The sequence below is a fragment of the Planctomycetota bacterium genome (assembly GCA_033763975.1).
Classification (GTDB): domain Bacteria; phylum Planctomycetota; class Phycisphaerae; order Phycisphaerales; family UBA1924; genus RI-211.
Map to the genome: position 1 here is coordinate 57,672 of JANRJM010000012.1, position 115,343 is coordinate 173,014.

A 115,343-nucleotide genomic window follows, 5' to 3' on the forward strand; every position below is an offset into this window, starting at 1 on the left:
CAGTTGCGGCGCGCGGGCGCATGGGACGACGGCGGGGCCGCGTGCTCGGACCTGGAGATCGCGCTCGCGCGGGCGCTCAACCTGCTGGACGACGCGCGGACCGCGCGATGAAGAGGTCCTCATCCACGCGACGGGCGGACCGGTGCGCTAGCATCGAACCCTTCGATCGTGCATCCATCTCGCATGGCAACCAGCCGACGCATCATCATCGTGGCGAACCGGCTGCCCCTCGCGCACTCGCGCTCCGGCGGGTGGGAGGTGAGCCCGGGCGGGCTCGTCACCGCACTGCTGCCCATCGTGCGCGCCCGCAAGGGCGCTTGGGTCGGCTGGACCGGCTCGGCGGACCGCTCGCTGCGGGCCTTCACGCACGACGGCGTGCCGATCCGCCCGGTGACCCTGACCGACGCCGAGATCCGCGATTACTACCACGGGTTCTCGAACCGCACACTCTGGCCCCTCTACCACGACGCCATCCGCACGCCCGAGTTCCAGCGACACTGGTGGCGCTCGTACCTCGAGGTGAACCGGCGCTTCGCACGGGCGGCGGCGGCGGCGGCGCGTCCGAACGACCTCGTCTGGGTGCAGGACTTTCACCTCCAGCTCGTCCCCGCGATGCTGCGCGAACTGCGCCCGGACCTGCGCATCGGGTTCTTCCTCCACATCCCCTTCCCGCCGGAAGAGCTCTTCGCGTGGCTGCCCTGGCGCGCCGAGATCCTGCGCGGCCTCTGCGGCGCGGACCTCGTGGGCTTCCAGACGTTCAGCGACGTGCAGAACTTCTCGCGCCTGGCACGCCGGTTCCTCGACCTCGAAGGCACGGACACCGAGCTGCACATCGATCGGCGCAGGGTCCGCGTGAATGCCTTCCCCATCTCGATCGACTTCGGCGAGTTCGAGTCGATCGCCGAGCAGCCCGCCACGCTCGCGCGCGTGAAGCAGATCCGCAAGGACGTGGGCAGCCGCAAGATCATCCTGTGCGTCGACCGCCTCGACTACACCAAGGGCATCGACCTGCGCCTCAAGGTCTTCGAGCAGCTGCTCCACGACAAGCAGCTCTCGGCCGAGCGGGCGGTGCTGGTGCAGGTCGCGGTGCCCTCGCGCGAGTCCGTGCAGGAGTACGCGGAGCTGCGCACCAGCGTGGAGCAGACCGTGGGACGCATCAACGGGGAGTTCAGCCAGCCCGGGCGCGTGGCGGTGCACTACTTCCGGCGGAACCTCTCGCGCGAGGAACTCGTCGCCTACTACCGCGCGACCGACGTCATGATGGTGACCCCGCTGCGCGACGGGATGAACCTGGTGGCGAAGGAGTTCTGCGCGGCACGCCCGGACCTCGGCGGCGTGCTCGTGCTCAGCGAGTTCGCCGGCGCCGCCCGCCAGCTCCGGCGGGCGCTGCTCGTGAACCCCCGCGACCTCGACGGGACGGGCGCGACGCTGCTCGAAGCGCTTTCCATGCGCAGCCAGGACGCCCGGCAGCGGATGGCCATTCTGCGAATGATGGTCCGTCGTCACGACGTGCACTTCTGGGCGAAGCAGTACATGGAGGCGCTGGGGTGAGCGGAGTGCCAGAGGAGATCGTCGGCGGGCTGGCGCGCACGCCCATCCTGCTCGTCGCGTGCGATTTCGACGGCACGCTCGCCGACATCGTCGATCGACCCGCCGACGCACGCGCCCGCGCGGAGGCGCTCGACGCCCTGCGCCGCCTGGCGGCCCTGCCCCGCACCGAGGTCGCCGTCATCTCCGGACGCGCCCTCGCGGACCTGCGCCCGCGCCTCACGGACATCGGCGATGTCCACGTCGTGGGCGGGCACGGGGCCGAGTGGACCGACGGCCCGCCGGTCGACGGCGCCCGTGCCGCGCACATCTTCGACGCGCTCCGCCCGCTGGAGCGGCGTTTCCCCGGCACGCTCGTGGAGTACAAGCCGGCCGGGCCGGCGGTGCACTATCGGCACGTCGAACCCGCGCGCCACGCCGAGTTCTTGGACGCGGCGCGGGCGATGAGCGTCGAGCTCGGCGCGTCACGCCTGCGCGAGGGGCTGCTCGTCGTCGAGTTCTCCGCCGTCTCGACCGACAAGGGCGGCGCGCTGACGCACCTGCGCCGGCGCAGCGGCGCGAGCGGGGTGATCTTCATCGGCGACGACCGCACCGACGAGGACGCCTTCGCGACCCTCTCCCCGCCGCACGTGGGCGTGAAGGTCGGCGAGGGCCCCAGCATCGCGCCGCTGCGCGTCGCGGGCGTGCAGGAGGTCGCGGTGCTTCTGAACGGGCTGGCGCGCGCCCGGGCGCGCGAGGCGGCGCTGACGGGCAGTGTGCCGATCGACGCGCACGCGATGCTCTCCGACCAGCGCTCGCTGGCGCTGATCGAGCCGGGGGGCGGGGTGGCGTGGCTGGGGGCGCCGCGCGCCGATTCGCCCCCGATCTTCAGTTCGATCGTCGCGGGCGCGCGCGGGGGGGCGTTCACGGTCCGCCCGGCGGGCGAGGGGGCGTCCGGGGCTCCGGGCGCCGATGCGCAGACGTACGACGGCGAGTCGTTCATCGCCCGCACCCGGCTGGGCGCGATCACGATCGTGGACTACTTCGACTGCACCGGCGGGCGGGCGTTCCAGCGGGCCGGACGGACCGATTTCTTCCGGCACGTCGAGGGCGCGGGGAAGATCCGCCTGACGTTCGCGCCGCGCCTGGACTTCGGGCGCACGCCCACGCGCCTGCGTGCGACCGACAACGGTCTGATCGTGGAGGGCGGCGCCGACCCGCTGTCCCTCCGCGCCCCGGGCATCGCCTGGTCCATCGAGCCCGACGGGCAGCACCACACCGCCCACGCCGAGATCGATCTCCCCTCCGACGGGCTCACGCTCGAGCTGCGCATCGGTTCGACCGCGACCATCCCCAGCACCGGGGGCGAACTCGCGCGGCGTCAGACCACGCGCCAGTTCTGGACGGGCTGGGCCAACACGCTCAAGTACAGCGGCCCGCACGAGGCGCTCGTCCGGCGCAGCGCCCTGGTCATGAAGGCGCTCTGCCACGGGCCGACGGGCGCGATCCTCGCCGCCGGAACGACGAGCCTGCCCGAGCAACTGGGGGGCCTGCGCAACTGGGACTACCGCTACTGCTGGGTGCGCGACGGCGCGATGGCGGCGGGAGCGCTGGTGCGGCTTGGTTCCACCGGGCACGCGATGAAGTTCCTGGACTGGCTGCTGGGCGTCGTGGATCAGCTCGAGCACCCCGAGCGCCTGCGCCCGATCTACACGGTCGGGGGGAACGAACTGGGCGCGGAGGGTGAACTGCCCGAGCTGCCCGGGTACGCGGAGAGCCGCCCGGTGCGGGTGGGCAACGGCGCGGGGCACCAGGTGCAGCTCGACGTGTTCGGGCCGGTGGCCGACCTCATCGCGCAGGTCGCCGAGGCGGGCGCGCCGGTGACGCCCGACCACGGGCGCCTGCTCGACGCGATGGTGGAGTCCGTCGCGCGCCGGTGGAACGAGCCCGACAACGGCATCTGGGAGGTTCGCGGCCCGCTGCGCCACCACGTGCACTCGCGCACGGTGTGCTGGCACGCGATCAACCGGGCGATCGCCGCCCGTCGCGCGCTGGGCGAGCCCGCCCGCCCGCGCGAGGCCGAACTGCGCGACCAGATCCGCGAGGACGTGCTCGCGCACGGGTACAACGCCCGCGTCGGGGCGTTCACGGCGGCGTACGGCTCGGACGATCTCGACGCCGCGTGCCTGCTCACCGGGCTCACCGGGCTCATCGCGCCCGACGACGAGCGGTTCGTCTCGACCGTGCGCGTGGTGGAGCGCGGGCTGCGCCGCAACGACGGCGTCATGCGCTACGTCTACGACGACGGGCTGCCCGGGAACGAGGGCGTGTTCCACCTGTGCACGGGCTGGCTCATCGAGGCGCTGCACGCCATCGGCGAGCGCGAGCGCGCCCGGTCGCTGCTCGACGCGTACGCGGCGCAGGCCGGCCCGCTGGGGCTGTACAGCGAAGAGCGCGACGTGCGGTTCGGCGTCGCGCTGGGGAACTACCCGCAGGCGTACTCGCACCTGGCGCTCATCAACGCCGCGTGCCGCCTGTCGCGCGACGCGTAGCCGCCCGTCCTGCGCCGAGATCGGTCACTGCTTGGGCGCGCTGTCGGATGCCGTCTCCTGCGGGGCGGTCGGCTCGGCGGGGGCCGGTGCGTCCTTCGGCGCGGCACGGGGTCCGGTCTTCGACTCGGCGAGCGGCAACGCCGCCCGCGCCCGGTCGGTCGCTTCGCCCACGGGCGCACGCGCCTGCATATCGGCCCAGAACTCGCGCAGGGGCGTCCACGAGGGCTGCACGCGCCCGTTCACGACCGCCGTCGCGCGCATGGCGGAGGTGGAGGCGTCGAGCGGGGCGGTCTGGACGTTGATCTGGGAGATCTTCGCACCCTGGTGGGTAAAGAGGCTGGTGCCCAGGCCGACGAACAGGCCGCCGATCGCCCCCGCGCCCGCGGCCGCCGCGGTCCCGCCCGCGGCCGCCCCGGCGGCGGTCGACGCCGCCCGCGAGCCGCTGGTGTCCTCGCGGAGCGTGGCGCTGAGCAGCGAGGGCGAGACGGCCTGCAACTGGTAGCCCCGCGTGGCGAGCACCCCCGCCGCGGCTTCCATGGCTTCTTCGCTGGGGAGGCCGACCTCGCGCAGTTCGGCCGCGTCGCGGGCAACGCGGGACGGCCCGCACCCCCACCCGCCCGCGAGCACGAGCGCCCCCGCCGCGATCCCACCGATCCTGACCCGCCTGCTCATCCTTCGCGTGTCCAGCATGGCGTGAGCGTACCGCGTGGAGAGGCGGGGCGCGCAGGCTCGGGCTGGCGCGGGCGCGAGTTGCGCGCGAAATCGGGGCCAACCGGGAAACGCCAGCGCGGGCGGTCTACCGTCTCCGAGTTTGCGCTCACCGCGCTGCGCGGGGCGACCGGCTTGCACGCCCGCGCGACACCAGGAGTCAGCACCCCCGATGCCCAAACGCACCGACCTCTCGACCATCCTCGTCCTCGGCTCTGGACCCATCGTGATCGGGCAGGGGTGCGAGTTCGACTACTCGGGCACGCAGGCGTGCAAGGCCCTCAAGGCCGAGGGCTACCGGATCGTGCTGGTGAACAGCAACCCGGCGACGATCATGACCGATCCGCAGTTCAGCGATCGGACGTACATCGAGCCCATCACCCCGGAGGCGGTCCGCAAGATCATCGAGAAGGAGCACGCCCGCGGGACGCGGATCGACGCGATCCTGCCGACGCTGGGCGGACAGACGGCCCTCAACTGCGCCTGTGCGTTGTGGGACGACGGCACGCTGCGCGAGTTCGGGATCGAGATGATCGGGGCGAACCGCGAGGTGATCCACCGGGCCGAGGACCGCCAGACGTTCAAGGAGATCGTGACCGGGCTGGGGCTGGCGATGCCCCGGGCCCGCACCGTGCAGACGCTGGAAGAGGCCGAGGCGTTCCTGCTGGAGATCGGGCTGCCGGCGATCATCCGCCCGGCGTTCACGCTGGGGGGCACGGGCGGGGGCATCGCGTACAACCGCGAGGAGTTCCGCGACATCGTGCAGCGGGGCCTGGCCGCCAGCATGATCCGCCAGGTGCAGATCGACCAGAGCGTAATCGGCTGGAAGGAGTTCGAGCTCGAGGTGGTGCGCGACCGCACCGACAACTGCATCATCGTCTGCGGCATCGAGAACATCGACCCGATGGGCGTGCACACGGGCGACTCGATCACCGTCGCGCCGATCCTGACGCTGACGGACAAGGAATACCAGGCGATGCGCGACGCCGCGTTCGCGATCATGCGGGCGGTGGGCGTGGAGACCGGCGGGAGCAACGTGCAGTTCGCCGTGAACCCGGACCCCGCGCCCGGGCCCGACGGGACGCGCCCCTTCGAGATGGTCGTCGTCGAGATGAACCCGCGCGTCTCGCGCAGCAGCGCGCTCGCGAGCAAGGCGACGGGGTTCCCCATCGCGAAGATCGCCGCGAAGCTCGCGATCGGCTACACGCTCGACGAGCTGAAGAACGACATCACGGGCACGACGAGCGCGTGCTTCGAGCCGGCGATCGACTACGTCGTCACGAAGATCCCGCGCTGGACGTTCGAGAAGTTCCCCGAGGCCGACGAGACGCTCACCACGCAGATGAAGTCCGTCGGCGAGGTGATGGCCATCGGGCGCACCTTCAAGGAGAGCTTCCAGAAGGCGATCCGCTCGCTCGATGTCAAACGCTACGGGCTCGGGCTCGACCGCAACGACAAGTGGCTCGCGGCGATGCGCGCGGTCGAGCACGACCAGCTCGTGCTCGACGTGATGGGCCCGGGCGCCGCCCCCGCACGCCGGGGCGAGCAGCCCGCGGCCCCGCACGACGGCGCCCACAGCCCCACGGGCCTGCGCACCGCCGACGGCCAGCCCATCGAGTGGCCCATCCCGCTCGACAAGCTCTCGCGCAAGCTGAGCGTGCCCAGCCAGGGGCGGATCTACTACATCCGCTACGCGTTCAAGATGGGCTGGTCGGTCGAGCGCGTGCGGGCGCTCACGCGGATCGACCCGTTCTTCCTCGAGCAGATCCGCGAGCTCGTGGAGTTCGAGGACACGCTGTGCGACTCCAAGTCGCTCGACGACGTGCCCGCCGAGGTGCTCTTCCGCGCCAAGCAGATGGGGTACAGCGACGCGCAGCTCGCGAACCTGTACCTGGGCTCGCTGACGACGGACACGATCCTGCAGGTGCGGGCGCGCCGTCGCGCGCTGGGCGTCGAGCCGGTGTTCAAGCTGGTCGACACGTGCGCCGCGGAGTTCGAGGCCGTCACGCCGTATTACTACAGCACGTACGAGCGGGGCATCCGGCGTGCGTCGGGGGCGCCCGGCGCGAGCGCGGACGACGAGATCCGCCTGACCGAGCGTCCCAAGGTGGTGATCCTGGGGGGCGGGCCCAACCGCGTGGGGCAGGGGATCGAGTTCGACTACTGCTGCTGTCACGCCGCCTTCGCCGCGAAGGAGCTCGGCTTCGAAAGCGTGATGATCAACTGCAACCCCGAGACGGTCAGCACCGACTACGACACGAGCGACCTGCTCTTCTTCGAGCCCCTCACGCTCGAGGACACGCTGAACGTGATCGAGCGGCTGGGCGGGGGGCGCGGGCTGGTGCGCGGCACGATCGTGCAGTTCGGCGGGCAGACGCCCCTCAACCTCGCGAAGGGCCTGGTCGGCGCGGGCGTCCCGATCATCGGCACGAGCCTGGACTCGATCGACCGCGCCGAGGACCGCAAGCGGTTCGACGAGGTGCTCTCGCGCCTCGGGTTGTCGCGTCCGCCCGCGGGCATGGCGCGCTCGCTCGACGAGGCCGTGCGCGAGGCCAAGCGCATCGGCTACCCCGTGCTCCTCCGCCCGAGTTACGTGCTGGGCGGGCGCGGCATGGAGATCTGCCCCGACGAGCGGGCGCTGCTCAGCTTCATCACGACCGCGCTCGAATCCAGCGGCATGGACGAGGCGCCCGTGCTCATCGACAAGTTCCTCGCCGGCGCCACCGAGGTCGATGTCGACGTCGTCGCCGACTTCCGCGAGGGACCGGGCTCGGGCGAGGCGCCCGGCTCGCGGGGAAGCCTCCACACGCCCGTCGCGGTGGTCTGCGGCGTGATGGAGCAGATCGAGCACGCGGGCATCCACTCGGGCGACTCGGCGTGCACGCTGCCCCCCGCGTCGCTCCCGCCGGCGATCATCACGCGGATCGAGTCGCTCGCGCGCGACATGGCGCGCGAGCTGCGCGTCTGCGGGCTGATGAACCTGCAACTGGCGATCAAGGACGGGGAGATCTTCGTGCTCGAGGTCAACCCCCGCGCGAGCCGCACCGTGCCCTTCGTGAGCAAGGTGACGCACACGCCCTGGCCGGCGATCGCGGCCAAGTGCATGATGGGCGCGCCGCTGTCGGGCGTGCCGGGGTTGCCGGGGCCCGCCAAGCCCGGCGCCGCGCCCTCGTACTGGGCGGTGAAGGAGTCGGTCTTCCCGTTCGGCAAGTTCCCGGGCGTCGACGTCGTGCTCGGGCCGGAGATGCGCAGCACGGGCGAGGTGATGGGCATCGACGCGAGCCTGCCCATCGCCTTCGCCAAGAGCCAGATGGGCGCCGGGCAGCGGCTTCCCACCGACCCCGCCAAGGGCGCCGTCTTCGTCTCGGTGCGCGAGCAGGACCGCGCGTCCATCGTCGACCCCGTGCGCCTGCTCATCGACCAGGGCTTCACGGTGTACGCGACCGACGGGACGGCGGCGTACCTCGCGGCGCACGGCGTCTCGCCGCGGGTGCTGCAGAAGATCGGCGCGGGGGCGCGCCCGAACGTGCTCGACCTCATGCACAACGGGCAGATCGCGCTCATCATCAACACGCCGACGCGGACGGGCTGGCAGACCGACGAGGGACGCATCCGCTCCACCGCCGTGCGGCTCAACATCCCGATGATCTCGACCACCACCGCCGCCGCCGCCGCCGCCCGCGCGATCGAGGCGACCCGGGCCCGCGGGTGGGACGTGGCGGCGTTGCAGGACTACGCGCCGCCCCGTGCCGCCACGCTCGTGGAGCCCGTGCTCCGCCCCGCCGGGTCGGCGCGGTAGATCAGAGCCGCGGGTTGCCCAGACTGCCATCTTGGCGCGCGCGTTGTTTCATGCGTGAGCGATCCGTGTCGTGCGTCGCTCTTCCCGTGCCGGACAACACACCACCGGCACAAGGGAGAATCGCACATGTTCAACAGGATCGCCAGTGTTACAACGACCGTTCTGCTCGCGTCCGTGGCCTCGGCCGCCGTCACCGGAGTCGCCGGGCAGGCGACGCTCGTGGGCGCCCCGCCCATCGCCAACTTCCCCCCGCTCAGCGGGCCCAACGCCTTCGTGTGGGACGAGCAGCAGAACTCTTCGAACTCCGCGGGCACGCTGTGCGACATGACGCTCAACCCCTCCTCGTCCGTGCTGCCCACGCCCGGCCCGGTCTTCGGCCCCGTCGACAGCCACTTCATCCACATCGCGAACTTCACCGGCACCTCCACCATCGGCACCGTCTTCTACAGCAACCCGATCATCGGCGTCATCTACAACGACCAGTGGCTCGACATTTCCGACATCCCCCTGGGCGCGCCCGGCACGGCGTACCCCACGGGGCAGCCCCTCCGCGGCATGCAGGCCGGTGTCGTGCAGATCAACGCCAACGTCCTGCGGTTCGACATCCCCGCGACGCCCGGCGCTGCCGAGATCACGCAGATCCGCGTCCTCACCCGCCCTGTGCCGACGCCCGGTGCGCTCGCCTTGGCCGGGCTGGGCGGGATCGTCGCCGTCCGCCGCCGCCGCGGCGCCTGATCGCGTGACATTGATGTTCCGCGGCGCGTCCCGGAGGGGGGGCCGCCCGGACGAATCGGGGGCGGCTCAGGCGACGGCCGAGCCCGCCCCTTTTTTCGTGCGTCTGCCGGCCCGGGGCGGGGCGTGCGGGACGCTCTCCGACGACGCGGGCGCTTTGGAGAGGTGAGCCGCCGTGAAGAGCTTGCCCGTGCTATCGCGCTCCCATGTCCACGCCTTGCCGTGGCGCAACTCGTACGACGCCCACATCTCGAACCAGTAGCTGCGGAAGGCCTGGTCGCCGAAGGGCGCGAAGTGGTCGTGCACGCGCTTCATGACCTGCGCGGGCGTGCCGCGGAACCCGAGCACCGCGCGCCCGTGACGCACGCTCTCGGTGTCGAGCGGGAGGCGGTTGTACCGACCGAGCAGTTGCAAAATGTTCGCGGCGGCGTACGGGCCCACGCCGGGCAGGTCGAGCAATGCGGCGTGCAGCGCGTCGTCGGGCGTCGCGGGGTCCTCGAACCACGCCAGGTCCAGGCCGCCCCGGGCGGGAGAGGCCGTGAAGAGGCGCGCGAGTTCGACGAGGCGCGCGTCGCGATAGCCCACGCGGCACCGGGCGCGGAGCGTCTGCACGCGGGCGCGCGCGAGTCGCTGCGCGGGCGGAAAAGTCCGGGGCGAGCCGCGCGGAGCGCCGGCCTGCGTCGGGGCGGGCTCGCCCAGCACCTCGCACAGGCGCCGGTTCATCTGCACGGTGCCCGGCCACGTCACGTTACAGCTCGTCACCGTCTTGACCACGTCCTCGAAGAACGTGGGCGAGCGGAACAGGCGCCCGTGCCCGGTGGCGCGCCAGCGCGGGTCCAGGTCGTGGAACCGGCGGATCGTCGATTCGTCCTCGTCCAGACGCAGCATCCGCGTGAGTTGTGCGCGCACCTCGCGCTTGCCCGACGCGTCGAGCGTGCGCGTCAGCCCCACGCGCAGCGGCGTGCCGACGCCGCCCGGCTGCGTGACACGCACCCCCACGACGCCCGACGAGAGGCGCAAGGGGCGGACGAGGGCCTGCTCCCGCACGACCCAGTGGTTGGGCGCGAGCAGGAAGTAGCCGTACGAGCAGCAGTCGCGCGGGAGGCTGTAGTCGCCGGGCGTCGGGATGCGGATCGTGGGCACGCGCGGCTCCGCCGGGGTCGGGTCAGGCCGTCAGCCGGATCGACGCGGGGAACAGGTAGGTCGCGAGGTTCACGCACAGGCGGTCCGAGAGGCGCGCGTACGCCTCGTACTCCTGGTCGAGCTGCACGCGCACCTCGCTCTCGGTGATCCCCGCGCCGGGCAGCATCCCTCGCCCGCTGGCCAGGAACGCGTCGAGCATCGGACGGTCGCACTCGAAGTGCGCCAGGCTCGCGAACGTGCGCAGGCCCACCCGGAACATCGCGTGGGGCGTGCCGCGCGCCGAGGCCAGCAGCGTCGCGCCCGCCGGGGGCGTGCGGACTTCCTGCCCGCACGTGAAGAACTGCGGGCTGCTCCACGCGATGCCCGCCAGCAGCACGTCCGTCTGGCCCGCGGTCGAGATGCTCAGCGGGTACATGCCCAGCGCCGGCTTCTCGCGCGGCGCCACCACGCCCCCCAGCGCGTGGGCGATGAGCTGCGCCCCCAGGCAGATGCCGATCAGCGGCACCGCACGCTCGTGCGCCCGCCTGATCAACGCCGCCTCCGCCTGCATCCACGGGTAGTTGGCGATGTCCGTGACGTTCTGCGGCCCGCCGAGCAGCACGAGCCCGTGCACGTTGTCGAGATCGCCCGGGACGCCCCGCGGCGAGCCCGGGGGGTGCAGGTCCGGACGGCGAATGTCGAGACGGAACCCGTGGTCGCGGAGGGTGGCGCCGAGCCGGCCGGGTCGCCCGAGGTCACTGTGCTGGAGCACGACGATGTTCATGGGGCCGATGATACGGAACCCGGAGGCGGGCGGCGCAGTACGATGGACCGGCACCCCGCCCGCCCGGAGGACCGCCCCCCATGATGCCCCGCACCGCCCGCGACGTCTTCGCGCTGCGCCGACTCGTGCTGACGCTGCTGCGCGCCGGGAGCGTCGTGCTCGTTGCGTGGGGCGCGTTCCTCGTGTTCCACCGCGTGCTGTTCGCGGGCTTGTCGGGCATGGGTGTCGTCGACATGCTCCAGACGTGGGAGGGCATCGGCGAGCAGCACGGGTTCTACCGGGGCGTCGGGCTTGTCGTGGTCGGGGGCGTGCTGGCGGGCACGTCGGGCGTGCTCGCCCGGTGGATCGTCGCGTACGCCCCGTACTGCTGTCCCTCGTGCGGGTACGGCGTGCCGAAGGTTGACGACGCGGCCCGCTGCCCGGAATGCGGCGTGCCCGAGGTGTTCGCGCGACAGGCGCCGGAGGACCGCTCATGAACGAGCCGCAGTTGCCGCGCCGTCGCGCGATGGGCGCGATCGCGCTCGGGCTGGCCGGGCTGGCGCACGGGTGCGTGCCCCGCATTACCACGATCCGGCGCGAGCCGCCAGCGCCACCACCCCCGCCCGCGCCGCCAGCGCCATCTCCGCCACCGACGTCCCCGCCCCCGCCGCCCCCGCCGCCCCCGCAAGCTCCCCGCGCCGGGCTGAAGCCGGTGTACGACTGCACGCTGTGGACCGACAAGCCCGGGGGCGTCATCCCCGGCACGCGCCGGGCGTACATGCCCGACCGCCAGTGGCGCACGAGCGACACGCAGCCCTGCGCGCCGTACGACGCGCGCCGGTGGGAGGCATGGCTGCGTGCGCTCCCGCCCGACAGCGTGGTCGTGGTCGACGAGGAATGCCTGAAGGACAACCCGATGGTGTACTCGCGCGAGCAGGTGCTGCGCGAGCTCGCGAACCGGCTGGAGTTGCACCGGGTCATCCGCCGCGTGCGTCCGGACCTGCGCAACAGCGATTGTTTCGGGCCCTGCCCGCTCGTCGAGCAGGCGGGGGCGGTGTGGAACGACGCGAAGCGCCTCGCGCAGTGGCGCGCGGCCAACGACCTCACGATGCCCTACATCCTGCCGCACCTCGCGATGGTCGCGGTGGAGCTGTACTTCTTCAAGCGGCCGGGCAAGCCGATCCGCGCGACGTACGAGGAAGACCTGCGCGCGCTGATCGAGGTCAACGCCGCCGAGGTGCGCCGGCACGCGGGCTCACGCCCCACCCTGGGCGTGGTCTGGCTGCGCACGCGGGGCGACCAGGGCGCGAACTGGGGGCGCTACGTCGGCGATGATCTCGCGCGACTCATGCTCGACGAAACCGCCCGCCTGTTCGACGGCGTGGTGCTCTGGGATCGCAAGTTCCGCGACGACGGCACCGACCTGGGCGCCATGAAGTACGACGAGACCGACCCGGCCCTCGCCGCCACCCTGCGCTGGCTGCGCACCCGCACCGTCTGACGCTCAGGACCCCACGAAGCCGATGGCCTCGGCGATGATCGTGACGCCGGGCGTCACGCACTCGGCCGCCATCGACTCGTAGCACCCGGACTCGACCCCGCACTCGTCGAGCGCGAAGCACGTCGCGAGCGCCATGGCCTCTTCGGGCGACGCGGGCAGCAGCTCGCGCGGGCCGTCCAACGCCACCACGAGCATCAGCGACCCGCCGTCCGCGCAGCGTCGGTCCCACGCGGCCTTGATGAGCCGCTCGCGGTCGAGGTGCTCGATCGCTACGCCCGCGAGCGCGTCGGGCTCCCACACCACGCAGTCGCAGCGCGAGTCCGGCTGGCGGAAGACGGCGAGCAGCATCGGCGAGTTCGTCGCGGGGTGACTTGGCGTGGCACCGTCCGCGGTCGTGGTGACCACGCGCCCGGCTCCGGGCGCCGGGGCTTCTCCGCGAGTGATGTCGTTCACGATCCCCGACGCGTCGGCGCGTGCCCCCGGCTCCCCGGGAGCCACAGGCGCCGGGCCGGCGACAGGCCAGAACAGCCCCACCGCCACCGCCGCGGCGGCGGCGAGCCCGGCCCCGACGCGCAGCACGCCCGCCAGCGACCACCCGCGGCCCGCCCGCGCGGCGTCCGGGAACTGCATCGCCGGAGCGCCCTCGTGCTCCAGCGTCTCGGCTTCGACCGCCATCGACACCAGTTGCAGGACGCGTTCGTCGTTCATGGCGAGCCTCCGCTGAGTTGTTCGGCCTGGGGCCCGGGGCGCTCGTCGGATTCGTCGCGATACCCCCGGCGGGCCAGCAGGCGCCGGAGTTTCGCGACCGCGCTCTTGCGGGCCTGGTGGGCCGTGCTGGGCGAGATCCGCAGGCGCTCGGCGATCGTTCGGTCCGTCGCGCCCTCGCCGGCGAGGCGGAGCACCCAGCGTTCCTGTTCGGAGAGGTCGCCCGCGCGTCCGTCCATGGCTTCCCGGACGCACTGAAGGGCACCGGAGAGGTGGGCCGCGTCCGTCGAGGATCCCGCGTCGTCGCCGGGAAGGTCGGGCAGGGGCGCGCCCCCGGGGCGCGAGGCGCCCCGCAGGTGTCGCAGCCACATGTGGTGGGCGATGGCGTACACGAACGTCGAGAGGGCGGCCCGGTCGGGGTCGTACCGCCCCTGCGTGCACGCTTCCCACGCGGCGCTCCACGTCCGCTGGCAGAGATCCTCGACCAGCGCACGATCCCGCGAGCGCGTGCCGAACAGCCGGCGCAGCCCCGGGGCGAGCCGGTCGTGGGCGCGCTGGAAGGCGTCGGGGTCTCCCGCCGCGGCCCGGCGGGCGTCCGACGCGAGATCGTCCGACGGGGAACCTCCCCGCGGGCGCTCGGCGGAACCTCCGGGGGGCGGGTGATTCATGCGGGGCGTTATTCCCGGGGCGAGACGATGCGCTCGTCGCGGTATGTCCGGTTCGTGAGCGCGTCGGCGATCTCGACCCGAAGCACGAGGACGCGCCCGGGGGCGTCCGGCGCGGGCAGTTCCACCTCGTACCGCGCGCCCAGCAGGCCCGTGCGGTACGCGTCGCGAAGCTGCGCGGGCGAGAGCGATTCAACCGCGATCCGCCGGGGCTCGCCCGCACTCCCCGTCTCGATGCCCGCCGGGAGCGCCAGCACCTCCACACGCGCCACGCCCGCGATCTGCACGAAGCGGTTGCGTCCGTCGAGCGGCGTAAAGCCCACGACGACCGCCGCCCGCCCGTCGGGCGTGCGCAGCGGGCCGGACGAGTCGTCGATCGCCACGCCCACGCACACCGGGAGGGCGTCGAGCGCCCGCGCGTCGTGCAGGATCGAGCCCGCGCGGGCGGCCTCGGCGAGCTTCACTTCGCGCTCGCGCGCCTCGCCCTCCAGCGTCCGCACGCGGTCCTGCAGCGCGAGCACCTCCCGGCGCAGGCGGTCGTTCTCGGCGAAGGGGGAGCGTTCGCCGCCCACGGTGCACGCCCCGGGGGCGAGCACGAGCGGCAGCAGCAGCAGCGGCGGGCGTCGCATGCGCCAGCGTATGCGGGGCGACGGGGGCGCCGGACGATCAGCCGTCGACGTCGGGCTGGGGCGAGGTCTTGATCATGGGCATCCGGGTCAGGATCTTGTCGACCAGCCCGTAGTCCAGCATCTCGCGCTCGTCGAGCCACTTGTTGCGGTCGCAGTCCAGCGCGATGCGGTCCAGCGGCTGGCCGGAGGCGTCGGCGTAGATGCGGTAGAGGCGGTCGCGGATGCGGAGCATCTCGCGCGCCTCGATCTCGATGTCCGTCGCCTGTCCCTCCATGACGCCCCCCAGCAGCGGCTGGTGCATCAGGTTGCGGGCGTTGGGCAGCGTGTAGCGCTTGCCCTTCGTGCCGCACGCGGCGATGATCGAGCCCATCGAGGCGGCCTGCCCGATGATGTACGTCGAGACGTCGCACTGCACGAACTTCATGGTGTCGATGATCGACAGCCCCGCCGAGACCGACCCGCCGGGCGAGTTCACGTACAGGTGAATGTCGTTCTTGGGGTCCTCGTTGGCGAGGAAGAGCATCTGCGCAACGATGAGGTTGGCGATGTCGTCGTTCACGGGCCCGCCGAGGAACACGATGCGGTCCTTGAGCAGGCGCGAGTAGATGTCGTACGCGCGCTCGCCCTTGGCCGACTTCTCGATGACGATGGGAACCAGGTATCCGGACATGGGGACCTCGGGGTGCGTCGCCGGGGGGCGCGACGCGGGATGAGTTTCAGCGGACGCCGGGGATCACGTTGGACGCCGACTTCTGGGGCTCGTTCAGGACCTCGTCCGCCAGGCCGTAGCGCACGGCCTCTTCCGCGGTGAAGTACCGGTCGCGCTCGCTGTCGCGCTGGATGTTGTCCACGGGCTGCCCCGTGCACTGCGAGAGAATGCGGTTGAGCTCGGCCTTGGCCTTGAGGATCTGCTCGGCCTGGATGCGGATGTCCTCGGCCTGGCCCGTCACGCCCCCGTAGGGCTGGTGGATCATCACCTTCGCATGCGGGAGCATGTACCGGCGCCCCTTCGCCCCGGCCGTCAGCAGCACCGCCGCCCCGCTGTATGCCCGCCCCAGGCAGTACGTGGAGATCGGCGAGGCCAGGAACCGCATCGTGTCGTAGATCGCCAGCGTGTCGTCCACCGCGCCGCCGGGCGAGTTGATGTACAGGTTGATGTCCTTGCCCCGACCGGTGTTGTCGAGGTACAGCATCTGCATCATCACCCGGGCCGCGGAGCCCTGGTTGATCTCGCCGATGAGGAAGACGATCCGATTTTCAAGCAGAAGCTCGTCGATCGTCATCTCGCGCGTGCGCTGGTACGTGACGCTGGCTGCGGGCATGTCGTTCTCCGCGCCCCGTGCGGGGCGTGCATATCGGACCCGGCCGATGGTAGACGGCGCGGGGGCCGGCCCTGTATCGGCCCGCGCCCGGCCCGCGCTTATGCGAGCACACGAGGCTCGCGCGGCGCCGCGACGCCTGCCCGCTCCTACCGGCAACCGGCGTGCCGGACTCTCCGCGCGCCCCGCACGCCCCCGCGGGCTCGCCCATGCCCCCGCGCGGTCGGGGCCGGCTCGACCGTCTGCCGGAACGGCAGGCGAGACCGATCTCGTGCGCCCGCGCGCCGGGCGCGCCGCCGTTCCCCTAGAATCCCCCCACGCCTTTTCCGGAATCACCTTCGTGCCCACCGCGGTCATCAGCGACGTTCACGCCAACGCCCCCGCGCTCAAGGTCGTCCTCGGCGACATCGAGCGCCGGGGTATCTCGCGGATCATCTGCCTCGGCGACACCGTCGGCTACGGGCCTGATCCCCTCGAGTGCGTCGACCTCGTCCGCGCCCGCTGCGACTGGGCGCTCATGGGCAACCACGACTACGGCGTGCTCTACGAGCCCACCAACTTCAACCCCGGCGCCGAATCCGCCGCCTTCTGGACGCGCGAGCAGTTCGACAAGGAGCCCGACCCCACGCTCCGGGCCCAGCGGTACGACTTCCTCAACCGCCTCAAGGTCCGCGTGGTCGAGCGCATCGGCCCGGACGGCGCCGAGCCCCTGACCGCCGCCAACGACAAGTCGGGGATCCCCCTGCTCGCGGTGCACGGCTCGCCCCGACGCCCCATCAACGAGTACATCTTCCCCGACGACGCGGTGAACTCGCCCGACAAGCTCGAGAGCATCTTCGACCGCGTGCAGCGCATCTGCTTCGTCGGGCACACGCACGTGCCGGGCGTCTTCACCGACGAGCCCGACTTCTACCCGCCGGCCGAACTGGGCGAGGGCGGGTACAGGTTCGTGGAGGGCGAAAAGGCCGTCATCAACGTCGGCAGCGTCGGCCAGCCGCGCGACTTCGACCCGCGAGCCAGCTACGTGATCCTCCACGCGACGCACGTGCAGTTCGTGCGCCTGGAGTACGACGTGCACGCGACGGCGTCCAAGATCAAGGCGATCCCGCAACTGCCCGACTGGCTGGCGGAGCGCCTGTACAAGGGGCAATGATCGCGCCCCGCCGTCGCGACCCGCGCGCGGATTCCTATCCTGCTCCGCCGCGGTCGCCGGCCTTCCGCGGTGCCTCTCTCCCCTCCGACCCAGGACGCCTGACCCCACATGCCCCGACCTCCCAACCGGTTCCTTCGGTTCCTCGTGCCGTTCATCCTCGTCGGGGTGGGGGTCGGCATCGCGTTCGCCTTCTTCCTCAACACGACGAACGCGCAGAAGCGGTCCTCGCCGCAGCCCGCGCCGCAGCAGGCCCAGACCACCCCCACCGCCCCCGCGACCCCGGTGACCACGCCCGGCGCGAGCCCGGACGCCCAAGTTCCGCCGCCCGTCGCGGGTGCCCCGGCCCAGCCCAGCCCCGCGCCGATCCCCGTTCCCGCGGGCACGGCGCCGACGACCCTGGGCACGCTGCGCGTGCGTCCCGGCACGCCGGGCGACATCGGCGCGATCGGCTCGATCGATCCCACGACCAACTACCTGCTGCACGTGCGGTTTTCGAGCACCGGCGCGGGCATCGCCGAGGTGCGCCTGGCCGAGCACCTCGTGTCGATCCGCGACGACACGCGCGTGGTGGCGCAGAGCGAGCACGTCTTCACGTGGAACGGCGTCACGCAGGTCCTGACGCCCATGGCCGCCACCGAGATCGAGATCGGCCGGCCCGGCGAACGCCCGCAGGCGCTGGCGCTCGCGACGACGCCGAGCGGCCCCGCGTGGAGCCCGATCGCGGGCACGCCCGGGGCGGCCGAACTGGTCATCGTGAACGAGCAGGACCAGCCCGTCGTCCGCGTGACGCGTCACTACACGGTCGGGCTGGGCACGTATCAGGTTCACCTGCTGCAGCGCGTCGAGAACCTGTCCGGCGCGCCGCTGGTCGTCCGCCTGTTCCAGATCGGGCCGGTCGACCTGGAGCAGGACCCCGCGACGTACGGCGGGGACAAACGCCGCGTGCGGTTCGGCTATCTCCTCCCCGCGTCGGTCGACCCGGCGCGTCAGACGGTCGTCGCGGACTCGGCGCTGACGTCGCACCCGGGCGCGCTGGGCGAGCGCGACGCCGCGGGCGTGTTCGCGGAGAAATCGGTCTGGCCGAGCGAGGACATCGCGCGCGTCGGGTCGGAGTTGTCGTGGGCGGGCATGACGAACCGCTACTTCGCCGCGGCGGTGCTCCCGATCGTCGACCCCGCCGCACAAGCGCCGGACAAGCGACTGACATGGGTCGGGGGCGTGGCACGCACGGTCCTGGACCGCGGTGGCGGGCAGGAGGTCATGGCGCTGCGACTGGACGGCGCGCCGGTGATGGTCCCGCCCGGCGGGGCCGCGTCGATGGACCTCGCCCTGTTCGCCGGCCCGCTCGATCGCAGCGAGATCAACCAAGAGCCGGCGCTCAAGAGCGTGGGGCTCGCGGGGATCGTGGTGTACAACTTCGGCGAGATGTGCGGCTTCTGCACGTTCGGGCCGATCACGAGCCTGCTGCTGGGGCTGCTGCACGTTCTGCACGACTACCTGTTCCAGGACTGGTCGCTGGCGATCATCTTCCTCGTGGTCATCGTGCGCACGTGCCTGCACCCGGTGACGCGCTGGTCGCAGATCCGCATGGCCGTCTTCGGCAAGCAGATGCAGGGCATGGCGCCCAAGCAGAAGGAACTGCAGGAGAAGTTCAAGGGCGACCCCAAGCGCCTCCAGGAGGAAACCGCCCGCCTGTGGCGCGAAGAGGGCATCAGCCCGGCGGGCTTCCTGGGCTGCCTGCCGGCGTTCCTGCAGACCCCCGTGTGGATCGCGCTGTACGCGACGCTCTACTTCGCGGTCGAACTGCGCCATCATCCGGCGTTCTACGGGCTCTTCCAGGTGCAGCCCCAGTCGTCCCCGTTCTGGCAGTTCCTGGGCGACCTCTCGGTCTCCGACCGCTTCGTGTACTTCGGCAAGGTGCTCTTCGAGATCCCGCTGCTCGGGCCGATCGACTCCATCAACCTTTTGCCGATCGTCCTGGGCATCGTGTTCTTCATCCAGCAGAAGTACATCCAGCCGCCCTCCGCCGCCACGCTGACGCCCGAGCAGCAGCTCCAGCAGAAGATGATGAAGTGGATGATGGTGGTGATGTTCCCGCTGTTCATGTACAACGCGCCCAGCGGGCTGGCGCTCTACTTCGTCACGAACTCGGCGCTGGCGATTCTCGAGAGCAAGTGGATCCGGGCGCACATGGAGAAGCACGGGATGCTCGACCTGGACAAGATCCGGGCCGCCCGCAACGCGGCCCGGGCGCAGGGCGTGGGCACGTCGATGATCGACCGCAAGCACCCCGGCGCCCAGTCTGCTGGAGCCAGGAAGCCCGAGGGGTTCTTCGCCCGCCTGCAGCGCCAGCTCGAGGAGCGCCAGAAAGAAGCCCAGAAGCAGGCGATGCGCGATGCGAAGCGCCCGCCCGGACGCAAGAAGGCGTAGCGCCCGGGCCAGCACGCCGGCGCACGCCGGACGGATGAACCCCTGCCCACGCTCGACGACACCATCTTCGCCCGCTCGTCGGCGCCCGCCCACGGGGCGCGTGCGCTGATCCGCGTGTGCGGGCCCGGCGTGCGTGGGCTGGCCTCCCGGCTGCTCGACCCCCCGCCGCCCGCGCGCGGGGCGCACCGCGCGCGCCTGCGCGCCCGGGGGTGGTCGCTGCCGGTGCTCGTCGCGCGGTACGACGCGCCGCGTTCGTACACCGGCGAGGACGTGCTGGAGATCGTGTTGCCCGGCAACCCCGCGCTCGTGGAGCGTGTGCTCCTCACGCTCGGCGCGGCCGAGGGCATGCGCGCCGCCGGGCCCGGCGAGTTCACCGCCCGGGCGTTCCTCCGCGGGCGTCTGACGCTGGACCAGGCCGAGGGCGTGGGCGCGCTCATCGCCGCGGCAACGCAAGACGAGCTCGACGCGGCGCGTTCGCTCCTCAGCGGGCAGACGGGGGCCGCGTACCGCGCGTGGGCCGACGAACTGACGACGCTGCTGGCGCTGGTGGAAAGCGGGATCGACTTCACCGATCAGGAGGACGTCCGCCCGATCGACCCGGACGCGCTCGCGGCGCGTCTGGACGCGCTGCGCGCCGACGTCCGATCGCACGTGGGCGCCGCGCGGGGGCGAGCCTCGGAGGACGCGCTGCCGCTGGTGGTGCTCGCGGGCGCACCGAACGCGGGGAAGTCGACGCTGTTCAACGCGCTGCTGGGGCGTCGCCGGGCGGTTGCCTCGCCGCACGCGGGCACGACGCGCGACGTGCTGGTCGAGTCGCTGGACCTTTCGTCGGCGTCGCCCGGGGCGGGCGTCGTGCGCCTCGCCGACCTCGCCGGGCTCGACGACACCGCGGGCGCATCCCACGCCCCGTCGGGCGGTGTCGACGCGCTCGCGCAGCACGCGGCCCGCGAGACGCTGCACGCGGCCGACGTCGTCGTCTGGTGCGACCCCACCGGGCGATTCGCCACCGACGCGCGACCGCCCACGCCCGCGCCGCTGCTGCTGGCGCGCACATTCGCGGACCAGCACGCGACGCCGAGCGCGGCCCCGGTGCTGGACGTCGGCGCGCTCGACGGGCGCGGGCTCGCGGCGCTCGGGCGCGCGATCGCCGGGGCGGTGGGCTCGGCACGTGCCGCCTCGCTCGCGTCGCTGCTGCCCCGGCACCGCGACGCGATGCACGAACTGCTCGACGCGCTCGACGACGCCGGGCGTCTGTCGCCGCGCCTGGCGGCACGTCCGGACGAGGTGGCCTTCGCGCTGCGCCGGGCGCTGGACGGGGCGGGTGCGCTGTGCGGGCGCGTGGACGCCGACGAGGTGCTGGGCCGCGTGTTCGCGTCGTTCTGCGTGGGGAAGTAGCGTCGGCGTCAGCCCGCGCACGCGTCGAGGAAGAGCGCGAGGTGGCGCTCGGCGAAGGCGCCGACGGCCGCGCCCGTCGCCGCCGCGTCGCGCCCCCAGCAGCACGCGCCGGGCGATTCGCCCTCGACATCGAGCAGCACGGCGTACACGCCGTCGACCGCGAGCACCGTGGGCAACCGCGAGATGAGGTACGCCGAGAGCGCGTTGGTGTGCGGCCCGCCGACGCTCACCACCGGCACGCCCCGCAGCGCGGGGTCGTTGAGAAACTGCAGGTCGGCGCAGACGACGGCGTCAATCCCCGGGGCCGCCCGCATGATCCGCTCGCGCAGGTCGTAGGCGAGCGGGCGGTCGGTGCGCTCGGCGCCGAGCGAGGCGCCGGTCACGACCGCGATGTCGCATGTTTCACCGGAGTGCACGCGTAGTTCCACGGAGCGAACCGACAAGCGCGTGAAGTTCCGGTTATCCGGCGCTCACGCATCGCCCGTACGCCGCCAAAGATAGGGACATGACCAACCCCGCGACCCCCGAGTCCTCCGCCGCGACCGCCACGCGTCCGCAGACCGAGCCGCCGAAGGTTGACCTGCTGCCGCCGTTCAAGGTGCTGCTGCACAACGACGACGTGAACACGTTCGAGGACGTGGTGCAGACGATCATGGAACTGACGCCGCTGGCGCGTCCGCGCGCGCTCGAGGTCATGCTCGAGGCGCACGAGCAGGGCGTGGCGCTCGTGCTCGTGACGCACAAGGAGGCGGCCGAGTTCTACCAGGAGCGCTTCCAGAGCAAGCGGGTGACGGTGACGATCGAGCCGGCCTGAGCCCCCGCGGCCCGAGCGGGCACGCGGGCCCGGCGTTGTCGCACCGGGCCCGCGCATCGCCCTCACGCTGACTCGTCTTACCAGATCACTTCCACGTCGAAGGTCACTCGGTCCTGCATGATGTCGGCGTCGTGGTCGGTCAGGCCGATCTCGTAGACGCCGCCGACGCTCACGTGCGGGCTGAGTTTCCAGCGGGCGCCGAAGCCGGCCCAGACGACGGACGACCCGCTGACGTCGGCCGAGCCGAAGTTGGCGTAGTCGAGCCCGCCGACGCTGAAGGGCAGGCGCGTGCCGTCGGAGGTGTAGTGCACGCCGTGCAGCTCGACGACGGGCGCCAGGCCGGGGACGCTCTCGGGCACGATCTCGTAGTCGGCGTGCAGGTCCCACATGAAGACCTGGTTGCCGTCGTCCTCGTCGAAGGGGATGCGGTAGGTGGCGCTGCCGATCACGTGGAAGCGGTCCCAGCCCTTGGCCACGGAGATGAACGGGCTGACCTCGGTCGTGCCGAACATGGCGATCTTGCTCTCGCCGGAGTCGAGTGTGATGCGGGCGCCGGCGGTGGCGACGAAGTCGTTCTCGCGATCGACGTAGAACGCGTACTTGAGGCCCGCGGCGATCTCGTTCCAGCCCTCGTCCTCGGGCAGGGCTCCGGCGTTCAGCCACGAGTACCCGTCCTTGGTCGCGATGAAGCCCAGGCGCTCGGTCAGCGCGACCCGCGCCTGCAGGGCGACGACGTTCACCTCGCCGCCGGCCAGCTGCGAGTCATCGGAGAAGGTGTGGTGCAGGAAGAGGAACCGCACGCCCGTGTTGTTGAAGGGGGTCTCGAAGTACAGGGGCTGGCCGACGGGGTTGTAGAAGTGCTCGAACCCGCGCAGGCCGGAGAGGAAGCCCTCCCAGCCGATCTCGGAGTCGTCGTGCCAGCGCTCCGGGCTGAGCAGGAACGTCGCGCGATCGCTCAGCGTGTCGTTCCCCGTCGCCGGCGCCGCCGCGCCCGCCGCGCCGTCAGCCTGCGCCATCGCGGGCGATACGACGCACCCCACCCCAGCCGCCCCGGCCGCGAGCGCCAACGCCCGCAACCACGCACGCGATGCACCAGCCATGTTGGCTCCTTTCACTCGCCGGCCCGTCCGGGCTCGGCTCGTGACAACTGTATCCGTTGGTCCGCAATGTGTCGAGTACATGGCGCGGGCCCCCGGCCTGCCCGGCAGGCTCCCAAGACGAGAACTATCTCGTAAACACCTACTTTGTATGTATTTAAGCCGTCACACGGACCGGATGCTCGCGCGCGAGTTCTTCGCGCAGCGCACCCGCGAACCGGTCGAAGTCGGCGTCGTCGACGTACACCTGCGACGATATCCGGACAATTCGGTAGTCTTTGGGGCCAACCCGCCACACGGGCGCCACCATGCGGTGCCGCTCGAACAGCGCGTCCTGCAGCGGGTCGTCGTAGCGCGTCGGACGCCCCGCCGCGTCGGCCGCGGGCTCCGGCAGCGGGAGCGAGGCCATGCACCCCACCATCGACGCGGGGGCGGGCTCGTCGATGCCCAGGGCGGCGCACAGGCGCGTGCGGGCCTGCAGCAGGCGCGTGCGATTGGCGTGCATCAGCGCCGGCCATCCGCCCGGGAGAAGCCGCCCCATCGATTCCAGCGCCTGCGGGATCGAGAGCAGCGCGCTGTAGTCGGTCGTGCCGAAGTAGTCGAAGTCGCGCAGGAAGCGGGATCGGTCGGGGCGCACCTTATGGGCGCGGCTCGAGAGCGCGAGCGGGCGGAACCGCGCCTGGCGGTCCGGGCGCACGTAGACGAAGGCCGAGCCCTTCGGAGCCGACAGCCACTTGTGCCCGCTGCCGACGTAGTACGTCGGCGCGAGCCCGCGCACGTCGACGGGCACCTGGCCGGGCGCGTGCGCGCCGTCGACCACCACGTCCACGCCCCGCCGGTTGCACTCGTCCACGATCGCCTTGACCGGCAGCACCAGCGCGCTGCCCGACGTCACGTGGCTCACGAACACCAGGCGCGTCCGGGGGGTGATCGCCCCGCACACCGCCTCCACCACGGCCCGGGGCGTCGTGCCCGGGAACGGGATCGCGGCCTGCACGACCCGCACGCCCCGCTCCTCGCGCAGGCGGTCCAGTTCGTTCAGCAGCGACTGGTACTCGTGGTCGGTGATGACGACCTCGTCCCCCGCGCGAAGGTCGGCCGCGTGCAGGATGGTGCACAGCGCGACGGTCGCGTTGGGCAGCAGCGCGAGGTCGGTCGGGCGGCAGTTGAGGAACGCGCCCAGCGATTCGCGCACGCCGTCGAGCAGCCCCTCGAGGTCGACCTTGAAGAACCGCACCGGGTCGCGTTCCATGCGTTCGCGGTACGCGGCCTGGGCGCGCGCGACCGGCTCGAGCAGCGCGCCGTACGACCCGTGGTTGAGGAACGTGAGCGACGGGTCCAGCAGCCAGCGGGGCGGCGTGGCGGGACGCTCGGGCGACGGGGCGTCGCTCAGGACCGTGAGGTGCGGAGGGGTCATTGCGGGTGGCCCGGGGGGGTGTGGCGGACGCCGCCGGCGGCGCCGGACGAGCGTAGTGCTATCGGCATGCGCGCGGGCGCCGCCCCAGTCTCGCCCGCGCGCTAGCAGGGCATGTCGTCGGTCGCGTCGGCGTACTGCTCGCGGCAGGTGTCGGGCACCGGCTGCGTGAACTCGTACACGTTCATGCGCTTGATCGGGGGCGAGTAGATGTGCAGCGTGATCAGGTCTTCCCCCGGGGCCTGCATGTTGGCGACCTCGTGGATGTCCGCGTCGGCCGCGGCACAGACGTAGCCCGGACGCATCTCGATCGTCTCCACCGGGCAGATGAGCCCGGAGGGCGTGGGCGCGAAGCGGATCTCGGTGCCCACGCCCTCGACCACGCGGAAGGCGCACGACACGCCCTTGTGGTCGTGGATCGGCGTGCGATCTCCCGAACGCCAGCAGAGCGCGAGCAGCTCGTACCACTCGGTCTTGCGGATCGTGTTGCGCTTGTACCCCTTCTGCCCGAACAGGCACGACGGCGCGATGTCGCGCCGTCCGACGTCCAGGCCCTGCAGCAGCGTCGTCAGCACGCCCAGGTCGGCACGCCCGCGGAGCGAATCGAGATACTCCACCAGCGCCCCGAGCTTGGCGTACGTCTCCCCGCCGTGCGAACAGCGGCACATCGACGGAGCAACACCGGCGTCTGCCTGCGTCATAGCGGCCTCCCGGCACACGGTACCACGAGCGGCGGGCCCTGCCCACCCCTTCCGGAATCCGCACGGCGCGGGGTCACAGTTCCCGTTCGCGGGCGAGTTCCTCGCGCACGGCGTGGGCGAGGTACTCGTACTGGGCCGCGCTGTTGTACGCCTGGGCGCTGATCCGCAGGAATCGGTCCGTCCCGCCGCCGAGCCCCCAGACCGGCACCTGGATCCCGTGCCGCCCGAGCAGGGCGTCTTGCAGGGCGTCGTGATACCGGGTGGGGCGGGCGGCGAGGCGCGCCCGGCGATCGGGATCGTGCGCCGGCAGGATGATCGTCGCGATCGACCCGATCATCGATTCCGGGGCCGGTGGCTCCACGCCCCACGCGCGGCACAGCATCGCCCGGGCCTCCAGGCACAGCGCCCGGTTCCGGGCCATGTGCACGGGCCAGTCGGCGCTGATGCGCGGGACGGCCTCGAGGGCGTCGGCGATGCAGTAGACACCCGTGTAGTCCTGCGTGCCCACGTAGTCGAACTCGGTGTGGAACACCGAGCGGTCGGCACGGGGCTTCTCCGCGTTATTGGACAGCGCCAGCGGGCGGAACCCCTCGCGTCGATCGTCCCGCACGTACAGCATCGCCGAGCCCTTGGGCGAGCAGATCCACTTGTGGCAGTTGGCGGTGTAGTACGCGGGGCGGAGCGTCCCCAGGTCGAGCGACGCCACCATGCCCGGCGCGTGGGCGCCGTCCACGAGCACGTCGACGCCGTGTTCCTGCAGCGCGGGCACCACCTGCTCCACCGGCAGCACGAGCCCGGTGGGGCTCGTGACATGGCTGACGAGCGCGAGGCGCGTGCGGGGCGTGCGGGCGCGCAGGTACGCGTCCACGACCTGCGCGGGGTCGCGGATCGGGAAGGGCACGTCGGCGAGCGTGACGCGGGCCCCGGCCTTCGCCCCGGCGTGCCGGACGGCGTTCTGGCACGCGGGGTACTCGTGCGCGTTGATCAGGATCTCGTCGCCGGGCGAGAGACGCAGGTTCGCCAGCACCGTCGCGACCCCGATCGACGCGTTGGGGATGAGCGCGAGGTCGTCCGGCCGGCAGCGGACGAACGACGCGAGGGCCGCCCGGGCGCGGTCCATCTCGCCCCAGTGGCGCTCGACAAAGAACCGGACGGGCTCGTCCTCGAGCTCGGCGCGCAGGCGGGCCTGCGCCTGCTGCACCACGCGGGGAGTCGCGCCGAACGAGCCGTGGTTCAGAAAGACCCGCTCGGGCGAGAGCGACCAATGCTCGAACAGCGGCGAGGGGGCAGGGAGTTTCATGACGCGGGGAATCTCCGAAGCCGGGGAACCTGCGGCGACGGCGGTCGGTGGCCCTGTCCGAAGGTCCGCCGCACGTCCTCTCGCTCGGTCTGTCGCCGGGCCCGTCGCACGGGGCGCGACGCCTGTAGAGTAGCGGCCCGTGCCGGAACCCCCCGCAATCCCGGGCGAACGCCCCGCACCCGCGAGCACCGACCGGGCGGGCGCTGACGTTGCGAACGCCGCGCCCGTCCGCGCCGGAGCGCCGCTCGGGCCGCAGAGTTCCCCGGCACCATCGCTCGCCACGCGGATCGTGTTCATCGCGACGCTGATCGGCGTCGCGGGCCCGTGGGGGCGCACCGACCTCGCCCTCGTCGCCGGCATCGCGCTCGCACTGCTCGGCTGGACGGCGTTCGCCCGCGAGGGCAAGATCGTCTCGAAGCACCTCATCCAGGCGTGTGTCGTGCTGCTGGGGCTGCGCCTGGACCTGGGCGAACTGGCACGCGGCGCGGCGGACGGTTTCGCGCTCGCCGTGGGCACCATCCTCGGCACGCTCGCGCTCGGGCTCGCGCTGGGACGCCTGCTCCGCAGCGGGACGCAGGTCTCGGTGCTGGTCTCGTCGGGCACGGCGATCTGCGGCGGGTCGGCGATCGCGGCGGTCGGCTCGGCGATCGGCGCCAGTTCGTCGTCCATGGCCGTCGCGACCGGCGCCGTGTTCATCCTCAACGCGGTCGGGCTCTGGACGCTGCCCCCGATCGGGCACGCGCTGGGCCTGAGCGAGGTGCAGTTCGGCGCGTGGGCGGGCGTAGCGCTGCACGACATCGCGTCCGTCGGCGGGGCGGCGAAGTCGTACGGCCCGGCGGCGCTCGACACCGCGAACATCGTCAAACTCACGCGCGTCGTCTGGATCTTCCCCATCGCGCTCGTCGCCGGACGCCTGCTGCGCGACGGCGCCCCGGGCAACCCCAAGTCACCCTTCCCGTGGTTCATCCTGCTGTTCGTGGCGGCGAGCGCGGTGCGGACATTCGTGCCGGCGCTCGCGTCGATCGAGTCGGAGGTCAAGAGCGTCTCGGGCGTGGGGTTCCAGGCGGCGCTCTTTTTGATCGGCGCGGGGCTCTCGCGGGCGGCGTTGCGGAGCGTCGGCTGGCGGGCGGGCGCGCAGGCCGCGGTCTTGTGGGTGATCGTTGCCGCTGCGTCGCTGGGCGCGGTGGTGTGGCTCTCGCCCGACACGGACCACACGGACGAGCCGGGCGAGTCGGCGGCGACTACGCCGTGACGTCGAGGTTCGAGCCGGCGTGCACGCGGGCGTTCGCGGCGTGGCGGAGGGCGGCGGCGTTGGCGTCGGCCGGCCTGGTGTAGAGCGCCAGCGGGGCTTCGGGCGCTCGGGGCCCGCCCCCGAAACTCACGCCGGGCTGCACCCGGGCCGCGAGCAGCGGGGCGACTTTCTCGCGCACCGCGCGGGCGCGCCCGGCGACGGGCGCGTTCGCGAGGTCGACGGTGTCCTGCACCACCGCGGCGCGAGCGCCGATCGAGCCGGCCGGGGCGTGCGCCTGGGGCGTGTGCGGCGACGCCGCCCGGGCCGCGGGGGCGCGGGGCGAGCCAAACGGAAGCGGGGCTGGGGTGGCGGAAGCGTCCATGCGTCGCGGGGAGACTGTAGACGCGCGTGCGCGTCTGGCAACCCGAAGCACCGGCGGAGAGACACGGGCGCGCGTGACCGGACGTGCGCCGAGCGGCCGGCGCACCCGATAAGCGCGGCGGGGCTATTCCTCGTCGTGCCGGGGCTTGTACGCCGCGACGACGGCCTGCTGCACCTGGGGGGGCGTGCGTTCGTCGTGGCTGTAGTCCATGGCGAACGACCCGGCGCCGCCGGTCATGCTCTTGAGTTCGTTGCTGTAGTTCTGCAGTTCGCCCAGCGGGGCCTGGGCCCGCACGACGCACACGTCGCCCGCGACGACCTCGCTGCTCTGGACCCTGCCCCGCTTGGTGGACAGGTGCCCGGCGATGTCGCCCATGTACCGGGCGGGGGCGCTGATCTCGAGGTTCACGTACGGCTCCATGAGCACGGGGCGAGCCTTCTGCACCGCGTCGATGAAGGCGCGCTTGCCCGCGGTCATGAACGCGATTTCCTTGCTGTCCACCGCGTGGTACTTCCCGTCGTACACCCGCACGCAGATGCCCGTCATCGGGTACCCCGCGATCGCGCCGTCGGTCAGCGTCTGGCGCACGCCCTTCTCCACCGCCGGCATGAACTGGCGCGGGATCGAGCCCCCCACCGTGTCGTCGACGAACTCGAACCCCGTCGGGTGGTCGGGCGCCAGCGGCTCGACCCGCAGGTAGACCTCGCCGAACTGCCCGGCCCCGCCCGTCTGCTTCTTGTGCCGATGGTGTCCCTCGGCCTGCGCCGTGATGGTCTCCTTGTACGCGACCTTCGGCGTCGTCGTGACGAGCTCGATGCCCATCGCCTTGAACCGCTCGATGATCACGCGCAGGTGCAGATCGCCCAATCCCCGCATCACCGTCTGGTGCGTCGCCGCGATCCGCTCGACGTGGAAGCACGGGTCCTCGGCCATGAGTTTGTGGGCCGCGTTCGAGAACTTCGTCTCGTCCGCGTGGTTCTTGAGCTCCACCGCCAGCCCGAACATGGGCTTGGGCAGGGGCAGCGGCCGCAGATGCACGCTGTCGAGCTCGTGGCTGTCGTGCAGCACGCTGTTGAAGCGCAGCTCGTCGATCTTGGCCGCCGCCGCGATCGCGCCGGGCCCCACCTCGTGCACCTCCACGTGCTCCTTGCCCTGCATGAGGAACAGGTGCCCGATGCGGATCGGCTTCTTGTGGTCGTCGATGATGAGATCGGCCTTGGACTTCACGGTCCCCTGCCACACCCGGAAGACACCGATCTTGCCCAGGAACGGGTCGTTGCTCACGCGGAAGACGTGCGCCAGCACCTTCGCGTTCGGGTCGGGCTGGGCCCGCCAGTCCGCGTCCGTGCCGTCGGGCTGGCGCGTCACGAACTCGGGCGGGATCACCTCGAGCGGGCTGGGGCACAGGCTGGCGAAGACGTGCATGAGGTCGTCCACGCCCGCGCCGGTCTTCGCCGACACAAAGCAGATCGGGATGAGGTGCGCCTCCTCGAGCGCTTTCTCGAACGCGGCGTGCAGTTTCTCGGGGTCGAACTTCCCGTCGCCCACCTCCAGGTACTGCATGGTCAGCTCGTCGTCGACCTCGATGACCTGCTCGACGATCCGCTTGTGCGCCTCGTGCACCGAGGAGAAGTCCGTCTGATCGCCCGCGCTGTCGCCCCCGTCGTGCTCGAAGACGTTGATGACCTTCGTGCCGCCCGCCGTGGGAACGTTGATCGGCAGGCAGACGCCCCCGAACGTGGCGCGGAGCTGGTCGACCAGTTCCTCCAGGCGTTCGGGCGAGGTCTCGTCGATCTTGTTCACGACGATCATCCGGGGGATGCGGCGTTCCTCCGCCACGCCCATCAGCCGGCGCATCACGCTGTCGATGCCCTTGGCGGGGTCGACGACGACCGCGACGGTCTCGCACGCCGGGAAGCACGCGATGGCGTGCCCGATGAAATCGCCCAGGCCCGGGGTGTCGATGAGGTTCACCAGGTGCCCCTCGTACTCGAAGTGCAGGAGCGCCGGGTGCAGCGAGTGCTTGTGATGCTTCTCCTCGTCGGTGAAGTCGCTGACCGTGTTGCCCTCGGGGATGGTGCCCAGCCGCCGGGTGGCGCCCGAGGCGAAGAGCAGGCGTTCGGCCAGGGACGTCTTGCCGCTGCCGCCCCCGCCGCACAGAACGACGTTGCGGATGTCGACCGGAGATCGGGTGGGCATGGGATGTTCCTCCGCCGGTGGCGAGATGTGGAAGTTGCGCCCGGAGACGGCACGCCCTGCCCCGGGCCTGCGCAAGTGTAAAGGATGTGTTGCCCCGTGGCGAGATCGAAGCGTCGCGAGGGCCCGCCCGACACCGGGCAGAGCGCGAACACCGCCCCGCCGCATCGCGGGCCCGGGCGGCGGGGGGCGCACCCGGCGCGGGCGCACCCGGCGCGAGTACGCTCCCCTCCCATGAGTTCCGCACCGCCCTCCGGCGTCGTCACCCGTTTCGCCCCCAGCCCGACCGGGCACCTGCACGTGGGCGGCGCCCGCACCGCCATGTTCTGCTGGGCGTTCGCGAAGCGCGCGGGCGGGCGGTTCATGCTCCGCATCGAGGACACCGACGCCGCCCGGTCCAGCGATGAATCCGCCCGGGGCATCATGGAAGACCTCGCCTGGCTGGGGCTGGAATGGGACGACGGCCCGGCGCTCCCGCTGCCCGACGGGCGCGTCGTCGGGGCGAACGCCCGCGCCATCGAGGGCGGGTACTTCCAGGCCCGGCGCACCGCCATCTACAACCGCGCCATCGAGCAGCTCGTGCGCGCCGGGCGCGCGTACCCGGCGTTCGAGCGGGGCGACGAGATCGAGGCCCAGCGCAAGGCCGCCGTCGCCGCCAAGCAGACCTACCGCTACGCCAGGCCCGCGGAGATCGCGTACGGCGTGTTCAACGACGCGCTCGAAGCCCGCTGGGCGAGGGCCTGCAACGGCGAGTCGCACGTCGTGCGGTTCGCGGCCCCGCACGAGGAGATCGTGGTGCACGACCAGGTGCTCGGCGACGTGCGGATCGCGCCGGGCGAGCTCGACGACTTCGTGCTGCGCAAGGGCGACGGCCTGCCCACGTACCACTTCGCGGTCGTCGTCGACGACCACGCGATGGGCGTCACGCACGTCCTGCGCGCCCAGGAGCACCTGGCGAACACGCCCCGCCACGTCGCGCTCCAGCGGGCGCTTGGCTACCCCGCGCCGGCCTACGCGCATCTGCCGCTCATCTTCAACGCCGACGGCTCGAAGATGAGCAAGCGCGACAAGGCGAAGGCGGCCCGCAAGGCCCTGAAGGACGCGCTCGCCAAGAACGCCGTCCCGTCCCTGGACGCGCTCGGCGCCGAGATCGGCGTGGACGCCGCCCTGCTGCGCGACTTCGCCGACGCGGCGAACGACGCGCTCGACATCGCCGAGCGGATCGGCAAGCGCCTGGGCGTGGCGCTCCCGGAGATCGAGGTCGCCGACTTCCGCGAGGCCGGCTACGCGCCCGAGGCCATCTGCAACTTCCTGGCGCTCCTCGGCTGGAACCCCGGGCTCAAGACGCCCGACGGGAAGGACCTCGAGAAGTTCGACCTCGCGTTCCTCGCGGCGAACTTCTCGCTGGAGCGCATCGGGCGCACGAACGCCAAGTTCGATCGCGCCAAGCTGCTGTCGTTCAACGCGACCTATCTGGCGGCGTTGCCCGACGACGAGTTCGCCCGCCGCTGGGGCGCGTGGCTCGCCGAGTGTGATCCCGCCGCACACGCGCGGCTCGCGCGCGACCGCGTGTCGTTCGCGCTGCTGGCGCGCACCGTGAAGCCCCGCGCCAAGACCTTCCGCGACGCCGTCGCGTCGTCACGCTTCGCGATGATCGCCGACGACGGGTACGGGTTCGACGCCGCGGCGGTCGAGAAGCACCTGAAAGCCGACGCCGCACGCGGGCTCGCGCTCGTGCGCGAGTTCCGCGAGCGTCTGGCGGCCCTGCCCGCCGCCGGCGCCCTCGAGCCCGCGGCGGTCGACGCGATCGTCCAGGCGTTGGTCGCCGAACACGGCCTGGCCAACCCCGGGCCCATCGCGCAGGCGATCCGGGTCGCGGTCGCCGGCGTGCCGGTGACGCCCGGCATCGGCGAGACGCTGGCGATTCTTGGGCGCGCCTCGGCGCTCGCGCGCCTCGACCGCTGCCTCGCGACGATCGCGTGACCGAAGCACGAGATTCCCCCCTACCTCGCGATGGGCTTCAGGCGGAAGAGCCGGTCACGCATCTGCTCGCGCGTGGAGATGTGCGACGACGACACGCCCCGCAGCACCTTGTAGATGTCCGCGACGACCTCCGGGCGGTGCAGGTACCCCCAGTGGTCAAACAGCCGCTCGCGCGAGCCCACGAGACGCGTGATCCGCTCGGCGGTCGCGAGAAACGGCCTGCCATCGGCTCGCGCGAGCGCCTGCACCGCCGCCCACTGGTCGGGGTCGCCCCCGGGCGTCAGCGTCACGCTCCCGTCGAGCGACGAGCAATCGGCGACGACCAGGCGGGGCGGCGTGGCGTCGATGTCGCGCGGGCCGTACTTGCCCAGGCGCTTCCCGTCGTTCTTCGTTGATTCCGACACGCCCAGCGCGTTGTCGCCGGTGTGGTTGTAGACGTGGATGCGCGTGCAGTACTCGGGCAGGTCGTGCAGCGGTCGGTCCTTCTCGAGCCCGGTCCACTCGAGGTCCGCGTTGAGCAGCAGCACCTCGCCGAACATGGGCATGCGCAGGTACTCGTAGTCCCAGATCGAGCGGATGAACTCCTGCGCGACCTGGTTGCCCATCGAGTGGGCGGCGAAGTGGATCTTGCGCCCGCAGAACGCCGGCTGCCCGTCGCGCGGGCGGAAGAAATCCTGGTAGAACCGCACCGCCTTGCCGAAGACGCGCCCGAGCAGCGTGCCGCTGGGCTGCGCGATCTTCTGGTCCGACGGGTAGCGGAACGAACTGCCGTAGCTGGGCCAGGTGAAGTACAGGATCTGCCCGATCGGGCTCTCCGGGGGCTCGACGTACACCCGGTGCAGGCGCAGCAGGTGCTCGAGCGCGTCCTCCCACGAGTAGTTGAACCCGTGCAGGAAGAACAGAGTGTCGCCCTTCTTGGGGTCCGCCGGCGCGGTCATCTGCTGATACAGCGACAGGAACAGGCGGGCGCTGCCGGCGAGCCGCTCGGGGTTCTCGTCGGGCGCCAGCGCGTCGTACCCCTGCACGAAGTCGTCCTCGACCAGTTCCACCGCGCGGTGCATCTCGTCGATCGTCGGCGTCGCGCCGGTCGACAGGTCGAGCTGGCCGATGCGGAAGACCGGCAGCGGCTCGCGCCGGTCGTCGGTCACGCGCTCCACGAAATGCCCGTTCTCGCGCTTGCGCCCCACCTCGCGGTTGGTGATGATCCAGTGCCGTGCCATGTGCGTGTCCCCTGCGCCCGGCGCCATGCTGCCCGCCCCGCGCCCCGCCTGTCAAATCACGCGCAGGGCGCACCGTCCTTCACACAACTTTCTCGCAAAGGCGACGCCCGCCGCCTGCACGACGCACCGCGCCGCGGCACAATGCGCCTTTCGGAGCCCCTCCATGACCCGCACCCGCCCGTTCCCCGTCCGCGTCGCCGTCGTCGCCACGTGTCTCGCCGCGTCCGCCGCCCTCGCGCAGACGCTGGTCGGCCCGGCCGCCGGCGGGGGCACCATCGTCCCCACCAACCAGCTCGTCCGTCCCGCGGGCGACACCGTCGAGTTCGCGGCCCGCCCGGTCGACGTCGCCTTCTCGCCCGACGGCTCGCGCGTCTTCGCCAAGCACAACGGCGGGGTCCTCGTGCTCGACGCCGCCACGTGGAAGGAACTCCAGAACATCTCGTGCGGCGGGGCGTCGATGGTGGGCCTCGCCGTCCGCGCGTCCGACGCCGCGGTCTACACCACCACCGCCAAGGACGAACTCGTCGAACTCACCCGCGCCGACGACGGGACGTACAAGGTCGCCCGGCGCATCAAGCTCCCCGGGCCCGGGGGCAAGGGCAGCAGCTTCCCGTGCGGGATCGCGCTGGGCCCTTCCGACGCCAAGGCCTACGTCTGCCTCTCGGTCAACAACACCCTGGCCGAGGTGGACCTGACCACCGGGCGCGTCGAGCGCGAGATCCCGGTCGGCGTCGCGCCGTACGGCGTGGTGCTGACGCCCGACGCTTCCGAGGCGTATGTCACGTGCTGGGGCGGGCGGCGGCCTGCCGAGGGGCAGGCGACCGCCCCCAGCGCGGGCACGCCCGTGGCGGTCGACGCGCGGGGCATCGCCTCGGGCGGGGGCGTCGCGGTGGTGTCGCTCGCGAAGGGCGAGATGGGCACGTTCATCGACACGGGCCGCTCGCCCTGCGCGATCGCCATGTCGCCCGACGCGGGGCGGGTCTACGTCGCGAACGCGAACGACGACACGCTGAGCGTGATCGACACGAAGGCCCGCACCGTCGCGCACACGGTGAACGTGAAGCCCGACGCGTCGCTGCCCTTCGGCAGCATGCCGCACGGCGTGGCGCTGGCGGACGACGGCGCCACGGTGCTGGTGGCGCTGGGGGGCAACAACGCCGTCGCCGTGATCGACGGCGCGTCGCTCGGCGTGCGCGGGTTCATCCCGACGGGCTGGTTCCCCGGCAACCTGGCGGTGCACGAGCGGCACCTGGTGGTGGGGAACGTGAAGGGCGTGGGCTCGCGCACGCAGCAGAAGAACCGCAACGGGCTGAACAGCCACAACCACCGCGGGTCGGTGCAGCGGGTCTCGCTGCCCGACGCGGACGCCCTGGCGAGCATGACCGACCAGGTGAAGGCCGACGCGCTGGTGCCCCAGGCGCTGCTGGCGCAGCAGCGGGCCGCGAACGCGGCGGAGACCCCGCCCGCGCCGGTGCCCGCCCGCGTGGGCGACCCCAGCCCGATCCAACACTGCGTGTACATCCTCAAGGAGAACCGCACGTACGACCAGGTCTTCGGCGCCATCGGGCGGGGCAACAGCGAGCCGAGCCTGTGCATCTACGGGCGCACCGTGACCCCCAACCACCACGCGCTCGCCGACGAGTTCGTGCTGCTCGACAACTACTACTGCAACGGCGTGCTCTCCGCCGACGGGCACTCCTGGGCGACCGAGGGCAACGTCACCCCGTACCTCGAACGCTCCTTCGGCGGGTTCACCCGCTCGTACACCTTCGGCGACGACCCGCTCACGTACTCCTCGTCGGGGTTCCTGTGGGACCACGTGCTCGCGGCGGGGCTCTCGTTCCGCAACTACGGCGAGTTCGACTACGCCAACGAGAAGCCCGACGTCGGGTACGACGTCTTCTACAAGGACTGGCAGGAGAAGACCGGCAAGATCCGCATCGAGCACAACATCGGCATCGCGAACCTCCGCACGTACTCGCACCCGGACTATCCCGGCTGGAACATGGACATCCCCGACGTCTACCGCGCCGAGATCTTCCTGACCGAGCTCGCCGAGTTCGAGAAGAAGGGCATGTTCCCCAACCTCGTGTTCATCTACCTGCCCAACGACCACACGTCGGGCACGGGCGAGGGCAACCCCACCCCGCGCTCGCTCGTCGCCGACAACGACCTCGCGATGGGGCGGATCGTCGAGGGGCTCTCGAAGTCGCGCTTCTGGCCCGCGATGGCGATCTTCATCAACGAGGACGACCCGCAGGACGGGTTCGACCACGTCGACGGGCACCGCTCGCTCTGCCTGGTCGTCAGCCCGTACTCGCGCCAGCAGGGCAAGGTCATCAGCACCTTCTACAACCAGTCGTCGGTGTACCACACGATCCAGCGCATCCTGGGCCTGGCGCCGGCGAACCAGCTCGTGGCGGCGTCGAACGTCATGACCGACTGCTTCGTGCCCGTCGCCGACCTCGCGCCCTACCGCGTGCGCGAGAACACCGTCCCGCTCTGCGAGATGAACCCCAAGAAGGCCACCCTCTCGCCCCGGATGCGCGAGTTCGCCGAGATCAGCGCCCGCCTCGAGCTCGGCAAGCCCGACGCCTGCGACGAGGACACGCTCAACCGCATCCTGTGGCACGACGCCAAGGGCGAGCACGCCCCGTACCCCGAGGCCCTCGCGGGCGCCCACGGCACGGGCCTGCCGGCCCTGGGCCTCACCTTCGGGGGCGCCGAAGACGAGGACGAGCACGAAGACCAGCCCGGGGCCGCCGACGAGGACTAGCCGCCCGCTGTCTGCCCGGTATGGCGCAGACATCCGACGGGACGGTGCGTAGAAATTGGCCCCGTGGCGCCCGATCCGTTCGAGTGTTACGAGTTGTGCGTCCAGTCACCGGGCACCCTGGTGACGTTCTTGCGCGCCGTCCACGGGCAACGCGCGACGGTGCTGCGCGAGGACTTCTGCGGCTCGGCGGCGCTCTCCCGCCGCTGGATCCTCGAAGGGCTCAAGGCCGGCGAAGTCTGGCGCGCGACCGGGGTCGACGTCGACGCCGACGCGCTGGCCCGGGCGGCCGACGGCGCGCGGGCGGCCGGTGTCGAAGACGCCATCGAGTTCCGCCGCGCCGACGCCGTCCACACGCAGATCGAGACCACCGACGGGTGCGACATCGTGTTCGTGGGCAACTTCTCGCTCGGGTACATCCACCGTCGGGCCGACCTGCTGGCGTACCTGCGGGCCTCGCGCCGGCGCCTGGCGCTGGGCAACGCCGGGCTGGGGGGCGGGGTGTTCGTGTGCGACACCTACGGCGGGGCGTCGGCGTACAAGCCCGGGATGCTCCGGCGCACGCAGCCGGCGCGACGGCACGGGATCATCCACTACATCTGGGTGCACGAGTCCGCCGACCCGATCACGGGGATCGTCGAGAACTCCATCTCGTTCCAGTTCGAGGTCGACGGCGAGATCGTCCGCGAACTGCCCCGGGCCTTCACGTACCGCTGGCGGCTGTGGAGCGTCCACGAGATCCGCGAGGCGATGCTCGAAGCCGGCTTCGTCTCGGTCGACGTCTACAAGGACCTGAACGTCGCGCCGCACCAGCCGGCCAGGCCGGTGCGATCGCCCGCGGAACTCACCGCCGACGGCGCCGACGACTGGGTGGTGGCCATCGCCGGACGCACGGAGGCGTAGGCCGCGCCCGAGGCCGCTACGCCGCCTGCCGATCCGAGCCGCGTGCCCCGACGTCCGTCTCGCCGGTGTCGACGGGCCCGGTCGCGGTGAAGCCCTCGACCTTGATCGAGCGCGGGACGTGGCGCGAGACAGGTCGCTCCTCGGCGCGTGCGAGCGGCCCGCTGACGGCGCCTTCGGGTCGTGCGGCGGGAACATGCATCCGCTCGGGGACGGGCGGCCCCAGGCCGGGCAGCCCGCTGGAGCCGAGATCGACCCCGCCCGCCGCCATCTGGGCCGCGTGCTCGCGCTCCGCGGAGTTCATGCGTCCCAAGCGGTACGCCGAGCCGACGGCGAACGTGATCCAGAGGATGTCGAAGAAGCCGAAACTGAGAATGAAGACGATCACGGTGGCGACGATCGAGACGCCGCTCTCCATCGTCTCGGCGGCGGGCTGCTGTTCCGCCGACAGGGCGGCCTGCTCGTCGGGCGAGAGGCTCCGCCAGCGCCGATCGGCCTCGGCGATGACCTCGGGCGGGAAGATCTCCCCGTCCTCCGCGTCGGACATGTACTGCCCGGCGTCTTCCATCTCCTGCGCCACCTGCAAGCGCAGCGCAAACTGGCCCGAGTCCTCCCCCATCGCGGACGTCATCTCGCGCGCCCAGTCCTGCGCGATGAAATGCGCGCCGACGAACTTGCCGACGAAGATGCCCAGCACCGCGACCAGGGCCGCCATCACGCCCGCGCCCCGCGAGCCCTTGCCCTCGGTGCCCCAGGCCATGCCGATGCCCGCGAGGATGCCCAGGCCCCACGCCAGAAGCCCCGCTTCCAGCCCGAAGAAGTACGACACAGCCGCCCACGCCGCCGCCCCGCCGCCCGCACCGGCCAGGGCCCCCAGAACTCCGCGCACCATGCCCGCACCTCCGTCGCTGGAGAGAACGGCAGACGCATCGGCCTTCCCCCCGGCCGATCCCCGGCACGCCCCCGCGATGACGGCGCGATCACCCCCTGCGCACGCGGCACAGCCCGGACGCGCGGCGCTCCTCGCCCCGGCGCACGCCCGATACACGCGTCCCGGCCTTCGCCCGGCTCGCGCTACCCTCTCCGGCCATGACGGAGCCCCCCGCGCCCACGCCCCACTCAGCCACCGACCGACCCCCCCACTTCATCGACGGGATCATCGCCGCCGACAACGCCGCCCGCGCCTGGGGCGCCCACGCCGACGGCACGCCCAAGGTCCACACCCGCTTTCCCCCCGAGCCCAACGGGTATCTCCACATGGGGCACGCCAAGAGCATCTGCCTCAACTTCGGGCTCGCGCAGAAGTACCGGGGGCACTTCAACCTCCGCTTCGACGACACGAACCCCGCCAAGGAAGAGGTCGAGTACGTCCGCAGCATCCAGGACGACGTCCGCTGGCTCACGTCCGCGTTCGACGCGGGCTCGTACGACGCGGGCCCGCACGCCGGCGGGCTCTTCTTCGCCAGCGACTACTTCGAGCGGATGTACGAGCACGCCGTCGAACTCATCCGCGCGGGCAAGGCCTACGTCTGCGAGCTCTCGGCCGAGGAGGTCAGCAAGCGCCGGGGCTCGGTGGGCGTGCCCGCGACCAGCCCGTTCCGCGATCGCCCCGCCGAGGAGAGCCTGCGTCTGTTCGCCGAGATGCGTGCCGGCACGCACCCCGACGGGAGCATGACCCTCCGTGCGAAGATCGACCTCGCGAGCCCGAACTTCAACCTGCGCGACCCGGTGATGTACCGCATCCTGCACGAGCACCACCACAACACGGGCGACGCCTGGTGCATCTACCCCATGTACGACTGGGCGCACGGGCTGGAGGACTCGATCGAGGGCATCACGCACTCCATCTGCACGCTGGAGTTCGAGGATCACCGCCCGCTGTACGACTGGTACATCGACTCGATCAACGCGGCCCGGGCCGCCCGCGGCGCTCCGCCCATCCACCACGCCCAGCAGATCGAGTTCGCCAAGCTGCGCCCCACGTACACGATCCTGAGCAAGCGCAACCTGCTGAAGCTGGTGCAGGACAACGTGGTGGAAGGCTGGGACGACCCGCGCATGCCGACGATCGCGGGCCTGCGCCGGCGGGGCATCCCGGCGCGAGCGATCCGCGACTTCTGCGAGGACGTGGGCGTCACCAAGGTCGAGAGCTTCATCGACATCGGGCGGCTCGAGAACGCCGTGCGCGACCACCTGAACCGCACCGCGCCGCGCGCCATGGCCGTGCTGCGTCCGCTGCGCCTCACGATCGAGAACTGGCCCGCCGGGCACGTCGAGCACATGGACTACGTGGTGAACCCCGAGGACGACGCGCGGGGCGTGCCGAGCGCCAAGCGCCGGGTCCCGTTCTCGGGCGAGTTGTACATCGAGCGTGACGACTTCATGGAGACGCCCGCGAAGAAGTTCTTCCGCCTCGCGCCCGGGCAGGAAGTCCGCCTGCGCTGGGGGTACTTCGTCACGTGCACGGGCGTGGAGAAGAACGCCGCGGGCGAGGTCACCGGCGTGCGCTGCACCTACGACCCCGCGACCCGCGGCGGGGACGCCCCCCCGGGGCCCGACGGGCAGCCCTCCCGCAAGGTGAAGGGCACGATCCACTGGGTGTCGGCGGCACACGCCGTGCCCGCCACCGTCCGCCTGTTCGACCGCCTCTTCACCGCCGAGCACCCGGGCGAGCGGACCGGCAACCACGCCGACGACCTGAACCCGCACTCGCTCGAGACCGTGCGGGCCTACGTCGACCCGGCGCTCGCCGCCGCCGCACCGGGTGACACGTTCCAGTTCGAGCGTCTGGGCTACTTCTGCGTCGACCGCACGTCGGCGTCCGGGGCCCTGGTCTTCAACCGCACGGTCACGCTCAAGGACAGTTGGGCAAAGGCCGGGGCCAAGGACTGACGAACCCCGCCCGCCCGGCGTGTTGGAACTGCGCAAAGCCCGTGAATTGTCCTTGCCACCGGCGCATCCGCCCTCACGTTCTTCTTGAACCAAGGAGACACTCCATGCGCACCGTTGTCGCCGCGTTGCTGCTCGCCGCTCCCGCCCACGCCGCCGTCCTCGTCGACTACGGCACCGTGCCCGGCTCCACCGGCCTCACCATCGCCGGCACGGCCGACCAGTTCGGCGGGTTCGCCGCGTTCCAGCCCTTCACCGTCACCGACCCGCAGGGCTGGATCATCGACACCGTCACCCTCTTCGGCGGGCGCGACTCCGACCCCGCCAACCAGGGCGCTTCGCTCGCGTTCTACGCCGAACTCGCGCCGTCCACGCCCGACTTCGCGAACCCCATCGGCACGCGCACCGCGTTCTTCCAGAACTCGCAGTCGCTGAGCACCATCCCGTTCATCAACGTCACCCTTCCCCAGGGGCGGTACTACTTCGGCTTCGCCCCCAACAGCCCCGGCTACCTCGGCGCGTGGTACGCCTCGCAGATGTCCGACCCCGCCAACCGCGCCGTCACCCGGCGCCTCACCGCGGGCACCTACATCGTGCAGAACCAGACCATGACCATGCGCATCGACGGCGTCGTCGCCCCCGCTCCGGGCGCCTCGCTCGCGCTGCTCGCGGGCACGCTCGCGTATGCTCGGCGCCGGCGCGTCTGACCGGCGGCACTGGACTCCGCTGCACTGGATTCCGCGGCAGTGGACTCCACGGCATTGGCCTCCCTGCCGCCGCCTCCGCCCGCGCCGATCGGAGCCCGCATGCGACTTTCCCGCCTCGCGATCGTCGGCGTTGTCCTCGTGCTCTCGGGGATCGCGCTCGCCCACGACTTCTGGATCCGCCCCGGCGCGTTCCGCGTGGGTGTCGGTGAGCGAGTCGACGTGCGCCTCTTTGTCGGCATGGAGATGAAGGGCGATCCCCGGCCCTTCGCCGCCGCACGCGTCAAGTCGTTCACCGTCATCGGCCTGTCGTCTGGCCCGCCGTCTGGCGGCCCGCCCGCGCCGATCGCCGCCCCCGAGGGCGAAGACCCCGCGGGCTCGTTCGTACCAAAGTCGCCCGGCCTGCACGTCATCGCGTACGAGGGGCACGACGCGTTCATCACGCTCGAAGCGCCCAAGTTCCACGAGTACCTCCGCGAGGAAGGGCTCGAGCACGTGATCGACGAGCGCACCAAGGCCGGGGAAGCCGAAGCGCCCGCCCGCGAGGCGTACTCGCGCCACGCCAAGAGCCTGGTCGTCGTCGGGGACGTCACGCACGGCCCGTGGGACGCCCGCCGCCTGCCCGCGTTCGAGATCATGCCGCTGGCCAATCCCGCCGCCCTGCGCCCGGGACAGTCCCTCGGCGTCCGCGTGCTGCGCGACGACGCGCCGCTGGCGCACGCGAAGGTCGTGCTGCGTCGCGAGGCCGATCCGACCAACCCCGTCTCTTCCCGCACCGATGCGAAGGGCGTTGCGACGCTGCCGATCGTTCACCCCGGCGTGTACATGCTGACCTGCGTCTCGATGCAGCGGAGCACCCCGCGTGCAGCGGGCGGCGCCGATCAGCCCGCCGCGCCCGGCGTCGACTGGGTCAGCCGGTGGGCGTCGCTCACGTTCGAGGTGGCGCCCGCGCCCGAAGCAGCCACGCCTGCACCCGCACCCGCGCCGACACCGTCACCAGGGCCCGCGCCCGGCGCGAAGTAGCCCTCTCCTACACTCCGCTCGCATGTCACTCATCGTCACCGGCACCATCGGCATCGACACCGTGTACACCCCCAACGGGCACGCCGAACGCGTGCTCGGGGGCTCGGGCACGTACTTCTGCGCCGCGGCGAGCTTCTACTCGCCCGTCCGCCTCGTCGCCGCCGTCGGCGACGACTTCCCGCCCGACTTCATGGGCGCGCTCGGGCACTTCCGGGGCGTCGACCTCGCCGGGCTCGAGGTCCGCCGGGGCAGCAGGACGTTCGCGTGGGGGGGCAAGTACCACCCCGACATGAACGGGCGCGACACGCTCTTCACCGAGCTGGGCGTGCTCGCCGAGCACCCGCCCGCGGTGCCGGGCGCCTTCCGCGATTCGCGCTTCGTGTTCCTCGCGAACACGCACCCGACCGTGCAGGCCGGCATGCTCGAGCAGCTCCCCAGCCGCGTGCTCACCGTCGCCGACACCATGGACCTGTGGATCCACACCGCCAAGGCCGACCTGCTCTCGCTGCTCGCCCGCGTGGACGGCCTGGTGCTGAACTTCGACGAGGCCGAGCTGCTCACCGGCAAGAAAAACACCGTGACGGCCGGGCGCCAGATCCTCGCCCTGGGCCCGCGCTTCGTCGTCATCAAGAAGGGCGAGCACGGCGCGCTCCTCGTGCACCGCGACGGCGTCGCCGCCCTCCCCGCCTTCCCCACCGAGCACGTCGTCGACCCCACCGGCTGCGGCGACACCTTCGCCGGCGGGCTCATGGGCTCCCTCGCCGCCGCCGGACAAACCAACGCGTCCTTCGATGTCATCCGGCGCGCGCTCGTGCACGGCACGGTCATCGCGAGCTTCACCATCGAGGCCTTCAGCCTCGACCGCCTCCGCAACCTCACCCGCGCCGAGATCGACGCCCGCGCCGAGCAGTACGCCGCCATGGTCCGCGTGTAGCCCGCTCGGGCAGCCCGCTCGGGCAGCCCGCTCGGGTAGCCCGCCACTCCGTGGCGGGCCTTCAGGCCATCCCGCCACCTACGCCGGCAGCGCGAACCGCGCGCACAGGCCCGCGACCTCGGTCCGCACGTGCGCCGCCTCGCGCTCCAAGGTCTCGCCCTGCACGCCCGCCGCCAGCACGCGGTCGATCCACCCCGCGATCTGCACCATCTCCGCCTCGCCCAGCCCGCGCGTCGTCACCGCCGGCGTGCCCAGGCGCACCCCGCTCGTCACCCGCGGCGGCCTGGGATCATCCGGGATCCCGTTCTTGTTGCAGATGATCCCCGCCCGCTCCAGCCACGCCTCCGCGTCCGCCCCCGTCAGCCGCTCGTCCCGCGCCCGCAGGTCCACCAGCATCAGGTGGTTGTCCGTCCCGCCCGTCGTGCAGCGGAACCCCTTCTCGCGCAGCGCACCCGCCAGCGCCCGCGCGTTCGAAACCACCCGCCCCGCGTACGTCCGGAACTCCGGCCTCAGGCACTCCCCGAACGCCACCGCCTTCGCCGCGATCACGTGCATCAGCGGCCCGCCCTGCGCGCCCGGGAACACCGCCTTGTCGATCTTCTTCGCGATCTCCTCGTCGTTGCACACGATCAGCCCGCCCCGCGGCCCGCGCAGCGTCTTGTGCGTCGTCGTCGTCACCACGTGCGCGTGCGGGAACGGGCTCGGGTGCTGCCCGCCCACGATCAGCCCCGCGATGTGCGCCACGTCCGCCATCAGCAGCGCCCCGCACTCGTCCGCGATCGCCCGGAACTTCGCAAAATCAATCACCCGCGGGTACGCCGAATAGCCGCACAGCAGCATCTTCGGCTTCGCCTCCAGGCACACCTTCCGCACCGCGTCGTAGTCGATGCGCTCAAACTCCGGGTAGTCCTTCGCGTAGTGCAGCGGGTAGTGGACGGGCCTGAAGAACCGCCCGCTGAAGTTGATCTTCATCCCGTGCGAGAGATGCCCGCCGTCCTTCAGCACCAGGCTCGCGAACGTGTCGCCCGGCTCCATCAGCGCCTGCATCACCGCCTGGTTCGCCTGCGCCCCGCTGTGCGGCTGCACGTTCGCGAACTTCGCCCCGAACATCGCGCACGCGCGCTCGCGCGCCAGGCTCTCGATCCGGTCGTGGAACTCGCACCCGCCGTAGTACCGCGCCCCCGGGTACCCCTCGGCGTACTTGTTCGTCAGGCACGTCCCCATCGCGTGCATCACCGGCCCCGAGACGTGGTTCTCGCTCGCGATGAGCTCGATCGTCGTCGCCTGACGGTTCGCCTCGCGCGCGATCAGCGCGCCCACCTCCGGGTCGCGGGTTTCGAGCAGCGCCAGCACGGCATCGGTGATCGGGTCGGTAGCCATCGGCCAAGCGTATCGGCCCGCACGCCCCGCCGCCGTGAGAGCCCCGGCTACACCTTCGACAGCAGCCACGCAAACTGCCCATCCACCGTCAGCACGGTCGTCATCGCCAGCAACCCCGCCACGTTCGCCGCGACCCAGACCCGCACGGGCGATTCCAGCTTCCACCCGCGCGCCAGCGCCCACCACCACCACACGCCCAGCCACCCCGCCCCGAGCAGCAGGTAGCAGTATCCCCAGTGGTAGAGCGGCAGGAACCCGCGCCACCCCGTCGTTACGAGCGGCGTTGCAAACCCGTTCCCGATCAGCCACAGGCTCAACGCGCGCAGCGTCGGGCCCAGCAGCATCATCGGGAGCATCCACGCCAGCGAATACACCCCCGCCCGCGCGACATGCGCGCCGCGCACCTTCGCTCGCGCGCGCGTGTGGGGCAGCACCAGCATCATGACCACCAGCACCACGCTCATCGCCAGCAAGGGCAGGTACGCCTGCCCGAACGTCGTCCGCTTCCACGCCGGCACGAATGTCGCGAGCCACGTGTTTCGTCCCGGCGTCCAACTCACCGCCATGGACCCCACCGGCGCCATCCAGCCGCTCAGGCTCTCCCCGTTCGTGACCAGCCACCCCCACCCATGCTGCCACCAGAGGACCACAGCCCACGCCGCCCCGTGCGCCGCCCACGCGGCGCACACCACCAGCACCACCCACGCCAGCATCCGCCACGCCCGGGGCTCGTGCTCCATTCGCACCCGCGACCAGAACACCCACGGACGCACCGCCCACCACCACGTCCGCCACGCAGCGGCCAATACGCCCACGCGCTGGGCGTGCTCGACGAACCTCGGCAGGACACGCCGGTCGGCCCGGAGCAGGTCCGCCCACGCCACCGCGAGCCCGCACTCCCAGCAGCGCCCCGCCAGCGGGCACGCCTCGCCCCACTTCCCGACCTCCGCCGAAAGGTCGTAGCCGCAGCGCGGACACGTAGGCAACGCGTCGTCCACGACGCGAGCATACCGACGCCCCACGAGGGGAGTTTCACTCGGCACACCAACGACACGCCGACACGGCTGTTCCCGGCGGCCTCGCGCTCGTCATCGCGGCGGTCCGATGCCGCCGTCCCCGCCCTCCCCGTCCGCAGCCGCCCGTCACGGCGCCATGAGCCCTCGCGCCAGTTCCTTCGCCTGCCCGGGGTGCGGTATCATCACAAAAAGTGATCGATTCTGTGATTCCGATTGCTTTGATTCATGACACAGCGATGTCGATACTTGATCGACCTGCACGAGATACTTGGGTGCCGCACGAAAGGACCACGCCGATGACGACCGCCGCCAACCCGTTCGGAGCCCGCACGACGCTGAACGTCGCGGGGAAGACGTACACGTACTACGACCTGCACGCCCTGGCGCGCCAGAAGATCGGGCACGTGGAGAAGCTGCCCTACTCGATCAAGGTGATGCTCGAGGCGATGCTGCGCCACGTGGACGGGTTCATCGTGACGGACGACGACGTGGTGGGGCTGGCGAACTGGAACGCGAAGAGCCCGGCGAAGGACGAGATCCCGTTCATGCCCGGGCGCGTGGTGCTGCAGGACTTCACCGGCGTGCCGTGCGTGGTGGACCTGGCCGCGATGCGCGACGCGATGCGGGCGCTGGGGGGCGATCCGAGGCTGATCAACCCGCTGGTCAAGTGCGACCTGGTGATCGACCACAGCGTGCAGGTGGACGCGTACGCGTCGACGACGGCCCTGACGATCAACGCGGAGCGGGAGTTCGAGCGGAACACGGAGCGGTACGTGTTCCTGAAGTGGGGGCAGCAGAGCCTGAACAACTTCACCTGCGTGCCCCCGGCGACGGGGATCGTGCACCAGGTGAACCTGGAGTATCTCGCGACGGGCGTGCTGGTGCGGCACGACGCGCGCGGGGCGAGCGCCGACGCGCCGGTGGCGTACCCCGACTCGTGCGTGGGGACCGACAGCCACACCACGATGATCAACGGGCTGGGCGTGGTCGGCTGGGGCGTGGGCGGGATCGAGGCCGAGGCGGTGATGCTGGGCCAGCCGATCTACATGCTGACGCCCGAGGTGGTGGGGTTCCGGCTGAAGGGGCGCCTGCCCGAGGGCGCGACGGCTACGGACCTGGTGCTGACGGTGACGGAGCTGCTGCGGACGAAGGGCGTGGTGGACAAGTTCGTGGAGTTCTTCGGCGAGGGGCTCGCGAGCATGAGCGTGCCCGACCGCGCGACGATCGCGAACATGGCGCCCGAGTACGGGGCGACGATGGGGTTCTTCCCGGTTGACCGGGCGACGCTCGACTACATGCGCTTCACGGGGCGCGACGAGCAGACCGTGGCGCTCGTCGAGGCGTACTGCAAGGCGCAGGGCCTCTTCTGGACGCCCGAGTCGCCCGAGCCGGAGTTCACGGACGTGCTCGAGCTCGACCTCTCGACGGTGCAGCCGAGCCTGGCCGGGCCCCGCCGGCCCCAGGACCGCGTGCAGCTCACCCAGATGAAGAGCACGTGGCTGAAGGAGTTGACGGACGTCTTCGGCAAGCCCACGTCGGCGGAGCTGACGAACCAGGACCGCTGGTCGGACGAGGGGGGCGAGTCGGGGCGGGTGAAGCAGGCCGGGATGACGATGCCCGCGGCGGACATGCCCTCGCCCACCGAGCCCGTGGCGGCGTCGACGGCCGGCGCGCCCGCGGGCGGGCTCACGGGGTCGGGCGGGGTGGTCGTGAAGGCCGGCGCGGGCACGCCGGTGCACCTGAACGGGCGCACGTTCCGGCTGTTCCACGGCGATGTCGTGATCGCGGCGATCACCAGTTGCACGAACACGAGCAACCCGGACGTGATGATCGCGGCGGGGCTGGTGGCGCGCAAGGCGCGCGAGCACGGGCTGTCGCGCCGCCCGTGGGTCAAGACCAGCCTCGCGCCGGGCAGCAAGGTGGTGACGGAGTATTACAACGCGGCCGGGCTGACGGCGGACCTGGAGGCGCTGGGCTTCCACACGGTGGGCTACGGGTGCACGACGTGCATCGGGAACTCCGGCCCGCTGCCCGAGTCGATCGACGCGGCGATCAAGGCCGACGACCTGGTGGTGGCGTCGGTGCTGAGCGGGAACCGCAACTTCGAGGGGCGGGTGCACCCGAGCGTGCGCGCGAACTACCTGGCGAGCCCGCCCCTGGTGGTGGCGTACGCGATCGCGGGGACGGTGAACATCGATCTCGTGAACGAGCCGCTGGGCCTGGGCAAGGGGGGCGAGCCGGTGTACCTGCGCGACATCTGGCCGACGCACGCGGAGGTGCAGGCGGTGAAGGCGAAGGCGGTGACGCCCGCGCAGTTCCGCGAGCAGTACGCGAACGTCTTCACGGGGAACCCGACGTGGAACGCGGTGCCGGTGAGCACGAGCGAGCTGTACCCCTGGAACAGCGCGAGCACGTACATCCAGCACCCGCCGTACTTCGAGGGGATGTCGGAGCGTCCGACCGCGCCGGGGTCGGTGCGCGGGGCGCGGGTGCTCGCGTTCCTGGGCGACAGCGTGACGACCGATCACATCTCGCCGGCGGGCGACATCGCCGAGCAGAGCCCGGCGGGCGAGTACCTCAAGAGCCTGGGCGTGCCCAAGCGCGACTTCAACAGCTACGGCAGCCGCCGCGGGAACGACCGCGTGATGACGCGGGGCACCTTCGCGAACGTGCGGGTGAAGAACAAGCTGGCGGCCGACCCGGCGACGGGAAAGATCCGCGAGGGCGGGTGGACGAAGGACATGAGCGCCGCCGGCGCCGGGAAGATCGACTTCATCTACAACGCGGCGATGCGCTACAAGGCGGAGAACACGCCCCTCATCGTGCTCGCGGGGAAGGACTACGGCATGGGCTCGTCGCGCGACTGGGCGGCGAAGGGGACGCTGCTGCTGGGATGCCGCGCCGTGATCGCCGAGAGCTTCGAGCGGATCCACCGCAGCAACCTGGTGGGGATGGGCGTGCTGCCCCTGTGCTTCATGCCCGGGCAGAACGCGGCGGGCCTGGGGCTGACGGGCGAGGAGACGTTCGACATCGACGTGCCGGTGAGCGCGGAGGGGCTGATCGAGCCGCGCTGCGAGGTGCGGGTGACGGCGACAAAGCCCGGCGGCGTACGGACGCCCTTCACGGTGCGCTGCCGCATCGACACGCCCGTGGAGGCGGAGTACTACAAGAACGGGGGCGTGCTGCACACGGTGCTGCGCCGGCTGCTGCACGAGAGCCGCCACGCGGCCGGGGTGTAAGTTGGCCGCCGACGCACGGCCCGAGCACGCGCGCCCCGGCGCGGGGGTGGACGCGCACCAGGCCGACGCCGCGCTCGCCCGCGTGTGGGTCGACATCCCTGTCGCCTGGGGCGAGATGGACGCGCTCGGGCACGTCAACAACGTCGTGTTCTTTCGGTACATGGAGACCGCCCGCATCGAGTACATCCGGCGCCTGGGCGACTGGGCCCGCGACGGACGCCCGCCGGGGTTCATCCTGCAATCGGCGTCGATCCGGTTCCGCAGGCCCGTCGTGTTCCCCGACACACTGCGCGTGACCGCCCGCGCGGTGGAGGTGGCCGCCGACCGCTTCACGCTCTCCCACGCCATGGTGAGCAGCGCGAGCGGCGAGGTCGTCGCCATCGGCCAGGGCGTCGTCGTGTCGTACGACTACGCCCTCGGCACCAAGGTCCCGCTGTCGGACACGCTGCGCCGGGCGATCAACGCGACCGACGGGGTCACTTCGCGGGCGGGGGCTTCGGGATGAACGCGATGCGCCGGTTCGTGTAATCGGTGACGATCGTGAAGCGCCGCAGCAGGTCGGCGCCGATGTTGCCGTCCTTGGTCGCGTTGGCGAACGTGCCCTTGGCCTCGACCGCGAACATCGCGTCGACGTTCTCGGTGCGCACGCCCCCGAGCTCGAACCAGGCGACGCGCCCGCGCTTGGCGGCGACGAACCCGCCCACGCCGCCGAGGCGGGCGTCGGTGACCTCGCGCCCGTCGAGCAGCGACCACTTCTCGACGGCGGGCTGGTGGAATGTGACGGCGCTGTTCGCGCCGGTATCGAGGCGGAAGAGCCCCTCGCGTCCTTCGAAGCGGGCGCGCACCGCGGGCACGCGGTCATTGAGGACCAGGTCGGTCCAGGCGGGGGGCGGGGCGTCGCCCGCGCGCGACGCGAGTTCGAAGGCGTCGGGCGCGTGCAGCGCGATGCGGGGCGCACCGATGTCGATCTCGGCGACGCAGCGCGAGAGCAGCCCGTAGCCGATGACGCCGGCGATCTCGTCGCCCAGGTGCTGCTTCAGGAACGCGAGGTCGGCGAGCATCACGGGGTGATCGGTGAGCGTGACCGGGCCGAGCGCGATGGTGGACGCGCGGAAGACGGGCGAGGCATTCGCGTCGCCCCCGACGCCGACGGCGTCGACCTGGCCGGCGCGCCGGAGATCGAGCGACTCCGCGACGCTCTTGGCGATGACGCAGACCCCAGCGCCGGTGTCGAAGATGAACCAGCCGGGCGCGCGCCCGTTCACCATCGGGCGGACCAGCAGGTGCCCGGTGGGCGTGCGCTTCACTTCCAGGGCCGACGGCGCGCTGGGGTCGAACGCAACGCCGCCGGGCGCGAGCGGGTCCGTGGGCGAGGCGGCCGGGGCCTGCGATGCGGTAGGGCGCTCGGGCTGCGCACCGGGCTGCGCAAGGCCGGTCGAGGCGAAGAGGAACCCGGTGAGGACGAGAACGCGTGCAGCACGACGAGGTGTGGTCATGCAATCGATGTACGCACGATCGCGTCCCGTGTTACCGGGCGGGTCGGCGGGCGCTCCGGCAGCTCGGCGCGCGTGTGCCGTGGCGGCGTGATCGCGCGGGGTGATGTTGCGTGTGCGCGGGCCTGGCGGCGCACGCGGCATGCGCGGCGCCGTCGGGCCCGCCGACGCCGCGGGCCGCACGCTTTGGTGGACGCGATCGCACCGCGTGTCAGGCTCGGGGGGCCAGACAATCCGCGGAGCCCGGCGCCCGGTGTTGCGGCGTGCCGGAAATCCCGCTCGAGAGAGGGAGAGACACATGCGTCTTGCAGCTATCGGTGCGCTCGCGGGGCTTGCGGCCCTCGCGGGCATCGCGAACGCCGGCGTGGAAGTCTTGGGCTCGGGCGGCGCGGGGTGGGTGGCGTTCCCCGGCGCGCTCAATCAGTACGACAACGCGTCGCGCCCGTATTGGGATCAGCGGAGCAAGGACGGGGGCACACGCAACATCGGAAACTATCTGCACGGCTCGTACACGCTCCCGCTGCCCGCCGGCGCCGGCGCGTCGCCGAACATCACGCCCATGTGGTGGAGCCACGCGGGGGCCGAGCCGCTGGTGCTCGGCGGGCAGGCGTCGAACGCGGACCTCGACATCGGCTTTCGCAGCACGACGCCCGATCCCGTTGATTCGACGCTGCTGCTCGAGGTCGCCGGCCTCGCCGCGTACAACGAGATCGGCTGGTACGACCTTTCGGACGCGGCGGGCGAGGAAGTGCTCCACCCGATCTACGCCGGCGGCGCCGGCCCGCTGACGGCGACGTCGTTCGTGCCGAGCGAGACGTGGGGCCTGTACCTGCGGAGCTTCAAGGACTATCCGGGCGCGGGGCAGGGGCTGCTGTTCTTCTCGCAGGCGGATCGCAACCGCGCGAACGGGCCCGCGGCGCTCGCGGCCGACGACCGGCGCGTGCAGCACTTCGCGATCTTCGCGAGCGGGGGCGCGCCGGGGGCCGAGCGGTACACCATCGGCGTCGAGGACCTGCCCCTGCGCTCCACGGGCATCGAGCAGTTCGGCGATTACAACGACGTCGTGCTGACGATCACGTCGGTGCCCGCGCCGGGCGCGGCGGCCCTTCTGGCGCTCGGAGGGCTGGCGATCGCACGCCGTCGACGCTCGTGAACGAACCGTTGATGTCTTCCTCTTGATCGACGCCCTCGGCACTCCGGCCGGGGGCGTTGTTCATCCGGGCTAGATCCCGCCCGCGCCCTGCATCGCCTCCAGCATGCGGAGGAGCGGCACCGCGAGCGACCCGGCGACGAGCAGCACCACCAGCACGCCCGTCCACAGCAGGATGTGGAGCAGCGCGGGTCCCAGCCCGCGCGAATCGATCCGCACATGTGCCAGGACGGCGGTGCCGAAGAGAAGCAGCGCGACGGGCGCGGCGATGACCAACCCGGGGATGGCCGCGCCGGGCGCCGAGCCCGCCAGCCAGCGCGAAAAGTCCAGGATTCCCACCGTGAGGCGCGGGAGCGCCACGCCGAAGTCGACGAAGTGCTCGCGAGCGGCGGGCGCGAGGATGAGCAGCACGAGCAGCACGACCGCCCAGGCACCCGCGGAGGCAATGACGAGCGCGAGCGGCGCCGGCGATGGCGCCTCGCAGACTTGGGGCGTGGCCATCGAGGAATGATACCCGCCCGGGCGTGCCCGTCGTGTCGCCCCGGTCGTTCCGCGTGCCCCGTGCCCGCCAACGATGGGCCATGCTCGCACCCACGCTCGCGCAGTTCATGACGGTGCAGGACATCCTGCCGATCCTGCAGTCGCTCTCGTCGCTCGCGATCGCGGCGGGGTTCCTGGTGTCCGCGTACCAGTTCCGCACCGCGCGCCGGGCGCAGTCGGTCGCGAACTTCTCGAAACTGGTCGAACTGCAGATGCAACTGCGGCGCATGCGCGTGGAAGACCCGACGCTGGCGCGCGTCTATCGCCACGACATGGAGGGCCTCACCACCCCCGAGGAAGTGCGCGAGTACTTCTTCAACCTCATGCAGCTCTCGGTGTACGAGATCGTGTGGTACAACCATCGCCAGGGGCAGATCCCCGACGATTACTACCGCAGTTGGGAGCGCCGGGTGCGCGAGATCGCCGCCGAGCCGAGCTTCCGGCGCATGATCACCAGCCCCGCCATGAAGATCATGCACGACGAGTTCCAGGCGTACATCATCGGGCTGGTGCGCGAGACACCCAGCGCGGCCGCCGTCGGGCGGGCTCGGGCCTGACGGTCGCTGTGCGAACGCCGTTCGCCCGGTCCGTCACCCGACCGTCGCGACCAGGCATTCCAGCCGCGCGTCGTCGGCGGCGCACGCGGTGGTCTCTGCGCTCACGCCCGCGGGCACGACGAACGTCTGTCCGACCGCGACGTCCGTCGGCGCGTACGCGCCGTCCTCGTGGTAGAGCGAGCCCGCGCCCGCCAGCACCATGACGACCGCGCACCGCCCGTCGGGCTCGAGGGGGCGCTCCTGCCCGCTCCCGAGCGACAGGTGGCGCACGCGGAAGAAGTCGGTCCGCAGCGTCGGCCCGAACCCGTCGCCGGCGGATCGCAGCACCATCTCCGGAGGCGGCGGGGCGAGGTCGACGCACGCGAGGCACTGGTCGATGTGCAGTTCACGCCCGCTGCGCCCCCAGTCGTACAGCCGGAACGTCGTGTCGCTGGGGGTCTGCACTTCCGCGACGAGCACGCCCGCGCCCAGCGCGTGCACCGTGCCGCTGGGCAGGTTGTGGATCTCGCCGGGCTTCGCCGGGCAGGCGCGCAGCGCCTCCACCACCGTCCCGTCTCGCACCCGGGCCGCGAGCGACTCGCGCGTTTCGCCGGGCCGGAGGCCCTTGTACAGCACGCTGCCCGGGGCGGCGTCGAGGATGTACCAGCACTCGGTCTTGAGGTGCGCCCCGGGATGGGCGGCGGCGTACGCCGGGCTGGGGTGCACCTGGATGCTGAGATTCTCGCGCGCATCAAGGAACTTCACGAGCAGCGGGAAGCCCCCCGAGCCCGTCGGGCGCGCCGCCCCCAGCAGCCCGGCGCCCCACGTGCGCACCGCGTCGCCGAGCGTCTTGCCCGCGAGCGCGCCGTTCACGACGACGGATCGCTGCGCGCCGCCCCCGGCGCCGCTGGCCGAGGTCGCGTCCAGGTCCGCCGCTTCCCAACTCTCGCCGATCGTGGCCCCGGCGGGGCAGTCCTTGCCGAAGCGCGCAAGACGATCTCCGCCCCAGACCTTGTGCATGAGGATCGGGCGGCACTGGAGCGGGTACGGGCTGGTCATCGGCGTCCCCGACGCGTGCCTAGACGGTGCGCCCCTCGGCGAACATCCCGCTGATGCGCGCATCGAACGCGACGCGATCGCCGACGATGCCCTGCACGTCGGAGATGAAGCGGCGTCGCTGCGCCCGCACTTCCTTGCACAGGACGTAGAAGTCATCGCCCGGGACCACCGCGGACCGGAACGCCGCGTCCTCGATCCGCAGGAAGAAGACCAGCCCGGGCCCGGTCTTGCGAACGACGTACATGTAGCACGAGAGCTGGGCGGCGGTCTCGACCATCAGCACGCCCGGGAATACCGCCTTGCCGGGGAAGTGCCCCGGCACCCAGAACTCGTCGTGCCGGATCTTCTTGTACGCGACGCCCTCGGTCATGTCGGGGCTCATCCACACCACGCGATCGAGCATCGCCATGACCCCGCGGTGCGGGTTCGCCTTGGCGATGGCGTCACGATCGGCGTAGGTCGCGCCGAGGTCGATCCCGCTGATGTCGATCAGCAGCGACTTGGGCGCCGGCTCGACATCGCCGACCGCGCCGGGTTCGGGATTACTGGGCAGACTGGCCGGCATCGCGCAACTCCAGGATCTTCTCGCGGACTTCCTGGGCAGTGGTCTTGACGTCCTGCATGAGCTGACGCGCCCGGGTGCCGGCGGCCTTGTTCCCGCCCTCGGCCTTCTTCACGTCCTCTTCAGCTTCCAGCACGATTTTCTTGAGGCGCTCGAATGCGTCCACGCTTGCGACCCCTTCCCCGGATTGCCCGGCTTCCCCCCTCCCAACCGGGCTGATTCTGTGGGGCCATGCCCCCGGAAGCAAGCGACAGCCTTAAGTCTTTTCTTCACAATCACTTCATTGCCTGCGGCAGGCACCGCCCGATGATCTCCATCGCGGCGCGGAGGTAGCGGGGGTTGCCCTCCCGCTCCGAGAGCGCCGGGGCGCACGCCGCCGCGAGCACGCGCCGCACGAGCGCGAGGTCGCCGTACGAATCATCCGCGGGCAGGCCCCGCTCGCGACGCAGCCGCGCCAGCGTGGGCACGGGCTTGATGCCCAGCACCTTTTCGTGCCCCCAGAACTGGCGCTCCAGGTAGAGCGCGTCCTCGACCCAGTGTCCGGCGTGGACAAGGGCCAGATCCACGAGCACGCACGGGCACCCGCCGTCGGGCCCCGGGCGGCGCAGCGCGTTGCCGGGGTGGAGGTCGCCGTGACACCAGGCGTTGATGGGGCGTGATTCCCAGCGCCGGCGAAGCACGGGCAAGGCCCGCTGCACACGCCGCACTTCATCGTTCCACTTCTGGGCGTCGGACACCCCGCCGGTGCGACAGAGCGCGCGCGACCGCTCGAGCAGGCGCTCCCAATCGGGGGAAGGCGGCGCCGGGCCGAGCGGAGCCGCGTGGATCGCGGCGGCCTGAAAGTCCGCCGCCGCCCGCAGCAGGTCCAGCGCCGCCTGCTCGCACATCCGGTCGTTGCTGAGGGCCGGGCCCGCGAGGCGCTCGAGCACGAGCCACGCCAGGTCGTACCCGCCCAGCGCGGTGCCCGCCGCAACGACCCGGGGCGTCGGACGCCCGTGGGCCCAGCGATCACCCCACCGCGACGGATCGATCTCGCCCAGCGCCACGGTCCAGCGGTGCTCCACCGGCGTCACCGGCAGCTTCACCACGACCTCGAGCGACTCGCCCGAGTCGGCCCGCCAGGTGGTGAACCCAGTGGCCGCCCCGCCGCGCTGATGGTGCGAGTGGAACCAATCGACATGCCCGAGCCGTCCGCCGCAGCACTCGCGGAGCACGCCCTCCAGCGATTGCGCGAGATCCGGCGTTGCACCCGCGAACGAACGCGGCTGAACATCAGACATCGTGATCAGCGTACCCCTTCGGCCCTCGGTCCGGAACCGTGCGAACAGCCTACGAACCGACTCCGCGGGCCGGGTGCCGCACGCTCTATCGGCGGGCACGCACGCGGGCCCCCGCGAAACTCGGCGGATCCGACGCTCCGACCCGCCATCCGGGGCTCACGAGCACCCTCGAACGGCGTACGGCGTCATGGGCAATAGCCCGCCCGAACGCCGGGCGGCCGGGGGGTGTGCTGTATACTCGCGCCGAGCCGGAGGTCTGTGCATGACTCGCGTTGCGTGGTGCGCCGCAGGTGCGTGGCTGCTGGGAGCCGCGGCGGGGGCGGCGCAGCCGGACCGGACGGCGGGCCTCGACGAAGCGCTGCGGTCCGTGTCGCCGGGCATGACGACCCCGAATCGCTGGGCGCTGCTCATCGGCATCGATCAGTATCGCGACGCGCGGATCCAGCGCCTGGACGCGTGCGTGCGCGACGTGACCGCCATGCGCGACGCGCTCATCCACCCCGGCATCGGGATGTTCCCCGCCCCGAACGTCACCACGCTCACCAACGAGCAGGCGACCCGGGCGGCGGTGATCAAGGCCCTGCGGGACCTGACGTCCCGGATCGGCCCGCAGGATCTGGTCATCGTGTTCTACTCCGGGCACGGGATGGTCGAAGCGTCCGAGCAGTTCGGGGCGGCGGCGGCGGCCTCGCCGGCCCAGGCGACGCTGGGCTACTGGGTCACGTACGACACCGAAGTCGACAACCTCGAGGGCACCGCGCTGTCGGCGCTGGACGTCAACAACCGGCTGCAGAACATCCGCACGTCGCGTCTCATCGCGATCGTCGACGCGTGCCACGCCGCCGCCACCGCCGAGGCCGCCAAGGTCAAGTCCGCCTTCTCCCTCGCCGAGCTGCTGCCCACCTTCAACGGGAACGGGCGCGTCCGCTTCGCCAGTTGCCTGGAGTCGGAGCAGTCGCTCACCATCAACGAGGGCGAGGGCAAGGGGCACAGCGTCTTCGCGTGGTCGCTCATCGAAGGGCTGCGCGGCGCGGCGGCGGGCGAGGACGGCGTGCTCACGGTCGACGAGTGGTGGGCGTACGTCTCGCGACGGGCCCCCGACATCGCGCGCCGGCTGAACAGCGTGCAGACGCCCACGCGCCAGGGCGAGAGCACCGGCGACTTCCTCGTCGCGATCGACCAGAACCGACTGCTGGAGGTGCACGGGCGCCACGTGGCGGCGGTGACGGTGACGCAGGAGCGCGTCGCGACGATCACGCAGCTCGCGATCGACGGGACGATCTCGGTCGAACTCGCGGTGGAAGCGCGCGAACTGCTGCAGGCCGATCCGGAGTCACTCGACCCCGTGCGCCGGGCGCGTCGGAAGGTCTTCCAGGACCTCGCGGACACGGTGAAGGGGAAGGCCGCCGAGCGCGGGTCGCGCTCGCTCGCGCCGGATTTCGTGAAAGGCGCGCTGGCCGAGCACCCGCTGCGTCGTGCGGGCGACGAGGCACGCCCGATCCCCGCGAACCCGACGGAGTGGCTGGCGCGCGAGGCCGAGACCGATCCCTGGGCGGCGGCGATCCTCGGGGCGCTGCTCCAGGACCCGCCCAAGAACTGGGTCCGCTACGCCGACGAACGCACCTTCGTGCGGATGTGCCGCCCCGACGAGCGCGGACGCCGCGTGCTGAACGAGATCAAGAGTCTGTGGCACACGAACACCGTGGTGCGCGACAACGCCCGCGCCTTGGAGTACTTCCGTCGGGCCGCGGACGGGGGCATCGGGTGCGCGGCGGTCGAACTGGCGGACATGTCGCGCACCGGCCTGGGCACCCTCCCCGACGACGCGGAGAGCCTCCGATGGACTCGCCGCGCGGTGGAACTCGGCAGCGGCATGGGGATGCTGCGCCTGGGACAGCGCCACGCGGAAGGTCGGGGCGTACCCCGCGATCCGGCGGCGGCGATGGAGTGGTACCGCAAGGCCGCCGACGCCGGTGATCCCGGCGGCATGCTCGAACTGGGCTGGGCCCTGGAGACCGGCAGCCACGGGCGACAGGACGCGGCGGAGGCGTTCGCGTGGTACCAGCGAGGAGCGGCCCTGGACGACGGCGGGTGCACATACCGGGCCGCGCTCTGCCTGCTCAACGGAGTCGGCACGCCCCGCAACGCCGAACAGGCGGTGGTCGCGCTCCGCAAGGCCGCCGACCTGGGCGCGGAAGAGGCGATCGTCGAACTGGCCAAGTGCTACGAGTCGGGCGTGGGCGTGTCGAAGAGCCTGCTCGAATCGCGCCGCCTCTACCGGGTGGCGGCTGAAAAGGGGAGCACGAATCCGGAGTGCCTGCGCCACGCGGCGGTCAGCCTGCTGAACGGCACGCGGGCGGCGGAGGACGACCGGCAGATGCTCGAGTGGTTCCGCGCCGCCGCTCGTTCCGATGCCGAGGCCTCCAACTGGCTCGGGCGCTGCCACGAGGAAGGCTGGGGCGTTGCGAAGGACGACGCGGAGGCGTTCACGCACTTCGAGACCGCCGCCAAGCGCGGGCTCGCGGTGGGCATGTACAACGTCGCGACCTTCTACGCGGGCGGACGCGGGGTCCGCAGGAACGAGGCGCAGGCGTTCGAGTGGTACCGCCGGGCCGCCGACGCCGGGTACGCCCAGGCGTCCACCGAGGTCGGACGCCGGTACCACTACGGCGTGGGCACGGAACGCAGCGAACGCGAGGCGCTGGCGTACTTCACGCGGGCGGCGGGCACCGGCGACGCGGCGGCCATCGAATGGCTCGGGGTCTACCACCAGAACGGCTACGCCGGGCTCACCAAGGACGGCGCGGAGGCGGTCCGCCACTACGAGCGCGCCTTCGCCGCGGGGCGCCACGACTGCGCCAACAGCATCGGCGTGGTGTACTTCGACGGCAAGGGCGTGCCCGTGAACGCCGCCAAGGGCGTCGAGTGGTTCGCGAAGGCCGACGAGCACAACGTGCCCATGGGGTCGCGCAACCTGGGCTGGGCGTACCAGACCGGACTGGGAACCACGAAAGACCTCGCGAAGGCCCGGACGTTGTACGAAAAGGCCGTCCGCCTCGGGAGCTCCAGCGCCATGGTCCTGCTCGCGAAGATGCACCGCGCCGGCACGGGCGGGCCCCGCAACAGCGCCGAGGCAACCCGCCTCTTCACGCTCGCCGCCGAACAGGGCGAGAGCGAGGCGATGCTCATGCTGGGCATCGACGCGCACGACCAGAAGCAGCACCCGGCGGCGGCAACATGGTTCCGCAAGAGCGCCGACGCCGGCGACAACCTCGCGATGAACTGGATGGGGCACTACTTCGAGAACGGCTACGGCGTCACGAAGGACCTCGCCGAGGCGCTCGTCTGGTACAAGAAAGCCGCCGAACTCGGCAACGAGGTCGCGATGTGGAACCTCGCGCTCTGCTACGACGAGGGGAAGGGGACGACGAAGGACCCCGCCGAAGCGCTCCGCTGGTTCCGCGAGTCCGCCCGCAAGGGCAACCAGTCCGCGCGCGACCTGCTAACCAACCGCAAACTCACGTGGTAGTCGTGGCGGGGTCCGGCCCGCGCGCGCGGTCCCAGACGCGGAGCGTCTCGAACTGCTCGATCCGCAGCGACTCGGCGCGAGCCTCGGCAGAGATCCCCGCCGGAAACGGGCGGTCGCGTCCGAGGATCGCGCCCAGTTGCTTGCGGCGCTGCTCGAACAGGCGCTGGGCGAAATCGACCAGCGCCCGCGGGTCGGGCACGCGCTGCTCGGCTCGCCGCACGACCTGCACCATGGCGCTCATCACGTCGGGCCGGGGCCAGAAGCACTCCGGGGGGAGTTTGGCGAGCAATCGCACCTCTCCCACCGCCTGCGCGAGCACGCTGATCGGCCCGTACTCGCGTCCGCCGGGCCCGGCCGCCAGCCTGCGGGCGACTTCGAGCTGCACCGTCACGAACACCCCGCGGCATCGGGGCACGTCCGCGAGCAGGATGGTCATCACCGGCGTGCCGGCGCCGTAGGGGAGGTTCGCGACGAGCGTGAAGGGCGCGTCGCCCAGCGCGCCGAGCAGCGCGGGGTTGAGCGCGTGCTTGCCATCAAGGCAGTCGCCCTCGACGAGCGTGAAGTTGGGATCGTGCCCCAGGCGTTCGCGGAGCAGGGCGGCCAAGCCACGGTCGATCTCGCACGCCACGACGCGCGCCCGGCGCGCGAGCAGCAGTTCCGTCAGCGTGCCGGTGCCCGGCCCGATCTCGAGGACCAGGTCGCCGGGCCCCACGCCCGAGGCGTCCACGAGCTTGCGGATGAGGTTGTGGTCGAGCAGGAAGTTCTGCCCGAACGAGTGACGCGGCGAAAGCCCGCGTGCTTCGAGCATCTCGCGGATCTGGGTGAGCGTCTGCATGGGTCGGGCCGCGGAAACCCTCAGGGTAGCGCCGGCGACCGCCCGCGCCCCGCCGCGCACGAGTTCACACTTCGCCCAGGCGGAGCGCCCCTGGGCCGAGCGTGATCGCGTTCTTGCCCTGGCGCTTGCTCGCCATCGCGAGCTGGTCGGCGCGGCGGAGCAGTTCCTCGGGCGTGGCGCCGTCCCACGGGTACGACGCGAGCCCGCCGGAGACGGTGAGCGTCGCCGGGGCGCAGTCGAGGAGCTTCGGGTAGCGGTGCGCGAGCACCTGCTCCTGGAACCGCCGCGCGATCTCGAAGATGTCCGACGGGTGGCGGCTGCCCTCCTGGCGCGGGCCCTGGGGCTCGTGGAAGATCACCGCGAACTCGTCGCCCCCCACGCGGCACACCCGGTCGCTCGGGCGGATCACGCTGCGCATCAGGCTCACGGTCTCGCGCAGGATTTCGTCCCCCGCGTCGTGCCCGTAGACGTCGTTGTACTTCTTGAAGTCGTCGATGTCGAACAGCAGGATCGTCACGTGACGCCGGTGCTCGCGCGCCTGCTCGATGGCGGCTCGCAGAAACCGGTCGAAGTACCGCCGGTTCCACGCGCCCGTCAGCGGATCGGTGAACGCCGCGTCGCGGAGCTGCGCGTGCTGATCGCGCAGGCGCATCCACGACGCCAGCCACCGCGCGTGCGGCGCCAGCACGTCGGGCGCACTCACCGACGACACCAGGTGCCCGTACCCGCCTCGTCCCATGCCCTCCCACGACACGAGCGCCCCGCCCCGCCCCGACGACGGGCCGGCGGGCACGAACTCGACCGATTCGTCGCGCAGCCGACGACGGATCAGCTGCACCGCGTCGGGCAGCACGTCCTGCCCACGCAGCAACTGCGCCACCAGCGCGCCGTCCGTGGGAACCTCCGCGGACGCACTCCGCTCCGGTGCACGCTCGGGCACGCGCTCCGCCGCTCGCTCGGGCGCCGCTCGCTCGGGCGCGGCCCGCTCGGGCGGCCTGGGAGGTGCTCGCTCCGCCGCGGGCGGCGTGCTGTCCGCCAGAAGATCGCCCAGCAGTTCGTCCTCGGGCAGCACGGGCGCCATCCCACGCGCCGGCGGCGTGCCGCGCGCCGGTGCCGCCTCGCCGGGCCCCTGCCCACGAGGACGCCACCGCACCGCCTCGCGCAGCGCCTCAGCGCCCAAATCAGACGCGATCGAACCGTCGAACGCGGCAGGCACCGGTGACCCATTGCGGACCGCGAGGACCACCACGCCCGGCGACGCGACCCGCAGCGCGCGGACGAACTCCCCGGCACGCGCGTCGTCGCGCTCCCCGCCTTCCAGCAGCCCCTCGACCCGCGGCGCCACCACCACCACCGCTCGCTCGGGCGATTCGGCGTCGATGGGCGAGGCCAGCTCGCCGATCGCCTGCAGGGGCGTCGAGGCGCGGACGAGCTCGATGCCGCCGTCCCGGCGCAGCATCGCGTCCAACCCCGTCCGTCCTACCAGCACGACTCGCACTTCCGCCCGGCTCTCCGTCGGCACGCCCGCGCTCCTCGTCGGCCCGCCGTGGCCACCCCCCGGACCCCGACCCACCAAGCCTACGACGCCGGGGGTCTCCCGGATCGCCGGTGCCCGCTGATCCCGTCGTCCCGTTGGGATCCTCCCCGAGACGACCGCGGGCAGAGTGCTATGTACGTTTCTCGGCCTCGCCTGACAACAGCATTGCCAGTTCTTCGTCGCTCAGCAGTGTCGGGGACGCCCGCGACGGGCGTGCGGGCACTGCGGGGAATGCCGGTGAGGCCGGGGGCGCGGGCACGGCCGGTCCGGGCGACAGGGGCTTGATGTCCGGTCGAGGATCGGGGGCGCCCGGCGCGTACGCCCCGCCAGTACTCGGCGTCGGTTCGGGCAGCGGCGCCCCCTCGCCCGCCAGACGCAGGTGCGGGCCGGCGATGGTCATCGTCGGCTCGGGGATCGGCGACGGCCCCCGCCGCTCACGCGCCTCGGCGCCCGCCGGCGGCGTCGTCACCGGGCGCGCGGCCTGGGGAGCCTCGTCGCGCTCCACGCGCCAGGTCGTCAGATCCTCGGGGCCCACGGCCCGCAGGCGGTGTGTCGAGCGCGAGTCGAACACCCAGACCGACGCGCCCGGCACGTACTGGTCCAGGGCTTCGATCAGTTCGACCGGGTGCTCCAGGTCGTGCGGCTCGACGAGCAGCAGGATCGTGGATTCGCCGGCGCGCGGGGCGATCTCGCCCGCGCGTGCGCAGAGGTGCGCCATCGCGCCGAACTCGTCCTCGCACGAGAACACGCGGAAGTTCGGGCGGGTCAGGGCCGCGATGAGTTCCGGGCGGGGTGGGCGACGGCGGGGGTGCAGCACCACGCACCGGAACCGCCTTCCCGAGCTGGCGCCGCCTGCCTGCATGGAACAAGTGTACCGGGAAACGCCGGACGGGCCGCAAAAAACGCGCTAGCTCATCGCGCCCGCAAGAACCCCCGCGACCCGGTCCGCCCCGTCGGCCGGGCCGAGCGTGCCCAGCGCCCGGCGCATCGCCCCCGCGCGGGCGGTATCGCCAAGCAGCCCCCGCAACGTGTCAGCGTGACGCCGCACGTTTGCCTGGGGCTCGATCGCGTCCTCGGCCAACAGCGCGCCGCCCGCCGCCACCAGCGGGGACGCGTTGAACGCCTGGTGCTTGTCGCGGTGGTACGGGTACGGCATGAACACGCACGGGACGCGGTTCGCCCAGGCCTCGCCCACGTTGCCCGCGCCGGCGCGGCATATCGCCAGGTCGGCCGCGCCCCACGCCCGGGCCATGTCGGGCAGGAACTCGCCCACCCAGGCGCGCACGCCGCCCCGTTCGTACGCAACGCGCACCGCCTCCACCCCGCCCGCGCCGGTCTGGTGGATGACCTGCCAGGCGCGCAGCGGGAACTCGGGCAGTTCGCTCAGCGCGCCCAGAAACCGGTTGATGCTCCCCGCACCCTGGCTGCCGCCGGTGACGAGCAGCGTCGGGCGATCGGGGTCGAGCCCGAACGCGCCGCGGCACGCCCCCGCCGGCTCGCGCGCGATCGCCTGGGCCCGCACGATCGGCGGCACCTGCTCCCACGCCGGACGTTCGTGCCCCGGCGCGAGGCGGGCGGCGGTCACCACTCGTCGCACGTGCCGCGCGATCCACCGGTTCGCCTTCCCGGGCACGGCGTCGAGGTTCACGAGCACCGCCGGCACGCGCTCGACCCGGGCGGCCTGCACGCACGGGGCGGCGACGAACCCGCCGAACGCCGCCAGCACCACGGGACCGGCGCTCCTGGCCTCGCGCAGCGGTCCGCGCGCCGCGCGGACCGCCTCGCCCCAGCGCGTCACGAACCTGTACAGCGCGGGCGGACGCACGCCGAAGGGCTGCGCGGGGATGGCCTGGAACGACATCGCCCCGCCGCCGCCCGCACCGCCGCCGCCACTTCCGGGCAGTTCGCGCGCGAGGATCGACGCGTCCAGGGGGCGCTGCGAGACGAGGAAGATGGCGCGGGCGTGGGGCTCGCGCTCGAGCAGCACGCGCGCGACGCCGAGCGCGGGGTAGATGTGCCCCCCCGTGCCGCCACCGGCGAAGACATAGGTTCGAGCGGGCGGGCTCATGCCGCCGCGAGGGCCCGCGAATGGTCGGGCGCGTCCTGGGTGCGTTCGATGGAGATGACCAGGCCCAGGCAGAAGGACGTCAAGATCCAGCCCGTGCCGCCCGAGGAGAGCAGCGGGAGCGCGATGCCCTTGGTGGGCGCCAGGCCCGTGACGACCGCGAGGTTGATGACGGCCTGCAGACCGATGGTCGCGATGACGCCGAACGCGAACAGGCGCAGGGCGGCAAGGGGCTCGCGCCGGACGATCGACCACCCGCAGGCCATCAGGGCGGCAAAGAGCAGGCAGACCACGCCCGCGCCGGCGATGCCGAGTTCCTCGCAGATGATCGGGAAGATGAAATCAGTACGGTCCTCGGGGAGGTAGCCGAACTTCTGCAGGCCGTGCCCCAGCCCGCGCCCCCAGCCCTCGCCGTTGGCGATGGCGATGAGCGACTGGATGGTGTGATAGCCGATGCCCTGCGGGTCGGCGTAGGGGTCGACGAAGGCCAGGATGCGCTTCACGCGGTAGTCGCTGGTGAGGATGGCGAACACCACGCCCGCGACGGCGAGGGGCGCAAAGATCATGAACTGCCACAGGCGGGCGCCGGCCGCGATCAGCACCAGCGACGACACGCCCGCGATGAGCACGCCCGTGCCGAGGTCTTCCTTCACGATGAGGGCCGACACGCCCCCGATGCAGAGCAGCGCGGGGACCAGCCCGCCCCAGAACCGATGGATGCGCGGCGCCGCCGCCGCTCCGTACCACGCGAGCAGCCCGACCATGCCCCACTTGGCGATCTCGCTGGGCTGCACGGAGAGCGCGTCGCCCAGCCCGGGCACCGGCAGACGCAGCCACCGGCGCGCGCCGTTGATCTCCTTCGACAGCCCGGGCACGTACACCAGCGCACACACCGCGACCAGCGCGAGCGACGCGATCAGCAGCCCCCGCGCCGCGGGCGACAGCACGCCCCCCTCATGCCCGCCGAGACGCGCCGGGGCGAAGAACCCCGAGGCGGCCCCCCCCGCGTCCAGCGATTCGGCGAACCGGCGGACCGGCAGCATGGCGCCGATGCACATGGCGCCCAGGGCCAGGGCCATGTAGATCGTGGACCGCGAGAGCAGGATGGACTCGGCGGTGATGGCCGGAGCGACGTTCTCGCCGCTGGGCGAGGCGACGCGCATGTCGGCGCTGTTCACCATGACCACGCCGATGGTGAGCAGGCAGAGGGCGATGAGCGCGATGAAATGCCCGAGGCGGAGCATGGCCCGTAGATATCGGCGAGGCGGGGCGGGCGCGTGGAAAACCGGGTGCGAGTGTGCCTGTAGACTGCCCCCGGAGGTCTCATGCCCACCCGCCGCGATTTTCTCGCCGCCTCGGCCCTGGCCGCCGCGGCCCCCGTCTTCGCCGCCGCGCCCCATCGACGCCAGCCGGGCACCCCGCCCGCCCGGCGCAACCCGATCTGCGTCTCGACCTACTCGTTCTGGCAGTTCAACGAAGGCATGCGCCTGCCGGTGGACGAGTGCATCCGCCAGGCGGCGGCCATGGGGTTCGACGGCGTCGAGATCCTCCATCGCCAGATGGACGCCGAGGACAACGCCTCGCTCCAGCGCCTCAAGCAGGTCGCCCTCCTCGAGGGCTGCCCGCTCGTGGGGTTCTCGATCCACCAGGGCTTCGTCCACGCCGACCCCGCCGAACGCGCCAAGAACGTCGCCCACACCCGCCGCTGCCTCGAACTCGCCGGGGCGATGGGCATCCCCACCATGCGCGTCAACACCGGACGCTGGGGCACCACCAAGGACTTCAACCAGCTCATGAAGGACCGGGGCGTCGAGCCACCGATCCCGGGCGTCGCGGAAGACACCGCCTTCGGCTGGGTCATCGACGCGCTGGGCGAATGCGTCGAGGTCGCCGCCCGCGAGGGCGTGACGATGGGCCTGGAGAACCACTGGGGGCTGGGCCTGACGCCGCAGGGCGTGCTGCGCATCACCCAGGCGGTGAACTCGCCCTGGCTGCGCTGCACGCTCGACACCGGGAACTTCCTCGAAGACCCGTACGAGCGGCTCGAACTCATGGCCCCGCACACCTGCTTCGTGCAGGCCAAGACGTACTTCGGGGGCGGCAAGTGGTACACCCTCGATCTCGACTACCCCCGCATCGCGGCCATGCTCCGCCGCAACGACTACCGCGGGTGGATCAGCCTCGAGTACGAGGGGCTCGAAGACTGGAAAACCGCCATCCCCAAGAGCCTCGCCGTGCTGCGCGGAGCATTCGGGGAAAGGGACTAGGCACTGGGGACTGGGGACTGCCTACCGGAGTACCTTCAGCCCCACGGTGCGTTGCAGTTCTTCGACCGGGCGGGCGACGAGGTCGTAGCCATCGCTCGCGACGATGACGCAGCGGACGAGTTCGCCGGGGCTGCGGCGATCGCGCGATTGCACGTAGGTCAGCCCGTCGATCTGCGGGGCCTGCGACGCGGTGCGCCCGGCGTAGAGGCGTCCGCCCGCGCCCACGCCGCTGGTCGCGCGCCCGGCGCTCGTGAGCGGGTGGTCGATGAGCACGTCGCGCACGACGCCCCGGGGCGAGCCGTCGGGGTTCGTGGGGCGGCGTTCGTCGAACCGGCCGGCGATCATCGCGGCGGCCTCGAACGCGATCTTCTGCTGCGCCTCCATCACCTCGTTGCGCCGGCGGGCCTTGGTCTCCGCGTCGACCGCGAGCGCCGGGTCGCGTTCCATCGTGCCCGCGACGGTGCCGTCCTCGTGGCTGTACTCGAACACACCCACGGCGTCGAATCGCATGTCCTCGACGAACTCCACGAGTTGGCGGTGGTCGTCCTCGGTCTCGCCGGGAAACCCGCTGATGAACGTCGTGCGGACGGTCATGCCCGGCACGCGCTCGCGCAGGCGGTTGATGACGCGGGCCTGCTGGGCGCGCGTCACGTTGCGGCGCATGAGGGCGAGCACGCGGTCGGAGGCGTGCTGCAGGGGGATGTCGAGGTAGGGCAGCAGCCGCCCGCGAGCGGCGAGCTCGCCGAAGGCGTCGATGATCGGGTCCGAGAAGTTGCTGGGGTAGGCGTACATGAGGCGCAGCCAGCCGCGGGTGCCCATCTCGTCCATGGTGTCGGAGAGCGCGCGGAGCAGGGCGGGCAGGCCGCCGGGCGCGCCCGGGACCGGCGATGCGCCCAGCCCGAGCCCGATGTCGTCGCCGAAGGACGTCGTGTCCTGGCCGATGAGCAGCAGTTCGAACGCGCCGTCGGCGAGGAGTTCGCGCGCCTCGGCCAGGATCGCGTCGGGGTGCTTGCTGCGCATCTTGCCCCGGATGCTGGGAATCGTGCAGAACGCGCAGTTCTGGTTGCACCCCTCGCTGATGCGCAGGTACGCGTAGTGCCGGGGCGTGAGGCGGAGGCGCGCCGAGTCGTCCTCGAAGTAGCCCAGCCCCTTGCCGTCCTTGCCGTGGACGGTGAGCCCGACGGTGGAGACGCCCCGTTCCTTCGCCGCGACGAGCGCGTTGCCGGCGATCCAGTACTTCGGGGCCTCATCGCCGACGGGCACGCTCCCCGCGCGGGCGGTCCGTTCGCCGAAGACGGCGTCGACGATGCGGTCGCGGTCGAAGACGCCGACCATGGCGTCGATGCCCGGGGCCCACTCGAGCATCTTGGCGCGGTGGCGCTGCACGAGACACCCGGCGACGACGACGCGGCGGACCTCGCCCCGCTCCTTCGCGGCGATGGCCTCCTTGATGACCCCGAGCGACTCGTCCTTGGAGGCTTCCAGAAAGCCGCAGGTGTTCACGACGACGGCGTCGGCCCCGCCGAAGGAGGGGTCGTCGGGAGCGCAGGGGACGGGCGCGATCCCGCTCTGGGCGAGCAGGCCGAGCATCTTCTCGCTGTCGACGAGGTTCTTGGGACACCCGAGGCTGACGAAGGCGACGGTGCGGCAGGCGTCGTCCGCCTTCTGGCGAACGCGGGCTCGCGGGGACTTTCTGGTGGGTCGGGGCATTGGCGAGGCAAGCGTAGGAAAGCCGGCAAAACAAAGCGGGGCGCACCGGTAGGCACGCCCCGCCCCTCTCGCTCCTCCGGACGCCGCTACGCCGCCATCGGCAGGGGATCAGACAGCATCGACGCGCGCATGCCGGCCATGGGGTAGTACCGCTCCATCGCCTCGCCCAGGGGGTTCGCCTCGGCGATGACGAACTGCACCGCGTGCCCCAGGCGCCAGCCGGTGAACTTGAGCGCCCGCACCAGCGCCTCGCGCGTGGTGCACAGCACCAGGTCCGACCCGCGGATCTCGAGCGGGAGCACGCGGAACTGCCACGCCTGGCGCCGGGAGATCACCTCCAGCACGCGGTGCTGCACCGGGAACGTGCGCGGGTCGACGTGCGGCGCGATGGTGTCGAACTGCTCGGCCCAGGCGCGTTCGACCGCGCCGGGGTTCACGCCGAACATCTGCTCGGCCAGCGCGCCGAAGGGCCCGCCCCGCTCCTTCTGCGCCGCCAGCACCGCGTCGCGCTGCGCCGCGGTCAGCACGCCGTGCTGCACGAGCAAATCACCCAGGTGAACAGTCCTCATCGCGCCGGTCCTCCGTGCCCCCGAGGATGCGCGGCTCGCCGCCGCCCATCGATCGGACCGCAGTGGATCGACGCCCCGCGCCCGCCCCGCGAGTCAACATGACGCAGGACCGCCCCCGCGCGCCGTGCGGCGCCGCGTGCGCCCGTCGCATGCGGCGCGACGGACAAATCGAGCACGCGGGCCGGCATCGCGCGGCGTGCGCGGATTCCGCTTGACGGTCGGGCGATGCAATTGCAGCGGGCGGGGCGTCCGAGAAGCCGCGGAGCCCGGGCGCACGGCCCGGCACGCAACGCACGCACCCCGCACGAGCGCCCGGCGCGATCGCTACACGCCGTAGACCTGCTCCGCCTTGTGCTCGAGGTGGCGCAGCAGCGCATCGTGCGAGAGCGCCTGCCCCGTCACACGCTCGCACAGCGCCCCGGCGGTGTACCGCCGCCCGGGCGCGTGGATGTGCTCGTTCAGCCACGCCTTCAGCCCGCCGAACTTCCCCTTCGCGATCTGCTTGGGCAGGTCCGGCAGGTCGTGCTGGATGCGCTCCCAGAACTGGGCGGCGTAGAGATTCCCCAGCGTGTACGTCGGGAAGTACCCGAACAGCCCGAGCGACCAGTGCACGTCCTGCAGGCAGCCCCGCCGGTCGTCGGGCACCTTCACGCCCAGGTACTCCTTGTACCGCCGGTTCCACTCGGCGGGAATCTCGCCCACCGCGATGTCGCCCCGCAGAATCGCGCGCTCCATCTCGAAGCGGATCATGACGTGCAGGTTGTACGTCGTCTCGTCGGCCTCGACGCGGATGAAGCTCGGCGTCACGGTGTTGGTCGCCGCGAAGAGGTCCTTGTGGTCCCACTTGTCGAGCGCCTTGCCGAAGAACTTGCGCGAGTGCGGCAACGCCCACTTCCAGAAGCCCTTGCTGCGACCCACGAAGTTCTCCCACATCCGCGACTGGCTCTCGTGGATGCCCAGCGAGACCGAGTCGGCGAGCGGCGTGCCGAAGTACGCCGACACGCCCCCGTCGGGCGTGCGCTTGAAGAGGCCCTGCTCGTACAGCCCGTGCCCGGCCTCGTGCATCGTGCCGTAGAGCGCGTCGGTGAAGCGCTCGTCGCGGTAGCGCGTCGTGAGGCGGACGTCCCCCGGGGCGATGCCCGAGCAGAACGGGTGCGCGGTGGTGTCGAGACGCCCGCCCTCCAGGTCAAAGCCCATCGCGCGCAGCACGAACAGCCCGAACGCGTGCTGGCGCTCCGCCGGCACCTTCACGTCTAGGCACTTCGTGCTCACCTTCGCCCCCGACTCACGCACACGCCCGATGAGATCGCTCAGCCGCGCACGCAGCGGCGTGAACACCGCCTCGATCTGCGCGGCCGTCGCCTCGGGCTCGTACAGGTCCAGCAGCGCGTCGTACGACTCGCCCCCCTCCCGGAACCCGAGGCACTCGGCCTTGCGGCGCATCAGCACCACGACCTGCTCGAGCCACGGGCGGAACAGCGCGAAGTTGTTGTCGGCACGCGCCTTCTTCCATACCTCCTGCGCCTCGCTCGTCGTCTTGGCGATCTCCGCGACCAGGTCCTTGGGCAGCTTCGTCAGCCGGTCGTAGTCCCGGCGCATTTCGCGCAGGTTCGCGCGTGCAACCTCGTCGCCCTGCAGCCCCTTGTCGCCCTCGCACGTCGCGAGCAACTCGCCCAGACGCGGGCTGGTGCGGCGTTCGTGCACGAGGCCCGCCAAGATCGACGCGGTCTCGGCCCGGGCCGCGGCGCCCTGCGCGGGCATGTACGTTTCCTGGTCCCACGATGCGAGGTGGGCCGCGGATTCCAGCAGCGCGCTCTCGCGCAGGTGCGCACACAACGCCGCGTACGGCGTGCCGGGCTCCGGCGGGCGAACATCAGGGGCGGGGCTGGCGGGCGGGTTCGTGCGGGCCAATGTCCGGAGCTCCTTTCCGACGGTGCGGTACGCAGTGTATTGGCCGCCCCGCCGCTGCGTCCGACCCCGCCCGCGCGCCGGTACCCTCAGCCATGACCGGACGCGCTCCGTCCTTGTGGTTTGACGCCCACCTCGATCTTGCCTATCTCGCCGTCACCGGACGCGATCTCCGCGCTCCCCTCGCCACCCTCGCGCTCCCCGACGCCCCCGCGGGCCCGCACCGCCCCGCGGGCGTAACGCTGCCGGCCCTGCGCGAGGGCGGCGTGCACCTGTTCCTCGCGACCATCTTCACCGAGGTCATGCCCCCGGGAGAGCCCGTGCCGCCCGGCCCCGAAGGACACGCCTCCTACACGTTCGGCGACGCCGACGGCGCGTACCGACGCGCCAGGGGCCAGCTCGAGGTCTACCTCTCCCTCGCGGAGGGCGGCGTGCTCTCCCTCGATCTGCCGCGCGCCCTGCGCGCGCCCGAGGGCGTGGGCGAGATCCGCGGGGGCATGGGCGTCGCCGAGGTCGTGCCCCCTTCGATCGACGCCCGCGTCGCCGCCGCCACGCGCGCCGGGCGTCCGCTTGTGGGCATCCTCATGGAGAACGCCGACCCGATCCGGTCGCCCGCCGACCTGGAATGGTGGGTCGAGCGGGGCGTGTGCGCCGTGGGGCTCACGTGGGCGCGTTCGTCGCGCTACGCGACGGGCAACGGCGCGCCGCCCGGCGAACGAGTCGGACTCACGCCCCTGGGGCACGAACTCGTCCGCGAGATGGATCGCCTGGGCGTGCTGCACGACGCCTCGCACCTCTCCGACCGGGCGCTCGAGGACCTCTTCGAGGCGACGCCGCGGGTGGTCGTGGCGAGCCACAGCAACTGCCGCGCGTTGCTCGATCGCGACGGACGCCCGCCGAACCAGCGCCACCTGACCGACCGGGCGATCCGCGAGATCGTGCGCCGGGGGGGCGTTGTGGGGCTCAATCTGTATTCGCCGTTCGTGTCGCGCCAGGGCGAGGACCGCCGCGCGACGATCGACGAGGCGATCGCGCACGTCGAACGCGTGTGCGAACTGGCGGGCTCGATGCGTCACGTCGGGCTTGGCAGCGATATCGACGGCGGATTCGGCGCCGACCGCCTGCCCGCGGGCATCGACCGCCCCGCCGACTACCGCAAGCTGGCCGAGGCGCTCGCCCGGCGGGGCTGGACACGCGAGCAGCTCGACGACTTCGCGTGGCGGAACTGGGCCCGCGTGCTGGCGGGGGACGCCGCGCCCTAGTGCCCGGTGCCCAGTCCCCAGTCCCCAGTGCCTTCTCGCTCAGTACGCCGCGGGCGCGTCGTGGAGGGCGGAGGACTCGTCGGAGACGGTCCGCACGCGTTCGCCGGGCATGGGGCTGAAGCGCGAGCCGTAGAGCGGCAGCTTGCGGTTCGAGGTGCTCTTGGGGATGAGCGGGGCGGCCATCACGGTCAGCGCCATCAGGATGACGTTGATCACCAGCATCGGCAGCAGCCCGCTCGCGCCCAGCGTGATCAGGATGCTGACGCTCACCACGAGCGCCAGCGCCACGGGGATCACGAACTGCCAGGCCATCATCATGACCTGGTCGTACCGCATGCGGGGAATCGTCCAGCGGATGACCATGCTGAACACCGCGACGCCCACGACCTTGCCGAAGAACACCCCGATCTTCGTCAGCACGCCCCACACCGTCACGTTGTCCGGGCTCGTGAGCTCGTTCAGCCCGGGGATGAACGGCACGTGGTACCCGCCGAAGAAGATCAGCACCAGGAACGCCGAGCTCGTCACCAGGTGCGCGTACTCCGCCAGGAAGTACAGCGCGAACCGCATCGACGAATACTCGGTGTGGTACCCCCCCACCAGTTCCTGCTCGGCCTCGGCGTTGTCGAACGGGGCCCGGTTGGCCTCCGCCAGGATCGCGATGAAGAAGATCAACGCCGCCAGCGGCTGGGCCAGCACGCCCCACCCCTCGCTCACCTGCAGGCGGACGATCGAGTCGGGCAGCACCGTGCCGTAGTACAGCAGGGCCGCGAGCAGCGCGAGCCCGAGGGGAATCTCGTACGAGATCATCTGGGCGCTGGCGCGCAGCCCGCCCAGGAACGAGTACTTGTTGTTGCTCGCCCAGCCCCCCAGCGTGACGCCGTAGACCCCCAGCGACGCGACGGCCAGCAGATAGATGATCCCGACGTTGATCGACGCGCCGGCGATGGCGACGGTCGTGCCCTCGGTGACGTTGCCGAGGAACGGGACGTCGCCGTTCCAGTGCCCGCCCCAGGGGATCACGATGAACCCCATGAGCGCGGGCGTCACGATGATGATCGGGGCCAGGGTGAACAGCACCTTGTCCACGCGGGTGGGGGTGTAGTCCTCCTTGAGCATGAACTTGATGCCGTCGGCCAGCGGCTGGCCGAAGCCCAGGCAGCCCTTCAGGAACTTCAGCGCCGGCAGGCCGAAATCGAACCCCGTGCGGTTGGGGCCGATGCGGTCCTGGATGTACGCGGAGAACTTGCGCTCGGCCTGCACGAGGTAGGCGACGAGAATGAGGATGACGTGCACGATCGCGATGATGACGATCGCGGAAGTGACGAGTTGGGGGGTGACCCAGTCAAAGAGGCCGCTCATGGGGCAAGAGTGTAGCGGCACTCGACGAGCCCAAGCCGTACGAGCCCGACGCGCTCCGAGCCCGACGCGCTCCGAGCCCGACGCGCTCCGAGCCCGACGCGCAAACGAGGGTCCGTTTCAGTCCTCCCCCTTGGGGGAGGTGGCGAGTCTGCGAGCCGGAGGGGGCTACCCGTCCATCGATCCGCGATCCGGCGTCGGTGATGCGGGGGCTTGGTGGTGCCGCGCACCCCGAATCTTCCCCGTCCGCAGAACCCGCGCTTGCGCTTGACCGAATCTCCTTTCCATGCTCTAGTGGCCTTTTCGGTTTCATGGCCAACTCGCGGGGTATGCAAAGGGGTGCGTGATGCGGCGTGTTTTCGGACCGGCCCGCTCTGGGCTTTCGTGCGCTCGGCTTTCGTGCGCGGCTGTGATTTCCCTGGCGGGCCTGGCCTCTGGCCAGCCGATTGACCGGCCCAGCATCCAGCCGACTCCCCATGCATTCCCCGCCTTCACCCACGCCCACGACGAGCAGCCCGGCTGGGCCGCGTGCTCGTGCCACAAGGCCGACATGCTCCGCGCCCGCATCGAGCGTGGCCTGCCGATCGGTGAGCCCGAGCTGCCCGGGTACTCGGACCGCGAGGCGATGGCCGACACCGACGTCATCTCGAACGACATCGACATCGAGATCTTCCCGACGACCGAGGTCATCTCGGGCTCGAACACCATCCGCGTGCGCTCGCTGGTCGATGGCCTGACGCAGTTCACCTACCGCCTGCGCGGCAACTTCACGGTGCAGCGCGGGCTCAGCGGCAACGCGGCGGACACCAACCGCGTGACGCTCAACGGCACGACGGTCGCCGTCAGCACCACGCCCCCGACGAACAACGCGACCTACGGGCGCACCGTGACGCTCGATCGCCCGTACAACGCGGGCGAGGAGTTCACGGTCCGCATCGACTACACCGGCGTGGCGGTCTCGCGCGGGTTCGGGTCGATCGAGTTCGGGACGACGAGCGCCGGCAACCCGGTGGTCGCCACGCTGAGCGAGCCCTACTACGCCGCCACGTGGGTGCCCGTGAAGGACGGCGAGGTGACGCAGGCGGGCGACAACATCGACCGCGCGACGTTCGCGCTCGCGGTGACGGCGCCGTCGAACCTCCGCACGACGGCCAACGGGCTGCTCGAGAGCGTGACGCCCCTCTCGGGCGGGCGCACGCGCTACCGCTGGGTGACGAACTACACGCAGCCGACGTACCTGGCCGCGTTCTGCACCACGGTGTACAACACCTGGACCGTGAACTACTCGTACCCGCTGCCCGGCGGGGGCACGGGCACGATGCCCGTCGAGTTCCACATCTATCCGAACAGCGACACGCCCAGCAACCGCGACGCGTGGGAAGTCTGCGTGCCGATGATGGCGGCGTACCGCCCGGTCTTCGGCGAGTACCCGTTCATCAACGAGAAGTACGGCATCTATCAGTTCCCCTTCGGGGGCGGGATGGAGCATCAGACCAACAGCGGGCAGGGCGGGTTCGGACAGTCGCTCACGGCGCACGAACTCGTGCATCAGTGGTGGGGCGACATGGTCACCTGCCGCACCTGGAACGACATCTGGCTGAACGAGGGGTTCGCGACCTACGGCGAGGCGCTGTGGGAGGAGCGCAAGCCCGGATCCAGCGGGCTCCCGGCGCTGCACGCCGCGATGGCCGCCCGTCGCCCGTCGGCGGTCGGCGATTCGGTGTACGTCTACGACACGAGCTCGGTGAACCGCATCTTCAGCAGCAACTACTCGTACCGCAAGGGCGGATGGGTGGTGCACATGCTGCGCAAGGTCGTGGGCGACGAAACGTTCGTGAACATCCTGGCCGAGCATCGCGCCCGCTTCGCGTTCTCGGCCGCCTCCACCGATGACTTCGTTGCGACCGCCAGCGACGTCGCCGGGCAGGACATGACGCGGTTCTTCCAGCAGTGGGTCTACGGCATCGGGGCGCCCGCGTACGCCAGCGGCTGGCAGAACGTCGCCATCAACGGGCAGAACTACCTGCGCCTGCGCGTCCGTCAGACGCAGGACACCGGCTGGCCCGGGCTCGGCACGCCCGCCGACGCCTTCGTCATGCCCATCGACGTCCGCCTCGACAGCGCGCAGGGCCCGTCGACCGTCACCATCATGAACACGAGCCGCTCGCAGCACTTCCTGATCCCCGTCGCCAGCCCCGTCAGCGGCGTCACGCTCGACGAGTTCACTTGGATCCTCGAGACCGGCAAGGCCAACGAGGCGTACGTCGCCGGCCCGCCCAAGGTCATCTCCGCCTCGCCCGCGCCGGGCGAAGCCCTCGACGACTCGCCCGCCTCGATCGTCGTCGGCTTCAGCGACAACGTGACCGTCCCCGCGCCGCAGGTCACGCTCAGCGGCCCGTCGGGCGCGGTGCCCGTCTCGGTCTCGTACAACGCGACCACCTGGCGCGCGACCATCACGCCCCAAGGCACGCTCGCCCCGGGCGCGTACACGCTCACGCTCGGCACGGGCATCACCGCGAACGCCCTGGCGCTCGACGGCGAGATCGCCGGGGGCGCGCTGCCCTCGGGCAACGGGCTCGCCGGCGGGGCCGCGTCAATCGCGTTCACCGTCAGCGGCGGGGCGCCCTGCGACCCCGATTTCAACGCCGACGGCAACGTCGACCAGGACGACATCGCGTGCCTCGCGCAGGTCGTCGCGGGTGATCCGTCGTGCTCCACGGCCGACCCGGACTTCAACGGCGACGGCAACGTCGACCAGGACGACATCGCGGCTCTCGAGCAGGTCGTCGGCGGGGCGGAGTGCCCGTAAGTTCCGCAGCAGGCCTGAGCCCGGGGGCGGGCGAAGCGATTCCCGTGTGACCCTGGCCACAGCAAGCGCCGCGCCGGGCTGGTCCCCAGTCCGGCGTTTTCACTTGGCGCGTCTGTCACGTCCGGTAGGCTGCGCGGACGAGCGACGCTGTGCAGCGCCGCGCGCCAAACCCCTCGGACCAGGAGAAGCGCCATGATCCGTCGCCTGATGACAACTGTTTCCGTGCTTGTGCTCGGGGCGGCTTCGCTCCCCGCCGCGGCGGGCGAGCCCGACGTCGCCCTCATCGCCGCCGACTCGGCCGCGGCGCTCGCCGACGTGCAGACCAAGCTCATGAACACCGGGCTGTTCAACTCGGTGACGACAATCTCCGCCGTCACGAACACGCCCACGCTCGCCGAACTCCAGCAGTTCGAGGCCGTCATGACCTGGAGCAACCAGACCTACCAGAACGCCGCGGGGCTCGGGGACGCCTTCGCGGACTACGTCGACGCCGGGGGCGGCGTGGTCGTCGCCGTGTTCGCCACCAGCACCACCACCGCCAACCGCTCCCTCGGCGGGCGATTCCGCAGCGGCGGGTACGAGATCATCCCCACCCAGGGCGGCAACACCACCGGCGCCCAGACCCTCGGCACCATCCTCGTGCCCGGGCATCCCACGCTCGACGGCGTCAACACCTTCAACGGCGGCACGTCCTCCTTCCGCCCGACGCAGACCGCCCTCTCCTCGCACGGCGAGAAGATCGCCGAGTGGAGCGACGGCAAGACCCTCATCGCCGTCAGCAACCAGTACTCGAACCGCGTCGACCTCGGCATGTTCCCCACGTCCCGCGACGTCTCGGGCGGCTCGTGGGACCCCACGACCGACGGCGCCCGCATCCTCGCCAACGCCCTGGTCTACACCGTTGCCCCCCCGCCCCCGCCCCCCTGCAACCCCGACTTCAACGCCGACGGCAACGTCGACCAGGACGACATCGCCTGCATCGCCCAGGTCGTCGGGGGCGATCCCACCTGCGCCAGCGCCGACCCGGACTTCAACGGCGACGGCAACGTTGATCAGAGCGACATCGCCGCGCTGGAGCAGGTCGTCGCCGGCGCGCCCTGCCCGTAAGCCCGGCATCCGCACGACGCAGTCCATCCGCACCGATCGCCCCCACCTCGGGGGCTTTTTTTTGCATTGACACGCCCCGGGACGGGCGTACGCTGCGATAGATGACTCAGAAGTCCGCTTCAATCGCGGAACATGGGTCTGCCGTGGCAAACCATTGATGATCTCGGACTTATGGCATCACCGCCGATCGAGAACAAGTCGTACGCTCGTCGGGTCGAAGGTCTGGACTGCCCGTGGGGGCGAACCGTTGCGAGCGCGGTTGATGAGCATTTTGTGCGCTCGGTTGCGAGCGGCGTGCGAATAGGCCGTCTTTGGTCCGCTGATGTGTCTGGAGAAGGGTCGAACCGATGCACAACCTGAAGTCGCGCGCGGCGCGGGGCGTGTTCGCACTCGCGGCGGTGGTCACCGGGCTGGCGGCGCAGGCCGAGATCGTCACGCTCGCGCCCGTGGCCGACACCACGATCCTCGAAGAGTCGGGCGACATGTCGAACGGCGCGGGGACGCACGTCTTCGCCGGGCGGAACGCCTCCGGGCAGGTGCGCCGGGCGCTGCTGCGCTTTGACCTGTCCGTGTTCCCGGCGGGAACGGTGGTGAACGCCGCGACGCTTGTCCTCGAGATGGACCGTTCGAACGCCGGGCCCGAGCCCGTGACGCTGCGCCGCGTGCTGAACGCCTGGGGCGAGGGAACCTCGTCGGGCGGGAGCGGCGGGGGCGGGGGCGCACCCGCCGAGCCCACCGACGCCACCTGGCTGCACCGGTTCTACAACGCCACCCTGTGGAGCATGCCCGGGGGCGACTTCGCGCCGAGTTCCAGCGGCATGACGATGGTGGACGGCCTGGGCACGTACACCTGGACGGGCGCGGGCGTCGCGGGCGACGCGCAGTACTGGATCGACGTGCCCGGCGCGAACCACGGCTGGATCATGCTCGGCAACGAGGGCCCGGGCGTGAGCGCCAAGCGCTTCGCGAGCCGCGACAACCCGGAGCCGGCGCTGCGCCCGCAACTGATCTTGGACGTGACGTTCCCGCCGGGCTCGATGGGCGCGTGCTGCACGCCGGGCGTCGGGTGCTTTGTCACGGTGCCCGGGCTGTGCGCGCAGCGGGGCGGCACGTTCCAGGGCATGGGCACCAGCTGCTCGCCCGACCCGTGCCCGCCCACCACGGGCGCGTGCTGCCTGCCCGACGGCTCGTGCCAGGACCTGACGGGGGCGGCGTGCGCGCTGGCCGGTGGCACGTACGCCGGCGACCTCACGTCGTGCGCGACGAGCCCGTGCGCCCAGCCGCTCGCGCCCTTCGTCGACGCGCTGCCGATCCCGCCGATCGCGCAGCCGACCATCGGGGTTCCGGGCGGGGCGGCCCACTACGACATCTCGATGACGGAGTTCTTTGCGCAACTCCACCGCGACCTGCCCCCGACGCGGGTGTGGGGGTACGCGGGGTCGGTGCTGGGGCCGACCTTCGAGGCCCGGCGCGGGCTGCCGGTGACGGTGACCTGGACGAACGACCTGCGCGTGTTCGAGACCGGGCAACTGCGCACGTCGCACGTCCTGCCGGTGGACACGTGCCTGCACGGGCCCGACATGAACGGCGACGTCCCCTACACCGTCGTGCACCTGCACGGCGGGCACGTGCCCGCGGACAGCGACGGTCACCCGGACGACGCGTTCCCGCCGGGCGTGAGCTCGTCGCTGTACAACTACCCGAACAACCAGCGGGCCGCCACGATGTGGTACCACGACCACGCGCTGGGCCTGACGCGCCTCAATGTCTGGATGGGGCTCGCGGGGTTCTACCTCCTCCGCGACACCGACGAGGACGCGCTCAACATCCCGCGTGGCGAGTTCGAGGTGCCCCTCGCGCTGCTCGACCGCTCGTTCAACGCCGACGGCTCGTTCTTCTACCCGCCCATGTGGCACGAGCACGTCTTCGGCGACCACATTCTGGTGAACGGCAAGGTCTGGCCCTACTTCAACGTCAAACGCGGGAAGTACCGCTTCCGCGTGCTCAACGCGAGCAACAGCCGCGCCTACACCCTCGCGCTCCCCGCCAACGCCACGTTCTGGCAGATCGCCTCCGACGGCGGGCTTCTGGCGGCCCCGGTCGCCAAGACCAGCCTCACCATCACCCCGGGCGAACGCGCCGACATCGTCATCGACTTCGCCCCGTACGCCCCCGGCACCGAGCTCGTCCTGACCAACAGCGCGCCCTCGCCGCTGCCCGGCGGGGGCATCGGGCCCGAGGTGCCCAACGTCATGAAGTTCATCGTCGGCGCCGACGCGGGCGACACCGACCCGCTCCCGACGAGCCTCGTGCCCGTGCCCCGGATCTCCGAGAACGAGGCGGCCCAGGAACGCGAGTTCCTGCTCCGCAAGATCCCCGGGCAGCACTGCGGGCACGACGTGTGGGCCATCAACGGGCTCATGTGGGACGACATCACCGAGTACCCGCTGCTCGGCAGCACCGAGATCTGGTCGTGGGTGAACCGCTCGGGCGTCACGCACCCCATGCACATGCACCTGGTGTCGTTCCAGGTGCTCGACCGCCAGGACTTCATCGTGCAGGGCGGGCAGATCGTGCCGATCAGCGATCGCGTGCCCCCGCCCCCGGAGGAGATGGGCTGGAAGGACACCGTGCAGGCGCGCCCGTTCCAGATCACGCGCGTCATCGCGCGCTTCGAGAACTACGCCGGACGCTTCGCCTACCACTGCCACATCCTCGAGCACGAGGACCACGAGATGATGCGCCAGTTCGAGGTCTGCGAGCCCGCCGCCATCACCAACCCGCCCGATGACTTCGAGGCGTGCCAGGGAGGCGAGGCGCACTTCGGCGCCGAGTTCAGCGGGTCGAGTGTCCAGTACCTCTGGTTCAAGGACGGCTTCCCGCTCTCCGACGGGCCCACCGGCACCGGCTCGGTCGTCACCGGGTCCGGCGCGTACTACCTCGCCATCGCGAACGTCGGGCCGGCCGATGTCGGGCAGTACTACTGCCTCGCCACCAACGGCTGCTCCAACGCGACGAGCAGCGTCGCCTCGCTCACCATCAGCGGCCCGTGCTGCGACCCGGACTTCAACGCCGACGGCAACGTCGACCAGGACGACATCGCGTGTTTGGCGCAGGTCGTCGCGGGCGACCCGGCGTGCTCCGCCAGCGATCCCGATTTCAACCGCGACGGCAACGTCGACCAGGACGACATCGCTTCACTGGAGCAGGTGGTGGCCGGCGCGCCGTGCCCGTGAGGAGGCGAAGGCACGGGGCACGGAGGACTGGGCATTCGGCATTCGGCATTCGGACATTGCACACCGCATCGAGTGCAGGGCACTCGTGATTCCGCATGGCGTAGAACGCATCGCAAGGCTACTTACAAGCGCGCACTGAGGGCTTGTCGATCGACATCAGGCATGTCCACCGAGGGCGTCGCCAAAATCCGAACGCCGAACGCCGAACGCCGAATGCCTAATGCCTAGTGCCTAGTGCTTCATGCCGAACGCCTCGTCTTCTCACGGGCACTCCGACCCCGCGACAACCTGCTCGAGGGCCGCGACGTCGTCCTGATCGACGTTGCCGTCACGGTTGAAGTCGGGGTCTGCGCTCGAGCACGCGGGATCGCCCGCGACGACCTGCGCCAAACACGCGATGTCGTCCTGGTCGACGTTGCCGTCGGCGTTGACATCGGGGTCGCAGACCTCGTTGCCCCGGTTGGTGTACAGCAGCATGACGTCGGCGATCTCGTCGAGGAGCGCGAGGTCGAGGTCGCCGTCGTTATCGAAGTCGGCGCTGATGCTGCACGCCGGGTTGTTGGGGGCGATGAACTGCTGGACCTCGGTCATGACGCCCGCGCCGTTGTTCACGTACCGGTGCCAGCGCCCGCCCCCGAAGCACGCGACGAGCCAGTCGAGGTCGCCGTCGCCGTCGTAGTCGGCCAGTTCGGTGCCGACGGTGTGCCCGGAGACGCCCTTGATGACCGCGGCCTGGAGCGTGCCGTTGCCGTTGCCCAGGAGCACCGAGGCGTTCGCCGAGCCGGAGTTGGCCGTCACGATGTCCATGAACGAGTCGGCGTTGAGGTCGCCGGTGGCGACGACCCACGTCGCCCCGCCGATGGAGCGTGACGACGCGAACGTGAACGTGCCGTTGCCGTTGCCCCGGAGCACGACGGCGGTGCGCGAGTAGACGTGCCCGACGACGAGGTCCATGACCCCGTCGTTGTTCATGTCGGCGGTGACCAGGCCGTAGGGTCCGTCGCCCCCGCTGGGGATGTTGACCGGCGGGGCGAAGGCACCCGAGCCGTTGTTCGCCAGCAGCGAGATGGTGTTGACGGAGGTGTTGGCGACGGCGATGTCGAGGTCGCCGTCGGCGTCGAAGTCGAGGATGGCGTTGCCCCGGGGGTAGCCGGGCATCGCGATGATCGTGGGCGGGTCGAAGGTGCCGTCGCCGTTGCCCATGGCGATGGTGAGCTCGTTGGTCGCGTTGCTGGTGGTGATGATGTCGACGAACCCGTCGCGGTTGAAGTCCGCGGGCTCGTTCGGGCTGCTCTCGTACGGGATCGGCGTGGGGGGCGTCAGGAAGGGCTGGAAGAGCCCGGACCCGTCCGCGCGGTTGAGAAACACGCGCAGGTCCTGGGAGACCTCGTTCACGAGCGTGATGTCGAGCCACCCGTCGCGGTCGAGGTCGCACGCGAGCCCGCCGTAGATCCGCGTCTGCGCGTTGTTGGGCGAGCGGTCGCTGATGATCGCGAGGGGATCGAAGGTGGCGGTGGTGGGCTTGGCGCGCGTGGTGAAGGTGAGCGTGTGCCCGGCGGAGCGCATGGGCGTGCCGTCCGCGCCGCGCAGGTCGCGCGACATCACGACCATCACCGGGTCGCCGGCGTGAAGCGGGGCCGCGGGCGTGAACGTGACGGTGCGATCGTCGTTGGAGAACGAGATGGAGCCGTCGACCATGCCGCCCCAGCGCGAGAAGACCCAGAAGTTGTCGCCCGCGAAGGTCGCGCGGTCGACGGGACGATCGAAGGTGACGGCGATGGGAGCCTCGCGCGCCACGTGCAGCGCGTTGACCGAGGGCGACGTGCCGGTCACGACCATCTGCCCGAAGGCCGCGTTCCCGACGCCCCCCACCGCCGCGATCACTGCGATCACCGGGGCCAGCGTGCTGATGACGTGCGTGCGCATGACGAGTCTCCGTTCGGTTGTGTCGTCCGCCGCTCCCCGCCAGCGCCCAGCCTACCGACGTCGCGTGCCGCGTTCTAGGCGATCTTGAACCGCGCACCCATGAAAAAACGCCCCGGGGGATCGCCCCGGGGCGCAGAAGACAGCGGCGTGGCGGCGGGCGTCGCCTTAGGGGCAGGGCGCCCCGCCGACGACCTGCTCGAGTGCGGCGATGTCGTCCTGATCAACGTTGCCGTCGCCGTTGAAGTCCGGGTCGTTCGACGAGCATCCGGGATCGCCCGCGACGACCTGCGCCAGGCACGCGATGTCGTCCTGGTCGACGTTGCCGTCGGCGTTGAAGTCGGGGTCGCAGGGCGGGGCGTTGTTGGGCGGCTGGCACGTGCGGGGCGCCTGCGTCGAGAGGATGAGCGACCAGTTGCGCAACGTACCCGTGTCGCCCGAAGCGCGGTCGGAGACGTCGAGCCGCCACTCGCCGTTGGGGCTGAGCCCGTCGAAGGCGCTCAGCGCCCCGTTGGGCGTCCAGGAGCCGGTGAACGGCGCCAGGGTGTTGGCGGCGTTCTCGATGGGATTGCTCGCCTCGTCGTCGAAGATCGACTGGCAGAAGTTGTTGCCGTCGTTGCCGAACTGGCTGGCCGGGACGCCGGGCCGATCAACGACGATCACGGTCGGGGCCCCGCCCGGTGCGCGGAGCGCCAGGACGAGGTCGCCGACCCAGGAGTGCGTGAGGCCGACGGTGGTCGAGCCCTGGGCGGCGCTGCACGACGTGCCGTTGATACGGAAGTTGACGTCCGAGAGCGTGCCGGTCATGCCGGAGACGTTCAGGGGCGCGCTGACGCCGGTGGTGTTGTTGTCGGGGATGGCGAGCGCGGGTCCCGACCAGGTGAAGGTCTGCGAGACGGGCGGGGGCAGCGTGCCCGTGGCGAACGAGAAGTTGTAGGTGCCCGAGCCCTGCGCCGAGGCGATCGAGAGGCGGAGGTTGATGGGATCGCCGCAGGGGTGCGAGGGCGACACGTTGATGACGTAGGGCGTGAGGTTGGTCGCGGGCGCGCCCGGCGCGAGGTTCACGTACGCCGAGACGCCCGAGACGATGGTGACCGTGGGGGTGAGCGACGTGAGCGTGCCGGCGACGCCGGTGGCGGTCTGCGCGCCGCCGTTGAGGACCTGCACGCTGACGCCGATGGCCGACTCGCCGGAATCAATGACGCCGTTGGCGTTGCCGTTGCCGGCGGTATCCGTGAAGGTGTCGACGCCCGTGCCGTTGAGCGCGACGCCGGTGGCGGGCGAGATGGAGAAGTTGGTGTTCGAGATGTCGAAGAAGATGTTGCCGACACCCTCGACGCGGATGCGTGCCGTGCCGGTGGTGATGTTGGGCAGTGTGACGATGTGCGACCCGTCGTTGGGGGTGCTCTCGGCGAGGACGGTGGTCCAGGTGTTCCCGCCGTTGGTCGAGAGCAGGATGCGGACGTTCGCGCACGAGATGGGCGCGCCGGTGGTGCCGGCGACGTTCCACGTCACCGTTCGTGTGCCCGACCAGGCGACGTTGGTGTTGGGGCTGGTGACGGCGAAGGCCTGGCCCGTGTCGGTGACGGAGACGGTCATGTCGTCGGTGGCGATGCCGCCGCCCCCGGCGCGGTTGTCGCGCGCCACGACGCGGTACGAGAGGCTGCGCGTCGTGGTGGGGAGGATCTCGCCGAACGCGACCGTGTTCGCGAGCAGGTTCGAGAGGCGGGGGATGGTGCGTGCCGGGCTGGTGGTCGGCAGCCAGGTGCGCTGGATGGGCGACGACCCGTTGTCGACGTTCACCGCGACGGTGGCGCCCGTGTTCCGCTGCTCCCAGGAGTAGGTCACCGCGTCGCCGTCGGGGTCGCTGCCCGTGGCGGTCAGCACGAAGGGCGTGTTCGCGGGGATGGAGTAGTTGGGCCCGGCGTCGACGATGGGCGTGTTGTTCCCCGTGCTGACGGACGACCCGCACGACGTGCCCGAGACGAAGGCCGACATGAGGGCGATGCTGCCCGAGTGGAACATGGCGTCGGAGTTGTTCTGGAGGTTCGTCGGGCCGCAGATGCCCGCGTAGGCCATGATGGTGGCGCCCGAGCCGGGCTCGTAGGCGAAGGACTGGTCGTCGCCGGGCCCGCCGTCGCAGTTGTTGAAGCAGTGGCGTCCCGCGAACTGATGCCCGACCTCGTGGCAGACGTAGTCGATGACGAACGGGTCGTTCACGGGCGACGGCAGCCCGCTGAGCCCGCGCGCCTTGCCCGTGCCGCACACCGAGGAGAGCTGCGCGACCCCGCCGTTGCCGGTCTGAAAGAGGTGCCCGACGTCGTAGTTGGCGGTGCCGATGATGTTGTTGCACTGGGTCTGGTTGGCGGTCAGGTCGGCGCCGGAGCCGTTGTTCGCGTAGGGATCGGTGGCGGCGTTGGTAAAGATCAGGTTGATGTTGTTCGCCACCAGCGTGAACCGCACCGCCAGGTCGCGCTCGTAGATCTGGTTCATGCGGTTCACCGCGGTGACCACCGCGGCCTGTCCCAGCGCCGCCGTCCCGCCGTGGAACGCCGTGTACTCGCCCGTGGTCGCGATCGCCAGGCGGTACGTCTTGAGGTTGACGATCGCGCGCTCCTCGTAGCGGGGCTCGGGCGCGGGCGCGCCGTCGTCGATCACCGTGCACGCCCAGCCGCCGATGGGCCGGCGCAGGTCACGCTTCCAGTAGCTCGCGACGTGCTCGGTCTCGCCCATCGTCACGGGATCGATGTAGAACGAGCCCTCGCCGGTAAAGACCTGCGCATGGAACCCGTGCGGGGTGTAGTCGAACCGAACGGTGGAGGCGGGATCATCCAGCCCCTGCCCGAGGAACGTCTTGACGTCCGGCAGCGCCGCGGCCAGGCCGGGCTCCATCACCGGCGACTCCACGACCGAGAACCGCATCCACCCGCCGTCCGGGCGCGGCAGGCTCACCACGATCGGCTCCCCGCCCCCCACGGTGTTCTCGAGCGGGGCCGCCCCGAGCGACGCCCGCAGCGCCGGCCACTCGACCCGCACGGGCTGGAACACGTCGGGGCGGACGTTCGCCGGGCCGCCGATGACGTCCTGCGGCACGTCCTTCAGCATCGTGAACGCGCCGTCCGGGCTCTGCACCTGGGCGGACGCGAGCGACGCGCACACCCCCACCACCGCCATCAGCACGATCGACCTCATCGGAGTCCCCTTTGCGCGCGCCATCATGTCGCATCACTTGCATCGGACGAGCACGCGACGTCCGCCAGACTATCAGTCGAGGCACGCGCGTCAAGACGGACGTCCGCGCCGCGTGTGTGCGCGGCGACACGGGCGCGCAAAGAAATGCCCCGGGCACGGGCACCCGGGGCATTCATGGTCTTGGTGTTACGCGGGCCCTGTCCGGACGCAGCGTCCGGAAATCAGCTCCCGCGAGCGGTTACGGGCAGGGCTGGCCGCCGACGACCTGCTCCAGGGCCGCCACGTCGTCCTGGTCGGCGTTGCCGTCGCCGTTGAAGTCCGGATCGATCGAGGCGTCCGCGCAACCGGAGTTGCCGGCGATGACCTGCGCGAGGCACGCGATGTCGTCCTGATCGACGTTGCCGTCGGCGTTGATGTCCGGGTTGCAGGGCACGCTGTCGTCACAGAGGCGCCGGAAGACGCGCAGGTCGTCGATGGCGGCCTCGACGATGCTCGCCGTCCCGCTGTCCTCGGCCCGGAACCGCAGGCGCATCTGGCTCGTGCCCGTCAGCCCGAGGCTCGAGAGCGAGCGGGAGACGGTGACCCAGCCGTTCTGCACGGGCGCGCCCACCGGGATGCTCTCGAACGTGACCCAGGTGGAGCCGTTGTTGTTCGAGATCTGCACCAGCCACGGATCGCCGTAGGTGGTGCTCACGTTGTTGCTGTACCACCGCTGGTACTGGATCTGGAAGTCGCCGGGGCTGGACATGTCGAACACCGGGCTCGTGAGCTGCGTGAACCCGCCGTCGATGTCGAACGTGCCCACGCCGGTGCCGGCGTTGCCGTCGGTCACCCAGCAGTTCACGCCAGGGCTCGGCGTCGTGTCATCCTCTGGCTGGGCCGTCGTCCCCTGCGGGTCCATGCGGTTCCAGTTGCCCGTGGTGGCGGTGTTCGGCCCGACAACCCAGCCCGTGTCGGTCTCCATCGTGTCGTTGATGGGCTCCAGCGTGCTGCTGAACACGGTCGCGGCGTACGACGACGCCGGCGCGTCGACCGGGTCCGTGCGCACGCCCGCGTTCGTGTTCGTCGAGACGTAGTACCGCACGTCCGCGAAGCACCCCGCACCCGGGATGGTCGCGGTGTACGAATCGCCGCCCGTGCTGACCAGCGGCCTGGGCGTGAACGCCCCGCCGTCGACCGAGATGAACAGCTGCTGCGTGTTCGGGGTGATGGTGAGAAGCTGGGGCGACATCGTCACCGTGAACGACGTGGGCGTGTTGGGCTGGAGCTGCGTGGGCAGACCATCGGGGTAGGAGAAGGTCACGCGCTGGGGAACGTCGAAGGCTTCGACGATGCCCGACGTGGACCCGCCCGTGGGGCTGGTGGCCGAGAAGCCCATGCCGCGAGACGCGAAGGCTTCCCAGAGGCGCGCGGTGTTGGCCCCGCCGTAACGGACGAGGTCGGACTGAAGGATGGCGTCGCGCTGCTGGAGGTAGTTGGGGTTGGCGGGGGCGAGCTTCATGCCGTCGACGACGAGCTGCATGATGCGCTCGTTCGCGGCGAACCCGCTGTCGAGGGACATGCGATAGCGCGCCGTGATCAGCGTCGTGCACCACATCTCGCCGTTGTTGTGGACCGACGCGGTGCTGGTGCCCGGGCCGCTGTTCCAGGGCACGCCCGCCGCCGGGGTGAAGGAACTGATGTCCAGGAAGGTGTGGGGGTTCTTGGTGAAGTCGGCGGAGTACGGGTAGCGCCGGATGCCGTAGTAGTAGTTGTTGGTCTCGTTGCCGGCCCACAGGTTCAGCGTCGCGAACCCGCCCGTGGTGTAGGTGCCGAAGAGGTCGTCGCTGGGCTCGGCGGAGAGGCACACGCCGAAGAAGTCGCCCCAGCCCTCGCCCATCGAGCGGGCCTGGGTGCCGGTGAGGGTCGCCTCGTGGCAGCGGATGCTCAGGCCGTGCGTCAGTTCGTGGTAGATGATGTCCACGTCGAGCCCGCCGTCACGATCGAGCGCCGGGGGCGTCCAGAGGTACATCTGGCAGCGGGCGGTAGAGCCATCGGTCGAGCTCGACCAGTTCGCGTTGTTGGTGCCCGAGCCGTCCTGCATTTCCATGCGGACGTAGTCGCCCTGGACGCCGCCGCGCCCGAAGTTGTCGGCCTGGTAGTTGCCGGCGGGCTCGTCGAAGCCCATGGCCCAGAGCCGGTCGTGGTAGGAGTTCGCCGTGTAGAAGCCCTGCGTCACGGTCGCGAGCGAATAGTTCGTGGGGATCTCGGTGATGACGTTGGCGCCGTCCACCGCGATCGGCAGGTCGAAGAGGCGAGCCGCGCTGATGGGGCGCCCGTTGGGGTCGGGCGTGTTCGACGTGCCGTCACGGTCGAGGTACGCGTCGACGTTGTTGCCGGTCGTCGTGTCGCCGCCGTCGGGGATCCACCCGTTGGGCGAGAAGGCGATGATGTCGGCCGGCTGCACGGTGACGAGCTGGCGCGGCACGAAGGGGGCCTGCGAGCCGTCGGGCGAGCTGGGCCCGGGCGTGTAGGGCGCCGGGCTGTCTGACGTGTAGACGCGGTAGGTCACGGGCTGGGTGGTGTCGTTGCACAGCCAGTTGTGACGCCAGAGCACCTCGCCGCTGATCGCGTCGAGGATGACGTCGTACGTGTGCCCCACGCCGGGCGTGGGGATGACGACGTGGAACGCCGGACGCATCGTGTCGCGGGTCGTCGCGAAGTACACGCGCTCCGTGGTCACCGGGGTCCAGGTGTCGAACTCGGGGCCGACGGTCCAGGTCGTCTTCTCGCTGGCGCCGACCGACTCGTTGGGGGTGATCGCGCCCGAGACATACACGCCCGCGTCGCGGGCCGCCAGGCGGATGGCGTCGCCCGCCTCGATGGTGGCGGCGGGGACGTTCCAGCCCTCGGCGGGCTCGGGCACGATTGAGCTGCTGACGTTGATGATCTCGCCCCGGGCCGTCACGTTCGCCCGCAGGATGTTCCCGTAGACCTTGACCCCGCCAATCGCCTGCTGCAGCGTGACGTGGTGCATGATCCCGTGGGTCGAGAAGTCACGGGCGACCATGGCCGCGTCGAGGTCCGCCGCCGAGAGCCCGAAGAGGTCGGCCTGCTCGAGCAGGAACGACTTGACGACCTCGACCGGGGCCGCGTTGCTGGGCCCGCTGAGGAACGCCGCGGTCGACCGCACGAAGTGGGGCGTGCCGAAGAGGTGGTGGTCATCGCTGCGCAGCTGCGGGACGCGGGCCGCCAGCGTCGCGAGCGCCGCCTCGCGGCGCTGCCAGGCCTCGCTCGCGCGGTACGCGCGGAGCGACGCCTCGACCGCCTCGCTGGGCAGCTCGTTCTGCGTCTGGCGGATGTCGAAGAACCGCTCGCCGTTCAAGTGCACGTCGGGCGTGTGGTCACCCAGGACCTCGTCGCCGCCCTTGGGCGGCGACGCCAGCGACGTACCCGACAGCGCGAGCAACGCCGCCGCCGTCATGCCGCACGTCAGACCCATCGGCCCGCTCGCGCGGCGCCACGTGGAACTCATCCCCTGCATGAATCAAGCCTTTCTCCACGCCCGCGCGTGGCCAGATTTCCCCACGACGCCCGCATCACATCACCAGACCATCACCGAAACCGATCGATCCGTTCTTCGGCGTCGCCCACGTCCGGCGGCCCGGCTGGCCGTCCGAAAACGCTCCTCTGCCCGTTCACCATGCTCCTCACGACCACCGCCGTCACCCGGCAGAGGCCTCTCCGTTCAGAACTGCTCGGGGCGCACCGTCCGCGCCCACGGGTGTGGTATATCGACTTTGCCCACGCCCGCAAGCCCCGCCTCTTCGCACTTCGGTAACTTTTTCGGCCCCATCGCGATCCGATCAAAGTCCAAAAATGCAGAGAGCAGGGCGCTGCCGCCCCGCTCCCCGCGAACCTCACGTCTCCTCCTTCTGGTGCCGGATCACGGGCACGGCGAGCCGGCGACGACCTGCTCCAACGCCGCGATGTCCTCATGGTCGACGTTCCCGTCCCGGTCGAAGTCCGGGTCGGCCTCCGGGTGCTCGCCGACCTTGACAGGCCGCCCGCGGACACCCCGCGCTCGTCGTGCGTGTTCGGCCGGAGGCGCCCCGTCCGCCTCCCACCACGAGCCGACGCGGCTCGGTGCGAGGAGCGGGAGGCGAACGGGCGCGACCGGTCGAACACGAGAGCCCCGTGGCCCCGCAGTCGTCCAGCGACGCCGCCCTACCCGTGTCACGCACGTTCAGGAGAATTTTCAACTCTTGAAAGCGTCCGCGTGTCCCTCGACAGCACCCGATGCCCGGCGAGCGGCCTCGACCGCTTGGTTGAACTTCTTGACGCCCGTGTAAACCGTGGTAGGCTGGGCCGCCTGCGCTCCAGCGTGGCGCGCGGGCGGTGTGTCAGCCAGGGGTGAAGGAGTCTCGCCATGTCGCGTGGATTGCTGTTGTCGCTCGTTGCCGGGGCCGCTCCGTGCTTCGCCCAGGTCGTTCAGCCCGCGGACCCTATCGAGGAGTCCATCATCCTGCAGGGCGGCGGGTACGAGTCTCGCGCGCCCGGGTTCGTCTACGACAACCTGAGCCAGACCTTCGGCCAGACCCCCGCCCGCTGGGGCAGCGTGACGAACTGGAAGCACCTGCTCGAGGACGTCTCCTTCGCGCCCGGCCCGTGGGCCAACGCCAGCACTCGCGTGATCGACCAGATCTCGTGGGGCATCCGGCGCGCCGCGGGCGGGCCGTACGCCTGCGACGTCAACTTCAAGTTCTGGGACAAGGACGACGTGAACTTCGCGGGCTTCGCGGCCCCCGGCGCCGTCATGATCAACCCCGGCGCGACCCCCATCGCGGACCTCACGATCGCCCTCGCGAACCAGGGCACCCCGGCCGGCGGCGCCGTGGGCAACCAGTTCACCAACACCCTCACCACGCCGATCAGCATCCCGGACGACGGGTTCTGGCTCGAGGCCAGCATCTACGAGCCCGGCACCACGACCTACCTGACGACCGACAACTTCCGCTGGGTTGTGGCGACCAACTCGAACCTCGCCGCCCCCGCCAACCCCGCCACCATCGGCAGCACCATCCTCGACATCGGCTTCGACGCCGACAACAACGGCACCTTCACCGGCGCCGCCGCCGCCGGCGCCACCATCGAACGCCGCATCTATAACCTCGGCACGCCCACCCGCTCGGCCGGGTACATGTTCCGCGTCCGGGGCGACATCCCCCCGCCCCCGCCCCCCACCACGCGCACCAACGCCGGCTGCATCCCTGACTCCGGCTACTCCAACAGCGGCAGCCTCGCCGGCGGCGACGTCGCCTGGTACGAGGTCTGCCTCGTCACCGACGCCACCGACGCCCTCGTCCAGTTCCTCGACGCCGACACCGAGGGCAGCACCGCCGACGTCTCCCTCGCCCTCTTCAACTCCGATGGGCAGGTCGTCTCCACCGACGCCGACAGCGGCAGCGGCGCGAACGCGCAGCTCTCCTTCGGCGTCGGCCGGCGCGCCGCCGTCGGCGATGGCGTGCAGTACGACGGGCGCAACGGGCAGCTCTTCGCCGGCACGTACTACGTCGCCGTCGCACCCGCCGGCTCCACCTTCGGCGACGGCTTCACCGTCGGCGCCGGCGCGGGCAGCGGCAGCTTCACCCTCAACCTCGCGACCAACGTCAACGGCACCCCCGCCGCCCCCAGCGTTGCACCCATCGTCAACCACGTCGACTACTCCTCCGTGCCCCCCACCGGCCCCATCGGCTTCCCCGATGCCCGCCAGGGCCTGGGCGTCGGCGTCGCCCTCCGCGGCGTGCTCTGGTCCACCTTCGAGGTCGGCGCTGAGGCCGGCTCGGGCGACTCATTCCTCGACATCGACTTCGCCCGCCTCTGCACCAACGTCGCCGACGGCGTCGCCTACATCTTCAACTCCAACGGCGACTTCGTCGCCTACTCCGACGACGAGGGCGAGGGCAACCTCCCGCAGTTCTCCTTCGGCGCCGGCAGCGGCCCGCGCACCTACCCGCCCGCGCTGAGCACCTTCGAAGGCCTCAACGGCACCCTCCCCGCCGGCACCTACTACATGGCCACCGCCCTCTTCGACACCGACGATCTCCAGGCCATCGGCCAGGGCCGCTTCCACGTCCGCGGGCTCTCCGGCTCGGCCTACACCCTCGGCGCCGACATCTACTCCGGCGGCACGCCCGGCTCCGCCTGCGACCCCGACGTGAACCAGGACGGCAACGTCGATCAGGACGACATCTCCTGCCTCGCGCAGGCGGTCGCCGGCGACCCCACCTGCCTCGGCGGCGGCGTCGACCCTGACTTCAACCGCGACGGCAACGTCGACCAGGACGACATCGCCGCCCTCGAGCAGAGCGTCGGCGGCGCCCCCTGCCCGTAACACCGCGCTGACCGCGCGAGCCCGAAGCGCCAGCGAGGGCGCTTCTCCTCACCGCACCGCAACCGCTTGATCGCCCCGGGCCCTCGCCCGGGGCGTTTTTTTGTTAAGAGCCTCTCGCAGGGCGCACGGCACCCGCGCCGCCGGCAGGGGCGAATCCACGGCCGCGATCGCACCGCGCTCTGCCGCTCAGCCGCTGCGGGTGTTGTCGCCCGCCTTCATGAGCCGCTCGCCCTGCTCGGGCGTCATCGAGCCCTCGGCGATGTACGCGGCGATCTCGCGCCGGGTGCGCTCGCGCGCGACGGACGAGATCACGTTCGCCACCGAGCGAATGAGCACGACGAGCACGATGCCGCTGAAGATCAGCACCGGCGTGAGCACGTTGCGATCCGCGATCGTCTCCACCATCTGGTTGACGTCCATGGCCACTCCTCTCGGCGCGCACCCCGCCCCGGGTTTCCCGCCCGTGTTCTTCTCCAAACCCCGGCGTGGGTTTCACCCGACCACGAACATTACCCCGCGCCCCCGTAGGGCCAGGGGGCGCGCGCACCGCGCTCGACGAGCCGCACGAGCCCCAGCACCGCCGAGTACACGCTGAAGGCCAGCAGCCCGCGCCGATCCATCCCGCCCCTCGAGGCCCGCACGCTCATGAGGTCGCCCAGCAGCGACGCCGTCCACGTCGCCCCGTCGAACTGCGTGTCGACCACCGCCCGGGGGGCCTGCCCGGCGAGGCGCAGCGCCAGCCGGTCGGCGTTGTCGATGTCCGTCAGCCCGCGCTCGTCGCCCAGCGTCTCGCGGAACGAGAACGTGCTCCCGTCGCAGCGCAGGTGCGTGCCGTCGCGCAGGTGGAGGTCGACCAGTTCCACGTACGACGCCTGCCGGTCGCGGACGGTGCGGTCCTCGGGGATCGGCAGGCCGCTCGTCGGCTCGACCCGCGTGCGGAGATAGTCCCCCACGCCGCGATCCCGCACCTGCTCCTGCACCGTGCGGCTCCGCCCGCGCACGATGAGGCGGATGTCCGACGCCCGCAGGGGCATGCTCTCGGCGGGCCCCCCGCGCGCCCGCGCAAACTCGGCCATGTACAGGGGCTCGGGGGCGCCCAGCGCCGCCCGCAGCACGCGCAGGCACGGCGGCTCGGTCATGCGGCGCAGGTGCTCGTTCGACACGCCAAGACCCACGACGCCCTCCTCGAGCAGGCGGCGCAGCCCGACCCCGCACTCCCCGAGATCACCCCGGTACACCATCGCCGGGGTCGTGCGGCGGGCCGTCAGGGCCGCGTCCTGCGGCGCGAAGCCGAACGCCCGCTCGAGCAGGTCCGCGACGAACTCGGGCCCAGCGCCCGGGGGCCATCGCGCCACGAACACGTACCCCCGCATCGCGTCGCTCATTCAGGTATCGTGCGCGCCCTCACGCGGCGTGTCCAATGTCCGACCGTGCCCGCCACTCCCCGTCCGCCATCACCCCCGCCCAGCGCGCGGTGCTCGACGCCGTTCTCGCCATGTACCGCCAGGGCTGGTTCCCGATGCACGACGACCGCAGCGGCGGGCTGCGCTGGGTCCAGCCCCGCAAGCGCGCCGTCATCCCGCTCGACCACCGCTTCCACGTCCCCCGGTCGCTGCGGGCGCGCATCCGCGCCGGACGATTCCGCATCACCTCCGACGCCGACTTCCCCCGCGTCGTGCGTGCCTGCGCCCAGCCCCGCCCGGAACGCCCCTCCACCTGGCTCGACGACGACATCGTCGCCCTCTTCGACCTCCTCCACCGCGCCGGGCACGCCCACAGCGTCGAGGCCTGGCTTCCCGGCCCGGGCGCTCCCGCCCCCGCCGCCCCGGGCGCAATCGTCGGCGGGCTGTACGGCCTGTGCGTCGGCAGCGTGTTCTGCGGCGAGTCCATGTTCTCCCGCCCCGACCTCGGCGGCACCGACGCCAGCAAGGTCTGCCTCGTCCGCCTCGTCGAACATCTGCGCGCGCGCGGCTTCACCATGCTCGATTCTCAACTCGCCAACCCCCACCTCGACCAGTTCGGCGCCATCGAGATCGACGCGCGCGAGTACCAGGCCCACCTCGACTCGGCCGCCCTCGAACCACGGGCCTGGACGCCCTTCAACTGACTTCTTCCCGCGGCCGCGCTTCGCCCGCCCGGCGCTATCGCCGCTCCGCCCGAGGCGTGTCCAATCCCGCGCTCACCGCGGCGGGCGCCACCCGCTCCCGCACTCCGGGCAGCGGTCCAGGCCGGTCGTGGTGGTCATGTCGTACCCGCACACCTCGCACCGCCCCGCGTACCACCGGCGACGGCGCTTCGCCAGCAGCGGCAGCAACACCGCCGGCCCCATCACGAACAGCCCCACCGCCCCGCACAGGCTCAGCCCCAGGTACGTCCCCGTCGCGCACACACAATCCTCGCGCCGGCGCACCAGCACGTCGAGCGGGATGATCGCCGCGGCTTCCACGATCGTTCCCATGAACAGGCGCGCCGACAGACGCTGCAGCACGCTCTCGGGCCGCCCCCGCCTGGTGAACGCGATCAGCAGGGGCGTGCTCACCAGCCACCCCGCCGCCAGCACGCCCGCGCCCGCCCACCCGATGAACTCGTCGCTGGGGTTGTTCGCCCCCACCACCACGATCACCGCGTTTCCGACGGCCAGCACCAGCCCGGTGGCGAGCGCGCCCACCAGCAGACCCGCGACGATCAGGCTCCACACGATGCCCCGCCCGTCGCCCGCGGCCCCGGGCTTGCGGATGGGCCACAGGAACAGCACGTGCAGCCCGACGAACGCCAGCGTCGTCACGATCGACGTGACGCCGCCCGTTTCGTCCAGGTTGGTCGCGGATTCCAGGTGCCACATGAACGGCATGCCGATCATGTAGCCGGCCAGCGCGATGACCACGAGGTAGAGCCCCGCAGCCACGCCGCGCCGTTTGAACACCCCCATCGTCCGCATGCGTGCAGACTCACCCGTTCGCGCGGCGTGCGCGCCTCACTTCTTCGCGAGCAGGCGCTCGATGTCCTCGCTGAGCTTGGTGTCGAGGTCGTCGCTGTACCCGCGGTGCACCGACGCGACCTTGCCCTGCTGGTCGATCACGAAGAGCATCGGGTACCCGGTGACGCGGTAGTCCTGCGTGGCGCGCTCCGCGTTCAGCGCCAGGGTGTACGTGTAGCGGTTGCGCCGCATGAACCCCGCCGGGTCGGCGCGCGGGTCGTTCTCGATGTTCATGCCGATGATCTCGACGCCCTTGCCCTTGTACTGCTTGTGCACCTTCTCGATCATGGGCATGGCCTTCACGCACCAGCCGCACCACGTGCCCCAGAAGTCCAGCACCACCACCTTGCCCTGCATGTCGGCCAGGCGCACCGGCTTGCCCGCCGGGTCCTTCAGGTCGAACGCCGGCGCGTCGTCGCCCACCGCCAGCGGGCCCGCCTTGCGCCCCGCGCGGTTCTCCGGGTCGCCCAGGATCTTCTTGCCCCCGCCCCCGGCCTCGCGCGTCTTCGCCGCCTCCGGGTCGCGGATGCGGTAGCCCTGCGGCACGGGCAGCGCGAACACCGCGTTCGCCGCCTCGCCGTCCGTCGCCACCTTCGTCAGTTCCACCACCTGCGCCGTGCCCGCGTTGAATCGCTCGATCCGGCGCGGCAGCCGATCGCTCCGCGCGAACGCGTACCGCACGCCCGTCGGCGCGATCGCCGCGTCCTTCCTCGGCCCGGTCTTCGGCCCGGTCTTGGGCGCCGGGTCCGCCTTCGCCGGCACCGCCGGCGCCTTCGGATCGGGCACCAGCACCACGTCGCACAGCTCGCCCGCGATCGTCTCGCGGCCCTCGAACAACGCCTTGTCACCGTCCTTCCCGAACGGCTCCTCGCTCAGCAGTTCCCACGCCACCACCGGACGCGCGTGCTGCGAGCCCAGGAACGACTGCAGGTCTTCCATCTCCAGCACGGCCTTCTCGAACACGATCTTCTCGCTCGCACGCACCGCCCGCGCGTTCACCCCGTCGTACCCGATCTCGAACGCGTTCGGCGTCGGCGCGTCGCCCGTCGACGGCGTCGCTTCGCCCTTCACATACATCATCCACCCGCCCGCGTCCGCCTTCCGCACCACCACCGTCGCGGCGTACGTCGGCGACGCCTCCGCCCCGCCCGTCACCTTCGCCTCGTACGACAGCGTGCTCACCGTTGCCAGAGCCTCGCGCGCGCCCGCGATGACCGCCTTCGCATACTCCGGCGCCGGGGGCGCCGGGGCCTTCGCCGGCGCCTTCTCCGGCTTCGCCCGCGGGGCGGCCTTCGGGGCCGCGCCCTGCGCCAGCGCCGTGCCGGCCCCCGGCCCGAGCACCACGCACGCCGCTCCGATCACCCCGGCGACGAACGCCGCGCTCCATCCCCGCGTCGTGTGTTTCGACATCGCGCACCCTCCTTGCCGCTGGCACCCGGGGCCCGCCCCGCCCGCCGAGAGTCAGACGGTCACGCCGCCCGGAAGTTCCGTGGGCGAGCGCGTTGACGGAAGTGTACGGGGCGGGGCATGGTCCCGCCGGGGGCACCGGGCCTCCGGGCCGCGCGACGGCTCAGGCGTCGATCGCGCGGACGGGGCTCGGCCCGGCGAGCGCCCGCCCGTTGCTCTCGATGACCGTGCGGTACCAGTGCGCCGAAAGTTTGAGCGTGCGTTCCTGCGAGGGAAAGTCCACGTAGATCAGCCCGAAACGCTCCTTGTACCCCTCCGCCCACTCGAAGTTGTCCATGAGCGACCAGTGGAAGTACCCCCGCACGTCCGCCCCGTCGCGGATGGCCTGGTGCAGCGCGCGCAGGTACCGGCGTGTGAAGTCGATCCGCTGCGCGTCGGGCACCTCGCCCTCGGACGTCATCCAGTCGAGGTTCGCCATGCCGTTCTCCGTGATGACCACCGGCAGGCGATAGCGCTCGAAGATGAACCGGGGCCCCCAGCGCAGCACCTCGGGCGTGACGAACCAGTTGAAACTCGTGCGCGCCGCGCCGGGCGGTGTCGGCACAGCCTCCGCCGCACCGTTCGCCCCGCGCCGCACGAGCGACCCGGAATAGATGTTCACGCCGTAGAAGTCCAGCGGCTGGCAGATCGACTCCATGTCGCCCGCGTGGATCTCCGGCAGGCTGCCCGCGTACGCGTGCAGCCCGTCCTCGGGGTAGCGCCCAAGGCACACGGGGTCGGAGAACCACGTGTTGTTCCACAGGTTCTCGCGCTTCACGCGGAACGTCTCGGCCCGGGCCGCCTCGATGGTCGCGGGGTCCTCGTCGGCGGGGCTGGCGATGTGCCCGACCGGCGCCCAGCCGACCCGCACCGGGCGCGTCGCGCCCGCGCGGATGGCCTGCGTCCCCAGGCCGTGCGCACGCAGCATGTTGTGCACGACCGTCAACTGCTCCGCGCGCGACAGCCGCACGCCCGGCGCGTGCGTTCCGTCGGCGTGCCCCAACTGCGCCACGACCTGCGGCTCGTTGATCGTCATCCAGTGCGTCACCCGGTCTGACAGGCGCGCCGCCACCCGCCCCGCGTACTCCGCGAACCACGACGCGCTCTCGCGGTTCAGCCACCCGCCCCGGTGGTACAGCGCGAGCGGGTAGTCCCAGTGAAACAGCGTCGCCCACGGCGTGATGCCCCGCGCCAACAGCCCGTCCACCAGCCGGTCGTAGAAATCCAGCCCCCGGTCGTTCACGCGCCCCAGGCCCTGCGGCACGACGCGCGGCCAGGACACCGAGAACCGGTACGCCCCCAGCCCCATCGCCTCCATCAGCCCCAGGTCCTCGTCCAGCCGACGCACGTGATCGCACGCCACCTCGCCCGTGTGCCCGGAGTACACCGCGCCCGGGCGCGCCACGAACGCGTCCCACACGCTCCGCCCGCGCTCCTGCTCGCCCGACGAGCCCTCGATCTGGTACGACGACGTGGCCGCTCCCCACACGAAGCCCGGCGGAAACTCGGTCGACATGCGTACGCCCTTCCTCACCCCTTCACCGCGCCGCTCGTCAGCCCGGTGACAAAGTCCTTCTGCAGCAGCAGGAACAACGCGCCCACGGGCAGAATCGAGGCCAGCGTGCCGGCCATCAGCAGCCCATAGTCCTGGTAATATACGTTCTTCAACTGCGCGATCATCACCGCCAGCGGCATTTTCTCCGGCGTCTGCAGCACGACCTGCGGCGACAAGAAGTTGTTCCACGTCGCCAGGAACGTCATCAGCAGGAACGCCGCCACCATCGGCTGCACCAGCGGGAACACCACCCGGAAGAACGCCCGGACCTCGCCGCACGCGTCCATCCGGGCCGCCTCCAGCAGCTCTCGGGGCACGCTCGACAGCGTCGCCTGGCGGAACAGGTAGACCCCGAACGCCGGCGCGATCGCCGGCAGGATCAGCCCCGCGTAGCTGTCCAGCAGCCCCAGCCGGTACAGCACCTGGAACCCCGGCGCGATGAGCAGGGGCGAGGGGATCACCACCGCCGCCATCACCACGTTCGACACCAGCCGCCTGCCCGCGAACTCCAGCGACGCCAGCGCGTACCCGCCCATGGCGCACACGAGCGTCGCGAGCACCGCCGTCACCGACGACAGCACCAGCGAGTTCAGCAGCGCGCGCCCCACGCCCGCCTCGCGGAACAGGCTCCGGAAGTGGTCGAGCGTCAGCCGGTCCCACGCCACGCCCAGCACCCCTTCGCCCCGCGGGAGGAACGGGTACAGCAGGAAGTCGGCGTTGCTCTTGAACGAGGCGCACACGAGCCACACGAACGGCACCGCGATGATCACCGTCGCCACGATGACCAGGATGTAGCACGCGAGCAGCCCGACGCGCCCGGCGCGCGCGTCCATCCCGTCCGATCCGCGCGTCATCGGCGCACCCCCCGCCGGTCGAGGCTGTACTGCACGACCGCGAAGACCCCCAGCACGAGCGCCAGCGCCCACCCGATGGCCGAGGCGTAGCCGAGGTCGCCCGTCTGGAACCCGGTCTGGTAGAGGTACATGACGAGCGTGAGCCCGCGGTTGTCGGGCCCGCTCGTCCCGTTCAGCAGGATGAAGGGCAGCTCGAACAACTGGAAACTCCCCAGAATCGCGAGCAGCACCACGAACGTCGCGACCGGGCGGATCGCGGGGATCACCACGTGCCGGAAGCGCGACCAGGGCCCCGCGCCGTCGAGCAGCGCGGCCTCGCGCATCTCGGGCGAGACGTTCTGCAACGCCGCGAGGAAGTAGACCATGTTGTACCCCACGTACTGCCACAGCGTCGCCACGATGAGCGAGGGGATGACGTACGTGTCGAGCCACGGGAAGTCCAGGTCCCAGCCGATGGCCGCGTGCAGCACCTGGTTGATGAGCCCCGTGCGCTTGTCGAAGAGCACCGTGAAGATCATCGCGACGAACACCACGCCCACCAGCACCGGCGAGAAGATGATCATCCGGAAGAACGCCCGCCCACGCAGGCGCGGGTGGTTCAGCGCCAGCGCCAGCAGCATCGACAGCGGGAGCTGCACGAGCACCGTGCCCACCGTGTACAGCCCCGTGTTCCGCAGCGCCCGCCAGAACAGCGGGTCGGCGAACAACTGCTCGAAGTTCCCCCATCCCACCCCGCGGCTCGTGCCCGGGCCGAACGTCTGACGCGTCGAGAGCACCACCGACGTCGCCAGGGGCCACGCCACGAACACCGCGAACACCGCCAGGAACGGCGCGAGCATCAGCCAAGGCGCGAACCGGGATCGCGGCGCGTCGGTCATGGCTGCACCCCGTCGTCGGGCGGGGCGTCCTCGGCGAAGAACCGGTTGCGCCGCACGTGGCGCATGATGTCGGCCTGCATCGCCTTCAGCAGGCGCGCCGCCTCGGGCTCCAGCGATTCGGGCGTCGCCGGCGGGTGCGCGTCGGCGTACGCCGCCAGTTGCGTCGCGGCGCTCCGCAGCCGGTCGAGCGCCAGCGCGCTGAACGGCGAGTTGTACCGCGGCGGCGTCTGCGGCGCGAGGTTGATGTACGCGCGCCCGCGCGCCTGCCCGCCGAAGTACGCGTCGGGCTCGTCGAACACCGGGTCCGACCAGAACGCCTTCACGGGCGTGATGATGTCGCCCTCGGTGTACAACCGACGCGACAGCTCGGGCGACAAGTACAAGTGCTTCGCGAACGCCCAGCACTCCTCGGGGTTGGGCGCATCGCGCGAGATGCCCAGCATCGTGCCGCCCCACGCGCTCGTCCGGCGGCCGCCCTTCTCCCACGCGGGCAGGGGCATGAGCTTCACCTTCCCGCCCAACTCCGGGATCTCCTTGCGCCAGATGTTGCACATCCAGTCGGGCACGAACGAGGCGAGCACGTACCCGTCGAGCAGCAGCCTGTTTCCGGCCGCACTGAAGTACGGCGCGTCCGCCGCGATCCGGTCCGGGCCGTGCCCCCACGAGACCGCGCGCGCCAGCACCCGCGCGTTGACGGGCGCGTCGAGCATCGGCAGCCCGCGCTCGTCGATGATGCCCCCGCCCGCCTGCAGCAGCAGCATCTCCAGCACGTCCTGGTGCGTCTCCCACAGGTTGAGCAGGTAGCGGTCGGTGCGCTTCGCCCCGCCCGCGTCGTACATCAGCGGGCGCAGCGTGCGCACGAAGTCGTCCCAGGTCTCGATGGTCGACACGTCGATCCCCGCCGCCTCCACGATGTCCGCGCGATAGCCCAGCATCACCGGGTGCACGTCGTGCGGCAGGCCGAAGATCCTCCCGCGGCTTGTCCAGGGCGTGAACGACGACGCGTTGATCGCCTCCAGCAGGCCCTCCTCGCGCAGGCGGTCCGTGAGGTCGAGAAAACCCACCGACTCCACCGGCCCGGCGAAGGCCCGCGCCGCGATCCGCCGCTCGACCTCCATCAGCTCCGCGCTCCGCGTGCCCGACAGGAACGACGAGAGCGTCCGCTGCTCCATGGCCTGCACGCCCAGCAGCGACATGCGGACCGTGGGCTCGCGCGTGCGGTTCCAGTCCTCGACCGCGGGCACGTAGATGTCGCGGTGCAGACGGGCGAAGAGCCACATGCTCGCGCCCGCGGGCGGCGCCTCGCGCCGGGCTAGCATCATGACGCTCGAGACGACCGCGATCGCGCAGATCGCCGCGAACCCCAGCCAGGCCGGGCGCCGACGCCCGTCCGACCCAAGCCGCCCTGCTCTCCCACCGCCCCCGTCGCGCATGGCGTCGCCCCCGGCCGTGGGCCTCACGCGCCCCGAGCCCCGATCAGTTGCTGAGCGAGAAGTCCTTGGGCGACCACAGCACGGCCCCCGTGCTCTGGAACGTAGAGTCCACCAGATCGTTGTACTTGAACTGCTGCACGTGCCCGTCGGCGAACGACATGTTCGCGCCGCTGCGCTTCTCGATCGTGCGCCCGCGCTGGCGCGGGTGCCGGTAGAACGGTACATACGCCCGCAGCTCGCCCGGGGTCGCCACGCCCGCCAGTTCGGGCGCGAGGTTGAACCAGTCGCCCGGGAACGCGCCCGGCCCGGTCACCCCAAAGCCCGCCCCGAACCGCTGCGCGGGCATCGCGAGCGCGCCCATGTTCCCGCTTGTGAACCACGTCTTGGGGTTCAGCACTTCCGAGCCGAACAGCCCCCACCCCTCGGACATCAGCAGCATCTTCGAGGAGAAATCCACCGTCGAGTCCCACGCGCTCCCGCGTGAACCCTCGCTCGCGTCGTACGGGCTGCGCCCCGGCTTGAACGCGGCCACGCGGTTGCCCTCCAGGCGCCAGCTCCCCGCGCACGACGCCCAGAAGTTCATCGTGTACGACCGCCCGCCCGACGGATGGTTCGGGCACAGCATCACGCCCCCGCCCAGCGTGTTGCTCCGCGTGTTGGCGTCCGTCACGTTCGTGAAGTCCACCTGCGGCAGGTACCGCCCGAGCCGGTTCTCGTCGAACCACTGCATGCTGAACTTGTTCGTCTCGGGGTCCGGCGCATCGTGCAGCGTGGGCGGGAACTGCCCGCGGTAGTCGTTCGCGTAGGTCAGCATCGCCTGCCCGATGCCCCGCAGGTTCGACTGGCACTTGATGTCGCGCCCGGACTCACGCGCCCGACCCAGCGCGGGCAGCAGGATGCCGATGAGCAGCGCGATGATGGCGATGACCACCAGCAGCTCGATCAGCGTGAAGCCCGGACCGCCCGCGCGTTGCCGCCCTCCCGCCCGACCTCTCGACGCGTGCTTCTCGATCATGGCGTGCTCCCTGTTCCTGAAAGTCCCGGTCCCCGATCGTCACGTCCGTCCCAGGCTGTCCCCGCGAACGCCGCCCCCGCCGGCGCGCCGATCGGGCGCTCCGCCCCGGCGTCGTCGGCCCGCGCGTCCTCCGCCATCCCGCCGATCCGGCGCCCGTCGGCCCCGGGCTCGAAGACGTGCACCGCGCCGGGATCAGCCCGCCACGCAAGCCGCGTCCCCGCCTCGATCCCCCGCCGCGCCGGAATCCGCGCCACCAGGCGCCCGACGGGTGTCCGCACGGTCACGTCCATCGTCTCGCCGAGCAGTTCCACCATCTCCACCTCGCCCGGCACGCCCCGGGCGCCGTCCGCCACCGGGCACACCGACGATGGCCGCACGCCCACCACGACCCGCGCGCCGGCGCGCACGTCCGGGCTGGCGCCCTCGGCCCGCAGATACCCCCCCAGCACGTGCCCGGCGCCCCCCACGCCCCCCAGGCGCACCGCGAACCGCCCCGCGCCGCGCTCCTCGAGCGTCGCGTCCATGAAGTTCATCGCGGGCGACCCGACGAACCCCGCCACGAACCGGTCCGCCGGCGCCTCGAACACCTGCATCGGCGGGGCCACCTGGCGCACCCGCCCCCCGGCCATCACCACCACCGTGTCCGCCAGGCACATCGCCTCTTCCTGGTCGTGCGTCACGTACAGGCTCGTCACGCGCAGGCGCGCGTGCAGGGCCTTGAGCTCCGACCTCGTGTGATGGCGCATGCGCGCGTCCAGGTTCGACAGGGGCTCGTCGAACAGGAACACCTTCGGACGCCGCACGATCGCCCGCGCCAGCGCCACCCGCTGGCGCTGCCCGCCCGAGAGCTGCGCGGGCCGCCGCGACAGGATCTCGGTCAGTTCGAGCATCGACGCGACGTCCGCCACGCGCGCGCGGATGTCGTGTTTCCCCACCCCGCGCATGCGCAGCGGGAAGGCGATGTTCTCCGCCACGCTCAGGTGCGGGTAGAGCGCGTAGCTCTGGAACACCATCGCGATGTCCCGGTCCTTGGGCGCCACCGCGTTGACGGGTGATCCGTCGATCCGGATCACCCCCGCGCTCACCGACTCCAGTCCCGCGACCATCCGCAGGGTCGAAGACTTCCCGCACCCCGACGGGCCCAGCAGCACGCAGAACCCACCCGACGCCACCTCGAACGACACCTCGTCCACGCCCCGAAAGCCGTTGGCATACACCTTCGAGACGCGTTCGAGCGTGAGCGTGGCCATCAGTGGTCGCCTCCCGTGCTGGTGGGCCCGTTCCGGACCCTCTTACGGGCAGTCCGCCCCGGCCACGACCTGCTCCAGCCTCGAGATGTCGTCCTGATCCACGTTGCCGTCGCGGTTGAAGTCCGGATCAACGCCCCCGCCCAGGCAGTCCGGCGTGCCGCCCACGGCCTGCGCCAGGCACGCGATGTCGTCCTGATCCACATTCCCGTCCGCGTTCACGTCCGGGTCGCAAGGCGGGTTCTGGCCCCCCTGCCCGAACGTGACGTCGTCCCACCACACCGCTCCCCCGCTGAACGCCGGCTGGATGTGCAGCAGCACGATCCGCGCCACGACCGTGCCCGCCGGCGCGGTGCCCTGCACCGTCACCGGGAGCCACGTGTTGGTCGGGCTGGCCTCCGTCACCGCCGACGCCGTGTCAAAGGAGATGAGCTGGTTGGTCGCGTCGCGCCACTCGATGTTCAGCACGGCGAAGTTGCCCGGGCCCACGCGATCGTTCGCGACCGTCCCCGCGAACGCGCTGCCCGTCCAGGTCTGCCCGGGCGAGGCCGCGAAGTCCTGGAAGACGCCCGACGCGTTCTCCCCGCCCGTGAAGTTGCCGAACATCTTGCACGCGACGGACCCGGTCCGCACGAAGCTGGAGTCCGGGAAGACGTTGCCGAACTTCGTCCAGCCGGCGAACGTGTTGCCGGCGGTGCTCTCGAAGCCCGGATTGACCACCCCGGTGCTGGTGACGGGCGCGAGCGAGGCGTCGTCGAAGAAGACGGCGCCCGGCGCGAGCTCGGGGCCCTGGATGTGCAGGAGGGCGAGGCGGGCCGTCGCCGCGCCGGCCGGCGCGACGCCCGTCACGGTGACCTCCTGCCACACGTCCGTGGGCGTCGCGGCGGTCGCCCCCGTGACCGGCACGAAGCCGATGAGCCCGTCCGACGCGTCGCGCCACTCGATGTTCACCGACGCGAAGTTGCTCGCCTGGATCGGGTCGGTGGAGGAGTTCAGCACCCACGCGCGCCCCTCCCACGCCTGGCCGGGCGTGGTGGGCAGGCCCTGCGAGACGCCCGCCGCGTTGTACGCCGCCCCCCCGTTGCCGAACAGCTTCACGCCGACGAACCCGGAGCGGAAGATGCTGAAATCCGGGAACGCGTTCTCGAAGTTGTTCCAGCCGTCGAAGATCGTCGACGTGCCGGGCGCCTCGAAGCTCGGGTTCGTCAACTGGCCCCACGCGGTCGCGCCCGTCGCACACGCCGCCACACCCACCAGCACGCGAAGTTTCATGATCACTCCCTTTCCACGTTGACACTCGGACCACCACCCGCCCGGACGCCACCACGCCCGGCGCGCTCGCCTCACACCACGCCCGACTTCCCGCCCCGCGCCTTGCGGGGCGCCCGGGCCGCCCCCGCCGTTTCCGACGCTCCCGCCGCCTCCGGCAAGGGCGCCTCCGATGCGCCGATCTCGTGCCCCGGCGCCGCGGCGGTCGTTCCGTTCACCTCGAAGGTCGTCCCCAGCACGCGCCGGATCGTCCCGGGCTTGCGCCCGTCCGCCAGCCCGCGCGACAGCCACAACGCCGCCTCATACCCCAGCAACGCCGCGTCCTGGCACACGCACGTCAGCCGGGGCCAGACGTGCGTCCGCACGTCGCTGTCGTCCATCCCCACCACCGAGAGGTCGCGCGGGATCGACAGCCCCAGCTCCTGCGCCCGGCGCATCACGCCCAGCGTCGTGATCGGGTTCGTCGCGACCACCGCCGTCGGGGGCGAGGCCATCATCCGGATCGCGTCCACCACGTGCTCGCCCGCGAACAGGCTGTCGGGCTGCTCGAAGATCAGCGCCGGGTCCACCGGCAGCTTGGCGCAGTACAGCCCGTCGTTGTACGCCCGGCGACGGTCCGCGTGGTCGCTGTCCGTCACATTGTGGATCGCCAGCGCGATCCGCCGGTGCCCCAAAGCGATCAGGTGCTCCATCGCCCGGCGGCTGCTCGAGTACGACTCCGCCCGCACGAAGTTGACGCTCTCCTCGTCGAAGTGCTCCGCCACCACCACCGCCGGGAAGCGCTCCGCCGCGATCTGCGTGATCGTCGAGCGGTTCCGGCGCGAGCACCGCAGGATCACCCCGCGCACGCCCTTGCGCATGAAGAACTGCGTGTACGACTCCGACGCCACCCGGTCGCGGCGCAGGCTCAGCAGCTTGAGGTCGAACTGCTGCTCGCCCAGCCCCCGCATGATGCCCGCCAGCAGCGCGGGCTCGAACGACCCGTAGTCCGTCCGCACCGGCTCGTCCGGGTACGCCAGCGCGATCACGTTCGCGTGCCGCCGCCCCACCTTCGGAAAGTAATCCGTCGCGTCGATGTACGCCAGCACCCGCTCGCGCGTCGCGCGCCCCACGTCCGGATGCCCGTTCAGCACCCGCGACACCGTCGCCGCCGACAGCTCGAGCTCCTTCGCGATGGCCCGCACCGATGACACGCCGCTCGCCTCGCTTTCGACTCAACGGCCCATCGCCGCCCGGTGCGCCCCCGGCCCGCGCGGGCCGTGTCCCGGAAGTGTTCCAGGCACCGTACCGGAATCCGCCGGAGGTGTCAATGCACATCTGACACGATCTTCATCCGCCGCGCCCGCGTGTGCTCCTGTCCGCGTTCTCCCCTTCCATTCCGCTCTCTCGGGCGTTCCGCCCGCCGGCCCTGTCGCCCCCTCCCGCCCCGCCTCGCGCCGTCCCGCCCCCGGCCCTCCGGGCTCCAGCAGCGTGCGTCCCGGCGTTCCGACGCGTAACAGCCCGCCAGCCTACCGAAACAGTTGCAGCCGCCGGCCCCGCCCGGTACAGTCGCGCACGTCCGCCCGTCGCCGGATTCTTCCCACCCCTCGAGGACCAGCCATGGCCACAGCCCTCCGGTTCGCCCAGATCGCCCGCGCCGCCTCGCTGCTGTGCCTGGCCGGTTGCGTCGCCGGTGCCCAGCCCGCCACACAGCCCCCCGCCACGCGTGCCCCCGCCGGTGGGAGCATCGCCGCACCGAGCGATCAGCGCCCGTTCCGCCTCGTCAACACGCCGCAGGCCTGGGGGGGCGTCGGGGTGTGCTACGGCCCGCACCGCGACGGGCAGTTTCCCGAGGGGCCCTCGCCCACCGAGGCCCAGATCCGCGAAGACCTGCACATCATGGCGCGCCACTGGAGCATGCTCCGCGTCTACGCCGCCCGCGGATCCGCCGAGATCGTCTGTCGCCTCATCCGGGCCGAGAAACTCCCGCTCAAGGTCCTCGTGGGCGCCTGGATCGCCCAGGAGTCGATTCCCAACGCCGACGGCACGCCCGGGCCGGTCATCGCCCCCATCGCCGCGGCCAATCAGGCCGAGGTCGCCGCCGCCGTCCGACTCGCCAACGAGTTCCCGGACGTCGTCGTCGCGCTGAACATCGGCAACGAGGCGCTCGTGAGCTGGTCGGCCCACCGCGTCGCGCCGTCGGTCGTCAAGGGCTACCTCCGCCAGGCACGCGCCGCGACCACCGTGCCGGTCTCGACGTGCGACACCGAGCTCTACTGGACGCAGCCCGAAAGCCGCGACATCGCCAGCGAGTGCGACTACCTCGCCCTGCACGCGTACGCGATGTGGAACGGGCAGTCGCTCACCGACTCGTTCGCCTGGACGCGCGACCGCATCGCCGCCGTGCACGCCATGCACCCCGACCTGCCGATCGTCATCACCGAGATCGGCTGGGCCACCGACAAGGGCACCACCGGCGACCAGGCGCGGCTCATCACCGCGGTCCCCAACGAGCGCGACCAGGAGATCTTCTTCCGCGCGCTGCGCGACTGGGCCATCGAGCACCGCCAGCCCTACTTCTTCTTCGAGGCGTTCGACGAGAACTGGAAGGGCGGGCCCGAGCCCTCCGAGGTCGAGAAGCACTGGGGCGTGTACAACGCCGATCGCACGCCCAAACTGCTCTTCCGCCCGCACCCCGGCGCGCCGGCGCCGTTCCCGCCCGACGCCGCGCCCGCGAAGAAGTAGCCCGCCCTGCACCACGCCATACAGCACGTCCCAACACGCCCGCGTCGGCGCCGCGGCCCGCGCGCTCGCTGCTCGAGAAGCCGTTCCAAAAAGAAAACCGGCCCCCGCGCGCGCAGGGGCCGATCGTGCACTGCGATTGAAGCGTCGCCCCGCGGCCGCCGCGGGGGAGTGTGCCCTGTGCTCAGGCCCGGCGACGACGCGCCATGACCAGCCCGCCCATGCCCAGCAGCGCCAGGCTCGCGGGCGAGGGGACCGCGGCGAGGTCGTCGAAGAACGCGGCCCCGCCGTTGAAGTTCGGCTGCACGAACAGCGCGAACAGCTCGACGGTCACGGTGCCGGCCGGCGCCACGCCGTTCGCCGACAGCGCGTGCCACTGATCCTGCACCGTCGCGTTCGTGATGAACGCGGACTCGGCGAACCCGATCTCCGCGTTGGCCGCGTTCTTGAACGCGATCTTCAGCAGGGCGAAGTTCTCGGCCTGCATGGCGTCGGCGCTCGAGTTGAGCCCGTAGCCCGAGAGCGACCACTGCTCGCCGGCCGACGCCGGGAACACCTGGAACGCGCCCGACACGCCGGGGAACGTGCCGAACTGCTTCAGCGCGCCCGTGCCGCTGCGGGGCCCGACCGGCGCGGGGTTCGGCGTCGAAACAGTGAACACGTTGCCGAACGTGATCCAGCCGGGCGAGCCGCCGAAATCACCGTTGCCCGGGGCCGTCCCCGTCTCAAAGCCGGGATTCACCAGCACGCTCGCCTGCGCGGTCGACGCCAGCAGGCCCGCGCACACCGTCACGAACAACGCACTCGTACAACGCATGACTCTCTCTCCTTTTCGCGAACCAGGGCGGCGTTCGCCGGGCTTCGGCCCGAATGCCGCGTCCGCTACTCTACCGCGGGATACCGAAACCTTGCAACAGTTTCAGCGCGGTTTCAACGCATTTTCCCCGCCGGACGCGCCCCCCGACCCCGCCCGCATCACCCCAATCCGCCCGCACCTGCCCTTCTTTCCCATCCCCCCGCGCCATCCGCCCGCATCTACCCCCCCGGCGAATGTGCGCAAGCCTACTGGAATCGTTCCGGTCCTTTGGTACGCTGCGCCACGCCGCGAGCCGGCCCCCCTGCGCCGCGCGGTGGAGTCATCCATGCCCCTCGCACCCCGTGTCCCCCACCACGCCCTCGCCGCGGTCCTCTGCACCGCGTCCACGGGCCTGGCCCAGCTTGCCTGGATCCCCGTCTGGGCCGACGAGTTCGACGGCACCGCCCTCAACGCGGCCAACTGGGAGGTCCAGACCGGCACCGGCACGCTCTACGGCCTGGAAAACTGGGGCAACAACGAGCTCCAGTACTACACCGGCCGCCCCCAGAACCTCACCGTCAGCAACGGCATGCTCTCGATCATCGCCCGGGCCGAGAACTACAACAACCGCTCGTACACCTCCGCCCGCATCCGCACCCTCGGCCGGCGCGACTTCCGCTACGGACGCTTCGAAGCCCGCATCAGCGTCCCCGCCGGCCAGGGCCTCTGGCCCGCCTTCTGGATGCTCCCCACCAACTCGCCCTACGGCGGGTGGGCCGCCAGCGGCGAGATCGACATCATCGAAACCATCAACGCCGCCACCACCGCCCACGGCACCATCCATCACGGCAGCAACTGGCCCAACAACACGTCCAACGGCGGGCAACTCGCCGGCACCTACGCCAACACCTTCCGCGTCTACCGCGTGGAGTGGGAGCCCGACGAGATCCGCTGGTACGTTGACGGCGTCCGCTACTACCGCGTCACCAGCGCCACCTGGTTCAGCACCGCCGCCCCCGCCAACGACCGCGCCCCCTTCGATACCCCCTTCCACCTCCTGCTCAACCTCGCCGTCGGCGGCAACTGGCCGGGCAATCCCAACGCGTCCACCCCGTTCCCCTCCACCCTGCGCGTCGACTATGTCCGCGTCTCGCAGCGCCCGCCCAAGGGCCCGTACGCCGGCCTCGCCCCCACGCTCCCCACCCGCATCGAGGCCGAGCACTTCGACCTGGGGGGCGGCTCCATCGCGTACAACGACACCGAGCCGGAGAACGTCGGCAACGCCTTCCGCCCCGATGAGGCCGTCGACATCGAGGCCTGCGCCGAGGGCGGGTTCAACACGGGCTGGTTCCGCCCCGGCGAGTGGGTCGAGTACTCCGTCATCGCGCCCGCCGCCGGCCAGTACCAGGTCCGCCTCCGCGTCGCCACCCAGGCCGCCGGCGCCGCCTGCCGCCTCGCGTCCAACGGCCAGAACATCTCCGACGTCCTCCCCATCCCGTCGAGCGGCGGGTGGCAGTCCTACCGCACCCTCACCACCACCGTCACCCTGCCCCAGGGGCTTACGGCCCTGCGCCTGTCGAACGTCGGGGCCGCGGGCGCCGACTTCAACACCAACTGGATCGAGTTCCTCATCCCCGGCGACGTCAACGCCAACGCCGTCGTTGACATCGACGACCTCTACGACTACGAGAGCGGCGGCGGCCTGAACCGCGACGTCGACGGCGACGGCACGCCCGGCACGCCCTTTGACCGGCTCGCGCTCTTCCAACTCGTCCGCGATCAGTAAGCGCACCCCGCCCCACGCGAGCGACGACCCGCCCGCGCAGAAAAAGACCCCGGCGACGCCGCCGGGGTCTGTGTGCTCATCGAACTCTCACGAACCTCGTCAGCCCGTCACTCAGGGGCAGTTCGCCCCGCCGACGACCTGCTCCAGCGACGCGATGTCGTCCTGGTCCACGTTGCCGTCGCGGTTGAAGTCCGGATCGACGCCCCCGCCCAGGCACGACGGATCACCCGCGACAGCCTGCGCCAGGCACGCGATGTCGTCCTGGTCCACGTTCCCGTCCGCGTTCACGTCGGGGTCGCACGGCGGCGCCGACTCGACCGGAACCACCACGTACTGCGTGCCGTCGATCTGGCTGAAGTCGATCACCGAAGGCTCGCCCAGGTCCGGCGCGAAGTCGGCGCCGACCGGCGTGGGCAGCCCGCCCAGCACCTGGTTCGACACGAAGTCGTGCGCCTGCCCGTTGATGAACCCCGCGACCTTCACGCTCGACGACCCGTCCCAGCCGAGCTCGGCCAGGTCCAGTTCCAGTTCGATGCCCGTCGTGACGAGCCCCGCCCCCGAGACGTCGATCGGCAGCGTCGTGCCCGACACGCCCAGGATGTTGTTGTTGTCGATCGTGGCGCGCAGCCGCCCGGCGAACTGCGCGTCCGGCGTCACGTTGCGCTCGGGCAGCGTCGGGGGCACCTGCAGCGGGACCCAGTCGGCCATCAGGCGCGGCGGGCCGTCGGTCGAGAGCACCGTTCCCTCGGCGTCGAAGAACTGGTACTCGGCGTACGTGGCGATCAGGCTCACGGGGTCGTTCTGCGACTTCTCGCCGCCGTAGTTCGCCGAGTAGTCGGCCATGAACCCGCTGTTGAGGCGCGGGCCGTCGGCACGCAGCGTCGCCGCGTTGATGTAGATGTCGACGGGGTCGTTGCCGTTGGTGATCCCGATGTAGTAGTCCGCGAAGAAGTCGCTCTCGAAGCGCAGGCCCGCCCCGGCGTTCGGGGCGCCGCCGCCGCCGTTGCCCATGCGGTTGAGCCCGTCGTAGTCGATGTTCACGTTGTCGCCGCGGAGCTGGTTCTGCCCATCGGCCGGGTTGACGTCCAGGAACAGGTCGAGCTTGTTGAAGTTGTTCTCGAGGTTGCCCGTGAGCAGCAGGTACAGCTTCCCGTTCTCGATTCTCCCGTACAGCCCGTCGAGCTCCGAGCCCACCGCGATGTCGCGGCTGGGCGTCGTCGCGCCCGACGACGTGCCCACACCCGCGACGTTGCTGTTGTTCAGCGAGGCGCGCACGTTGGCGAGCTCGCCCGTCGGCGTCCCGCCGGTGAACGTGCCCGTGGGCGAGGGGCACGTGTTCGTGCCCAGGTACGTGCCCACGCCCGGGGTCGCGACCGGGTCGTCGGGCAGCGTGACGTTGTCGACGTAGAAGTCGCCCCCGCTCCCGCACGCCACGAAGAACGTCTGCTCGGGCACGAACCCGGGCTCGAACGTCAGCCCGTTGCCCGCGCCCGCGGCGCTCTCCGAGAGCGATCCGAGCAGGTTGAACGAGTGCGCCGAGTTGCCGAAGAGCAGACGCTGCTGCCCGCCCGGCTGCGTGTCAAAGAAGATCAGCAGCTTGTTGTAGTTGTGCAGGTTCCCGCCGAAGAACAGGTACAGATCGGTGCCGACCACCATCGCGTACATGTTGTCCAGCTCGCTGCCGTTGGCGCCCTGGCCCGTCGCGACCGTGTTGTCACCCTCGGTCGTCGCCCGGTTCTGCACCCACACGCGGGCGCCCGACCACTCCGGCTCCAGGATCGAGCCGTTGATCGTCGGCGCGGTCGTGCGCGTGGCGGGGAACACCGTCAGGGTCTGCGTCTCCGCGATCGCGCCGAAGTTCGCCGCGCGCGCATCGCCGATGCGCGACATCGCGTACGTCGCGTCCAGCCCGCCCGTCACCTGGTTCGAGATCAGCCGGCCCGAGTCGCGGAGCACGAACGCCATCATCTTGATGCCGACCGCCAGGTCGGGGTTGCCCAGCTGCGCCAGCGGGATCTTCATCTCCACGCCCGTCGCCACGTCCGCCGGGTCGCCCGGCGTGCCGCTCACCCCGCCGATGTTGTTCCCGAACGTCGTCGGTTGGTTCTGCACCCACTTGATGTTGCCGTACGTATCGCCCGACAGTGATCCGTCGATCGTCGGCTGCGCCACCGCCGCGCCCGCGATCGAGGAAAGAACGCCCGCCGTAATCAAACTCCGATTCATCTCAACCTCCGCTATGCAAAGCCGACCTGCGACACGCGACGCGCCGCGCAGTACACCCCGGAGCGGCACCCGGTGTGCCGCGACGAGAACCGGCGGCCTCAACGCACGCCGCCGCGTGTCGCAGTTTACGGTTGAATCGCACAGATCCAAGGCAATTCTGCACGCCCGCAAACCCCCCGCCCCCGCCTCATGACTCGAAAATCACCCCACCTTGCCCCCAGGAACTCGGGCTTTCTCGGGCGCCGCTCCCCGCCCGGCCCGGGACCCGTCCCGCCAGTTCAAACCCCCCGGCGCCGCCGTGTGACTTTGGGCCGCCGAGGGCCATCAGAATGCTTGACCCGTGTGCCATTTACCAGTAGGGTGCACACTGTCGCGGCGCCAGGTTCTCGCGTCGTGTGCGGCCGCCCGCAGGAGGGCTTCATGCAGTCCGGTTCACGCGCTCGTGGCTTCACGCTCATCGAGTTGCTCGTCGTCATCGCCATCATCGCCCTGCTCATCGGCGTGCTTCTGCCCGCGCTCGGCAAGGCCCGGTCAGCGGCACGCATCGCCAAATGCCTCTCCAACGTGCGCCAGAACGGCGCCGCCATGATGTACTACGCCAATGACATGAAGGGCTGGTACCCCCTCATCCCCCTCAGCGGCGCCGACAAGACCGCCTTCGAAGTGGGCAGCCCGCCCGGCAACCGCTACCTCACCGGCCAGCACCTCCGCGGCGGGCTCGCCGGCTTCTTCTCCCTCAACCAACTCGGCCAGCGCCTCGACGACGCCGGCACCACCCGGCAGTACCCCGGCACCACCATCCCCTTCTATCCCGGGGGCAGCCCCACCAACCCCAGCAACCCCGTCATGCGGGCGTACCTCGATTCCTACGCCGCGCTCTACTGCCCCGCCGACGCCGAGGACGCCTACTACGGACCCCTGTACCCCAGCACCAGCAACAACACCTACGCCGGGCGCCCCCGCGTCAGGCCGCAGATCGCCGCCTCCGAGACCGAGGTCTGCTCCGTCAACATCAGTTACCTCTACATCGCCGGCCTCCGCACCGATGAGCCCAAGGTCCTCGCCGTCGTCCCGCTCTTCGGCGATGAAACCAACGGGCCCGATATCTCCACCGACGCCTTCTGGGGCGGCGGCGGCACCGGCGGCCCCAACGCCGACCTCGTCGGAACCACCCCGGGTCGCTTCGCCAAGGTCGACAACCACGGCGTCGCCGGCGGGAACTACGCCTTCACCGACGGCAGCGCCAGCTTCGTGAAGGACGACATCCAGTCCGTCTTCTTCGAACGCCGCGACCCCTCCAACCCCAACGCCCCGCCCGTCGGCCCCCGCAGCATCAACGCGATGGACCCCTTCCGCAGCAGCCGGGTCTTCACAATCGACTGACCACGCCCCCAGGCCGACGCCGTCCCCGTCCGGGTGGTACGCTGTCGCCCCCTGCCCGCTCGGGCAGGCGCGTGAGAGCCCGACCCGTGCCCGAAGCCGCGGTTACCCCCACATCCCGACCGTCGCTCCTCCGCCGCCTCGTCGCGGCCCCGGAATCCGGCTTGGTGCTCGTCATCCTCCTGGTGATGATCACCCTCACCGTCTTCGGAGGCACCAAAGAGAAACGCATCCGCGACGCCGACACCGGCGAGTGGACCAAACTCACCGTCAACCGCTTCCTCGACTTTGAGAACCTCGTCCTCGTCGCCAAGGACGCCAGCTTCATCGCCATCATGGCCGTCGGCATGACCGCCGTCATCGTCATCGGCGGGATCGATCTCTCCGTCGGCTCGATGTACGCCCTGGCGGCGCTGCTCGGCGCGCTCGCGCTGCGCGCCCTCCAAGGACACTGGCTGGGCGTCCCGCCCGGGGGCGCAATCGTCTCCGCCGGCGGTGCCCCGCTCTGGGCCGCCCTCCCCATCGGCCTGGGCGTGTGCTGTCTCGTCGGCGCCGCGTGCGGCGCCGCCAACGGCGCGCTCGTCGTGGGCCTGCGCGTGCACCCGTTCATCATCACCCTGGGCACCATGGCCGCCCTCCGGGGCGTCGTGTTCGTCATCACCGGCGGGCTGTCGATCAGCGGCATGCCCGAGTCATTGAGCGCCGGGTTCTTCAAGTCCGAGGTCGCCGGCGTCTACCCCGTCCCCCTGCTCGTCATGCTCGCCACCGCCGTCGCCGGGCACCTGGTGCTCACCCGCCTCGTGCTCGGGCGGCACGCCTTCGGCATCGGCGGGAACGAGACCGCCGCCCGCTACGCGGGCATCCCGGTCGGTCGCGTCAAGATCATTGTGCACACGCTCTGCGGGCTGCTCGCGGGCCTCTCCGCCTGCGTCTACGTCGGCTACTACGCCGCCTTCGAGCCCAACGCCGGCAACGGCTACGAGCTCTCGGTCATCGCCGCGACCGTCATCGGCGGCGCCTCGCTCTCGGGCGGGCGCGGGTCGGCGCTGGGCGCCGTCCTGGGCGCCATCCTCATCCAACTCATCACCAACGCGATGATCATCCTCGACATCGACAGCAGTTACACGAGTATCGTGATGGGGGCGGCGATCGTCATCGCCGTCGTCATGGACCAGACCAAGGCCCGCTTGTCATCGAAACGCGCGTAGCACCCGCGACACAGGAGTCCCGCCGCATGACCACGCTCCCGACCATCCTGCGCCTCGCCACCTGCGGCGCGCTGGGCCTGCTCGCCGCCTTCACCGGCGCGTGCGAGAAGAAGTCCGAACCCGCCCCGGCCTCGCCGACGACCCCCGGCGCCAGCGCCGCCCCCGCCGCCAAGAAGACCATCACCATCGGCGTCATCGCCAAGAGCGAGAGCAACCCGGTCTTCCAGGCCGCCCGCACCGGCGCGCAAGACGCCGGACGCGAACTCTCGGAGGCCCTCGCCGCCGAGGGCGTCGAGGTCAAGATCGTCTGGCGCACGCCCGTCGCCGAAGACGCCGCCGTGCAGGCGCAGTACGTCGAGCAGCTCATCAGCCAGGGCGTCGACGGCATCGCCATCTCGTGCACGAACGCCGACCTGCTGACCCCGCCGATCGACCAGGCCGTCGGCAAGGGCGTCGTCGTCGTGACCTTTGATTCCGACGCGCCCGCCAGCAAGCGCCTCGCGTACTACGGCATCGACGACGTCGCCGCCGGCAAGGCCGTCATGGCCCAGCTCGCCAAGGCCGTCGGCGACAAGGGCGGACCCATCGCCATCCTCGGGGGCAACCAGACCGCCCCGAACCTGCAGGCCCGCATCCGGGGCGTCCGCGAGTCCCTCGACACGATGAAGGACAAGGGCTTCACGCTCAAGAACGTCTACTACCACAAGGAAACCGCCGTCGACGGCGCCGCCACCGTCCAGCAGGCCCAGACCGCCAACCCCGACATCGTCGGCTGGGCCATGGTCGGCGGGTGGCCCCTCTTCACCCAGAACGCGCTCGACGGCGTGGCCGACAAGGCCAAGGTCGTCTCCGTCGACACCCTCCCCGAACAGCTCGACTACGTCCGCAAGGGCGAGGTCCAGGCCCTCATCGGCCAGGATTGCTACGCCTGGGGGCACGAGTCCGTGAAGATCCTCGTCGACAAGATCCACCACAAGAAGGACCCCGCCGCCACCGTCATCCACTTCGACCTCGCCGTCGTCACCAAGGACAACGTCGAGCAATACGCCGGCCTCTGGGAGAAGTGGCTCGGCCGCAAGTAAAAGGCAGGTCCATGGACCCCCGCCCAGACCTCCTCGTCGCCGAGCACATCTCCAAACGCTTCGGCATCACGCAGGCACTCGACGACGTCACCGTCCGCTTCGCCCACGGCGAGGTCCACGCCCTCATGGGCGAGAACGGCGCGGGCAAGTCCACGCTCGGACGCATCATCGCCGGCCTCACCGTGCCCGACGCCGGACGCGTCGCCATCGACGGGCACGCCCTCCGCCCCGGCAGCTTCGCCGACGCCTTCCACGCGGGCGTCCGCATCGTGCACCAGGAACTCGCCCAGTGCCCCAACCTCTCCGTCGCCGAGAACCTCAGCCTGCACGACGTGCCCCGCACCCGCCTCGGGCTCGTTGACTTCCGCGCCATGGCCGACCGCGCCGCCGCCATGGTCCACCAACTCGACCCCGGCATCGACGTCGAAGCGCCCCTCGGCCTGCTCTCGCCCGGCCGCCGCCAGATCTGCCAGATCGCCGCGGCCCTCGACGAGCGCTCCGCCGCGTCATCCGGGCCCCGCGCCATCGTCTTCGACGAGCCCACCAGTTCCCTCTCCATCGCCGAGGCCGACCGCCTCCTCGAGGTCATCCGCGCCCTCGCCCGCCGGGGTCTGGCCATCATCTACGTCAGCCACCGCATGGGCGAGATCTTCGCCGTGTGCGACCGCGTCACCGTGCTGCGCGATGGGCGGTACGTCGCCACGACACCCGTGCGCGGGCTCGACGAGCCCACGCTCGTCGAACAGATGATCGGCCGCCGCCTTGCCACGCCCGTCCGCGCGCACCGCGCACCCACCGCCGCACCACACGCCGCGCCCGGCGCGGTCGAGGCCGCCGCCGTCCGCGCGCTCGCGGGCGAACCGCCCCGCACCGAACCGGGCCCCGGCGCCGTACCGGGCCCCGCCCCGCGCGATCGACCAGGCCGCCCCCTGCTCGAGGTCCGCGATCTGAACTCTCCCGGAAAGCTCCGCGA

At 71.3% G+C, this 115,343-nt stretch carries 88 protein-coding genes (2 of these 88 cut by a window edge); 37 read left to right on the forward strand and 51 right to left on the reverse strand.

Features of this window, described 5'->3' with window-relative positions; genetic code table 11:
- From SFY69_06885 to otsB, 3 genes are all read left to right on the forward strand, one after another.
- A protein-coding gene (locus tag SFY69_06885) for a DUF1275 family protein (protein ID MDX2131758.1) crosses the window boundary here: on the forward strand, positions 1-111 show its 3' end. 1,023 nt of this gene lie to the left of the window's left edge; the window shows 111 of its 1,134 coding nt (coding positions 1,024-1,134); its start codon lies beyond the left edge, outside the window; its stop codon occupies positions 109-111.
- Positions 112-183: 72 nt separating this feature from the next.
- The gene (locus tag SFY69_06890; protein MDX2131759.1) at positions 184-1,551 is read left to right on the forward strand and encodes a trehalose-6-phosphate synthase; all 1,368 of its coding nucleotides are present in this window, start codon (positions 184-186) and stop codon (positions 1,549-1,551) included.
- Complete coding sequence (otsB, locus tag SFY69_06895; protein ID MDX2131760.1) at positions 1,548-4,079, forward strand: trehalose-phosphatase; 2,532 nt, start codon at positions 1,548-1,550, stop codon at positions 4,077-4,079. Before SFY69_06890 ends, otsB begins: the two co-directional genes overlap by 4 nt.
- A 24-nt stretch (positions 4,080-4,103) precedes the next feature.
- On the opposite strand, the gene SFY69_06900 is transcribed toward otsB, so the two are convergent.
- Positions 4,104-4,769: a hypothetical protein gene (locus SFY69_06900; protein ID MDX2131761.1), complete on the reverse strand. Its 666-nt coding sequence runs from the start codon at positions 4,767-4,769 to the stop codon at positions 4,104-4,106.
- Between the two features lie 190 nt (positions 4,770-4,959).
- Here SFY69_06900 and carB point away from each other — a divergent pair, with 190 nt between their 5' ends.
- The gene (gene carB / locus SFY69_06905; protein ID MDX2131762.1) at positions 4,960-8,586 is read left to right on the forward strand and encodes a carbamoyl-phosphate synthase large subunit; all 3,627 of its coding nucleotides are present in this window, start codon (positions 4,960-4,962) and stop codon (positions 8,584-8,586) included.
- A gap of 126 nt (positions 8,587-8,712) precedes the next feature.
- Entirely contained in the window at positions 8,713-9,321 is a 609-nt protein-coding gene (locus tag SFY69_06910; protein MDX2131763.1) for a hypothetical protein, read from the forward strand.
- A 66-nt stretch (positions 9,322-9,387) separates the two neighbouring features.
- Here the strand turns inward: SFY69_06910 and SFY69_06915 are convergent, their stop codons facing one another.
- Positions 9,388-10,461, reverse strand: coding sequence for a hypothetical protein (locus SFY69_06915; protein MDX2131764.1), 1,074 nt, complete (start codon positions 10,459-10,461; stop codon positions 9,388-9,390).
- A gap of 22 nt (positions 10,462-10,483) precedes the next feature.
- Positions 10,484-11,224: a type 1 glutamine amidotransferase gene (locus tag SFY69_06920; protein MDX2131765.1), complete on the reverse strand. Its 741-nt coding sequence runs from the start codon at positions 11,222-11,224 to the stop codon at positions 10,484-10,486.
- 80 nt (positions 11,225-11,304) lie between these two features.
- Between SFY69_06920 and SFY69_06925 the strand changes: the two genes are divergently transcribed.
- Both SFY69_06925 and SFY69_06930 read left to right on the forward strand, forming a co-directional pair.
- Positions 11,305-11,700: a hypothetical protein gene (locus tag SFY69_06925; GenBank protein MDX2131766.1), complete on the forward strand. Its 396-nt coding sequence runs from the start codon at positions 11,305-11,307 to the stop codon at positions 11,698-11,700.
- Positions 11,697-12,704: a hypothetical protein gene (locus SFY69_06930; GenBank protein MDX2131767.1), complete on the forward strand. Its 1,008-nt coding sequence runs from the start codon at positions 11,697-11,699 to the stop codon at positions 12,702-12,704. The genes SFY69_06925 and SFY69_06930 overlap by 4 nt, the downstream gene beginning before the upstream one ends.
- 3 nt (positions 12,705-12,707) lie before the next feature.
- Here the strand turns inward: SFY69_06930 and SFY69_06935 are convergent, their stop codons facing one another.
- From SFY69_06935 to SFY69_06955, 5 genes are read right to left on the reverse strand one after another with little or no spacing between them, the layout of a single operon-like run.
- Positions 12,708-13,412 carry a hypothetical protein gene (locus SFY69_06935; protein MDX2131768.1) on the reverse strand — a complete coding sequence of 235 codons (705 nt, stop codon included), beginning with the start codon at positions 13,410-13,412 and terminating at the stop codon, positions 12,708-12,710.
- Positions 13,409-14,077, reverse strand: a complete 669-nt coding sequence (locus SFY69_06940; protein ID MDX2131769.1) for a sigma-70 family RNA polymerase sigma factor — start codon at positions 14,075-14,077, stop codon at positions 13,409-13,411. The genes SFY69_06935 and SFY69_06940 overlap by 4 nt, the downstream gene beginning before the upstream one ends.
- Positions 14,078-14,085: 8 nt before the next feature.
- Positions 14,086-14,703 (reverse strand): hypothetical protein, encoded by a 618-nt coding sequence (locus tag SFY69_06945; protein MDX2131770.1) that lies wholly within the window; start codon positions 14,701-14,703, stop codon positions 14,086-14,088.
- A 37-nt stretch (positions 14,704-14,740) separates the two neighbouring features.
- A complete protein-coding gene (locus SFY69_06950; GenBank protein MDX2131771.1) occupies positions 14,741-15,373 on the reverse strand; it encodes an ATP-dependent Clp protease proteolytic subunit in 633 nt (210 codons plus the stop codon).
- A 46-nt stretch (positions 15,374-15,419) separates the two neighbouring features.
- Entirely contained in the window at positions 15,420-16,025 is a 606-nt protein-coding gene (locus tag SFY69_06955) for an ATP-dependent Clp protease proteolytic subunit (GenBank protein ID MDX2131772.1), read from the reverse strand.
- A gap of 337 nt (positions 16,026-16,362) precedes the next feature.
- On the opposite strand from SFY69_06955, the gene SFY69_06960 reads away from it, so the two are divergent.
- From SFY69_06960 to SFY69_06970, 3 genes are all read left to right on the forward strand, one after another.
- Positions 16,363-17,175 carry a metallophosphoesterase family protein gene (locus SFY69_06960; protein ID MDX2131773.1) on the forward strand — a complete coding sequence of 271 codons (813 nt, stop codon included), beginning with the start codon at positions 16,363-16,365 and terminating at the stop codon, positions 17,173-17,175.
- A gap of 108 nt (positions 17,176-17,283) precedes the next feature.
- Entirely contained in the window at positions 17,284-19,605 is a 2,322-nt protein-coding gene (locus tag SFY69_06965; protein ID MDX2131774.1) for a YidC/Oxa1 family insertase periplasmic-domain containing protein, read from the forward strand.
- A gap of 63 nt (positions 19,606-19,668) precedes the next feature.
- Positions 19,669-21,000, forward strand: coding sequence for a GTPase (locus tag SFY69_06970; protein ID MDX2131775.1), 1,332 nt, complete (start codon positions 19,669-19,671; stop codon positions 20,998-21,000).
- Between the two features lie 8 nt (positions 21,001-21,008).
- On the opposite strand, the gene SFY69_06975 is transcribed toward SFY69_06970, so the two are convergent.
- Complete coding sequence (locus tag SFY69_06975; protein MDX2131776.1) at positions 21,009-21,416, reverse strand: hypothetical protein; 408 nt, start codon at positions 21,414-21,416, stop codon at positions 21,009-21,011.
- A gap of 89 nt (positions 21,417-21,505) precedes the next feature.
- Here SFY69_06975 and SFY69_06980 point away from each other — a divergent pair, with 89 nt between their 5' ends.
- Positions 21,506-21,814, forward strand: coding sequence for an ATP-dependent Clp protease adaptor ClpS (locus SFY69_06980; GenBank protein MDX2131777.1), 309 nt, complete (start codon positions 21,506-21,508; stop codon positions 21,812-21,814).
- A gap of 77 nt (positions 21,815-21,891) precedes the next feature.
- On the opposite strand, the gene SFY69_06985 is transcribed toward SFY69_06980, so the two are convergent.
- The 4 genes from SFY69_06985 to SFY69_07000 all read right to left on the reverse strand — a co-directional run bounded on the left by SFY69_06985 (position 21,892) and on the right by SFY69_07000 (position 26,326).
- On the reverse strand, positions 21,892-22,914 hold the full coding sequence (locus SFY69_06985; GenBank protein MDX2131778.1) for a hypothetical protein: 1,023 nt from the start codon (positions 22,912-22,914) through the stop codon (positions 21,892-21,894).
- 154 nt (positions 22,915-23,068) lie between these two features.
- The gene (locus SFY69_06990) at positions 23,069-24,328 is read right to left on the reverse strand and encodes an aminotransferase class V-fold PLP-dependent enzyme (protein MDX2131779.1); all 1,260 of its coding nucleotides are present in this window, start codon (positions 24,326-24,328) and stop codon (positions 23,069-23,071) included.
- Positions 24,329-24,429: 101 nt separating this feature from the next.
- Positions 24,430-25,026: a cysteine dioxygenase family protein gene (locus SFY69_06995; GenBank protein ID MDX2131780.1), complete on the reverse strand. Its 597-nt coding sequence runs from the start codon at positions 25,024-25,026 to the stop codon at positions 24,430-24,432.
- Positions 25,027-25,099: 73 nt separating this feature from the next.
- On the reverse strand, positions 25,100-26,326 hold the full coding sequence (locus SFY69_07000; GenBank protein ID MDX2131781.1) for an aminotransferase class V-fold PLP-dependent enzyme: 1,227 nt from the start codon (positions 26,324-26,326) through the stop codon (positions 25,100-25,102).
- Between the two features lie 139 nt (positions 26,327-26,465).
- Between SFY69_07000 and SFY69_07005 the strand changes: the two genes are divergently transcribed.
- Positions 26,466-27,578: a putative sulfate exporter family transporter gene (locus tag SFY69_07005; protein MDX2131782.1), complete on the forward strand. Its 1,113-nt coding sequence runs from the start codon at positions 26,466-26,468 to the stop codon at positions 27,576-27,578.
- On the opposite strand, the gene SFY69_07010 is transcribed toward SFY69_07005, so the two are convergent.
- Both SFY69_07010 and fusA read right to left on the reverse strand, forming a co-directional pair.
- Positions 27,568-27,939 (reverse strand): hypothetical protein, encoded by a 372-nt coding sequence (locus SFY69_07010; GenBank protein MDX2131783.1) that lies wholly within the window; start codon positions 27,937-27,939, stop codon positions 27,568-27,570. The genes SFY69_07005 and SFY69_07010 overlap by 11 nt on opposite strands.
- A 123-nt stretch (positions 27,940-28,062) precedes the next feature.
- The gene (gene fusA, locus SFY69_07015) at positions 28,063-30,138 is read right to left on the reverse strand and encodes an elongation factor G (protein MDX2131784.1); all 2,076 of its coding nucleotides are present in this window, start codon (positions 30,136-30,138) and stop codon (positions 28,063-28,065) included.
- 231 nt (positions 30,139-30,369) lie between these two features.
- On the opposite strand from fusA, the gene gltX reads away from it, so the two are divergent.
- On the forward strand, positions 30,370-32,118 hold the full coding sequence (gene gltX, locus SFY69_07020) for a glutamate--tRNA ligase (protein ID MDX2131785.1): 1,749 nt from the start codon (positions 30,370-30,372) through the stop codon (positions 32,116-32,118).
- A 20-nt stretch (positions 32,119-32,138) separates the two neighbouring features.
- On the opposite strand, the gene SFY69_07025 is transcribed toward gltX, so the two are convergent.
- Positions 32,139-33,338, reverse strand: coding sequence for an alpha/beta hydrolase (locus tag SFY69_07025; protein ID MDX2131786.1), 1,200 nt, complete (start codon positions 33,336-33,338; stop codon positions 32,139-32,141).
- 163 nt (positions 33,339-33,501) lie between these two features.
- Here SFY69_07025 and SFY69_07030 point away from each other — a divergent pair, with 163 nt between their 5' ends.
- Both SFY69_07030 and SFY69_07035 read left to right on the forward strand, forming a co-directional pair.
- A complete protein-coding gene (locus SFY69_07030; protein ID MDX2131787.1) occupies positions 33,502-36,114 on the forward strand; it encodes an alkaline phosphatase family protein in 2,613 nt (870 codons plus the stop codon).
- Between the two features lie 63 nt (positions 36,115-36,177).
- On the forward strand, positions 36,178-37,014 hold the full coding sequence (locus tag SFY69_07035) for a hypothetical protein (protein MDX2131788.1): 837 nt from the start codon (positions 36,178-36,180) through the stop codon (positions 37,012-37,014).
- 16 nt (positions 37,015-37,030) lie between these two features.
- Here SFY69_07035 and SFY69_07040 read toward each other — a convergent pair whose 3' ends face one another.
- Positions 37,031-37,903 (reverse strand): hypothetical protein, encoded by an 873-nt coding sequence (locus tag SFY69_07040; GenBank protein MDX2131789.1) that lies wholly within the window; start codon positions 37,901-37,903, stop codon positions 37,031-37,033.
- A 197-nt stretch (positions 37,904-38,100) separates the two neighbouring features.
- Between SFY69_07040 and SFY69_07045 the strand changes: the two genes are divergently transcribed.
- From SFY69_07045 to SFY69_07060, 4 genes are all read left to right on the forward strand, one after another.
- A complete protein-coding gene (locus tag SFY69_07045) occupies positions 38,101-39,903 on the forward strand; it encodes a glutamine--tRNA ligase/YqeY domain fusion protein (protein ID MDX2131790.1) in 1,803 nt (600 codons plus the stop codon).
- Positions 39,904-40,007: 104 nt separating this feature from the next.
- Positions 40,008-40,607, forward strand: a complete 600-nt coding sequence (locus tag SFY69_07050) for a hypothetical protein (GenBank protein ID MDX2131791.1) — start codon at positions 40,008-40,010, stop codon at positions 40,605-40,607.
- A gap of 99 nt (positions 40,608-40,706) precedes the next feature.
- On the forward strand, positions 40,707-41,627 hold the full coding sequence (locus tag SFY69_07055) for a DUF4198 domain-containing protein (protein MDX2131792.1): 921 nt from the start codon (positions 40,707-40,709) through the stop codon (positions 41,625-41,627).
- Positions 41,628-41,649: 22 nt separating this feature from the next.
- Complete coding sequence (locus tag SFY69_07060) at positions 41,650-42,561, forward strand: PfkB family carbohydrate kinase (protein ID MDX2131793.1); 912 nt, start codon at positions 41,650-41,652, stop codon at positions 42,559-42,561.
- A gap of 78 nt (positions 42,562-42,639) precedes the next feature.
- Here SFY69_07060 and glyA read toward each other — a convergent pair whose 3' ends face one another.
- Together glyA and SFY69_07070 are read right to left on the reverse strand one after the other, a co-directional pair.
- The gene (gene glyA, locus SFY69_07065) at positions 42,640-43,941 is read right to left on the reverse strand and encodes a serine hydroxymethyltransferase (GenBank protein ID MDX2131794.1); all 1,302 of its coding nucleotides are present in this window, start codon (positions 43,939-43,941) and stop codon (positions 42,640-42,642) included.
- A gap of 47 nt (positions 43,942-43,988) precedes the next feature.
- Positions 43,989-44,939 (reverse strand): hypothetical protein, encoded by a 951-nt coding sequence (locus SFY69_07070; protein ID MDX2131795.1) that lies wholly within the window; start codon positions 44,937-44,939, stop codon positions 43,989-43,991.
- Between the two features lie 314 nt (positions 44,940-45,253).
- Between SFY69_07070 and SFY69_07075 the strand changes: the two genes are divergently transcribed.
- Both SFY69_07075 and SFY69_07080 read left to right on the forward strand, forming a co-directional pair.
- Complete coding sequence (locus tag SFY69_07075; protein ID MDX2131796.1) at positions 45,254-48,196, forward strand: aconitate hydratase; 2,943 nt, start codon at positions 45,254-45,256, stop codon at positions 48,194-48,196.
- Between the two features lies 1 nt (position 48,197).
- Positions 48,198-48,701 carry a thioesterase family protein gene (locus SFY69_07080; GenBank protein ID MDX2131797.1) on the forward strand — a complete coding sequence of 168 codons (504 nt, stop codon included), beginning with the start codon at positions 48,198-48,200 and terminating at the stop codon, positions 48,699-48,701.
- Here SFY69_07080 and SFY69_07085 read toward each other — a convergent pair.
- The gene (locus SFY69_07085) at positions 48,673-49,692 is read right to left on the reverse strand and encodes a retropepsin-like aspartic protease (GenBank protein ID MDX2131798.1); all 1,020 of its coding nucleotides are present in this window, start codon (positions 49,690-49,692) and stop codon (positions 48,673-48,675) included. The two genes, SFY69_07080 and SFY69_07085, sit on opposite strands and share 29 nt — an antisense overlap.
- A gap of 295 nt (positions 49,693-49,987) precedes the next feature.
- Here SFY69_07085 and SFY69_07090 point away from each other — a divergent pair, with 295 nt between their 5' ends.
- Entirely contained in the window at positions 49,988-50,842 is an 855-nt protein-coding gene (locus SFY69_07090) for a hypothetical protein (protein ID MDX2131799.1), read from the forward strand.
- A 69-nt stretch (positions 50,843-50,911) separates the two neighbouring features.
- Here the strand turns inward: SFY69_07090 and SFY69_07095 are convergent, their stop codons facing one another.
- The gene (locus tag SFY69_07095) at positions 50,912-51,340 is read right to left on the reverse strand and encodes a hypothetical protein (protein ID MDX2131800.1); all 429 of its coding nucleotides are present in this window, start codon (positions 51,338-51,340) and stop codon (positions 50,912-50,914) included.
- Positions 51,341-51,420: 80 nt separating this feature from the next.
- On the opposite strand from SFY69_07095, the gene SFY69_07100 reads away from it, so the two are divergent.
- Positions 51,421-51,936: a DUF6082 family protein gene (locus SFY69_07100; protein MDX2131801.1), complete on the forward strand. Its 516-nt coding sequence runs from the start codon at positions 51,421-51,423 to the stop codon at positions 51,934-51,936.
- Positions 51,937-51,969: 33 nt separating this feature from the next.
- Here the strand turns inward: SFY69_07100 and SFY69_07105 are convergent, their stop codons facing one another.
- The 4 genes from SFY69_07105 to SFY69_07120 form a co-directional block, all read right to left on the reverse strand.
- Complete coding sequence (locus tag SFY69_07105; protein MDX2131802.1) at positions 51,970-52,974, reverse strand: type I phosphomannose isomerase catalytic subunit; 1,005 nt, start codon at positions 52,972-52,974, stop codon at positions 51,970-51,972.
- 19 nt (positions 52,975-52,993) lie between these two features.
- Positions 52,994-53,539 (reverse strand): beta-hydroxyacyl-ACP dehydratase, encoded by a 546-nt coding sequence (locus SFY69_07110; protein MDX2131803.1) that lies wholly within the window; start codon positions 53,537-53,539, stop codon positions 52,994-52,996.
- Entirely contained in the window at positions 53,517-53,702 is a 186-nt protein-coding gene (locus SFY69_07115) for a histone H1 (protein MDX2131804.1), read from the reverse strand. The genes SFY69_07110 and SFY69_07115 overlap by 23 nt, the downstream gene beginning before the upstream one ends.
- A 109-nt stretch (positions 53,703-53,811) precedes the next feature.
- Positions 53,812-54,816 carry a phosphotransferase gene (locus SFY69_07120; protein MDX2131805.1) on the reverse strand — a complete coding sequence of 335 codons (1,005 nt, stop codon included), beginning with the start codon at positions 54,814-54,816 and terminating at the stop codon, positions 53,812-53,814.
- A 262-nt stretch (positions 54,817-55,078) separates the two neighbouring features.
- On the opposite strand from SFY69_07120, the gene SFY69_07125 reads away from it, so the two are divergent.
- Positions 55,079-58,345 carry a caspase family protein gene (locus SFY69_07125; GenBank protein MDX2131806.1) on the forward strand — a complete coding sequence of 1,089 codons (3,267 nt, stop codon included), beginning with the start codon at positions 55,079-55,081 and terminating at the stop codon, positions 58,343-58,345.
- On the opposite strand, the gene rsmA is transcribed toward SFY69_07125, so the two are convergent.
- The 5 genes from rsmA to SFY69_07150 all read right to left on the reverse strand — a co-directional run bounded on the left by rsmA (position 58,335) and on the right by SFY69_07150 (position 64,026).
- Positions 58,335-59,180, reverse strand: a complete 846-nt coding sequence (gene rsmA / locus SFY69_07130; protein ID MDX2131807.1) for a 16S rRNA (adenine(1518)-N(6)/adenine(1519)-N(6))-dimethyltransferase RsmA — start codon at positions 59,178-59,180, stop codon at positions 58,335-58,337. The genes SFY69_07125 and rsmA overlap by 11 nt on opposite strands.
- Positions 59,181-59,244: 64 nt before the next feature.
- Positions 59,245-60,702 (reverse strand): GGDEF domain-containing protein, encoded by a 1,458-nt coding sequence (locus SFY69_07135; GenBank protein ID MDX2131808.1) that lies wholly within the window; start codon positions 60,700-60,702, stop codon positions 59,245-59,247.
- 145 nt (positions 60,703-60,847) lie between these two features.
- Positions 60,848-61,579, reverse strand: coding sequence for a hypothetical protein (locus tag SFY69_07140; protein ID MDX2131809.1), 732 nt, complete (start codon positions 61,577-61,579; stop codon positions 60,848-60,850).
- Positions 61,580-61,624: 45 nt separating this feature from the next.
- Positions 61,625-62,785 carry a glycosyltransferase gene (locus SFY69_07145; GenBank protein MDX2131810.1) on the reverse strand — a complete coding sequence of 387 codons (1,161 nt, stop codon included), beginning with the start codon at positions 62,783-62,785 and terminating at the stop codon, positions 61,625-61,627.
- Complete coding sequence (locus SFY69_07150) at positions 62,782-64,026, reverse strand: putative peptidoglycan glycosyltransferase FtsW (GenBank protein MDX2131811.1); 1,245 nt, start codon at positions 64,024-64,026, stop codon at positions 62,782-62,784. Before SFY69_07150 ends, SFY69_07145 begins: the two co-directional genes overlap by 4 nt.
- 81 nt (positions 64,027-64,107) lie before the next feature.
- On the opposite strand from SFY69_07150, the gene SFY69_07155 reads away from it, so the two are divergent.
- Positions 64,108-65,049 carry a sugar phosphate isomerase/epimerase family protein gene (locus tag SFY69_07155; GenBank protein ID MDX2131812.1) on the forward strand — a complete coding sequence of 314 codons (942 nt, stop codon included), beginning with the start codon at positions 64,108-64,110 and terminating at the stop codon, positions 65,047-65,049.
- Positions 65,050-65,070: 21 nt separating this feature from the next.
- Here the strand turns inward: SFY69_07155 and rimO are convergent, their stop codons facing one another.
- The 3 genes from rimO to SFY69_07170 form a co-directional block, all read right to left on the reverse strand.
- Positions 65,071-66,759, reverse strand: a complete 1,689-nt coding sequence (rimO, locus tag SFY69_07160) for a 30S ribosomal protein S12 methylthiotransferase RimO (GenBank protein ID MDX2131813.1) — start codon at positions 66,757-66,759, stop codon at positions 65,071-65,073.
- Positions 66,760-66,845: 86 nt separating this feature from the next.
- Complete coding sequence (locus tag SFY69_07165) at positions 66,846-67,328, reverse strand: hypothetical protein (GenBank protein ID MDX2131814.1); 483 nt, start codon at positions 67,326-67,328, stop codon at positions 66,846-66,848.
- A 324-nt stretch (positions 67,329-67,652) separates the two neighbouring features.
- Entirely contained in the window at positions 67,653-69,239 is a 1,587-nt protein-coding gene (locus SFY69_07170; protein ID MDX2131815.1) for a carboxypeptidase M32, read from the reverse strand.
- A gap of 92 nt (positions 69,240-69,331) precedes the next feature.
- Between SFY69_07170 and SFY69_07175 the strand changes: the two genes are divergently transcribed.
- Entirely contained in the window at positions 69,332-70,498 is a 1,167-nt protein-coding gene (locus SFY69_07175) for a membrane dipeptidase (GenBank protein ID MDX2131816.1), read from the forward strand.
- Between the two features lie 39 nt (positions 70,499-70,537).
- Here the strand turns inward: SFY69_07175 and SFY69_07180 are convergent, their stop codons facing one another.
- Positions 70,538-71,860: a complex I subunit 1 family protein gene (locus SFY69_07180; GenBank protein MDX2131817.1), complete on the reverse strand. Its 1,323-nt coding sequence runs from the start codon at positions 71,858-71,860 to the stop codon at positions 70,538-70,540.
- A gap of 406 nt (positions 71,861-72,266) precedes the next feature.
- On the opposite strand from SFY69_07180, the gene SFY69_07185 reads away from it, so the two are divergent.
- From SFY69_07185 to SFY69_07195, 3 genes are all read left to right on the forward strand, one after another.
- Complete coding sequence (locus SFY69_07185) at positions 72,267-74,666, forward strand: M1 family aminopeptidase (GenBank protein MDX2131818.1); 2,400 nt, start codon at positions 72,267-72,269, stop codon at positions 74,664-74,666.
- A gap of 192 nt (positions 74,667-74,858) precedes the next feature.
- A complete protein-coding gene (locus SFY69_07190) occupies positions 74,859-75,773 on the forward strand; it encodes a hypothetical protein (GenBank protein ID MDX2131819.1) in 915 nt (304 codons plus the stop codon).
- A gap of 347 nt (positions 75,774-76,120) precedes the next feature.
- Positions 76,121-79,009: a multicopper oxidase domain-containing protein gene (locus tag SFY69_07195; GenBank protein ID MDX2131820.1), complete on the forward strand. Its 2,889-nt coding sequence runs from the start codon at positions 76,121-76,123 to the stop codon at positions 79,007-79,009.
- Between the two features lie 261 nt (positions 79,010-79,270).
- On the opposite strand, the gene SFY69_07200 is transcribed toward SFY69_07195, so the two are convergent.
- From SFY69_07200 to SFY69_07210, 3 genes are all read right to left on the reverse strand, one after another.
- Positions 79,271-80,935: an FG-GAP-like repeat-containing protein gene (locus SFY69_07200; protein MDX2131821.1), complete on the reverse strand. Its 1,665-nt coding sequence runs from the start codon at positions 80,933-80,935 to the stop codon at positions 79,271-79,273.
- A 165-nt stretch (positions 80,936-81,100) separates the two neighbouring features.
- Complete coding sequence (locus tag SFY69_07205) at positions 81,101-84,124, reverse strand: M12 family metallo-peptidase (protein ID MDX2131822.1); 3,024 nt, start codon at positions 84,122-84,124, stop codon at positions 81,101-81,103.
- A 238-nt stretch (positions 84,125-84,362) separates the two neighbouring features.
- Positions 84,363-87,647, reverse strand: a complete 3,285-nt coding sequence (locus SFY69_07210; GenBank protein ID MDX2131823.1) for a M36 family metallopeptidase — start codon at positions 87,645-87,647, stop codon at positions 84,363-84,365.
- An 885-nt stretch (positions 87,648-88,532) separates the two neighbouring features.
- Here SFY69_07210 and SFY69_07215 point away from each other — a divergent pair.
- On the forward strand, positions 88,533-90,497 hold the full coding sequence (locus SFY69_07215) for a hypothetical protein (protein ID MDX2131824.1): 1,965 nt from the start codon (positions 88,533-88,535) through the stop codon (positions 90,495-90,497).
- 186 nt (positions 90,498-90,683) lie between these two features.
- Here the strand turns inward: SFY69_07215 and SFY69_07220 are convergent, their stop codons facing one another.
- Both SFY69_07220 and SFY69_07225 read right to left on the reverse strand, forming a co-directional pair.
- Entirely contained in the window at positions 90,684-90,917 is a 234-nt protein-coding gene (locus SFY69_07220) for a hypothetical protein (protein MDX2131825.1), read from the reverse strand.
- 89 nt (positions 90,918-91,006) lie between these two features.
- Positions 91,007-91,882 carry a hypothetical protein gene (locus SFY69_07225; protein ID MDX2131826.1) on the reverse strand — a complete coding sequence of 292 codons (876 nt, stop codon included), beginning with the start codon at positions 91,880-91,882 and terminating at the stop codon, positions 91,007-91,009.
- A gap of 35 nt (positions 91,883-91,917) precedes the next feature.
- Here SFY69_07225 and aat point away from each other — a divergent pair, with 35 nt between their 5' ends.
- On the forward strand, positions 91,918-92,604 hold the full coding sequence (aat, locus tag SFY69_07230) for a leucyl/phenylalanyl-tRNA--protein transferase (GenBank protein MDX2131827.1): 687 nt from the start codon (positions 91,918-91,920) through the stop codon (positions 92,602-92,604).
- 72 nt (positions 92,605-92,676) lie between these two features.
- Here the strand turns inward: aat and SFY69_07235 are convergent, their stop codons facing one another.
- The 10 genes from SFY69_07235 to SFY69_07280 all read right to left on the reverse strand — a co-directional run bounded on the left by SFY69_07235 (position 92,677) and on the right by SFY69_07280 (position 104,364).
- Positions 92,677-93,435: a hypothetical protein gene (locus SFY69_07235; GenBank protein MDX2131828.1), complete on the reverse strand. Its 759-nt coding sequence runs from the start codon at positions 93,433-93,435 to the stop codon at positions 92,677-92,679.
- A gap of 36 nt (positions 93,436-93,471) precedes the next feature.
- Entirely contained in the window at positions 93,472-94,884 is a 1,413-nt protein-coding gene (locus tag SFY69_07240; GenBank protein ID MDX2131829.1) for a TlpA disulfide reductase family protein, read from the reverse strand.
- A 160-nt stretch (positions 94,885-95,044) separates the two neighbouring features.
- Complete coding sequence (locus SFY69_07245; GenBank protein MDX2131830.1) at positions 95,045-96,436, reverse strand: GH1 family beta-glucosidase; 1,392 nt, start codon at positions 96,434-96,436, stop codon at positions 95,045-95,047.
- A gap of 14 nt (positions 96,437-96,450) precedes the next feature.
- A complete protein-coding gene (locus SFY69_07250; protein MDX2131831.1) occupies positions 96,451-97,329 on the reverse strand; it encodes a carbohydrate ABC transporter permease in 879 nt (292 codons plus the stop codon).
- Positions 97,326-98,207 carry a sugar ABC transporter permease gene (locus SFY69_07255; protein ID MDX2131832.1) on the reverse strand — a complete coding sequence of 294 codons (882 nt, stop codon included), beginning with the start codon at positions 98,205-98,207 and terminating at the stop codon, positions 97,326-97,328. The genes SFY69_07250 and SFY69_07255 overlap by 4 nt, the downstream gene beginning before the upstream one ends.
- On the reverse strand, positions 98,204-99,667 hold the full coding sequence (locus tag SFY69_07260; GenBank protein ID MDX2131833.1) for an extracellular solute-binding protein: 1,464 nt from the start codon (positions 99,665-99,667) through the stop codon (positions 98,204-98,206). Before SFY69_07260 ends, SFY69_07255 begins: the two co-directional genes overlap by 4 nt.
- A 16-nt stretch (positions 99,668-99,683) precedes the next feature.
- Positions 99,684-100,655, reverse strand: a complete 972-nt coding sequence (locus SFY69_07265) for a DUF1559 domain-containing protein (protein ID MDX2131834.1) — start codon at positions 100,653-100,655, stop codon at positions 99,684-99,686.
- A complete protein-coding gene (locus SFY69_07270) occupies positions 100,652-101,905 on the reverse strand; it encodes an ATP-binding cassette domain-containing protein (GenBank protein ID MDX2131835.1) in 1,254 nt (417 codons plus the stop codon). The genes SFY69_07265 and SFY69_07270 overlap by 4 nt, the downstream gene beginning before the upstream one ends.
- Before the next feature lie 42 nt (positions 101,906-101,947).
- Positions 101,948-103,174 carry a hypothetical protein gene (locus SFY69_07275; protein MDX2131836.1) on the reverse strand — a complete coding sequence of 409 codons (1,227 nt, stop codon included), beginning with the start codon at positions 103,172-103,174 and terminating at the stop codon, positions 101,948-101,950.
- A gap of 71 nt (positions 103,175-103,245) precedes the next feature.
- Complete coding sequence (locus SFY69_07280) at positions 103,246-104,364, reverse strand: LacI family DNA-binding transcriptional regulator (protein MDX2131837.1); 1,119 nt, start codon at positions 104,362-104,364, stop codon at positions 103,246-103,248.
- 406 nt (positions 104,365-104,770) lie between these two features.
- On the opposite strand from SFY69_07280, the gene SFY69_07285 reads away from it, so the two are divergent.
- On the forward strand, positions 104,771-105,895 hold the full coding sequence (locus SFY69_07285; GenBank protein MDX2131838.1) for a glycosyl hydrolase family 17 protein: 1,125 nt from the start codon (positions 104,771-104,773) through the stop codon (positions 105,893-105,895).
- 181 nt (positions 105,896-106,076) lie between these two features.
- Here SFY69_07285 and SFY69_07290 read toward each other — a convergent pair whose 3' ends face one another.
- Positions 106,077-106,709 (reverse strand): PEP-CTERM sorting domain-containing protein, encoded by a 633-nt coding sequence (locus SFY69_07290; protein ID MDX2131839.1) that lies wholly within the window; start codon positions 106,707-106,709, stop codon positions 106,077-106,079.
- Between the two features lie 325 nt (positions 106,710-107,034).
- Here SFY69_07290 and SFY69_07295 point away from each other — a divergent pair, with 325 nt between their 5' ends.
- Positions 107,035-108,474, forward strand: coding sequence for a family 16 glycosylhydrolase (locus tag SFY69_07295; protein MDX2131840.1), 1,440 nt, complete (start codon positions 107,035-107,037; stop codon positions 108,472-108,474).
- 111 nt (positions 108,475-108,585) lie between these two features.
- Here the strand turns inward: SFY69_07295 and SFY69_07300 are convergent, their stop codons facing one another.
- On the reverse strand, positions 108,586-110,700 hold the full coding sequence (locus SFY69_07300) for a hypothetical protein (protein ID MDX2131841.1): 2,115 nt from the start codon (positions 110,698-110,700) through the stop codon (positions 108,586-108,588).
- 420 nt (positions 110,701-111,120) lie between these two features.
- Between SFY69_07300 and SFY69_07305 the strand changes: the two genes are divergently transcribed.
- The 4 genes from SFY69_07305 to SFY69_07320 all read left to right on the forward strand — a co-directional run.
- Complete coding sequence (locus SFY69_07305) at positions 111,121-112,083, forward strand: type II secretion system protein (GenBank protein MDX2131842.1); 963 nt, start codon at positions 111,121-111,123, stop codon at positions 112,081-112,083.
- An 86-nt stretch (positions 112,084-112,169) separates the two neighbouring features.
- On the forward strand, positions 112,170-113,288 hold the full coding sequence (locus tag SFY69_07310) for an ABC transporter permease (protein MDX2131843.1): 1,119 nt from the start codon (positions 112,170-112,172) through the stop codon (positions 113,286-113,288).
- 26 nt (positions 113,289-113,314) lie between these two features.
- The gene (locus tag SFY69_07315) at positions 113,315-114,370 is read left to right on the forward strand and encodes a substrate-binding domain-containing protein (protein ID MDX2131844.1); all 1,056 of its coding nucleotides are present in this window, start codon (positions 113,315-113,317) and stop codon (positions 114,368-114,370) included.
- Between the two features lie 11 nt (positions 114,371-114,381).
- Positions 114,382-115,343, forward strand: the 5' portion of a protein-coding gene (locus SFY69_07320) for a sugar ABC transporter ATP-binding protein (GenBank protein MDX2131845.1). 730 nt of this gene lie beyond the right edge of the window; only the first 962 of its 1,692 coding nucleotides appear in the window; its start codon is at positions 114,382-114,384; its stop codon lies off the right edge, out of view.

Bases quoted from the DNA above. Each gene is read 5' to 3' on its own strand.
- SFY69_06890 (MDX2131759.1), top strand. From the start codon at position 184: ATGGCAACCAGCCGACGCATCATCATCGTGGCGAACCGGCTGCCCCTC.
- SFY69_06900 (MDX2131761.1), bottom strand. From the start codon at position 4,769: ATGCTGGACACGCGAAGGATGAGCAGGCGGGTCAGGATCGGTGGGATC.
- carB (MDX2131762.1), top strand. From the start codon at position 4,960: ATGCCCAAACGCACCGACCTCTCGACCATCCTCGTCCTCGGCTCTGGA.
- SFY69_06910 (MDX2131763.1), top strand. From the start codon at position 8,713: ATGTTCAACAGGATCGCCAGTGTTACAACGACCGTTCTGCTCGCGTCC.
- SFY69_06920 (MDX2131765.1), bottom strand. From the start codon at position 11,224: ATGAACATCGTCGTGCTCCAGCACAGTGACCTCGGGCGACCCGGCCGG.
- SFY69_06925 (MDX2131766.1), top strand. From the start codon at position 11,305: ATGATGCCCCGCACCGCCCGCGACGTCTTCGCGCTGCGCCGACTCGTG.
- SFY69_06930 (MDX2131767.1), top strand. From the start codon at position 11,697: ATGAACGAGCCGCAGTTGCCGCGCCGTCGCGCGATGGGCGCGATCGCG.
- SFY69_06935 (MDX2131768.1), bottom strand. From the start codon at position 13,412: ATGAACGACGAACGCGTCCTGCAACTGGTGTCGATGGCGGTCGAAGCC.
- SFY69_06940 (MDX2131769.1), bottom strand. From the start codon at position 14,077: ATGAATCACCCGCCCCCCGGAGGTTCCGCCGAGCGCCCGCGGGGAGGT.
- SFY69_06945 (MDX2131770.1), bottom strand. From the start codon at position 14,703: ATGCGACGCCCGCCGCTGCTGCTGCTGCCGCTCGTGCTCGCCCCCGGG.
- SFY69_06950 (MDX2131771.1), bottom strand. From the start codon at position 15,373: ATGTCCGGATACCTGGTTCCCATCGTCATCGAGAAGTCGGCCAAGGGC.
- SFY69_06955 (MDX2131772.1), bottom strand. From the start codon at position 16,025: ATGCCCGCAGCCAGCGTCACGTACCAGCGCACGCGCGAGATGACGATC.
- SFY69_06965 (MDX2131774.1), top strand. From the start codon at position 17,284: ATGCCCCGACCTCCCAACCGGTTCCTTCGGTTCCTCGTGCCGTTCATC.
- SFY69_06980 (MDX2131777.1), top strand. From the start codon at position 21,506: ATGACCAACCCCGCGACCCCCGAGTCCTCCGCCGCGACCGCCACGCGT.
- SFY69_06985 (MDX2131778.1), bottom strand. From the start codon at position 22,914: ATGGCTGGTGCATCGCGTGCGTGGTTGCGGGCGTTGGCGCTCGCGGCC.
- SFY69_06990 (MDX2131779.1), bottom strand. From the start codon at position 24,328: ATGACCCCTCCGCACCTCACGGTCCTGAGCGACGCCCCGTCGCCCGAG.
- SFY69_06995 (MDX2131780.1), bottom strand. From the start codon at position 25,026: ATGACGCAGGCAGACGCCGGTGTTGCTCCGTCGATGTGCCGCTGTTCG.
- SFY69_07000 (MDX2131781.1), bottom strand. From the start codon at position 26,326: ATGAAACTCCCTGCCCCCTCGCCGCTGTTCGAGCATTGGTCGCTCTCG.
- SFY69_07010 (MDX2131783.1), bottom strand. From the start codon at position 27,939: ATGGACGCTTCCGCCACCCCAGCCCCGCTTCCGTTTGGCTCGCCCCGC.
- fusA (MDX2131784.1), bottom strand. From the start codon at position 30,138: ATGCCCACCCGATCTCCGGTCGACATCCGCAACGTCGTTCTGTGCGGC.
- gltX (MDX2131785.1), top strand. From the start codon at position 30,370: ATGAGTTCCGCACCGCCCTCCGGCGTCGTCACCCGTTTCGCCCCCAGC.
- SFY69_07025 (MDX2131786.1), bottom strand. From the start codon at position 33,338: ATGGCACGGCACTGGATCATCACCAACCGCGAGGTGGGGCGCAAGCGC.
- SFY69_07030 (MDX2131787.1), top strand. From the start codon at position 33,502: ATGACCCGCACCCGCCCGTTCCCCGTCCGCGTCGCCGTCGTCGCCACG.
- SFY69_07040 (MDX2131789.1), bottom strand. From the start codon at position 37,903: ATGGTGCGCGGAGTTCTGGGGGCCCTGGCCGGTGCGGGCGGCGGGGCG.
- SFY69_07045 (MDX2131790.1), top strand. From the start codon at position 38,101: ATGACGGAGCCCCCCGCGCCCACGCCCCACTCAGCCACCGACCGACCC.
- SFY69_07050 (MDX2131791.1), top strand. From the start codon at position 40,008: ATGCGCACCGTTGTCGCCGCGTTGCTGCTCGCCGCTCCCGCCCACGCC.
- SFY69_07055 (MDX2131792.1), top strand. From the start codon at position 40,707: ATGCGACTTTCCCGCCTCGCGATCGTCGGCGTTGTCCTCGTGCTCTCG.
- SFY69_07060 (MDX2131793.1), top strand. From the start codon at position 41,650: ATGTCACTCATCGTCACCGGCACCATCGGCATCGACACCGTGTACACC.
- glyA (MDX2131794.1), bottom strand. From the start codon at position 43,941: ATGGCTACCGACCCGATCACCGATGCCGTGCTGGCGCTGCTCGAAACC.
- SFY69_07075 (MDX2131796.1), top strand. From the start codon at position 45,254: ATGACGACCGCCGCCAACCCGTTCGGAGCCCGCACGACGCTGAACGTC.
- SFY69_07085 (MDX2131798.1), bottom strand. From the start codon at position 49,692: ATGACCACACCTCGTCGTGCTGCACGCGTTCTCGTCCTCACCGGGTTC.
- SFY69_07090 (MDX2131799.1), top strand. From the start codon at position 49,988: ATGCGTCTTGCAGCTATCGGTGCGCTCGCGGGGCTTGCGGCCCTCGCG.
- SFY69_07095 (MDX2131800.1), bottom strand. From the start codon at position 51,340: ATGGCCACGCCCCAAGTCTGCGAGGCGCCATCGCCGGCGCCGCTCGCG.
- SFY69_07100 (MDX2131801.1), top strand. From the start codon at position 51,421: ATGCTCGCACCCACGCTCGCGCAGTTCATGACGGTGCAGGACATCCTG.
- SFY69_07105 (MDX2131802.1), bottom strand. From the start codon at position 52,974: ATGACCAGCCCGTACCCGCTCCAGTGCCGCCCGATCCTCATGCACAAG.
- SFY69_07110 (MDX2131803.1), bottom strand. From the start codon at position 53,539: ATGCCGGCCAGTCTGCCCAGTAATCCCGAACCCGGCGCGGTCGGCGAT.
- SFY69_07120 (MDX2131805.1), bottom strand. From the start codon at position 54,816: ATGTCTGATGTTCAGCCGCGTTCGTTCGCGGGTGCAACGCCGGATCTC.
- SFY69_07125 (MDX2131806.1), top strand. From the start codon at position 55,079: ATGACTCGCGTTGCGTGGTGCGCCGCAGGTGCGTGGCTGCTGGGAGCC.
- rsmA (MDX2131807.1), bottom strand. From the start codon at position 59,180: ATGCAGACGCTCACCCAGATCCGCGAGATGCTCGAAGCACGCGGGCTT.
- SFY69_07140 (MDX2131809.1), bottom strand. From the start codon at position 61,579: ATGCAGGCAGGCGGCGCCAGCTCGGGAAGGCGGTTCCGGTGCGTGGTG.
- SFY69_07145 (MDX2131810.1), bottom strand. From the start codon at position 62,785: ATGAGCCCGCCCGCTCGAACCTATGTCTTCGCCGGTGGCGGCACGGGG.
- SFY69_07150 (MDX2131811.1), bottom strand. From the start codon at position 64,026: ATGCTCCGCCTCGGGCATTTCATCGCGCTCATCGCCCTCTGCCTGCTC.
- SFY69_07155 (MDX2131812.1), top strand. From the start codon at position 64,108: ATGCCCACCCGCCGCGATTTTCTCGCCGCCTCGGCCCTGGCCGCCGCG.
- rimO (MDX2131813.1), bottom strand. From the start codon at position 66,759: ATGCCCCGACCCACCAGAAAGTCCCCGCGAGCCCGCGTTCGCCAGAAG.
- SFY69_07165 (MDX2131814.1), bottom strand. From the start codon at position 67,328: ATGAGGACTGTTCACCTGGGTGATTTGCTCGTGCAGCACGGCGTGCTG.
- SFY69_07175 (MDX2131816.1), top strand. From the start codon at position 69,332: ATGACCGGACGCGCTCCGTCCTTGTGGTTTGACGCCCACCTCGATCTT.
- SFY69_07180 (MDX2131817.1), bottom strand. From the start codon at position 71,860: ATGAGCGGCCTCTTTGACTGGGTCACCCCCCAACTCGTCACTTCCGCG.
- SFY69_07190 (MDX2131819.1), top strand. From the start codon at position 74,859: ATGATCCGTCGCCTGATGACAACTGTTTCCGTGCTTGTGCTCGGGGCG.
- SFY69_07195 (MDX2131820.1), top strand. From the start codon at position 76,121: ATGCACAACCTGAAGTCGCGCGCGGCGCGGGGCGTGTTCGCACTCGCG.
- SFY69_07200 (MDX2131821.1), bottom strand. From the start codon at position 80,935: ATGCGCACGCACGTCATCAGCACGCTGGCCCCGGTGATCGCAGTGATC.
- SFY69_07205 (MDX2131822.1), bottom strand. From the start codon at position 84,124: ATGAGGTCGATCGTGCTGATGGCGGTGGTGGGGGTGTGCGCGTCGCTC.
- SFY69_07210 (MDX2131823.1), bottom strand. From the start codon at position 87,647: ATGCAGGGGATGAGTTCCACGTGGCGCCGCGCGAGCGGGCCGATGGGT.
- SFY69_07215 (MDX2131824.1), top strand. From the start codon at position 88,533: ATGTCGCGTGGATTGCTGTTGTCGCTCGTTGCCGGGGCCGCTCCGTGC.
- SFY69_07220 (MDX2131825.1), bottom strand. From the start codon at position 90,917: ATGGACGTCAACCAGATGGTGGAGACGATCGCGGATCGCAACGTGCTC.
- SFY69_07225 (MDX2131826.1), bottom strand. From the start codon at position 91,882: ATGAGCGACGCGATGCGGGGGTACGTGTTCGTGGCGCGATGGCCCCCG.
- aat (MDX2131827.1), top strand. From the start codon at position 91,918: ATGTCCGACCGTGCCCGCCACTCCCCGTCCGCCATCACCCCCGCCCAG.
- SFY69_07235 (MDX2131828.1), bottom strand. From the start codon at position 93,435: ATGCGGACGATGGGGGTGTTCAAACGGCGCGGCGTGGCTGCGGGGCTC.
- SFY69_07240 (MDX2131829.1), bottom strand. From the start codon at position 94,884: ATGTCGAAACACACGACGCGGGGATGGAGCGCGGCGTTCGTCGCCGGG.
- SFY69_07245 (MDX2131830.1), bottom strand. From the start codon at position 96,436: ATGTCGACCGAGTTTCCGCCGGGCTTCGTGTGGGGAGCGGCCACGTCG.
- SFY69_07250 (MDX2131831.1), bottom strand. From the start codon at position 97,329: ATGACGCGCGGATCGGACGGGATGGACGCGCGCGCCGGGCGCGTCGGG.
- SFY69_07255 (MDX2131832.1), bottom strand. From the start codon at position 98,207: ATGACCGACGCGCCGCGATCCCGGTTCGCGCCTTGGCTGATGCTCGCG.
- SFY69_07265 (MDX2131834.1), bottom strand. From the start codon at position 100,655: ATGATCGAGAAGCACGCGTCGAGAGGTCGGGCGGGAGGGCGGCAACGC.
- SFY69_07270 (MDX2131835.1), bottom strand. From the start codon at position 101,905: ATGGCCACGCTCACGCTCGAACGCGTCTCGAAGGTGTATGCCAACGGC.
- SFY69_07275 (MDX2131836.1), bottom strand. From the start codon at position 103,174: ATGAAACTTCGCGTGCTGGTGGGTGTGGCGGCGTGTGCGACGGGCGCG.
- SFY69_07285 (MDX2131838.1), top strand. From the start codon at position 104,771: ATGGCCACAGCCCTCCGGTTCGCCCAGATCGCCCGCGCCGCCTCGCTG.
- SFY69_07290 (MDX2131839.1), bottom strand. From the start codon at position 106,709: ATGCGTTGTACGAGTGCGTTGTTCGTGACGGTGTGCGCGGGCCTGCTG.
- SFY69_07295 (MDX2131840.1), top strand. From the start codon at position 107,035: ATGCCCCTCGCACCCCGTGTCCCCCACCACGCCCTCGCCGCGGTCCTC.
- SFY69_07300 (MDX2131841.1), bottom strand. From the start codon at position 110,700: ATGAATCGGAGTTTGATTACGGCGGGCGTTCTTTCCTCGATCGCGGGC.
- SFY69_07305 (MDX2131842.1), top strand. From the start codon at position 111,121: ATGCAGTCCGGTTCACGCGCTCGTGGCTTCACGCTCATCGAGTTGCTC.
- SFY69_07315 (MDX2131844.1), top strand. From the start codon at position 113,315: ATGACCACGCTCCCGACCATCCTGCGCCTCGCCACCTGCGGCGCGCTG.